General features: G+C 68.4%; 103 protein-coding genes (2 of these 103 only partly in view). 64 read left to right on the top strand and 39 right to left on the bottom strand.

The window, feature by feature from the left end; translation table 11 throughout:
* The 7 genes from typA to cofG form a co-directional block, all read left to right on the top strand.
* Nucleotides 1–1,498, top strand: partial view of a translational GTPase TypA gene (gene typA / locus EEB19_RS04380; protein ID WP_187583537.1) — the 3' portion only. Its footprint begins 413 nt before the window's first position; 1,498 of the gene's 1,911 nt are visible here — the last part of the coding sequence; its start codon lies beyond the left edge, outside the window; it ends in the stop codon at nt 1,496–1,498.
* Nucleotides 1,499–1,622: 124 nt separating this feature from the next.
* The gene (locus EEB19_RS04375) at nt 1,623–3,479 is read left to right on the top strand and encodes an ABC transporter family substrate-binding protein (protein WP_262365432.1); all 1,857 of its coding nucleotides are present in this window, start codon (nt 1,623–1,625) and stop codon (nt 3,477–3,479) included.
* Nucleotides 3,476–4,369 (top strand): N-acetyl-1-D-myo-inositol-2-amino-2-deoxy-alpha-D-glucopyranoside deacetylase, encoded by an 894-nt coding sequence (gene mshB / locus EEB19_RS04370; RefSeq protein WP_262365427.1) that lies wholly within the window; start codon nt 3,476–3,478, stop codon nt 4,367–4,369. Before EEB19_RS04375 ends, mshB begins: the two co-directional genes overlap by 4 nt.
* Nucleotides 4,369–4,743 carry a facilitated glucose transporter gene (locus tag EEB19_RS04365; RefSeq protein ID WP_187583535.1) on the top strand — a complete coding sequence of 125 codons (375 nt, stop codon included), beginning with the start codon at nt 4,369–4,371 and terminating at the stop codon, nt 4,741–4,743. The genes mshB and EEB19_RS04365 overlap by 1 nt, the downstream gene beginning before the upstream one ends.
* Before the next feature lie 63 nt (nt 4,744–4,806).
* Nucleotides 4,807–5,931, top strand: a complete 1,125-nt coding sequence (locus EEB19_RS04360) for an FO synthase (protein WP_187583533.1) — start codon at nt 4,807–4,809, stop codon at nt 5,929–5,931.
* Nucleotides 5,928–7,427 carry an NAD(P)/FAD-dependent oxidoreductase gene (locus tag EEB19_RS04355; RefSeq protein ID WP_262365426.1) on the top strand — a complete coding sequence of 500 codons (1,500 nt, stop codon included), beginning with the start codon at nt 5,928–5,930 and terminating at the stop codon, nt 7,425–7,427. The genes EEB19_RS04360 and EEB19_RS04355 overlap by 4 nt, the downstream gene beginning before the upstream one ends.
* Nucleotides 7,424–8,671 (top strand): 7,8-didemethyl-8-hydroxy-5-deazariboflavin synthase CofG, encoded by a 1,248-nt coding sequence (gene cofG / locus EEB19_RS04350; protein ID WP_187583531.1) that lies wholly within the window; start codon nt 7,424–7,426, stop codon nt 8,669–8,671. The genes EEB19_RS04355 and cofG overlap by 4 nt, the downstream gene beginning before the upstream one ends.
* A gap of 12 nt (nt 8,672–8,683) precedes the next feature.
* Here cofG and EEB19_RS04345 read toward each other — a convergent pair whose 3' ends face one another.
* Nucleotides 8,684–9,043, bottom strand: coding sequence for a rhodanese-like domain-containing protein (locus EEB19_RS04345; RefSeq protein ID WP_187583529.1), 360 nt, complete (start codon nt 9,041–9,043; stop codon nt 8,684–8,686).
* A 5-nt stretch (nt 9,044–9,048) separates the two neighbouring features.
* Nucleotides 9,049–9,627 (bottom strand): cysteine dioxygenase, encoded by a 579-nt coding sequence (locus EEB19_RS04340; RefSeq protein ID WP_187583527.1) that lies wholly within the window; start codon nt 9,625–9,627, stop codon nt 9,049–9,051.
* 386 nt (nt 9,628–10,013) lie between these two features.
* Here EEB19_RS04340 and fdxA point away from each other — a divergent pair, with 386 nt between their 5' ends.
* Together fdxA and dapC are read left to right on the top strand one after the other, a co-directional pair.
* The gene (gene fdxA, locus EEB19_RS04335) at nt 10,014–10,343 is read left to right on the top strand and encodes a ferredoxin (RefSeq protein ID WP_187583524.1); all 330 of its coding nucleotides are present in this window, start codon (nt 10,014–10,016) and stop codon (nt 10,341–10,343) included.
* Nucleotides 10,344–10,352: 9 nt separating this feature from the next.
* Nucleotides 10,353–11,474: a succinyldiaminopimelate transaminase gene (gene dapC / locus EEB19_RS04330; protein ID WP_187583522.1), complete on the top strand. Its 1,122-nt coding sequence runs from the start codon at nt 10,353–10,355 to the stop codon at nt 11,472–11,474.
* 42 nt (nt 11,475–11,516) lie between these two features.
* On the opposite strand, the gene dapD is transcribed toward dapC, so the two are convergent.
* Entirely contained in the window at nt 11,517–12,485 is a 969-nt protein-coding gene (gene dapD, locus EEB19_RS04325; RefSeq protein ID WP_187583520.1) for a 2,3,4,5-tetrahydropyridine-2,6-dicarboxylate N-succinyltransferase, read from the bottom strand.
* 39 nt (nt 12,486–12,524) lie between these two features.
* Between dapD and EEB19_RS04320 the strand changes: the two genes are divergently transcribed.
* A complete protein-coding gene (locus EEB19_RS04320; RefSeq protein ID WP_262365425.1) occupies nt 12,525–13,211 on the top strand; it encodes a helix-turn-helix transcriptional regulator in 687 nt (228 codons plus the stop codon).
* 7 nt (nt 13,212–13,218) lie between these two features.
* On the opposite strand, the gene EEB19_RS04315 is transcribed toward EEB19_RS04320, so the two are convergent.
* Complete coding sequence (locus EEB19_RS04315; protein ID WP_187583518.1) at nt 13,219–13,671, bottom strand: VOC family protein; 453 nt, start codon at nt 13,669–13,671, stop codon at nt 13,219–13,221.
* Between the two features lie 166 nt (nt 13,672–13,837).
* Between EEB19_RS04315 and EEB19_RS04310 the strand changes: the two genes are divergently transcribed.
* From EEB19_RS04310 to EEB19_RS04265, 10 genes are all read left to right on the top strand, one after another.
* Entirely contained in the window at nt 13,838–14,191 is a 354-nt protein-coding gene (locus tag EEB19_RS04310; RefSeq protein WP_187583516.1) for a VOC family protein, read from the top strand.
* A gap of 100 nt (nt 14,192–14,291) precedes the next feature.
* Complete coding sequence (dapE, locus tag EEB19_RS04305; protein ID WP_262365424.1) at nt 14,292–15,395, top strand: succinyl-diaminopimelate desuccinylase; 1,104 nt, start codon at nt 14,292–14,294, stop codon at nt 15,393–15,395.
* A gap of 17 nt (nt 15,396–15,412) precedes the next feature.
* Complete coding sequence (locus EEB19_RS04300; protein WP_187583512.1) at nt 15,413–16,282, top strand: TIGR00730 family Rossman fold protein; 870 nt, start codon at nt 15,413–15,415, stop codon at nt 16,280–16,282.
* A complete protein-coding gene (locus EEB19_RS04295; protein ID WP_187583510.1) occupies nt 16,279–16,815 on the top strand; it encodes a TIGR00730 family Rossman fold protein in 537 nt (178 codons plus the stop codon). Before EEB19_RS04300 ends, EEB19_RS04295 begins: the two co-directional genes overlap by 4 nt.
* 80 nt (nt 16,816–16,895) lie before the next feature.
* Nucleotides 16,896–18,692, top strand: coding sequence for a long-chain-acyl-CoA synthetase (locus EEB19_RS04290; protein WP_187583508.1), 1,797 nt, complete (start codon nt 16,896–16,898; stop codon nt 18,690–18,692).
* 196 nt (nt 18,693–18,888) lie between these two features.
* Complete coding sequence (folP, locus tag EEB19_RS04285; RefSeq protein ID WP_187583506.1) at nt 18,889–19,752, top strand: dihydropteroate synthase; 864 nt, start codon at nt 18,889–18,891, stop codon at nt 19,750–19,752.
* A complete protein-coding gene (locus tag EEB19_RS04280) occupies nt 19,749–20,816 on the top strand; it encodes a glucosyl-3-phosphoglycerate synthase (protein WP_187583504.1) in 1,068 nt (355 codons plus the stop codon). Before folP ends, EEB19_RS04280 begins: the two co-directional genes overlap by 4 nt.
* Before the next feature lie 64 nt (nt 20,817–20,880).
* Nucleotides 20,881–21,243 (top strand): DivIVA domain-containing protein, encoded by a 363-nt coding sequence (locus EEB19_RS04275; protein WP_187583502.1) that lies wholly within the window; start codon nt 20,881–20,883, stop codon nt 21,241–21,243.
* 132 nt (nt 21,244–21,375) lie between these two features.
* The gene (locus EEB19_RS04270) at nt 21,376–21,543 is read left to right on the top strand and encodes a DUF3117 domain-containing protein (protein WP_004019232.1); all 168 of its coding nucleotides are present in this window, start codon (nt 21,376–21,378) and stop codon (nt 21,541–21,543) included.
* Nucleotides 21,540–22,469, top strand: a complete 930-nt coding sequence (locus EEB19_RS04265) for a putative RNA methyltransferase (RefSeq protein WP_369074056.1) — start codon at nt 21,540–21,542, stop codon at nt 22,467–22,469. Before EEB19_RS04270 ends, EEB19_RS04265 begins: the two co-directional genes overlap by 4 nt.
* Here the strand turns inward: EEB19_RS04265 and glgA are convergent.
* Nucleotides 22,466–23,632 (bottom strand): glycogen synthase, encoded by a 1,167-nt coding sequence (gene glgA / locus EEB19_RS04260; protein ID WP_222929920.1) that lies wholly within the window; start codon nt 23,630–23,632, stop codon nt 22,466–22,468. The two genes, EEB19_RS04265 and glgA, sit on opposite strands and share 4 nt — an antisense overlap.
* Before the next feature lie 112 nt (nt 23,633–23,744).
* Between glgA and glgC the strand changes: the two genes are divergently transcribed.
* The gene (gene glgC / locus EEB19_RS04255) at nt 23,745–24,959 is read left to right on the top strand and encodes a glucose-1-phosphate adenylyltransferase (RefSeq protein WP_187583499.1); all 1,215 of its coding nucleotides are present in this window, start codon (nt 23,745–23,747) and stop codon (nt 24,957–24,959) included.
* 30 nt (nt 24,960–24,989) lie between these two features.
* Here glgC and EEB19_RS04250 read toward each other — a convergent pair whose 3' ends face one another.
* From EEB19_RS04250 to cofD, 3 genes are read right to left on the bottom strand one after another with little or no spacing between them, the layout of a single operon-like run.
* The gene (locus EEB19_RS04250; protein WP_187583497.1) at nt 24,990–25,571 is read right to left on the bottom strand and encodes an NUDIX hydrolase; all 582 of its coding nucleotides are present in this window, start codon (nt 25,569–25,571) and stop codon (nt 24,990–24,992) included.
* A complete protein-coding gene (locus tag EEB19_RS04245) occupies nt 25,568–26,956 on the bottom strand; it encodes a coenzyme F420-0:L-glutamate ligase (protein WP_187583495.1) in 1,389 nt (462 codons plus the stop codon). The genes EEB19_RS04250 and EEB19_RS04245 overlap by 4 nt, the downstream gene beginning before the upstream one ends.
* Entirely contained in the window at nt 26,953–28,032 is a 1,080-nt protein-coding gene (cofD, locus tag EEB19_RS04240) for a 2-phospho-L-lactate transferase (protein WP_187583492.1), read from the bottom strand. The genes EEB19_RS04245 and cofD overlap by 4 nt, the downstream gene beginning before the upstream one ends.
* Nucleotides 28,033–28,731: 699 nt before the next feature.
* Here cofD and EEB19_RS04235 point away from each other — a divergent pair.
* Nucleotides 28,732–28,986 carry a WhiB family transcriptional regulator gene (locus EEB19_RS04235; RefSeq protein WP_262365422.1) on the top strand — a complete coding sequence of 85 codons (255 nt, stop codon included), beginning with the start codon at nt 28,732–28,734 and terminating at the stop codon, nt 28,984–28,986.
* Nucleotides 28,987–29,091: 105 nt separating this feature from the next.
* Here EEB19_RS04235 and EEB19_RS04230 read toward each other — a convergent pair whose 3' ends face one another.
* Nucleotides 29,092–29,697 carry a metallopeptidase family protein gene (locus EEB19_RS04230; protein ID WP_187583488.1) on the bottom strand — a complete coding sequence of 202 codons (606 nt, stop codon included), beginning with the start codon at nt 29,695–29,697 and terminating at the stop codon, nt 29,092–29,094.
* A 109-nt stretch (nt 29,698–29,806) separates the two neighbouring features.
* Here EEB19_RS04230 and EEB19_RS04225 point away from each other — a divergent pair, with 109 nt between their 5' ends.
* The 3 genes from EEB19_RS04225 to manA all read left to right on the top strand — a co-directional run bounded on the left by EEB19_RS04225 (nt 29,807) and on the right by manA (nt 32,752).
* Entirely contained in the window at nt 29,807–30,289 is a 483-nt protein-coding gene (locus EEB19_RS04225; RefSeq protein WP_222929919.1) for a DUF3499 domain-containing protein, read from the top strand.
* Nucleotides 30,290–30,387: 98 nt separating this feature from the next.
* Entirely contained in the window at nt 30,388–31,500 is a 1,113-nt protein-coding gene (locus EEB19_RS04220) for a hypothetical protein (protein WP_187583484.1), read from the top strand.
* A gap of 4 nt (nt 31,501–31,504) precedes the next feature.
* Nucleotides 31,505–32,752: a mannose-6-phosphate isomerase, class I gene (gene manA / locus EEB19_RS04215; RefSeq protein ID WP_187583482.1), complete on the top strand. Its 1,248-nt coding sequence runs from the start codon at nt 31,505–31,507 to the stop codon at nt 32,750–32,752.
* Nucleotides 32,753–32,764: 12 nt separating this feature from the next.
* Here the strand turns inward: manA and eccE are convergent, their stop codons facing one another.
* A complete protein-coding gene (eccE, locus tag EEB19_RS04210) occupies nt 32,765–34,504 on the bottom strand; it encodes a type VII secretion protein EccE (protein WP_187583480.1) in 1,740 nt (579 codons plus the stop codon).
* A gap of 145 nt (nt 34,505–34,649) precedes the next feature.
* On the opposite strand from eccE, the gene eccB reads away from it, so the two are divergent.
* The gene (eccB, locus tag EEB19_RS04205) at nt 34,650–36,143 is read left to right on the top strand and encodes a type VII secretion protein EccB (RefSeq protein WP_187583478.1); all 1,494 of its coding nucleotides are present in this window, start codon (nt 34,650–34,652) and stop codon (nt 36,141–36,143) included.
* Between the two features lie 16 nt (nt 36,144–36,159).
* On the opposite strand, the gene hpxO is transcribed toward eccB, so the two are convergent.
* Both hpxO and EEB19_RS04195 read right to left on the bottom strand, forming a co-directional pair.
* Nucleotides 36,160–37,320, bottom strand: coding sequence for an FAD-dependent urate hydroxylase HpxO (gene hpxO / locus EEB19_RS04200; RefSeq protein WP_187583476.1), 1,161 nt, complete (start codon nt 37,318–37,320; stop codon nt 36,160–36,162).
* Nucleotides 37,321–37,440: 120 nt separating this feature from the next.
* Complete coding sequence (locus EEB19_RS04195; protein WP_187583609.1) at nt 37,441–38,046, bottom strand: TetR/AcrR family transcriptional regulator; 606 nt, start codon at nt 38,044–38,046, stop codon at nt 37,441–37,443.
* 159 nt (nt 38,047–38,205) lie between these two features.
* On the opposite strand from EEB19_RS04195, the gene EEB19_RS04190 reads away from it, so the two are divergent.
* The 6 genes from EEB19_RS04190 (at nt 38,206) to nrdF (ending at nt 44,254) form a co-directional block, all read left to right on the top strand.
* On the top strand, nt 38,206–38,775 hold the full coding sequence (locus tag EEB19_RS04190) for an NAD(P)H-dependent oxidoreductase (protein WP_187583474.1): 570 nt from the start codon (nt 38,206–38,208) through the stop codon (nt 38,773–38,775).
* 612 nt (nt 38,776–39,387) lie between these two features.
* The gene (locus tag EEB19_RS04185) at nt 39,388–39,621 is read left to right on the top strand and encodes a redoxin NrdH (RefSeq protein ID WP_187583472.1); all 234 of its coding nucleotides are present in this window, start codon (nt 39,388–39,390) and stop codon (nt 39,619–39,621) included.
* 108 nt (nt 39,622–39,729) lie between these two features.
* Nucleotides 39,730–40,215 (top strand): class Ib ribonucleoside-diphosphate reductase assembly flavoprotein NrdI, encoded by a 486-nt coding sequence (gene nrdI / locus EEB19_RS04180; protein ID WP_187583470.1) that lies wholly within the window; start codon nt 39,730–39,732, stop codon nt 40,213–40,215.
* 57 nt (nt 40,216–40,272) lie between these two features.
* Nucleotides 40,273–42,468 (top strand): class 1b ribonucleoside-diphosphate reductase subunit alpha, encoded by a 2,196-nt coding sequence (gene nrdE, locus EEB19_RS04175; protein ID WP_187583468.1) that lies wholly within the window; start codon nt 40,273–40,275, stop codon nt 42,466–42,468.
* Between the two features lie 33 nt (nt 42,469–42,501).
* On the top strand, nt 42,502–43,278 hold the full coding sequence (locus tag EEB19_RS04170; RefSeq protein ID WP_187583466.1) for an NUMOD3 domain-containing DNA-binding protein: 777 nt from the start codon (nt 42,502–42,504) through the stop codon (nt 43,276–43,278).
* 1 nt (nt 43,279) lies between these two features.
* On the top strand, nt 43,280–44,254 hold the full coding sequence (gene nrdF / locus EEB19_RS04165; RefSeq protein WP_262365421.1) for a class 1b ribonucleoside-diphosphate reductase subunit beta: 975 nt from the start codon (nt 43,280–43,282) through the stop codon (nt 44,252–44,254).
* Between the two features lie 210 nt (nt 44,255–44,464).
* Here nrdF and EEB19_RS04160 read toward each other — a convergent pair whose 3' ends face one another.
* The 6 genes from EEB19_RS04160 to EEB19_RS04135 all read right to left on the bottom strand — a co-directional run bounded on the left by EEB19_RS04160 (nt 44,465) and on the right by EEB19_RS04135 (nt 61,969).
* Nucleotides 44,465–45,277, bottom strand: coding sequence for a hypothetical protein (locus tag EEB19_RS04160; protein WP_187583463.1), 813 nt, complete (start codon nt 45,275–45,277; stop codon nt 44,465–44,467).
* Nucleotides 45,274–48,219: a DEAD/DEAH box helicase gene (locus EEB19_RS04155; RefSeq protein WP_187583462.1), complete on the bottom strand. Its 2,946-nt coding sequence runs from the start codon at nt 48,217–48,219 to the stop codon at nt 45,274–45,276. The genes EEB19_RS04160 and EEB19_RS04155 overlap by 4 nt, the downstream gene beginning before the upstream one ends.
* 82 nt (nt 48,220–48,301) lie before the next feature.
* Nucleotides 48,302–49,672, bottom strand: a complete 1,371-nt coding sequence (locus EEB19_RS04150; RefSeq protein WP_187583461.1) for a lysine N(6)-hydroxylase/L-ornithine N(5)-oxygenase family protein — start codon at nt 49,670–49,672, stop codon at nt 48,302–48,304.
* Nucleotides 49,669–51,534 carry an ABC transporter ATP-binding protein gene (locus EEB19_RS04145; RefSeq protein WP_187583460.1) on the bottom strand — a complete coding sequence of 622 codons (1,866 nt, stop codon included), beginning with the start codon at nt 51,532–51,534 and terminating at the stop codon, nt 49,669–49,671. The genes EEB19_RS04150 and EEB19_RS04145 overlap by 4 nt, the downstream gene beginning before the upstream one ends.
* On the bottom strand, nt 51,531–53,354 hold the full coding sequence (locus EEB19_RS04140) for an ABC transporter ATP-binding protein (protein WP_187583459.1): 1,824 nt from the start codon (nt 53,352–53,354) through the stop codon (nt 51,531–51,533). Before EEB19_RS04140 ends, EEB19_RS04145 begins: the two co-directional genes overlap by 4 nt.
* Complete coding sequence (locus EEB19_RS04135) at nt 53,354–61,969, bottom strand: non-ribosomal peptide synthetase (protein ID WP_187583458.1); 8,616 nt, start codon at nt 61,967–61,969, stop codon at nt 53,354–53,356. The genes EEB19_RS04140 and EEB19_RS04135 overlap by 1 nt, the downstream gene beginning before the upstream one ends.
* A 182-nt stretch (nt 61,970–62,151) precedes the next feature.
* Between EEB19_RS04135 and EEB19_RS04130 the strand changes: the two genes are divergently transcribed.
* A complete protein-coding gene (locus EEB19_RS04130; RefSeq protein WP_187583457.1) occupies nt 62,152–63,087 on the top strand; it encodes a methionyl-tRNA formyltransferase in 936 nt (311 codons plus the stop codon).
* Between the two features lie 45 nt (nt 63,088–63,132).
* Here the strand turns inward: EEB19_RS04130 and EEB19_RS04125 are convergent, their stop codons facing one another.
* The 3 genes from EEB19_RS04125 to EEB19_RS04115 form a co-directional block, all read right to left on the bottom strand.
* Entirely contained in the window at nt 63,133–63,624 is a 492-nt protein-coding gene (locus EEB19_RS04125; RefSeq protein ID WP_187583455.1) for a carbonic anhydrase, read from the bottom strand.
* A 75-nt stretch (nt 63,625–63,699) separates the two neighbouring features.
* Nucleotides 63,700–64,458 (bottom strand): isocitrate lyase/phosphoenolpyruvate mutase family protein, encoded by a 759-nt coding sequence (locus EEB19_RS04120; protein ID WP_187583454.1) that lies wholly within the window; start codon nt 64,456–64,458, stop codon nt 63,700–63,702.
* On the bottom strand, nt 64,445–65,404 hold the full coding sequence (locus tag EEB19_RS04115; RefSeq protein WP_262365431.1) for an ABC transporter substrate-binding protein: 960 nt from the start codon (nt 65,402–65,404) through the stop codon (nt 64,445–64,447). Before EEB19_RS04115 ends, EEB19_RS04120 begins: the two co-directional genes overlap by 14 nt.
* Nucleotides 65,405–65,767: 363 nt before the next feature.
* Here EEB19_RS04115 and ctaD point away from each other — a divergent pair, with 363 nt between their 5' ends.
* The 5 genes from ctaD (at nt 65,768) to EEB19_RS04090 (ending at nt 70,511) form a co-directional block, all read left to right on the top strand.
* Nucleotides 65,768–67,549 (top strand): cytochrome c oxidase subunit I, encoded by a 1,782-nt coding sequence (gene ctaD / locus EEB19_RS04110; RefSeq protein ID WP_187583450.1) that lies wholly within the window; start codon nt 65,768–65,770, stop codon nt 67,547–67,549.
* Nucleotides 67,550–67,571: 22 nt separating this feature from the next.
* The gene (gene serB / locus EEB19_RS04105) at nt 67,572–68,801 is read left to right on the top strand and encodes a phosphoserine phosphatase SerB (protein ID WP_187583448.1); all 1,230 of its coding nucleotides are present in this window, start codon (nt 67,572–67,574) and stop codon (nt 68,799–68,801) included.
* An 88-nt stretch (nt 68,802–68,889) separates the two neighbouring features.
* On the top strand, nt 68,890–69,279 hold the full coding sequence (locus tag EEB19_RS04100) for a VOC family protein (protein ID WP_187583446.1): 390 nt from the start codon (nt 68,890–68,892) through the stop codon (nt 69,277–69,279).
* A 6-nt stretch (nt 69,280–69,285) separates the two neighbouring features.
* Nucleotides 69,286–70,053 carry an aminoacyl-tRNA hydrolase gene (locus EEB19_RS04095; protein ID WP_262365420.1) on the top strand — a complete coding sequence of 256 codons (768 nt, stop codon included), beginning with the start codon at nt 69,286–69,288 and terminating at the stop codon, nt 70,051–70,053.
* Nucleotides 70,050–70,511, top strand: a complete 462-nt coding sequence (locus tag EEB19_RS04090; protein WP_187583445.1) for a cupin domain-containing protein — start codon at nt 70,050–70,052, stop codon at nt 70,509–70,511. Before EEB19_RS04095 ends, EEB19_RS04090 begins: the two co-directional genes overlap by 4 nt.
* Nucleotides 70,512–70,528: 17 nt before the next feature.
* Here the strand turns inward: EEB19_RS04090 and EEB19_RS04085 are convergent, their stop codons facing one another.
* Nucleotides 70,529–71,527, bottom strand: a complete 999-nt coding sequence (locus EEB19_RS04085) for an LLM class flavin-dependent oxidoreductase (RefSeq protein WP_187583444.1) — start codon at nt 71,525–71,527, stop codon at nt 70,529–70,531.
* A 136-nt stretch (nt 71,528–71,663) separates the two neighbouring features.
* Here EEB19_RS04085 and EEB19_RS04080 point away from each other — a divergent pair, with 136 nt between their 5' ends.
* Nucleotides 71,664–72,503: an ABC transporter ATP-binding protein gene (locus EEB19_RS04080; RefSeq protein WP_187583443.1), complete on the top strand. Its 840-nt coding sequence runs from the start codon at nt 71,664–71,666 to the stop codon at nt 72,501–72,503.
* Nucleotides 72,504–72,556: 53 nt separating this feature from the next.
* Nucleotides 72,557–73,366: an NUDIX domain-containing protein gene (locus tag EEB19_RS04075; RefSeq protein ID WP_187583442.1), complete on the top strand. Its 810-nt coding sequence runs from the start codon at nt 72,557–72,559 to the stop codon at nt 73,364–73,366.
* A 39-nt stretch (nt 73,367–73,405) separates the two neighbouring features.
* On the opposite strand, the gene ligD is transcribed toward EEB19_RS04075, so the two are convergent.
* Complete coding sequence (gene ligD / locus EEB19_RS04070; protein WP_187583441.1) at nt 73,406–74,389, bottom strand: non-homologous end-joining DNA ligase; 984 nt, start codon at nt 74,387–74,389, stop codon at nt 73,406–73,408.
* A gap of 57 nt (nt 74,390–74,446) precedes the next feature.
* Here ligD and EEB19_RS04065 point away from each other — a divergent pair, with 57 nt between their 5' ends.
* Together EEB19_RS04065 and EEB19_RS04060 are read left to right on the top strand one after the other, a co-directional pair.
* The gene (locus EEB19_RS04065) at nt 74,447–75,235 is read left to right on the top strand and encodes an enoyl-CoA hydratase/isomerase family protein (RefSeq protein ID WP_187583440.1); all 789 of its coding nucleotides are present in this window, start codon (nt 74,447–74,449) and stop codon (nt 75,233–75,235) included.
* 43 nt (nt 75,236–75,278) lie between these two features.
* On the top strand, nt 75,279–76,250 hold the full coding sequence (locus tag EEB19_RS04060; protein WP_187583439.1) for a class I SAM-dependent methyltransferase: 972 nt from the start codon (nt 75,279–75,281) through the stop codon (nt 76,248–76,250).
* A gap of 22 nt (nt 76,251–76,272) precedes the next feature.
* On the opposite strand, the gene EEB19_RS04055 is transcribed toward EEB19_RS04060, so the two are convergent.
* The gene (locus EEB19_RS04055; RefSeq protein WP_187583438.1) at nt 76,273–76,632 is read right to left on the bottom strand and encodes a hypothetical protein; all 360 of its coding nucleotides are present in this window, start codon (nt 76,630–76,632) and stop codon (nt 76,273–76,275) included.
* A 68-nt stretch (nt 76,633–76,700) separates the two neighbouring features.
* Between EEB19_RS04055 and EEB19_RS04050 the strand changes: the two genes are divergently transcribed.
* Nucleotides 76,701–77,912: a class I SAM-dependent methyltransferase gene (locus EEB19_RS04050; RefSeq protein WP_187583436.1), complete on the top strand. Its 1,212-nt coding sequence runs from the start codon at nt 76,701–76,703 to the stop codon at nt 77,910–77,912.
* Here the strand turns inward: EEB19_RS04050 and EEB19_RS04045 are convergent.
* Nucleotides 77,832–79,163, bottom strand: a complete 1,332-nt coding sequence (locus tag EEB19_RS04045) for an MFS transporter (protein WP_187583434.1) — start codon at nt 79,161–79,163, stop codon at nt 77,832–77,834. The two genes, EEB19_RS04050 and EEB19_RS04045, sit on opposite strands and share 81 nt — an antisense overlap.
* 53 nt (nt 79,164–79,216) lie before the next feature.
* Here EEB19_RS04045 and EEB19_RS04040 point away from each other — a divergent pair, with 53 nt between their 5' ends.
* On the top strand, nt 79,217–80,224 hold the full coding sequence (locus tag EEB19_RS04040) for a GlxA family transcriptional regulator (RefSeq protein WP_187583432.1): 1,008 nt from the start codon (nt 79,217–79,219) through the stop codon (nt 80,222–80,224).
* A gap of 16 nt (nt 80,225–80,240) precedes the next feature.
* Here the strand turns inward: EEB19_RS04040 and EEB19_RS04035 are convergent, their stop codons facing one another.
* A complete protein-coding gene (locus EEB19_RS04035) occupies nt 80,241–81,575 on the bottom strand; it encodes a PQQ-binding-like beta-propeller repeat protein (RefSeq protein WP_187583430.1) in 1,335 nt (444 codons plus the stop codon).
* A gap of 94 nt (nt 81,576–81,669) precedes the next feature.
* On the opposite strand from EEB19_RS04035, the gene EEB19_RS04030 reads away from it, so the two are divergent.
* Nucleotides 81,670–82,419 (top strand): acyltransferase, encoded by a 750-nt coding sequence (locus EEB19_RS04030; RefSeq protein WP_187583428.1) that lies wholly within the window; start codon nt 81,670–81,672, stop codon nt 82,417–82,419.
* Between the two features lie 48 nt (nt 82,420–82,467).
* Here EEB19_RS04030 and EEB19_RS04025 read toward each other — a convergent pair whose 3' ends face one another.
* The 4 genes from EEB19_RS04025 to EEB19_RS04010 are packed head-to-tail and all read right to left on the bottom strand — an operon-like array spanning nt 82,468 to nt 86,825.
* A complete protein-coding gene (locus EEB19_RS04025) occupies nt 82,468–83,139 on the bottom strand; it encodes an AIM24 family protein (RefSeq protein WP_187583426.1) in 672 nt (223 codons plus the stop codon).
* Nucleotides 83,140–83,184: 45 nt separating this feature from the next.
* Nucleotides 83,185–84,456, bottom strand: coding sequence for a glycosyltransferase family 4 protein (locus EEB19_RS04020; RefSeq protein WP_187583424.1), 1,272 nt, complete (start codon nt 84,454–84,456; stop codon nt 83,185–83,187).
* Nucleotides 84,457–84,490: 34 nt separating this feature from the next.
* Nucleotides 84,491–86,044, bottom strand: a complete 1,554-nt coding sequence (locus EEB19_RS04015; RefSeq protein ID WP_187583422.1) for a glycoside hydrolase family 57 protein — start codon at nt 86,042–86,044, stop codon at nt 84,491–84,493.
* A gap of 13 nt (nt 86,045–86,057) precedes the next feature.
* The gene (locus tag EEB19_RS04010; RefSeq protein WP_187583420.1) at nt 86,058–86,825 is read right to left on the bottom strand and encodes a bifunctional 2-polyprenyl-6-hydroxyphenol methylase/3-demethylubiquinol 3-O-methyltransferase UbiG; all 768 of its coding nucleotides are present in this window, start codon (nt 86,823–86,825) and stop codon (nt 86,058–86,060) included.
* Between the two features lie 215 nt (nt 86,826–87,040).
* Here EEB19_RS04010 and sfnG point away from each other — a divergent pair, with 215 nt between their 5' ends.
* The 10 genes from sfnG (at nt 87,041) to EEB19_RS03960 (ending at nt 97,302) form a co-directional block, all read left to right on the top strand.
* Nucleotides 87,041–88,165, top strand: a complete 1,125-nt coding sequence (sfnG, locus tag EEB19_RS04005; RefSeq protein ID WP_187583418.1) for a dimethylsulfone monooxygenase SfnG — start codon at nt 87,041–87,043, stop codon at nt 88,163–88,165.
* Nucleotides 88,166–88,382: 217 nt separating this feature from the next.
* Nucleotides 88,383–89,168, top strand: a complete 786-nt coding sequence (locus EEB19_RS04000; protein ID WP_187583416.1) for an electron transfer flavoprotein subunit beta/FixA family protein — start codon at nt 88,383–88,385, stop codon at nt 89,166–89,168.
* 55 nt (nt 89,169–89,223) lie between these two features.
* A complete protein-coding gene (locus EEB19_RS03995) occupies nt 89,224–90,180 on the top strand; it encodes an electron transfer flavoprotein subunit alpha/FixB family protein (protein WP_187583414.1) in 957 nt (318 codons plus the stop codon).
* Nucleotides 90,181–90,396: 216 nt separating this feature from the next.
* Nucleotides 90,397–91,233, top strand: coding sequence for a GNAT family N-acetyltransferase (locus tag EEB19_RS03990; protein ID WP_187583412.1), 837 nt, complete (start codon nt 90,397–90,399; stop codon nt 91,231–91,233).
* Nucleotides 91,230–92,153: a 1-acyl-sn-glycerol-3-phosphate acyltransferase gene (locus EEB19_RS03985; protein WP_262365419.1), complete on the top strand. Its 924-nt coding sequence runs from the start codon at nt 91,230–91,232 to the stop codon at nt 92,151–92,153. Before EEB19_RS03990 ends, EEB19_RS03985 begins: the two co-directional genes overlap by 4 nt.
* A gap of 131 nt (nt 92,154–92,284) precedes the next feature.
* Nucleotides 92,285–92,770, top strand: a complete 486-nt coding sequence (locus EEB19_RS03980) for a DUF4334 domain-containing protein (RefSeq protein WP_187583408.1) — start codon at nt 92,285–92,287, stop codon at nt 92,768–92,770.
* A 1-nt stretch (nt 92,771) separates the two neighbouring features.
* The gene (locus EEB19_RS03975) at nt 92,772–93,857 is read left to right on the top strand and encodes an NAD(P)-dependent alcohol dehydrogenase (protein WP_187583406.1); all 1,086 of its coding nucleotides are present in this window, start codon (nt 92,772–92,774) and stop codon (nt 93,855–93,857) included.
* A 75-nt stretch (nt 93,858–93,932) separates the two neighbouring features.
* Nucleotides 93,933–95,141, top strand: a complete 1,209-nt coding sequence (locus EEB19_RS03970) for a cysteine desulfurase family protein (RefSeq protein WP_187583404.1) — start codon at nt 93,933–93,935, stop codon at nt 95,139–95,141.
* Nucleotides 95,141–96,286 carry a tRNA 2-thiouridine(34) synthase MnmA gene (gene mnmA / locus EEB19_RS03965; RefSeq protein WP_187583402.1) on the top strand — a complete coding sequence of 382 codons (1,146 nt, stop codon included), beginning with the start codon at nt 95,141–95,143 and terminating at the stop codon, nt 96,284–96,286. The genes EEB19_RS03970 and mnmA overlap by 1 nt, the downstream gene beginning before the upstream one ends.
* On the top strand, nt 96,283–97,302 hold the full coding sequence (locus tag EEB19_RS03960) for a vitamin-B12 independent methionine synthase (protein ID WP_262365418.1): 1,020 nt from the start codon (nt 96,283–96,285) through the stop codon (nt 97,300–97,302). Before mnmA ends, EEB19_RS03960 begins: the two co-directional genes overlap by 4 nt.
* 81 nt (nt 97,303–97,383) lie before the next feature.
* On the opposite strand, the gene EEB19_RS03955 is transcribed toward EEB19_RS03960, so the two are convergent.
* Nucleotides 97,384–97,770, bottom strand: a complete 387-nt coding sequence (locus EEB19_RS03955; RefSeq protein ID WP_187583400.1) for an MmcQ/YjbR family DNA-binding protein — start codon at nt 97,768–97,770, stop codon at nt 97,384–97,386.
* A gap of 57 nt (nt 97,771–97,827) precedes the next feature.
* On the opposite strand from EEB19_RS03955, the gene ligA reads away from it, so the two are divergent.
* Nucleotides 97,828–99,915: an NAD-dependent DNA ligase LigA gene (ligA, locus tag EEB19_RS03950; protein ID WP_187583398.1), complete on the top strand. Its 2,088-nt coding sequence runs from the start codon at nt 97,828–97,830 to the stop codon at nt 99,913–99,915.
* Between the two features lie 100 nt (nt 99,916–100,015).
* Here the strand turns inward: ligA and EEB19_RS03945 are convergent, their stop codons facing one another.
* The gene (locus tag EEB19_RS03945) at nt 100,016–100,687 is read right to left on the bottom strand and encodes an amino acid-binding protein (RefSeq protein WP_187583396.1); all 672 of its coding nucleotides are present in this window, start codon (nt 100,685–100,687) and stop codon (nt 100,016–100,018) included.
* A gap of 96 nt (nt 100,688–100,783) precedes the next feature.
* On the opposite strand from EEB19_RS03945, the gene EEB19_RS03940 reads away from it, so the two are divergent.
* From EEB19_RS03940 to gatA, 3 genes are all read left to right on the top strand, one after another.
* Nucleotides 100,784–101,374, top strand: a complete 591-nt coding sequence (locus EEB19_RS03940) for an antibiotic biosynthesis monooxygenase (protein WP_187583394.1) — start codon at nt 100,784–100,786, stop codon at nt 101,372–101,374.
* A gap of 110 nt (nt 101,375–101,484) precedes the next feature.
* Nucleotides 101,485–101,799 (top strand): Asp-tRNA(Asn)/Glu-tRNA(Gln) amidotransferase subunit GatC, encoded by a 315-nt coding sequence (gene gatC, locus EEB19_RS03935; protein WP_187583392.1) that lies wholly within the window; start codon nt 101,485–101,487, stop codon nt 101,797–101,799.
* Nucleotides 101,796–103,292 carry an Asp-tRNA(Asn)/Glu-tRNA(Gln) amidotransferase subunit GatA gene (gene gatA / locus EEB19_RS03930; RefSeq protein ID WP_187583390.1) on the top strand — a complete coding sequence of 499 codons (1,497 nt, stop codon included), beginning with the start codon at nt 101,796–101,798 and terminating at the stop codon, nt 103,290–103,292. Before gatC ends, gatA begins: the two co-directional genes overlap by 4 nt.
* Before the next feature lie 3 nt (nt 103,293–103,295).
* Here gatA and EEB19_RS03925 read toward each other — a convergent pair whose 3' ends face one another.
* Nucleotides 103,296–104,522 carry an alpha/beta-hydrolase family protein gene (locus EEB19_RS03925; RefSeq protein ID WP_187583388.1) on the bottom strand — a complete coding sequence of 409 codons (1,227 nt, stop codon included), beginning with the start codon at nt 104,520–104,522 and terminating at the stop codon, nt 103,296–103,298.
* Nucleotides 104,523–104,527: 5 nt separating this feature from the next.
* Nucleotides 104,528–105,193, bottom strand: coding sequence for a hypothetical protein (locus EEB19_RS03920; RefSeq protein ID WP_187583386.1), 666 nt, complete (start codon nt 105,191–105,193; stop codon nt 104,528–104,530).
* 192 nt (nt 105,194–105,385) lie between these two features.
* Between EEB19_RS03920 and EEB19_RS03915 the strand changes: the two genes are divergently transcribed.
* The 3 genes from EEB19_RS03915 to EEB19_RS03905 all read left to right on the top strand — a co-directional run bounded on the left by EEB19_RS03915 (nt 105,386) and on the right by EEB19_RS03905 (nt 108,543).
* On the top strand, nt 105,386–106,705 hold the full coding sequence (locus tag EEB19_RS03915; RefSeq protein WP_262365417.1) for a sensor histidine kinase: 1,320 nt from the start codon (nt 105,386–105,388) through the stop codon (nt 106,703–106,705).
* 9 nt (nt 106,706–106,714) lie between these two features.
* The gene (locus EEB19_RS03910; protein ID WP_187583382.1) at nt 106,715–107,371 is read left to right on the top strand and encodes a response regulator transcription factor; all 657 of its coding nucleotides are present in this window, start codon (nt 106,715–106,717) and stop codon (nt 107,369–107,371) included.
* Nucleotides 107,372–107,508: 137 nt separating this feature from the next.
* Nucleotides 107,509–108,543, top strand: coding sequence for a 6-phosphofructokinase (locus EEB19_RS03905; protein WP_187583380.1), 1,035 nt, complete (start codon nt 107,509–107,511; stop codon nt 108,541–108,543).
* Here EEB19_RS03905 and EEB19_RS03900 read toward each other — a convergent pair whose 3' ends face one another.
* Nucleotides 108,544–108,786, bottom strand: coding sequence for a PspC domain-containing protein (locus EEB19_RS03900; protein ID WP_187583602.1), 243 nt, complete (start codon nt 108,784–108,786; stop codon nt 108,544–108,546).
* A 148-nt stretch (nt 108,787–108,934) separates the two neighbouring features.
* Here EEB19_RS03900 and gatB point away from each other — a divergent pair, with 148 nt between their 5' ends.
* Nucleotides 108,935–110,437, top strand: coding sequence for an Asp-tRNA(Asn)/Glu-tRNA(Gln) amidotransferase subunit GatB (gatB, locus tag EEB19_RS03895; RefSeq protein ID WP_187583378.1), 1,503 nt, complete (start codon nt 108,935–108,937; stop codon nt 110,435–110,437).
* Nucleotides 110,438–110,447: 10 nt separating this feature from the next.
* Here the strand turns inward: gatB and EEB19_RS03890 are convergent, their stop codons facing one another.
* The 3 genes from EEB19_RS03890 to EEB19_RS03880 form a co-directional block, all read right to left on the bottom strand.
* On the bottom strand, nt 110,448–110,903 hold the full coding sequence (locus EEB19_RS03890; protein WP_187583376.1) for an Imm63 family immunity protein: 456 nt from the start codon (nt 110,901–110,903) through the stop codon (nt 110,448–110,450).
* Nucleotides 110,903–111,634, bottom strand: a complete 732-nt coding sequence (locus EEB19_RS03885; RefSeq protein WP_187583374.1) for a TNT domain-containing protein — start codon at nt 111,632–111,634, stop codon at nt 110,903–110,905. The genes EEB19_RS03890 and EEB19_RS03885 overlap by 1 nt, the downstream gene beginning before the upstream one ends.
* 119 nt (nt 111,635–111,753) lie before the next feature.
* Nucleotides 111,754–112,902, bottom strand: a complete 1,149-nt coding sequence (locus EEB19_RS03880; RefSeq protein ID WP_187583600.1) for a PQQ-dependent sugar dehydrogenase — start codon at nt 112,900–112,902, stop codon at nt 111,754–111,756.
* Between the two features lie 88 nt (nt 112,903–112,990).
* On the opposite strand from EEB19_RS03880, the gene EEB19_RS03875 reads away from it, so the two are divergent.
* The gene (locus EEB19_RS03875) at nt 112,991–114,244 is read left to right on the top strand and encodes a DoxX family protein (protein WP_262365416.1); all 1,254 of its coding nucleotides are present in this window, start codon (nt 112,991–112,993) and stop codon (nt 114,242–114,244) included.
* A gap of 15 nt (nt 114,245–114,259) precedes the next feature.
* Here EEB19_RS03875 and ilvD read toward each other — a convergent pair whose 3' ends face one another.
* Nucleotides 114,260–115,343, bottom strand: the 3' portion of a protein-coding gene (ilvD, locus tag EEB19_RS03870) for a dihydroxy-acid dehydratase (protein ID WP_187583369.1). Its footprint extends 761 nt past the window's final position; the window shows 1,084 of its 1,845 coding nt (coding positions 762–1,845); the start codon falls outside the window, past its right edge; the stop codon is at nt 114,260–114,262.

Here is a 115,343-nt window from a genome sequence, read left to right as displayed (position 1 = left end):
CCGCCCTGACGCACGTATCCAGGAGGTCGTCGACGAGAGCCAGGATCTGCTGCTCGACCTCGCCTCCGACCTCGACGACGAAGCTGCGGCGGCGGCCGAGCTGGCGCTCGAACTGCCGGTGCTCTATGCGTCCGGACGCGCAGGCATCGCCAGCACCGAGCAGCCCGCCGACGGTCAGGTGCCCGAGGGCGAGAACCTCGACCCCTTCTTCGACGTCCTGCTCGAGCACGTGCCCGCGCCCAAGGGCGATCCCGAGGCGCCGTTGCAGGCCCACGTCACCAACCTCGACGCGTCGGCCTTCCTCGGCCGTCTCGCGCTCGTCCGCATCCACAACGGGACCCTGCGCAAGGGGCAGCAGATCTCGTGGTGCCGTGAGGTGGACGGCGAGCCGGTCGTCGAGAAGGCCAAGATCACCGAGCTGCTGGCCACGATCGGTGTCGACCGTGCGCCCGCCGAGTCGGCAGCGGCGGGCGACATCGTCGCGGTCGCCGGAATGCCGGAGATCATGATCGGCGACACCCTCGCCGACCTCGACGATCCGCAGCCGCTGCCGCGCATCACCGTCGACGAGCCGGCGATCTCGGTGACCATCGGGACCAACTCGTCGCCGCTGGCCGGTCGGGTGTCCGGTCACAAGCTGACCGCCCGCATGGTCAAGTCTCGCCTCGACTCCGAACTCGTCGGCAACGTCTCGCTGCGGGTGCTCGACATCGGCCGCCCCGACGCCTGGGAGGTCCAGGGACGAGGCGAGCTCGCACTCGCCATCCTGGTCGAGCAGATGCGACGTGAGGGCTTCGAACTCACCGTCGGCAAACCGCAGGTCGTCACGCGCAAGGTCGACGGCAAGGTGCAGGAGCCGTTCGAGCACCTGACCGTCGACGTCCCCGAGGAGTACCTCGGCGCGGTGACCCAGCTGCTGGCCGCTCGCAAGGGGCGCATGGAGCAGATGAACAACCACGGCACCGGCTGGGTCCGGATGGAGTTCATCGTGCCCTCGCGCGGACTGATCGGTTTCCGCACGGACTTCCTCACCGAGACCCGCGGTACGGGCATCGCCAACGCGGTGTTCGACGGTTACGACGCATGGGCCGGCGAGATCCGGGCCCGTCACACCGGTTCGCTCGTCAGCGACCGCACGGGCAGCGTCACCCCGTTCGCGATGATCCAGCTCGCCGATCGCGGGACGTTCTTCGTGGAGCCGGGTGCAGACACCTACGAGGGCATGGTCGTCGGGATCAACCCGCGTGCCGAGGACCTCGACATCAACGTGACCCGCGAGAAGAAGCTGACCAACATGCGTCAGTCCTCCGCGGACGTCATGGAGACGCTGGCCAAACCGATGCAACTCGACCTCGAGGGCGCGATGGAGTTCTGCGCCGCCGACGAGTGCGTGGAGGTCACTCCGGAGGTCGTCCGGGTGCGTAAGGTTCACCTCGATGCGTCGACCCGCGCCCGCGAGCGCTCGCGCGCGAAGTCGCGCGATCAGGCGGCCGGATAGAGCGAGGGATCGCGCTCGGCGTCGAGGCCCCGCGCTGTATCCGACGCCGGGCGCACATGACCTTGGGGGTTTGTTGGTGAGTCGTTGGCACACAGAGCGCGCCTCGGCCGCAGTGGTGTCCTCCGTGCGTCGGCACGGCCGATGGGCGGCCCTCGTGGGCGCGGTCCTCGTGCTGGTGTCGGCGTGCTCGGCGAATCCGCCTCCGCCGGTGCGGGAGACGGCTCCGCCCGCGACACCCGCCGAGTATCCGACGGAGAAGACGATCTATGTCGCCACGGACTCCGTCGGCGGCGGGTTCAATCCGCACATCGGTGCGGATCAAAGCGCGGTGACCACGGCCATCGCGGCGATGACCCTGCCGAGTGCGTTCCGTCCGGTGGACACGCCCGCGGGCGTGGTCTGGCAGCGACAGGAAGCGCTGATCACGTCGGCCGAGGTCACCTCTACCCAACCGTTCACGGTCACTTATCAGATCCACACGGACGCACAGTGGTCCGACGGACTGCCGGTGACCGGGGACGACTTCTCGTACCTGTGGCAGCAGATGTCGCGGCAGCCCAACGTCGTGGCACCTGCCGGCTATCGACTCATCGACTCGGTGCAGTCCAAGGCTGGTGGCAAAGAGGTGCAGGTGACGTTCGCCCGGCCGTATCCGGCGTGGCGCGAACTGTTCACCGACCTGCTGCCCAGCCACGTGCTGCGCGGCGCGCCCGCCGGTTTCCAGACCGGCATGGACAGCGGCAAACCGGTGTCGGCGGGACCGTTCTCGGTGGCCTCGATCGACCAGACCCGCGACGAGGTGCGCCTGGTCCGCAACGACCGCTACTGGATGAAGCCGCCGTCGCTGGACCAGGTCGTGCTGCGGCGCGCCGGGACCGCATCCCAGATGGTCGAGTCCGTGCGCTCGGGTGACTCGTCGATCGCCACCGTCGCCACCGGCCGCGCCACCACGGCGGAACTCGCCGCGGTCCCCGGCGTCGACACCCAGCGCAACCCGACGTCGAGGGCGCTGTCGGTCAGCGTCAACGCCCGGACCGCGACGATGCGGTCGCTGCAGGTGCGGCGCGCGGTCCTGTCCATGATCGATCCGAACCTGGTGACCCTGGCCGGCGCCGGCGACGACATCGTGACGCCCTACGCCAACACGGTGTTCGCCCCGACCGATCGCGGGTACACCGCGGTCGACCGTCCCCGGGCCGGTCCCGATGAGGTGACCGCGTTGCTCGCGGACGCGGGATACCAGCGGGTCGAGCCCCGGTCGGAGGTGCCCGACAGCCCGGAACCGGGGTCCTCCGGGTCGTCGGCGCCGTCGTCGAGTGCAGCGCCGAGCGCCGCGCCGGGCGCGGATGCCGGCACCGAGGTGGCCTCGCTACCCGCCGGGATCGCCCCGTACCGCAAGGACGGCGACGACTTGACGGTTCGGGTCGGCGCGATCAGCGGGGACCCGCGGTCGACGTCGGCGGCGTCGAACATCGTCGATCAGTTGCGCGGTCAGGGCGTGCGCGCCGCCGTCGTGGCACTTCCCAACAGCGAGCTGTACGGCGTGGCACTCACCAACGCCCGGGTCGATCTCGTCGTCGGCTGGACCGGGCTCGGCGTCCCGCCCGCGGCGTCGCTCGCGTCGCAGGTGGACTGCGATCAGCCGAAGCCGGGGACGGCACCGTCGTTGTCGACCCCGCCGACACCGACCAGCGTCGCGCCGGGCCAGACCGGTTCCGGCGCCGACGACAGCTACGCCAGCAACATCTCCGGTGTCTGCGATCCGGAGCTGATCGCCCTCGCCAGGGACGCGTTGTCGGCGGCCGACCCGATCCCACCGCTGCAGCAGGCCGAACCGCTGCTCGCCGAGCAGGCGATCTATCAGCCGATCTACCAGGACAGCATGCTGGTCGGGCGTACCGGGGCGGTGCGCAATGTGCCGCTGTCGGGACCCATCCAGGTGGCGATCTTCGGTGACAGCGTGGCCTGGGAGATGCGGTGACCCCCGACGACGTCCCGGCGGGTGAGGGCCGACGGCTGCTCCTGCTGCACGCCCATCCCGACGACGAGTCGATCATGACCGGCGGGACGATCGCGCGGTACCTCGACGAGGGCGTCGACGTCCGCGTGCTGACCTTCACCCTCGGTGAGGAGGGCGAGGTCATCGGAGACGAGTGGGCACAGCTGGCCGCCGACGGTGGTGCCGATCAGCTCGGCGGCTACCGGATCCTCGAACTGTCCCGCGCGCTCGCGGCACTGACACCCGAGAATCGCGAGCCACTCCGACCGCGATTCCTCGGTGGCGCAGGGAGGTGGCGCGACTCCGGCATGGCCGGTTCGGCGTCGGCGGCACACCCGCGCGCACTCGCGATGGCGAGCGTGGACGAGCTCGTCGACACCCTCGTCGCCGAGATCGTCGAGTTCGCGCCGCAGGTGATCGTGACCTACGACGACGCGGGCACCTATGGCCATCCCGACCACATGCTCGTCCACGAGACGACCGTGCATGCCGTGCCGCGCGCTCAGGAACTCCTCGGTCGTCCGTTCAAGGTCTACGAATCGGTGACGGAACGGTCGGCGTTGACCGCCGGCCTCGCCGCAGCCGAACACCTACCGCCCGGCTGGCGGATGCCCGATCCGGGAGAGTTGCCGGGCTACCCCGACGATGCGATCACGACCGAGATCGACGTCGTGGCACAGCGTGGGCGCAAGGCCGCCGCACTGGCCGCCCACGCCACCCAGGTCACCGTCGCCGGGTCCGGCGCACAGTACGCGTTGTCCAACAACATCCTGCAGCCGATCTTCGACCACGAGCACTTCATCCGGATCTCACCGAGCGTCGAGAACGGCACGACCTCTCGGGAGACCGACCTGTTCGACGGGCTGCCCTGATGCGACCACAGGATCGTGTGCTGCTCGGCCTCCTCGTCGTCGACGGGTTCGTCGTCGGGGTGATGTCGGTGGCCTTCGCCTACCTGCGTTTCGGCGGTGTCGCGATCCCGGTGGCCGCTGTCCTCGCCGGTGTCGTCAACTGCGTTCTGCTCTGGCTGGCGGCCGGTTACAGCGACGGACCGGCGCGGTGGTTTCCCCTCCTGGCGTGGCTGCTGGCACTGGTGATCGGCGCGATGCCCGGTCCCGGGGGTGATGTCGAGATCCTGCCGGAGGGGCCGATGCTGCTCCCGAGTCTGGCGCTGCTGGTGATCGGCGCGGGTCTGCCGGGCGTCCTGGCGTGGTCGGGTCGACTGCCCGCCGCCGACGACGACTGAGCGGCGAACTCGCGCCTCAGGTGGCCCCGTCGGCGCACGAACCGGTGCGGTTAGAGTGAGGGGATGGTCCTGCGGGAGTGGGCTCGGGACGCGCACGCCGCGGCGGAGGAAGCCCGGGAAGCGCTGCGTCGTGTCTCCGACGATCCGGCGGCCCTCACCGACGACGAATGGGTCGCCCTGCTCGGGGCGTCCGGCCCCGAACTCGACGCCCTCTGTGCGCTTGCCGACACGGCTCGGCGGAAGGTTGTCGACGCTGATGCGTTGACCTTTGTCGTGAACCGAAATCTCGACACCACCGTCGTCGCGTCCGGACGGGATGACGTCCCGTCCGTCGAGGAGCTGGCCGTCGAGGCGCGCGCGCTCGGCGCCACCGAGATCTGCATGCAGGGGCCGGTGCCCGCCGACGCCCCGCCTGAGGAGTACCTCCGTCTGATCGAGCGGATACACGGCGCCGTACCGGAGTTGCACCTGCACGCGTTCCGGCCCCCGGAGGTCCGCGACGCTGCCGATCGGATGGGCGTGTCGATCGCCGAGTTCCTCGCCAGGGCGCGCGAGGCCGGGCTCGGCTCGGTCCCCGGAACCGCCGCGCAGATCCTCGACGACCAGGTCCGCGGCGCTCTGTCCGGCGGGACCGCACCACCGGTCGGCGACTGGGTCGAGAGCATCGAGGCCGCTCACGACGTCGGCCTGTTCTCCACCGCCACCATGCTCTACGGCCATGTGGAGACCTCGCACCACCAGGTGTCACATCTTCGCCTGCTCACCGAGATCCAGCGCCGTACAGGCGGTTTCAGCGAGTTGATCCTGATGCCGCTGCTGCCCGAGAACGCCGCACCCCATCTCGCCGGTGTCGCGACGAGAGCCGTCTCGGTGCGCGAGACGCGTGCCGTGCATGCGGTTGCGCGACTGATGACAGTGGGCACCATCGATCATCTGCAGGTCGCCTGGACCAAACACGCCCCCGACACCACCGAACTCCTGCTCACCGGAGGCTCCGACGACATCGGCGGTCTGCTGATCGACGGCACGCTGATGCCCGCTGCAGGTCAGGAGGCAGGCCGGGTGCTCGACGTCGACGAACTGATCGCCATCGCCGACCGTGTCGGCCGGACCCCACGGCAACGCACCACCGGCTACGACATCCCACCCGCGGATCGACTCGTCGATCTCGGCGAGGTGCGTTCGTGACCGGCGCCGCAACACCATGCGACGTCGACGTCGCGATCGTCGGAGCCGGCTTCGCGGGGATCGGCATGGCGACCCGATTGGCAAGGCGGGCAACCGAATCCTTTGTCGTCATCGAGCGGGCGGACGGGGTCGGCGGCACGTGGCGCGACAACACCTACCCGGGCATCGCCTGCGACATCCCGGCGCACCTCTATTCGTTCTCGTTCCGTCCGCCGACCGACTGGGCCACACTGTATCCCCGGGGCGCCGACATCCGGCGCTACCTGCAGCAGACCGTCGACGACGAGGGACTCGCCCCGCACATCCGCCTGGGCTGTGCGCTGCTCAATGCCCGGTGGGACACCGATGCCGCACGGTGGGAGCTCGAGACGGGATCGGGCCCGATCCGTGCCAGGGTGCTCGTGATGGCCGTCGGCCGGCTGTCCGAACCGCACGTCCCCGATGTCGAGGGACTCGGATCCTTCAGTGGGGCAGTCGTACACACCGCGGAGTGGCGTGACGACCTCCTCGCGGGCGGTGAGCGGATCGGTGTCGTCGGGACCGGGGCGTCGGCAGTGCAGGTGATCCCGCACCTGGCCGAGACCGCCGAAGAGCTGGTCGTGTTCTCGCGTACTCCGCCGTATGTGGTGCCGCGGGAGGATCGCCGATTCTCCGACGCCGAACGCGCCGAGCTACGGATCCCGGAGAACGCCGACGCGTTGCGGGAGCAGCTGCTCCTCGACGCCGACAAAGCCTTTCGGCAACGCCTCGGTCTGCGGCCCGACATCGACGCCATCCGGGACCGCGCGCTCGGGCACCTGCGCGCGCAGGTCGACGCCCCGGCGCTACGCGAGATGCTCACCCCCGACTACGAGATCGGGTGCAAACGAATCCTGCTCAGCGACGACTTCTACCCGACGCTGACCCGTCCCGACGTCGTGTTCGAGCCCAGCGCACTGGAATCGGTCATCGAATCGAAGGCAAGGGCGACCAGCGGCCGGACCTACGATCTCGATGTCCTGGTGATGGCCACCGGATTCGAGGCGACCCGGCCACCGGCTGCGAGCCGCGTGCAGGGGCGGGGCGGACGGGCACTGTCCGAGCACTGGTCGGACGGGATGGTGTCGTATGCGTCGACGACGGTCAGCGGATTCCCCAACATGTTCGTCCTCGACGGCCCGAACGCGGCACTCGGTCACAACTCTGCGATCTACATGATCGAAACCCAGCTCGACTACGTGCTCGGAGCTCTGGACTTCATGGCGCACAACGGGTCTCGTTCGATCGAGGTGACTGCCGACGCCGAGGAGGCATACACCAGGGAGATCGACGAGCGCAGCGCCTCGACGGTCTGGCTCACCGGGTGTAACAGTTGGTACGTGGACCCCAGAAGTGGACGGCTGACGTTGCTGTGGCCGGGGACGGCGCTCTCGTTCCGCGACCGCAACGGAACCTTCGATCCCCATCCCTATCTCATCGATTCCCGCCCGGTCGACGACGGAGGTGCGTTTGCATGACCGAGACGATGACCATCGACGATGCGCTCGCAGCCGCACGCGCGGGCGACGCCATCGACCTGCCCGTGGCGCGCGCGCTGCTCGCGGCCACCGGCGACGATCTCGTCGAGGTGCAGCGGATCGCCGCCGGCCTGCGTGACGCCGGCCTCGACGAGGTGGGCAGAGCCGGTCAGATCACCTACTCGCGCAAGGTGTTCATCCCGCTCACCAGGCTCTGCCGGGACCGCTGCCACTACTGCACGTTCGTGACGATCCCCGGCAAGCTCGCCCGCGCCGGACACGGGATGTACCTCGACCTCGACGAGGTGGTCGACCTCGCCCGCAACGGCGCCCGGCTCGGATGCAAGGAGGCGCTGTTCACGCTCGGCGACCGCCCGGAGGACCGCTGGCCGCAGGCCGGCGAGTGGCTCGCGGCCCGCGGGTACAGCTCGACCCTCGACTACGTACGTGCCGCCGCGGTCGCGGTCCTCGAGGAGACCGGCCTGCTGCCGCACCTCAACCCTGGCGTGATGAGTGCCGAGGAGATGCGCAGGCTGCGCCCGGTCGCCCCGTCGATGGGCATGATGCTCGAGACCACCTCGCGTCGGCTGTTCACCGAGAAGGGACAGCCGCATTTCGGCAGCCCGGACAAGGACCCGATCGTCCGCCTGCAGGTGCTCGACGATGCCGGGGCCGAACGGATCCCGTTCACGACCGGCATCTTGGTCGGAATCGGTGAATCACTCACCGAGCGGGCCGAATCCCTCCTGGCCATTGCCGATGTGCACCGCACTCACGGACACATCCAGGAGGTCATCGTGCAGAACTTCCGTGCCAAGCCGGACACGGCGATGCGCGGTACCCCGGACGCCGAGATGTCGGAGTTCCTGGCCGCCGTCGCGGTCGCGCGGATCGTGCTCGGCCCGCGGATGCGTGTGCAGGCTCCGCCGAACCTGGTGTCGGGTGAGGAGTGCGCAGCGTTGATCGCGTCCGGTATCGACGACTGGGGCGGTGTCTCGCCACTCACCCCCGACCATGTGAATCCCGAACGGCCGTGGCCCAATCTCGACGTCCTCGCCGAGATCACCGCGGCGTCGGGCCACACGTTGACCGAGCGGATCACCGCTCAGCCGCCGTATGTCCTCGGGGGCGCGGAGTGGATCGATTCCTCGTTGGCCGAGCACGTGAGTGCGGTGTCGGATCCGTCGACCGGACTGGCCGCCGACGTCATCCCGCACGGTCGGCCCTGGCCCGCAGTCGCCTGAGGGCGGCAGGCGTCACAGCGCGCGCAGCGCCTCGTATCCGCCGACGACGTCGGTCGCCCGGTGCAGGCCGAGTTGCTGGAGCGCGGCCGCCGCAAGGCTCGAGGTGTATCCCTGCGAACACAGGATGATCCAGCGGACATCGTGGTCGACGGCCTCGGGGATGTGGGCATCGCTTGCCGGGTCGCACCGCCACTCGAGGACATTGCGTTCGATGACCAGGGCCCCGTCCGCCTCACCTTCGATCGCACGCTGGGCGGCGGGCCGGATGTCGACGAGGACGCCGCCCGCGGCGAGCTCACCGGCGACCTCATGTGCCTCGAGCCGCTGCAGTCGCTCGCGTGCCTCGAGCAGGAGGTCGTCGATCGTGGGCATGGGGGTCACTCCGGTTCGTCCGTCAGTTCGGTGCGTGTCCGGCGCAATCTACCGTGATCGGTCACGTCGTAGAAGGACATCGCGGTCAACGGGGGCGAGTACGCATGCACGCTGAGAGTGGGTGTGTGGGTCGTCTCGGCCGCCGCGGCATCAGAGGAGACCGACGACAGATCGTGTCGCTGGACGTCGTGTACCCAGCCCAGGGGAAAGGCGGCCTGATCGCCGGCGGTGAGGACTCGCAGCGCGAGGTCCTTTCCGGTCCATCGGTACTCCCGCAACGATCCGGACAGCACGGTCAGCGCACCGAGTGATCCCGCGTGATCGTGCAACTCCGTCGACCGATCCGGGGTCCAGCTGATCAGCCACAGATCGAGGTCGTCGTTCGTCTCGAGACGTGTCGCCCACCGCTCGACGGGATCCCAGCGATCCGGCAGGAGATGATCGTAGGTGCCGTCGAGAACGTCGGCGACGCCCTGATCGGTGATGCGCAGCAGGTCGGCCGGACGCAGCCGGGTCGGTAGGTGTCCGGGGCGGACATGGGCGGGTTCGAAGCGGGAATCGGTGCGGCGCAGAGAGGTGGTCATCGGGGATACTCCGAGTCGTGGGGGACGGGTGTCAGGGCCTGGGACCCGGACACATCTCGCCCGACCATCCGTCGACTCGTTGGCGCTCGGTCACGCAGTCCACCTTCGCGCCGGCGACGAGAGGTGTCGAGAATTGCACGCGGGGTGATCGCAACGGTCGACCTGGTGTGATCCGCGTTACCCCCGCCACGATCCGAGGGGGGAGGATTCGATCAGCGGCGACCACGACCGATAGGCTGGTCTGCGGACACGTGTGTGCGAACGACCCGACGAGCCGGGGGCGCCGCCCGGTCCGCGATCAGGCGCGTCCAGCCCACGCGCCGTCCCGGCGACGACCCCGCGACAGCGATCGTCTCCGGCCCGCGAGTTTTGCAGCGAAGGAGAGTGTGGTGACCTACATCATCGCGGAGCCTTGTGTCGATGTCCTGGACAAGGCCTGCGTCGAGGAATGCCCGGTGGACTGCATCTACGAGGGCGGACGGATGCTCTACATCCAGCCCGACGAGTGCGTCGACTGCGGTGCCTGCGAGCCGGTGTGCCCGGTCGAGGCGATCTTCTACGAGGATGATGTGCCCGACGACTGGGAACCGTACGTCAGCGCGAACGCCGACTTCTTCGACGATCTGGGCTCGCCGGGCGGTGCGAGCAAGGTGGGCAAGACCGATGCCGATCCCGCCTTCATCAAGGGTCTGCCGCCCATGAACGACGAGGAATGATCTGACGCCGTGAGCACGTCAGGATTCGCGACACGTCGACGCGTCAGCGGGCTCCTGCCCGACTTCCCGTGGGACACCATCGGTGACGCGCGGGCCCGTGCGACCGCGCATCCGGGCGGCATCGTCGACCTCTCGGTCGGGACCCCGGTCGATCCCGTCGACCCGGTGATCCGTGACGCACTCACCGCGTCGTCGGAGTTCCCGGGATATCCGACGACCATCGGCACGACAGAGCTGCGGACCGCAGCCGTCTCGGCGTTGAGCCGCCGGCACGGCGTGACCGGTCTGGACGAATCCGGCATCTTGCCGGTGATCGGCACCAAGGAGGCCATCGCCGGCATCGTGTCGACACTCGGCATCGGGACCGGCGAGACCGTCGTGATCCCCGAGATCGCTTATCCGACCTATGAAGTCGGTGCCATCCTGGCCGGCGCGACCCCGGTGCGGGCCGATTCGACGGTGCAGTTGGGGCCGAGCGCCCCCGCCCTGATGTTCCTGAACTCGCCGTCGAATCCGACGGGCAAGGTCCTCGGCATCGATCACCTCCGCAAGGTGATCGGGTGGGCGCGGGAGCGCGGCACCATCGTCGTGTCCGACGAGTGCTACCTCGGGCTCGCCTGGGACTCCGAGGCCTTCTCGATACTGGATCCCCGGGTCAGCGACGGCGACCACACCGGGCTCATCGCCGTGCACTCGCTGTCGAAGGTGTCGAATCTCGCGTCGTACCGGGCAGGCTTCCTCGCCGGCGACCGCGACCTCATCGCCGAACTGCTCGCCGTACGCAAACATGCAGGGATGATCGTGCCGTTCCCCATCCAGGGAGCGATGGTCGCCGCCCTCGACGACGACGCGCACGCCCGTGCCCAGGCCGAACGCTACCGTGACCGACGGGCGAAACTTCTCGCCGCGGTCACCGCCGCCGGATTCCGCGTCGACGATTCCGAGGCAGGCCTGTACCTGTGGGCGACACGCGAGGAGGACAGCCGCTCGACCCTCGACTGGCTGGCCGACCGCGGCATCCTCGCGGCGCCCGGGGACTTCTACGGTCCACGGGGAGTCCGGCACGTCCGGATGGCACTGACCGCGACGGACGAGCGGATCGCCGCCGCGGCCGAGCGACTGGGCGGATGATCCGGGTCGGGCGCAGAGCCCGACCCAGGACCCTCGCCGACCTCAGTTGTGCTTGTGCAGCGCCTCGTTCAGGGCGATGCCGTCGCCCTTCCACGGCACGACCTCGACGGCGCCGGTGAGACTGTTGCGACGGAACAGCAGGTTCGACTGACCGGCGAGGTCACGCGCCTTCACCGACGAACCGTCCGGCCCGGTCACCTTCGTGCCGGCCGTCACATACAGACCGGCCTCGACCACACAGTCGTCGCCGAGCGGGATACCGCATCCGGAGTTCGCACCGAGCAGACAGCGCTTGCCCAGCGAGATGATCTCCTTGCCACCGCCGGACAGGGTGCCCATCGTCGACGCGCCACCACCGATGTCTGAGCCGTCGCCGACGACGACACCCGCCGAGATCCGGCCCTCGACCATCGACGACCCCAGGGTGCCGGCGTTGTAGTTGACGAAGCCCTCGTGCATCACGGTCGTCCCCGGAGCGAGGTGGGCCCCGAGACGGACCCGGTCGGCGTCACCGATCCGGACACCGCCCGGCAGAACGTAATCCACCATGCGCGGGAACTTGTCGATGCTGTAGACGGTGACCGGACCGCGGGCGCGCAGTCGGGCACGCGTCGCCTCGAATCCGTCGATCGGGCACGGTCCGTGATTGGTCCACACCACGTTGGAGAGCAATCCGAAGATGCCCTCGAGATTCGTCCCGTGTGGCGCGACGAGTCGGTGGGAGAGCAGATGCAGGCGGAGATAGACGTCGTAGGCGTCCTCGGGTGCCGCCGACAGGTCCGAGATCGATGTGCGGATGGCGACCGTCTTCACCCCGCGGGCGGCATCGGCGCCGACGAGATCGCGGAGCGAACTGGGCACGTCGTCGCCGTCGAGGGTCACCGTCTCCGTCCGGGCGGGACTGTCGAGTTCGAGGTCCGGGAACCACACGTCGAGGACCACCCCGGGATCGGCCGACCCCCCGTTGGTCACCGTGGCAATTCCGGTTGCGTAAGCGCCATTCGTCGTCACGGGAGCACAGCCTACCGGGATCGGGGAATACTCGAATCCGTGACCATCCTGAGGAGAACGCGGGCCGAGAGCGGCACCGTCTGGCGTGCGCGCCGCGCCGCGGGAGAGTCGACCGTCCTGCCCGACGGTTGTATGGACCTCATCTGGACCGGCCGCGAGGTGCTGATCGCCGGGCCCGACACCGTCCCCTACCGTCACCGGTCCCGAGGCCCGGAGACGATGGTCGGCCTCCGACTCCCGCCCGGTACGGTCCCGGTCGTCCTCGGTGTCCCGGCCGATGTCCTGCGGGACCGACGCGTGACACTCGACGACATCTGGACGCCGGGCCGGGCGCGCCGCTGGGGTGATCTGTTGGCCGCGGCGGACGATCCGGCGGCCGTCCTGCGCGAACTGGCGAGCATCCGGACATGGGAGGCTCCGGCATGGCTGGGGGCTGCCGCCGCAGCGCTGGGCGCGGGCCATCGGATCGACGAGTGCGCCGACCGGTTGAGCATGACCCCGCGCACCCTGCACCGGCAGTCGTCGCGCTACTTCGGCTACGGCCCGAAGACCCTGCAGCGGATCCTGCGGATGCGTGCGGCCCTCGACGACCTGACGGCGGGTGTCGACCCGGCCGACGTCGCCGCGTGGCACGGATACGCCGACCAACCGCACCTGCATCGCGAGGTGGTGGCGCTGACCGGACGCACCCCGGCGTCCTTCCACCCGCCGTCGAACGATCGATGACGTCGGATCAGGCCAGCGCGCAATAGAAGTCGACCGGGTTGTCGTCGGGGTCGAGGATGACCGCGTACCGCTGGCCCCACACCGCGTCGAACGGTTCGCGGTGCGAGCGGTATCCGGCGGCGACGAGCTCGGCGTGCTGCGCGTCGACGGCCTCGGCAGTCGGGCACTCGAACGCGAGCGCCATCCGGTGACCTCCGGCGGGCTCACTCCAGTCCGGTGTGAACGACGCGACGATCTCGCGGGTGTCGAACAGGACCCGCAGCCCTCCGACGACCGCTTCCGCGTGGGGTGCGTCCTGCGCTCCGTCGGCGAATCCGAGCCCGCATCGGCGGTAGAACCCGACGGTCTCGGCCATGTCCCGGACGACGATCGACAGTGCATTGAGGACGGGACCGGCCGTGCGGCCGGGAACGTCCCCGTCGGAGGGGCCAGTGTTGGTGTCAGTGGTGTCAGAACTCATGACTCGACGCTAATGCGCGTCACACGTGGCGTCTTGAACGTTTCGGACACCGACCGACACCGGGTCCCTGGCACGTCCGGGGCGGTCCCGGCGATCGAGCCGGCGACGGAGCCGCGAGCGGTACCGTGAAGTCCACGTCCGATCCGATTCTCGAGGAGGCGCACACATGATCCGAGGTATGCACGCGATGTTCTATTCGTCGGAGGATCAGGCGCTGCGGGAGTTCCTCCGCGACAAGCTCGCGCTACCGGGTTCCGACACCGGTGGCGGCTGGTGGATCTTCGATGCTCCCGAAGCCGATCTCGGCGTACATCCGACCGAACATGACAGGCCTCCGTCGGGAACCGCGGACATCTCGTTCTACTGCGACAGTATCGAGGAGACCGTCGCGGAACTGACCGCACGGGGCGTCGAGTTCACCCGTCCCGTCGAGGACCACGGGTACGGGCTGGTCACCTATTTCGCGGCGCCCGGTGGTTTCGAGATCCAGCTCTACCAACCCCGGTACCAGAAGGGGTGATCACCAGCACCCGGCCGGTCGGCACGATCAGACCGGGGTCATGTCGCGCGGCGTCGCATCGCGCGCCCGGCTCAGCGGGCGCGCGCGTTACCGTGTGACGGTGACGACGCCAACCCTGGACCTGCACGCCGATCCCGTCGATCTGACGGCCGCGCTGGTCGACATCGAGAGCGAATCCCGCGACGAGACGATCATCGCCGACGCGGTGGAGAACGCCTTGCGCTCGCAGACAAGCGGTTTCGAGATCGTCCGGCACGGAAACCGGGTCCTCGCGCGCACCGATCGGGGACTCGACAGCCGGGTGATCCTTGCCGGCCACCTCGACACGGTGCCCGTCGTAGGCAACCTCCCGCACCGGCGCAGCGTCGACGACGGCGAGGGCGAGATGTTGCACGGCTGCGGCACGGTCGACATGAAATCGGGGGACGCGGTCTTCCTGCATCTCGCCGCCACGATGGCCCGGCCGGCCCACGATCTGACGTTGATCTTCTACGACTGTGAGGAGATCGCCGCGAAGTACAACGGACTCGGTGCCATCGAACGTGAGCTTCCCGAGTGGCTGCACGGTGACGTCGCCATCCTCGGCGAGCCGACCGCCGGTCTCATCGAGGCCGGATGCCAGGGAACGATGCGGGTGCGTCTGTCGACCCGCGGCGTGCGCGCTCACTCGGCTCGATCGTGGATGGGGGACAACGCGATCCACAAACTCGGCGACGTCCTCACCACCCTGGCCGCCTACGTCCCGCGGACGGTCGACATCGACGGCTGCGAGTATCGCGAGGGGTTGTCGGCGGTGGGGATCGACGGCGGGGTCGCCGGGAATGTCGTCCCCGATGCGGCTCACGTCGACGTGAACTTCCGGTTCGCGCCCGACCGCAGCGTCGAGCAGGCCACCGACCATGTCCGCGAGGTGTTCGCCGCGCAACTCGCCGGCGGCGAGGTCGACTTCACGGTCACCGACTCCGCGCCCGGAGCGCTTCCGGGCCTGTCGAATCCGGCCGCGGCCGCATTGGTGGCGGCGGCCGACGGGCAGTTCCGCGCGAAGTACGGATGGACGGACGTATCCCGCTTCTCCGCGCTCGGCGTGCCGGCGGTCAATCTCGGGCCGGGAGACCCGAACCTGGCTCACCGGGTGGACGAACGGGTCCCGGTGGCGCAGATCGGTCAGGTCGCCGACCTGCTGCGTGCGTTCCTGTCCGCATAGCCGTTAGCGTGATGGCCATGTCATCCGCGACCTCCGACGACGAAACCGGCCGCCATCGCGCCGGCGAACCGCCCACGACCGATCGGTCCGGCGCCGTCCGCGACGACGATCCGTCGTCCGCCGGATCAGATCTCGAGACCTGCTACGTCGGTCCCGTCCGCGTGCGCCGCGAGGCAGGGGAGGCGAGCCAGACGACCGACCGACGACTGCTGGAGTGGGTCGATCCCCGCGATCAGGACCTGCGTGCGGAGCGCACCATGCGGGATTCGTGGCGCGTGCTGCGGATCCAGTCGGAGTTCGTCGCGGGATTCGACGCGATGAGCGAGGTCGCCGAGGCGGTCACCGTGTTCGGTTCGGCCCGCCTCGTACCGGGCAGCGCCGACTACGACCTCTCCGTGCGCCTCGGGCGGGCGCTGGGTGAGGCCGGGTACGCCGTCATCACCGGCGGCGGGCCGGGCGCGATGGAGGCGGCCAACCGCGGGGCCTGGGACGCGGGTGCGCGGTCCATCGGTCTGAACATCGAGCTGCCCTTCGAACAGCACCTCAACGAGTGGGTCGACGTCGGCATGCACTTCCGCTACTTCTTCGTCCGCAAGACCATGTTCGTGAAGTACGCGCAGGCCTTCGTCTGCCTCCCTGGCGGCTTCGGCACGCTCGACGAGATGTTCGAGGCACTCACGCTGGTGCAGACCAAGAAGGTGGTCCGGTTCCCGATCGTGTTGATCGGGCGTGATCACTGGGCCGGACTGATCGGCTGGATGCGGGACGTGTTGCTGACCAAGGGCATGATCTCACCCGACGACCTCGACCTCCTCCACCTCGTCGACGAACCGTCCGAGGCCGTGGACATCATCGCCGCGGCGGCCGCGGGACGCGGTGGTCGATGAGCGCGATCTGCGTCTACTGCGCATCCGGGCCGGTGGATCGTCGGTTCCTCGACCTGGCCGCGCAACTCGGCACCGGACTCGCCGAAAGCGGTCACACCGTCGTCTCCGGGGGCGGAAACGTGTCGATGATGGGCGCGCTCGCCGAGGCCGCACGCGCCGCCGGCGGACCGACGGTCGGGATCATCCCGCGTGCACTGATGGAGCGTGAGGTCGCCGATCTCGGTGCGGACGAGCTGGTGGTCACGGAGACGATGCGTGAACGCAAACGCCAGATGGACGAACGCGCCGACGGATTCATCACCCTGCCCGGGGGCATCGGCACACTCGAGGAGTTGTTCGAGACCTGGACGGCCGGCTACCTGGGCATGCATGACAAACCCGTGGTCCTCCTCGACCCCTTCGGTTTCTACGAACCGCTCCTGGGATGGCTGCAGGAGCTGCGGGGTCAGGGCTTCGTCGCGCAGCGCGCCCTCGATCGGTTGCATGTGGCGGATTCGGTGCCTCTGGCCATCGAGCTTGCTACTGCTCGGTAAGGTAGGGCGCACAGTGCGCCAACGCGCGTTGTCAGACGGGTCTTCAGCAGCGGAAGCACGAAGGAAGCGGAGTAGATCTGATGCCGAGCAGTGACACCCACGGCGACACCAAGCAAGCGACGGCCGTCGGGCTCACCGACCTCATCCGCGGCGTGATCAAGATGGCGCCCTCTGCGCCGAGCATGATCAAGCACGCGCCCGGACTCATCCATCGTCCGCCGGAGGCCAAGCGGACCATCGGCTCCATCTTCCAGAAGCACGCCGGTGCCCATCCCGACCGTCCGTTCATCCGGTTCGAGGGCCGATCGCTGACGTACGGCGAGGTCAACCGGCGCGTCAACCGCTTTGCGGCGCTGCTGAGCGAGGACGGGGTCGGCAAAGGTGACGTCGTCGCGATCCTGTCGAAGAACAACCCGACCGATCTGATGGTGATGCTCGCGACCGTCAAACTGGGTGCGGTCGCCGGCATGCTGAACTACAACCAGCGCGGAAAGGTCATGGCGCACAGCGTGTCCCTGCTCGACGCGAAGGTGCTCATCCACGACCCGGACTGCGTCGAGGGATTCGAGTCGATCCCGGTCGAGTCGCGCCCGCCGCACGTCTACGACTTCGCCGAGCTCGACGCGGCCGCCGAGGGGCGATCGGAGGAGAATCCCGCGGTGACCGCGACGCTTCCGGCGTCGACGAAGGCGTTCTACATCTTCACCTCCGGGACCACCGGGATGCCCAAGGCGAGCGTGATGAGCCACAACCGCTGGTTCGCGAATCTCTCCGGCATCGGCGGTCTCGCGGTCCGCCTGCGGCACAGCGACACCATGTATGTCCCGCTGCCGCTCTACCACAACAACGCCCTGTCGGTGTCCCTCGGCTCTGTCCTCGCCTCCGGCGCGTGCATCGCGATCGGGCGGTCGTTCTCCGCGTCGAAATTCTGGGACGACGTCATCCTCAACCGCGCGACCGCGTTCTGCTACATCGGCGAACTCTGCCGCTATCTGCTCGCCCAACCGGAGAAGCCGACCGACCGGCAACACGCGGTCAAGGTGATCATCGGCAACGGCATGCGTCCCGAGATCTGGGACGAGTTCTCCGAGCGGTTCGGCATCGAGCGGATCGTCGAGTTCTACGGCGCCAGCGAACTCAACCTTGCCTTCGTCAACGCTTTCAGCGTCAAGCGCACCGCCGGGTTCTGTCCGCTGCCCTACAAGATCGTCGAGTACGACGATCACGGTGAGCCCCGTCGAGACGAGCAGGGGCGGTTGACCGAGGTCGCCAAGGGCGGGACCGGACTGCTCATCGCCGAGATCAGCGAGCGTGTGCCGCTCGACGGCTACACCGATGCCGAGGCCACCGAGAAGAAGGTCATCCGAGACGCCTTCACCGACGGCGATGCCTACTTCAACTCCGGCGACCTCGTCCGTGATCAGGGATTCGCGCACATCGCATTCGTCGACCGACTCGGGGACACCTTCCGGTGGAAGGGCGAGAACGTCGCGACGACCGAGGTGGAGGCGGCCCTCGACTCGTTCCCGGCGGTCGCGCAATCGGTCGCCTACGGCGTCGAGATCGAGAAGGCCGACGGCAAGGCCGGTATGGGTGCGATCAAGATCCGCGACGGTGAGGACCTCGATCCGAAGGCGCTCGCCGACCACCTGTACGGGCACCTGCCCTCATACGCCGTCCCGTTGTTCGTGCGCGTGGTCGAGGACTTCGAGCAGACGTCGACCTTCAAGAATCGCAAGGTCGAACTCCGCGAGGAGGGATACACCAAGGCCGGTGACGATGCGGTGTACGTCCTCGCCGGGCGCGACAAGGGTTTCGTCGACTACTACGACGACTATCCGGCGGATGTGGCGAACGCGAAGGCGCCGAAGGGCTGAGCCGCTCCGGTCGGCCGGGTGCCGTGCGCGGCGGCGGTGAGTGTCCTGCCGGTCGAGTAGGCGACGAGCGCAGCGGGCCGTGAGTGTCCTGCCGGTCGAGTAGGCGACGAGCGCAGCGGGCCGTGAGTGTCCTGCCGGTCGAGTAGGCGACGAGCGCAGCGAGGAGCCGTATCGAGACCTCGTTACGCTGGGTGCCATGCTCTCGACGCTGTGCGGCCGACCGGTTGCCACCGACCGTGCGCTGGTCATGGCCATCGTCAACCGGACCCCCGACTCGTTCTACGACCGGGGTGCGAGTTTTGGCGACACGGCCGCCCAGTCGCGCATCGACCAGGTCGTCGCCGAGGGCGCCGACATCGTCGACATCGGCGGCGTCAAGGCCGGCCCGGGTGACGAGGTCGACGCCACGACCGAGAGCGATCGCGTCGTACCGATGATCGCGTGGATTCGCGAGAAGTACCCGGAGGTCCTGATCAGCGTCGACACCTGGCGGTCCGAGGTGGCCGAACGGGCGTGCGTGGCGGGTGCGGACCTCATCAACGACACGTGGGCGGGCGCCGATCCGGATCTGGTGAAGGTGGCCGCGGCGCGACGCGCCGGAATCGTGTGTTCGCACACCGGCGGCGCAGTCGTCCGCACCCGTCCGCATCGGGTCGCCTACGACGACGTGGTCGCCGATGTGGTCGAGTCGCTGACTGCGGCGGCCGCCCGAGCGCTCGATGCGGGTGTGTCGCGTGACTCGATCGTGATCGACCCGACACATGATTTTGGCAAGAACACCCACCACGGGCTCGCCTTGTTACGCCAGGTGAACGTTCTTGTTAATACCGGCTGGCCAGTGCTGATGGCGCTGAGCAACAAGGACTTCGTAGGGGAGACTCTGGGTGTGGATCTCGACGAACGGCTGGAGGGCACCCTCGCCGCGACAGCTCTGAGCGCCGCCGCCGGCGCGCGGATCTTTCGCGTTCATGAGGTTGCCGCCACCCGACGCGTGGTCGACATGGTTGCTGCCATCGCGGGGACACGACCTCCCGCCCGAACAATCAGGGGACTCGCATGACCGATCAGGTACGTCGAACCCACCAGCAAGCTCGAGCCGCCCGCACCGGCGGGCGCAAGGCCACCGTCTCCAACAACCGGGACAAGACGACGATCTGGCCCACCGCCGCGGACACCGTCGGCACGCGGCAGCGGTGGGCGGCCACCAACACGTGGGAGCAGCCCGACTGGACCATCGAGGAACTCGTCGCGGCCAAGGCCGGCCGGACCGTCTCGGTCGTGCTGCCCGCGCTCAACGAAGAGGAGACGGTCGCCGACGTCATCGCGACGATCCGGCCGCTGTACGGCACCCTCGTCGACGAACTGATCGTCCTCGACTCCGGGTCCACCGACGCCACCGCCGAACGAGCCGAGGCCGCAGGCGCGACGGTCATCAGTCGCGAGCAGGCGGTCCCCGAACTCGAACCGGTCAAGGGCAAAGGTGAGGTCCTGTGGCGTTCGATCGCGGTGACCACCGGTGACATCATCGCGTTCGTCGACTCCGACCTCATCGACCCGGACCCGATGTTCGTGCCGAAGATGCTCGGACCGTTGCTGATCGATCCCCGAATCCAGTTGGTGAAGGGTTACTACCGACGTCCGTTGCGGACCGGTGGCCAGCACGACGCCAACGGCGGTGGCCGCGTCACCGAGCTCGTCGCACGTCCACTGCTGGCGTCGCAGCGGCCCGACCTGACCGGCGTGCTGCAACCGCTCGGCGGCGAATACGCCGGTACCCGGGAACTGTTGTCGTCGGTGCCTTTCGCGCCCGGATACGGGGTCGAGATCGGCCTGCTGATCGACACGTTCGACCGGTACGGGCTCGACGGCATCGGGCAGGTCAACCTCGGTGTGCGGACCCACCGCAACCGTCCGCTGATCGAACTCGGTGTGATGAGTCGGCAGATCGTCGGTACGTTGATGCGGCGCTGCGGCATCGACGATTCCGGCGTCGGGCTGACCCAGTTCACCGCAGAACCCGACGGCTCCTTCACGCCGCACACGACCGAGGTCTACCTCGAGGACCGTCCGCCGATGAACACCATCCGGGCAACGGAATCCGGCGACGAGGAGATGGCCTCCTGACCGACCCGCGCTGACGCGGTGCCGTCCGCGATGACGGCCGGCGCGGTCTGCCACTATGGGTCGCATGCAGACGATGCTGCTGTACCTGCTGATCATGGCCGTGGTGGTGGCCGTGGTGTTCGCCGTGGTCTGGTTCGTCTTCGGACGCGGCGAGGATCTGCCGCCGCTCGAGAGGGGCACCACCCCGACACGTCTGCCGCGGGCCGGGATCACCGGGGCCGACGTGCGGGCGGTCACCTTCACGCAGACCTTCCGGGGGTACTCGACCGGCGAGGTCGACTGGGTCGTCGAGAAGCTCGCCCGTGAACTCGACGAACTGCGCGGCGTCGTCCGCGATCTCCAGGACCGGGCGCTCGAGGACGGTGGCGTGACGGATTCGTCGACGTCGCAGGCCGACGCCGGAGGGGACACCCAGGGCGGTTCGTGACACGACGGCGTCACGTGCGCGACGGTCACAAGCGGTGCAACACGTATCATTGTCGTGGCACCTGCTGCATTTCCGACCGATGCGCGGGTGTCATCCACACGGTGTGGCGAACGCTCTGGAAGGAGTTCGAGAATGGCGGCAATGAAGCCACGTACTGGGGACGGCCCCCTCGAAGCGGCCAAGGAAGGACGTGGAATCGTTGTCCGGATTCCGATCGAAGGCGGTGGACGGCTCGTCGTCGAACTGACCGCGGACGAAGCGGCAGCCCTCGGTGAGGAACTGCGCGGGGTCACCGGCTGAATCGGGAGAGCACCTCTGCGGGGCCGCTGACCGCAGTCGAATCGGTTCTGCGGTGTCCGGTCTGTGCCGACGATCTCGTGGTTGCCGCCGACCACCGGTCGCTCGTCTGCACCGCATCACATCGTTTCGACATCGCCCGGCAGGGCTATGTGTCCCTGACCGATGGCCGACCGGGACAGCATCTCTCGGACACCGCACCGATGGTCGCCGCGCGGCGACGGGTCCATGCGTGCGGATTCTTCGATCCCGTCGCCACCGCGGTCGCGCATGCCGTGCAGCGGACCGCCACCACCGACCGCCCGAACGTCGTCGCCGACGCCGGGGCCGGCACCGGCCACTATCTCGCCACCGCCCTCGACGGGGATGATCGACTGCGCGGGCTGGGAATCGATCTCTCCAAGTACTGCGCCCGTGCTGTCGCGCGATGTCACCCGCGCGCCGCGGCCCTCGTCGCCGACGTCTGGCGTCCGTGGCCGATACGCACCGCGTCGGTCGGGGTCGTGTTGTCGATCTTCTCGCCCCGCAACATCGACGAATTCGCCCGCGTCCTGCACCCGGGGGGAACCCTGGTCGTCGTGACGCCGCGGCCCGATCATCTCGCCGAGATCGTCGGGCCGATGGGCATGTTGGAGGTCGGCGCGGACAAGGACACCCGTCTGCGGATGGCCACCGCGGCACACTTCGACCTCGTCGACCACACCGACCTCCGCCTCGCGCGTGGCCTCGACGCCGCGCTCGTGGCCGACGTGGTCGCCATGGGGCCGTCGGCATTCCATCGATCGGCCGGCGACATCCTGGCCGACGCCGAGACTCTGGCCGCGGCATCCGGCGGACACCTCGACGTCACGGTATCGGTGGGCGTCAGCGTCTTTCGGCCCCGGGGCGCCGGACAATCGGCGTCCATGTCGACCTCGGCGCCGGCCTAGCGCAGTGTTGCCCGATAGACCTCGAGGGTCTGCTCGGCGATCGACGACCACGAGAACTCGGCTTCGGCACGCTCGCGTCCGGCACGGCCCATGACCGCTGCCGCCGCGGGGTCGCCGACGACGGCGTTGACAGCCTGGGCGAGACCGTCCTCGAAGCCCCGCGGATCGACGGGGTCGTAGGGGACCAGGCGCCCGGTGACCCCGTCCCGGACGACCTCGGGGATACCGCCGACCTCGGACGCCACGACCGCGGTGTCGCAGGCCATCGCCTCGAGATTGACGATGCCGAGCGGCTCGTATACCGAGGGGCAGAGAAAAACGGTTGCGGCTGTGAGGATCTCGCGGATTCGCGGTTGGGGGAGCATCTCGCGGATCCAGTACACACCGTCACGTGCGGCCGACAGCTCGGTGACCGCGGCGTCGATCTCGGCACCGATCTCCGGCGTGTCCGGCGCTCCGGCGCACAGGACCAGTTGGATCTCCGGTGCGAACTGATGCGCGGCCGCGACGAGATGGGCGACACCCTTCTGTCGGGTGATGCGTCCGACGAACGCGACGACCGGCCGGTCCGGGTCCACGCCGAGTGCCCGCAGGGTCGATTCATCGCCGAACGGATCGTCGACCGGATACCACATCGTCGTGTCGATGCCGTTGCGCACCACGTGGACTCGCTCGGGCTCGACGCGCGGGTAGGTGTTGCACACATCCGTGCGCATCCCCGCGCTGACCGCGATGACGGCATCGGCGTACTCGACCGCATTGCGCTCCACCCAGCTCGAGACGCGATATCCGCCGCCGAGTTGCTCGGCCTTCCACGGCCGGCTCGGTTCCAGGGAGTGTGCGGTCAGCACGTGAGGGACGCCGTGCAGCTGTGCGGCGAGGTGGCCGGCCAGTCCCGTGTACCAGGTGTGCGAATGCACCAGGTCGGCCCCGTCGGAACCCACCGCCATCCGGAGGTCCGCGGACAACGTCGTGATCGCCGCGTTGGCGCCGGCGAGTCCCGGATCCGGTTGGTAGACGTGCGCGGTGTCGCGGTCGGCGCCCATACAGTGCACGTCGACGGTCGTGAGGGCCCGCAGGTGCCGCACCAGTTCCGTGACGTGTACCCCGGCACCGCCGTACACCTCGGGTGGATACTCCCGTGTCATCATCGCCACCCTCATGGTCAACGACGCTAACGTCATCGCTCCGAGTTCGCCAACGATGGTGGAAACTCGCCCCTCCGGAGGGCGCATTCACCTAGCCGCGGCGGTGGATGCCGGTTAAGTTGGGGGAGTGAGATCACAGCCGCACGTGCTCGGAATGGTCCTCGCAGGCGGCGAGGGGAAACGGCTCTACCCCTTGACGATGGACCGGGCGAAACCGGCGGTCCCGTTCGGCGGCTCCTACCGCCTCGTCGACTTCGTGCTGTCCAATCTCGTCAACGCCGGATACGAACGCATCTGTGTGCTCACGCAATACAAGTCGCACTCACTGGACCGGCACATCTCGCAGACCTGGTTCTCGGCCGGCTTCCACGGCGAGTACATCACGCCGGTGCCGGCCCAGCAGCGTCTCGGCCCGCGCTGGTACACCGGCAGCGCCGACGCGATCTTCCAGTCGATGAACCTGATCACCGACGAGGAGCCCGAGTACATCGTGGTGTTCGGCGCCGACAACGTGTACCGGATGGATCCGTCGCAGATGGTGGAGGCCCACATCGACTCGGGCGCCGACGTCACCGTGGCCGGAATCCGTGTGCCGCGCGCGGAGGCGACCGCGTTCGGCTGCATCGACTCCGACGCGTCGGGACGGATCACCCGGTTCCTGGAGAAGCCCGCCGACCCGCCGGGTACGCCGGACGACCCCGACGTCACCTTCGCCTCGATGGGCAACTACGTGTTCACGACCGAGGCCCTCGTGGACGCCATCCGGTCGGATGCCGCCGACGCCGACTCCGACCACGACATGGGTGGCGACATCATCCCTGGGTTCGTCGATCGGAACTCGGCGTTCGTCTACGACTTCAAGGACAACGAGGTCCCCGGCGCCACCGAGCGCGACAAGGGGTACTGGCGTGATGTGGGGACGCTCGACGCCTTCTACGACGCCCACATGGACCTCGTGTCGGTGCACCCGGTGTTCAACCTCTACAACCGCCGCTGGCCCATCCGCGGCGAGACCGTCAACCTGCCGCCGGCGAAGTTCGTCCAGGGCGGGACGGCCGAGGACTCGGTGGTCGGTGCGGGGAGCATCATCTCCTCGGGCACCGTGAGCAACTCCGTGCTGTCGGCGAACGTGGTGATCGAGGACGGTGCCATCGTCGACGGCAGTGTGCTGATGCCCGGCGTCCGCGTCGCCAAGGGAGCCGTCGTCCGGCACGCGATCCTGGACAAGAACGTCCACGTCGGCGAGGGCGTCCAGGTGGGGGTGGACCCGGAGGTCGACCGCGAGCGCTTCTCCATCAGCGGTGGCGGAGTCGTCTGCGTCGGCAAGGGAATCCGCGTCTGAGCGGACCGCCGCCCGACATCGGTGGGAACGTCAGCGGGCGGTGTCCTTGCCGGCCGCCAGACCGAGGGCGATGAGCGCGGAGACATTGTCCCTGTCGGTGTTCTCCGGGAGCCCGTCGACCGGCCACCAGGCGAGATCGACGGATTCGTCACTGCGCACGATCGTCGGTGGTGAGCCGTCGGCGGTCGGCTCGGTGACCGCTGCGAACCGAACATCGAGGTGCCGGGTCGGCACGCCCAGCGAGCACGTGATCGGGTGGGTGTGCAGATGCACCGGACCGGTCGACAGCACCAGCCCGGGGATCCCCGACTCCTCCCGTGCTTCGCGCACGGCCGCGTCCGCGATCGTGTCGTCGGTCTCCTCGCAGTGGCCGCCGAGCTGAATCCACTTGCCCACACGGGGATGCAGCGTCAACAGCACGTGCTCGAGGGTGGCGTCGAAGACGATGGCCGACGCCGTGATGTGTCCCGGCTCGCTCGCGCGTGCGCAGGCCTGCGGCGCGGCGTCGAGGAACGCGAGGTAGGTGTGGCGCAACGAGTCCTGTTCGGCGTCGGGGGCCGACCAGGTGCGCAGCGCCGTGATGGTCGACGCGTGCAGGGAGTCGATGCTCATCGCTCGATCACCAGACCCTCGGTGGTCGCCGGCGGGCGCAGGCCGACGGTCTCGTCGGCCGGACGGCCGATCGCGATCGCGCCCAGCGGTTCCCACCGCGCATCGAGATCCAGGACCTCCCTGACCACCTCCGGGGCGAAGATGGTCGAGCCGATCCAGCAACTGCCCACCCCGCGCACCGACAGCGCGACCAGCAGAGCGTTGACCGCACCACCGGCCGCGACCGTGAACATCGTGTGCTCGGCTGCCGTGCGACGCGCGTCCGGATAGTCGTGGGCACCATCGGGAACGAGGAACGGGATCACCAGTTCCGGTGCGTCATAGAGGATCTGGCCGCGTCGCAGTCGCTTCTCGATCGACTCGGGAGTCTTCGCGTCGTCCTGCAGGTCGGCACGCCACGCCTGTGACATCGCGTCGAGCAGGCGGACGCGGCGCTCGCCGGACCGGACGCGGACGAAGCGGACCGGATGGGTGTGATGGGGTGCCGGTGCGGTCAGGGCGTCGGCGAAGGCCGCAGCCATGGTGTCGTCGTCGATCGTCTCCGGGGCGAATGTGCGGATCGACCGCCGGGTCAGGAGGGCCTCGCGTCGCCCCTGCTCGACGGCCTCCGCGCTGCCCATCCGGAACAGGTCCTCCTGCGCCGGCCGGATGAGATCGGCGGCCCGTGAGCCGTCGTCGACGGGACGCAATCCGCGGACGACCGCGATCGGTACACCGGCGAGCTTGCCCTTCACGAGATCGGCGGCCGCGGCGATCTCGTCGGCGACGGCGATGTCGGTGACGATCAGCGGATTGCCGTAGGAGTCCACGGAGCCGTCGTACGGATGCGAGACGGCGATCCCGGCGGAGCCGATCGCCACGTCGGTCTGGCCGTTGCGCCAGGCGCGGCCCATCGTGTCGGTGACGATCACCGCGACATCGAGGCCCGCGACGTCCCGCACGCGCGCGCGCAACCGTGCGGCGCTGCCGTCCGGGTCGATCGGGAGCAGCGCAAGTCGGTCGGAGGCGATGTTCGAGCCGTCGACGCCGGCCGCAGCCTGCACGAGACCGATGCGGTTCTCGGTGATGAGGGTGCGGTTCTTGCGTGCGAGGACGCGAACCGACTCCTGATCGACCAGTGACCGACGCAGTGCGTCGCGCTCGTCGGGATCCGACGGTGCGGTCACCATACGGCCCTCGGTCTTGGAGAAGATCTTGCTCGTCACCACGACGACGTCGCCATCGGCGAGCCACGGTGCGGCCGCGAGGAGTTCGGCGGCGATGTCGGAACCCTCGTCGAACTCACCGAGGCCGGTGACGGGTCGGATCTCGATGTCGCCGTCCGCGCGGTGATCAGCCGATCGGCCCGCGGTGTGCTCCGCCCGGCCCTGTCGCCCCGCGGTCACGACGGTCGCCCGGGGTTCGCGCCGACGTTGCGGTCGGGTGTGGCGACGCCGACCAGCGCGCACGCGTCTCGCACCATCTGGGCCGTCACCGTCGGGTCGCTCATCAGCAGCGGTGCCGAACCGATCGCGATGCCGTCGACCGCGGCGTGGTCACCGTCGGCGATCAGCCACCCGTCGAGGATGCCGTTGGCACTCCGGGCGCCGTAGTGTGCCGCGATGGCCTCGGCGGAGGTCTCCACGCCGATGACCGAGAGACATTCGTCGGCCATCCCGCGCAGCGGCCGGTTGTCGATGACCGGCGAGATGCCCACGACCGGAGCCGAGGTCGTGCGCAACGCGCTGCGGACCCCGGGCACACTCACGATCGCCCCGATACTGACGACCGGATTGCTGGGTGCCACGAGGACGACGTCGGCCTCGGCGATCGCGTCCTCGACACCGGGGGCGGTGCGGGTGTCGTCGGAGCCGACCTGGGCGAAACCGAAGGTGGGGATCTGTGCACGGTGGCGTACCCACCATTCCTGGAAGTGGATGGCGACCTGCTCGCCGTCCTCGCCGCCGGGTTTGGATACCACCACGTGGGTCTCGTGACGGTCGTCGGTGACCGGGATCAACCTCACTCCTGGCTGCCATCGGCGGCACAGCGCTGCCGTGACGTCGGAGAGCCGATACCCGGCATCGAGCATCTGGGTGCGGATGAGATGGGTCGCGAGGTCGCGGTCACCGAGTCCGAACCAATCGGGATCGGCGCCGTAGGCGGCCAATTCCTCCTTGGCGTGCCAGGTCTCGCCGACGCGGCCCCATCCCCGCTCGCGGTCGATGCCGCCACCGAGGGTGTACATGCAGGTGTCGAGATCGGGACAGATCCGGACACCGTGCATCCACGCGTCGTCGCCGACGTTGACGATCGCGGTGACCTCGTGTTGTCGGTCATCCGGATGATTCGCACCCCGATCCGACGAATCGTCCGATCCCCGTTCGGCAGGGTCGGGAAAGGGCGTGGGCCCGAGCAATTCCCGGACACCGGACAGGAAGCGGGCGCCACCGACGCCACCGACGAGGACCGTCACTTTCACCTTGTTCACTGTAGTGATCGAGCCGAGGGGTGCCTCCGGCGCGGTCGTTGCGCCTGTTGTGGGTGGTCACGCAGGCTTGCGCACCGGGCGGCGGCGCGGACGCCGGCGGATTGGCTACCATAGGTGGCGCTCTCGGGGGAGGGGATCGCAGATCTGTGACTTTGCTGATGTCCGCAACCCCGTGCCGTGTCGAGACCGAGTGTTCCGGATGAGTGATGGTATTAAGGAATCTTTCGCTTTAACTTGACCGCAGTGGTCCATCACGTGTGTAATCACATCAGTGTCATTCTGAGTTTGAGATCGAGAACTGATGGAGCGCAAGGCTTTCGATCATTTGTTCGAATGGCTCAGTGGGTGAGGTACCCGGACACACGGTGAAGATCGATGGTGTGGGCAGAACAGGTGGGGCGGCATGGTTGCCGCGGACACCGATGACTGGAACTGACAGACTTCTCGAGCTAGGAGGCGCCGACGATGGCTTTTGAGAACCCGATCGGCAATCCCCTTGAACCACGCAACTTTTCCGATCCCCGCAGCTCTGCCGACTCGACTGACCGTGCCGAAGAATTGGCCGGCGCCGACGTGGGTGCGAATCACCTTGGCTTGTTGGGTGATTCGCTGATGAAGCCGAATGTGGGCGGCGGCACTCCCGAACCGGTCGGTAATTCCCCGTGGACTCAAGGTCGGCATCTTTCCTTGGTGCCCAACGACTTCGACGACCTCTTCGAGGCCGTCGAAGAGCAATGGCAGGATCGTGCCCTGTGTGCGCAGACCGACCCCGAGGCGTTCTTCCCCGAGAAGGGCGGATCGACCCGGGAGGCCAAGCGGATATGCCAGGGATGCGAGGTGAAGTCGGAGTGCCTGGAGTACGCGTTGCACAACGACGAGCGCTTCGGCATCTGGGGCGGTCTCTCCGAGCGTGAGCGTCGTCGTCTCAAGCGCGGCATCATCTGAGTTCGACGCCCGGCTGGCTCCCGGGCATCCCGGGTTCGGCGGCGCGAGGAGATCGCGGAACGCGAGCTGTGGTCGGTCAGGTCCGAGCCGGCGTGCGTGGCGGAATCACTCGGGTCCGCGGTCGATGGTGTCCTCGTCGACGCCGAGGTGTGTGGCCACCTGCTGCACCAGCACCTCGTGCACCAGTTCCAACAGATCGGCACCTCGCCGCGCGCGGATCTCCAGCGGCCGGCGGAACAGGATGATCTGGGCGCGGGTGGGCTGGCCGTGCAGATCCACACCGGCCGGGATGAGCCGCGCCAACGGCACGGCCCCGTCGGCGGTCACCTCATCGGGCCACTGGATGGACTCCGGATCCTTGGGCAACATGCGCGGGATGTCGTCGACCGCGATGTCGAGACCGGCCAGCCGATCGTGCCAGCGGGTGTCGATCTCCGCGAAGGCCTCCAGCGCGATGCCGTCGAACGAATCGGCGCGACTGGTGAACGCCGGAACGGTCTGGGGCAGCAACGGCGCCCGGAGCCCACGCCCACGCCGGTCCCGCAGACGTGCTGGTCGTGTCGTCCGACGAAGGGTCGTGGCCCGCGGATCGGGCCCCCGGCCGCGGCCGTCCGGCAGACGCTGATCGCCACCCCGGCCCCGCGGGTCCGATGCGCGACCTCGCGGGTCGTCGGCGCGACCGCGGGACGGCCGGGGTGGATCAAAACGCATGACGAGAGTGTAGGTAGTCGTCGGCGAGATGTCTCGTGTGAGGTGCGTTTGGTGTGCGCGCGCGTGTCGCCGACTGTGCAGACCGGCGGCTGGGGATAACCTCATCAGCGTGAAGCTTCCCCGACAGTGCTGCAGGCCCGGCTGCGCCCGTTCCGCGGTGGCTACCCTGACCTTCGTCTACGCCGAGTCGACGGCGGTGATCGGTCCGCTGGCCAGTAGCGCCGAGCCGCACTCCTGGGATCTCTGCGAGGACCATGCGCGTCGCATCACCGTTCCGCGCGGCTGGGAGATGCTGCGCAGTGAGCGCGGATTCTCGGCACCGGTCGCCGAGGACTACGAATTGACCGCGCTCGCGGAGGCGGTCCGCGAGGTCGGCGGGGCCGACCGGGTCGAGGTGGCCCCGGGGTTCCCTGATCTGTTCGACGGGCTCGAGGACGCCCCGGCAGGCCGTCATCGCGCGGCCCGTGGCAACGCCCAGGGAGCCGAGTCCTCGTCTCGGGGCGACGATGCGCCGCGACGGCCGTCGTCGGCGGCGCGGCCTCGACCGGGTCGTCGTGGGCACCTGCGCGTCCTGCCCGATCCCATTGACTGACTCTCGACGAGACCGTCCACTCGGCCGACGCCCTGATCGCCCGTATACCGTGGCGGCCGTCTGCGCACGGACCCGGCCGCGTGGCTAGGGTGGATGTCATGCGAACCGGTGCCCCCGACCTCGACGATGTCGAGGAGCTGATCGCCGCCGACGTGGACGGGCTGCTCCCGTCGGTGGCCCTGGCCGGGGCGCAGGTCCGATCCGTCGCCGAGGCCCGCCGCGAAGGCGTTCTCGAACCGCTCACGCAGCTGCGTCCACGTAGCGTCGTCATCGTCTGTGGATCGTCCGGCTCGGCATCGCAGGCGGCACAGCTCGTCACCGCCGCGGTCAGCGCGCGCATCGACGTGCCGATCGTCTCCGCCCCCGCCCTGCCGGGTTGGATCGGACCGCTCGACGTCGTCGTGCTCGCCGGAGACGACGCGGGGGACCGGGTGCTCGCCGATGCCGCGGCCCGATCCGTGCGCAGGCGTGCCGAGGTCGTGGTGGCGGTGCCGATCGAGGGGCCGCTGCGAGATGCTCTGGGCGGCAGCGGGATCGATCTGTCGCCCCGTGTGTCCGTCGACTCGAGATTCCGCTTTCCCGGCTTCGTCGCCGCCCTGCTCGCCGTGTTCGTGTCGCTCACCCAGGTCAGGTTCACCGGCCGCATCCCCGACGTCGGCGACCTCGCCGATGCACTCGACGGGGAGGCGGGCGCCAACCATCCGGCCAACGAGAGTTTCCACAACCACGCGAAGACCCTGGCGGCACGACTCGAGGACCGGCCGGCCGTCTGGGTGGGCGATACCCCGGGGACCTCGGTCATCGCCGGTCAGGCCGCCCGAGCGCTGATCGCCGTCGCCGGCACGATCGGTGCCGTGGCCGAGGTCGGCGACGTTGCCCGCATCGTGCGCGAATGGTCTGAACGCACCGGTTCGGCGCCGTCGGATTCGATCTTCCACGATCCGGAGATCGACGGCCCGGCGGGAGAGGCCCCGCCGCGGGTCTTCGTCGTCAGCGCCCCGCGACGGGAGTTGTTCGCCCGGCGCCATTTCGACGCGATCGGTGATGTCGACGTCCTCATCGGTGCGACGGACGAGGAGACGGTCGGCGGCACGCCGGAACGGACGCCCGAGGACCCGTCCGGCGACGCGCCCGACGACCTGACGTCGTTGTTGCTCCTGACGTTGCGCATCGAGATGGCCGCCGTGTATCTCCGGCTGATCAGGACCTGAGGTGATGAGGACTCTCGACGGTGTGGTGCGGCCCTATGCCTGGGGATCGCGCACCGCGATCGCCTCGTTGCGCGGCAAGGCGGTGCCGTCACCGCACCCCGAGGCCGAACTGTGGTTCGGCGCCCATCCGGCGGGCCCGGCGGTGTGCGTGGGCGCCGACGGTGACTCCGACAGCGATCTCCTCACCGCCATCGACTCCGATCAGATCGGGATGCTCGGGGAACGTACGGTGGCCTCCTTCGAGGGGCGCCTGCCGTTCCTGATGAAGATCCTGGCCGCCGAGGAGCCGCTGTCTCTGCAGGCGCACCCGAGCTCGGAACAGGCGCGCGAGGGCTTCGATCGCGAGAACGCCCAGGGTCTGCGCATCGACGCGGCCGATCGCAACTATCGGGACCCGTGGCACAAACCGGAACTCATCGTCGCGCTGACGGACTTCGAGGCGCTGGCCGGCTTCCGCGATCCGCGTGTCACCGTCGAGCTGCTTCGTGAGCTGCAGGTCAGCGAACTCGATCCGTACCTGGGAATGCTTGCCGGTCAACCGGATTCAGAAGGTCTCCGCGCCCTGTTCACCACCTGGCTGACGCTGCCGGACGCAAGTATCGCCACTCTGGTCCCGGCGGTGCTGACCGGGGCGGTCGACCTGCTCGGTGGCGGTGACGGCCGCTTCACCGCCGAGCTGCGTACGGTCCTCGAACTCGGCGAGGTGTATCCCCGGGACCCGGGAGTCCTGGCGTCACTGCTGCTCAATCGCATCCACCTCGAGCCCGGTGAAGGTCTGTATCTGCCGGCGGGGAACTTGCACGCGTACCTTCGCGGGACCGGCGTGGAGATCATGGCGAACTCCGACAATGTCCTGCGCGGTGGACTGACGCCCAAACACATCGATGTGCCGGAACTGCTGCGGGTGCTCGACTTCACGCCCGCCGACGTCGCCGACATCACGCCGCGGATCCGCACGGTCGGCGCCGAACGGATCTACCTGACCCCCGCGCCCGAGTTCCGCCTCTCCCGGGTGGAGCTCGACGGGACCGGACTCCTGTACGCGTCGTCGATCTGCTTCGACATGCCCGGTCCGCAGATCCTCACGGTGCTGCAGGGCTCGATCGACGTCCGCCCGGCCGGTGGCCATCCGATCAGTGTGCGGGCCGGTCAGGCGATCTGGATCGGCGACGACGAGCCCGACGTCGTGGTGCATGCGACGGCATCGCGGGCCGTGTTCTTCCGCGCTCTGGTCCCGGTGGCGTCCGACTGACACCGGGGTGGATCACCGCCCGATGTAATTCCACTCGTCGGGGGTCGCCACCATGGTCACCGCGACGCGTTCGTTCGCCGTCGTGATCGAGATGTCCTGCGGCGCTCGCGGATCCTGACGGAGGACCACGGCGGCGTCGGGGACCAATTCACCCACCCGCGGGTCGCCGGCGGCGAGCACGGTGATGTGGGTGGTGTTCGGTTCCGGGGGCGGACCGGTGAGTCCGTCGAAGATGGTGACCCGGTGGCCGGCCGGCGTCTGAACACGGTCGGAGCTCAACGCCAGTCGCCGCAGATCGCCGACCGTCCCGATCAGGTGTTGCCATCGGTCCGGGCGCACCGTGTGCACGGTCACCGCCGCACCGATCGCCACAGCCCGCAGGGTCACCTGGGCGACGACCTGCGGGCCGGCGGCGATGGCCACCGAACGGACGTCGGGACCGACAAGGGGGACCGCCACCGCGCGGCCGCCGTGGTCGGCACCGACCAACTGCCCACACCCGCTGGCGGGCACCGTCAGTGTCCGTAGGAGTTGCTCGGCCTCGACACCGTGCAGCGACGGCAGCGTCCGGTCCAGGCGTCCGGGCACGGCGATCGGCAGACTTGCGGCGAGGGCGTCGAACTGATGTCCCTCCAACGCCCTCAGGCCCTCGGGCAGGGGATCGGCGGTACGTCCGGCGGACGGGAGCTCGGCGAATCGGATCAACCCGCTGACCTCGAGTTCGCCGCCGGCGTCGTGGCGTAGCCGGACGGTCGCGGTGGTGGACAGTGCGGAGTTCACCCACACCGAACCCAGCACGTGCGCAAGGGCTGCGGGATCGATTGCGGCACTGCGGAATCGAAGCTGTCCCGACGCTATCGAATCCCAGTCCTCGGTCATGTCGTCGAGAGGGGCGCCCTCGGCCAGCTGGCCGGTGACCGAGGTGATCTCCGCGCCGCTGAGGATCGACACCCGCAAGCCGCTCTCCGACAGCCGTTTCGCCACCCGTCGGGTCGTGATCGTCGCCGTGCGGAGGGCGCCGACGGCGCCACCACCACGCCGCGCGACGGCGTCGGCGCAGTCGAGCGGATTCAACCGGAGGACGACGAGGACCGACCGGTGGGCGGTCGCGGCCAGCGGACCCAGCGTCCGATGATAGGTCTGCGCGATCGGACCTCCACCCCAGCTGCGGACGCCGTGACTGATGATCTCGATCGAGTCGAGGCGGATGTCGAACGGATTGATGCACTCGGCCAACGCGGCGAGCGGGACCACCTGCCCTGCCGTGTCGGCCACCGCGGACCGGCCCGGCGTCAGGTACGTGACCGCGGGTCCGGCGGGGGCCACCCGCAGCACCGTGATCAGGGTGTCCTCGACCCACCGTGCGCCGATCGTGTCGTTGCCGGCGCCGCTGCGGACGGACGAGTTGCCGGCTGGTGACGGGGAGGCCGGGATGTCGAATGAGGGCGGCGTCAGATCGGCCGATGGCCGACGGGCCCGAGCCCAGACGAAGCCCATGCGTTGTGACCAGCGGCCAACGAGGGAGCGATGCCCGCGCACGGGGATGAGGGTGAGCGATGCGACCCCGGCGACGGCGAGGGCGATCCAGCCGAGTGGACTTCCGGAGGCGGCCCACGCTCCCAGCCCAACGGCCAGCACGATCTCGATCACGACGAGCGTGGACAGTGTGATCCCCCGGTGAGCGCGGCGATCGCGGTGACCCTGACCTGCCCGACGGTCGATGGGCAGCACGGAAACGCCGCTGTCCGCCATGGTTCCCCCTGTTCTACGGGCGCCAGGCGCGACACCCGCGGAAAATGTATCGGCTACGCTACTACGCGGCGAAACGTCGGGGATCACCTGATCAGGGGAACCGGCGGCCACGCTGCGTCTGCCATGCAGTCGGAAGGGGGGGACGATGGCTCGGCAGTTGACGACCAAGGCCCAGGTGAACGGTTACCGTTTCCTGCTGCGCCGTCTGGAGCATGCGCTTGTCCGGCGAGACGTCCGGATGCTGCACGACCCGATGCGATCCCAGGTGCAGGCCCTCCTGGTCGGCACCGTGCTGGGGCTTCTCGTGCTCGGCGGATGCGGCGTATGGGGCCTCGTGCGGCCGCAGGGCTCGGTCGGTGACGCGAAGATCGTCGTGAGCAAGAACGGCGGGGGAAACTATGTCCTCGTCGACGGCACACTGCATCCCGTGCTCAACCTGGCTTCGGCACGACTGATCACCGGCAGCAGCGAGGCACCCACGTCGGTCGCCGACGGCAAGCTGTCGTCCTATCCGCGCGGTCCATTGCTGGGTATCCCGGGGGCGCCGTCGGCGCTGCATTCCTCGGCTCACGGTGGCGGATCGTTCTGGACGGTCTGCGACAGCGCCACCGTCTCACCGAACTCCTCGGGCGAGACCATCACACTGTCGGTCATCGGTGACCGCCCCAGCCTGGGGGACGCGATCTCACCCGCGGGCCCCGACGATGCGGCGCTGATCACCAACGGCGGCACGACATCCCTGGTCTACACGGTGTCCCGAGACGGCGTCCCGACGACGGTGCGCGCACCCGTCGACACCGAGAGCGTCCCGGTGATGCGCGCTCTCGGGCTCGAAGGCGTGGAGCCCCGGGCGATGAGCACCGGACTGCTCAACACGTTTCCCGAGGTCGACCGTCTGGCCGTCCCGCGGATCGACGGTGCGGGCTCGCCCGGACCGTTGTCTGACGACGACATCCGGGTCGGTTCGGTCGTGAAGTCGGTCGGCATCGACGATCGGACCACCTTCTACGTGGTCCTGCGTGACGGTGTCCAGCAGATCAGCGAGGCGACGGCCGAGATGCTGCGCCTGGCCGATCGGGACGGTGCCGCCCCGGTCCGGACGGTCGCCCAGGGCGACATCGCGGCGCGTCCGGTGTCGGCGCGTCTGCCGGTCAGCGAATTCCCCACTCGTGCACCGACTCTTGTCGACGTGACCGCGGCGGGGACTCTGTGCCGGGCGTGGTCGCGCGGCGCCGACGATCCGAGCGCGACGACGCAGTTCCTCGTCGGGCGGGCACTTCCGGTGCCCGACGGTGCGAAACCCGTCCAGGTCAGCTCCGCCGACGGCGGTGGCCCGGGGGTGGACCAGGTCTATCTGCGGCCCGGGACCGGAGAGTACATCCAGGTGACCGGCGCCGAGCCGGACAGCTCCCGTGCCGAATCCCGCTACTACGTGAGCGATTTCGGGGTCCGCTTCGGTGTGGCCGACGCCGGCGCTGGTGAAGTGCTCGGACTCGGCGAGCAACCCACGAAGGCGCCCTGGCCGGTGATCTCGCTTCTCGTGGCGGGGCCGTCGTTGTCACGCACCGACGCCCTCGTCTCCCACGACGCGATCGCCCCCGACACCGACGGACGCGTCATCCCGCAGCCGCAGAAGTGATCCGCTCGGTCCCCACTCAGGATGTGAGTGGGCCGCCGACGATGTTCGACACGATACCCCGCAGGATCCGCGTGCCGTCCTCCGAGCGCAGTTCGTCGTACCACGCCGCCGTGACCTCCGGATCCTTGGCGTGGGTGACGTCGCAACGCTTACGCGCGCGGAGCACGAGGTCGCCGGCACGTTCGGTCCGGGATCGCTCGTAGGCGGCCAGCGCCGTCTGGACGTCGTCGGGATGGTCGTTGAATGCGAACTGCAGCGCCACAGCGTCTTCCATCGCCGAACAACCGCCCTGCCCGATGTCGGGGGTGGTGTTGTGGGCGGCGTCGCCGAGGACCGCGACCCGGCCCCTGACCCACGTGTGGAACGGGTCGAGGTCGAGGATCTCCACGCGGTTGGTCGTCGACGGATCCAGCTTCTCGATCAGGCGTGCGACACCCGGGGCCCAGCCGGTGAAGCTCTCGGACAACACCTCTCGGGCCGTGCCGCGCTCGTACGGCATGCCCTCGGGCATCGGGACGTCGAAGAAGAAGTAGAAGCGGCCACCGGCGATCGGCATGACCGACACGCGCTTACCGTCTGCGACGTAGGTCGTCCACTCGGTCGCGGGCCCGATCTCGTCGTCGATGTCGACGAGGCCGTTGAAGTTCACATAGCCGGCGTAGCGGCGCTGCACGGGATGGCCGAGCACATAGTCTCGCGTCAACGACCGCGCGCCGTCGGCGCCGATGACGAGATCGGCCGAATCGGTTGTGCCATCGGCGAACTCGACGGTAGCAACATCGTCGCCGTCGACGACGCGGACCATCTTCTTCCCGAAGTGGATGTCGTCGATCCCGTACGCCTGCATCAGCATCAGCTGCAGTTCGGCCCGTGCGACCGGGTACGGTCGCTGACCTACCTCGTCGATGAGGGGTTGCATGCTGAAGCGGCACATGGTGTCCCCGGTGAGTCCGTCGACGTAGGACATCGAGTCGACGATGCCGCCGAGCTCGGCCGTCTCGTGTTCGAGACCGAGGTGGTTGAGGCACTTGACCCCGTTGGACCACACCGAGATCGCGGCGCCCACCGGCTTGTTCTCGGTGACCTGCTCGTAGACCTCCACATCGACACCGATCTGTCTCAGCGCGATCGCCGCGCTGAGTCCGCCCATGCCGGCGCCGATGATGACAGCCTTCACCCGTGTATCCCTTCTCCTACGGTCCGAATGATCTCGACCGTGCTCGGACCGACTCGATCGCCTCAAGGCTAAGACCGATCGGTAGTGTTCGCGCGGTGAGACGATCGACGTCCAGGGTGCTCAGCGGCCGGTGACGCCTGCGACGAGAGTCCGTATCAGGTGCTCCCACTGCGCGGTGATCGTCTCGAGATCGAGCCCGACGACATCGCGGAGGTGTTTGACCGCACCGGCATTCAGCGGTGCCTGCACGGCGATCGCGACGACCTCCAGGCGATCGCCGAACCCGAGTTGCTGGAGCAGGATCTGCACGTGACGATTGGAGGCCGCCCACACGGGGTGGCTGAGGAAGTCGCCGCCGGAGCCGGCCGCCTCGATGAGGACGTCGAGGTGATCGACGGTGAGCTTGAGCCGTGCGCGACCGTAGGCAAGGAGACGATCGAGCGGCGGCGCGCCGGGGCCGAGCGGTTCCGGCCCCGACAGATATGCCCGTTGGATCTCCGACTCGGAGTGGTCGAGCAGAGCGAGCATCAGCCCGGTGCGGCTGCCGAATCGTCGGAAGACGGTGCCTTTGCCGACACCCGCCTCGCGGGCGACCGCGTCCATGGTGACCGCGGACGCGCCGTGGTTGTCGATGAGATCTTTCGCCGCCGCGAGCAACAGGCGGCGGTTGCGTGCGGCGTCGGCGCGCTCGGTGTCGCCTCCGTCGGCGGAACCGGTCTCGGACATGCGGAGACCGCCGGAGAGACCGCCGGTGAGCGGGAGGGGGATCAGACCCCGTTCGGGACCGTTCGACACGTGACGAGCGTAACGCTTGGCGTTTTCCGGAATTAATCGGACCGTGGTCCGGTTGAACGGTCCGACTTGATAACGACCGAAGGGAGCATCGTGTCCGAAGGAAACGTGGAGATCGCCGTCTTGGTGGGAAGTCTTCGCAAGGGATCGATCAATCGTCAACTGGCCCAGGTGGCCGCCGACAACGCCCCGCAGGGCGTCCACGTGACCATCGTCGAGGGGCTCGGAGAACTCCCGTTCTACAGCGAGGATCACGACCCGTCGTCCGATGATGACGCGATCCTGCCTGCCGGCGTCGCAGTGTTGCGCGAGACCGTCGGCGCTGCGGATGCCGTGCTGTTGATCACGCCCGAGTACAACGGCACCATCCCGGCGGTGCTGAAGAACGCCATCGACTGGCTCTCGCGGCCGTACGGCGCGGGTGCCGTGTCGAACAAGCCGGTCGGGGTCATCGGCGCCGCCCTCGGTCGGTTCGCCGGCACGTGGTCGCGCGAGGACACCCGGAAGTCGGTGGGTATCGCCGGCGGCCGCGTGATCGAGGACGTCGAGGTCGGTGTCCAGACGTCGACACTCGGCGACAGCGGGGTGTCGGATCCCGGGCTGGTGGGTCAGGTCGTCGCCGCCGTCAATCGGCTCGTGGACGAGGTGGCCGTCGCCGCCTGAGCCGACTCGACAGCTACGTTTCGACGCGCCGTCGTGTGCCCTTCGGGGTCCACGGCGGCGCGTTGTCGTCGACGGCCTGTGGACCGATCTGCGGACACCTTGTGGAGGGCCGGGGGACAACCTGTGGACGACACGCCGGACACGCCCGACTTCACGATCGCGCATGCCCGCGACCTGCGACTTTCACGAATGTTATTCACAAGTTCTAGTGGTGGTGCGAATTGTCGGGCACTAGGTGTAGTGTTTTGGACACCAGCAGGGCGGGTTACGTACATCGATGTGATTTTGCGGGAAACGCCTGGAAGTCGGTGATCTGGGTCACCATCTTCACGTTGGGAAAGTGTTGGTCACCGCACGGCGTTGAACAGGACGGGTCCGCTCGTCTGTGGTCATCAGGCGCAAGAAGGTGACGGGTTCATCCCCACCGGGATGAACGGTGACGGCCCTGCCGGGTCGGTGCCGGCGACAGCAGCGCACGACGACAACTCGACATGACTCCGATGCGGGCCTCCTCGCCCTCGGACGACCCGGGACCGCGGGCCGGAACCGCGAACACCGACCAGCAGAACAGCCTGATCCAGCAGACAGCCAGAACGCACAAGGAGAACCTCGATGGCCATCACCGTGTACACCAAGCCCGCCTGCGTCCAGTGCAACGCCACCTACAAGGCCCTCGACAAGCAGGGGCTGGAGTACGAGGTCGTCGACATCAGCCAGGACGACGAGGCGCGTGACTACGTGATGGCCCTGGGATACCTGCAGGCGCCCGTGGTGGTCGTCGGCGACGATCACTGGTCGGGCTTCCGTCCGGACCGGATCAAGGCACTGGCCACTGCTGCCGCCTGACGCCCCATCGTCGACCTGATGGGGAAGTCGGGTCGAGGACAGCAGTGACCGGCAGGTGCCTGGGACCAGTCGTCACCAACCATTCAGCAGTACGGGAGGTCGATCATCATGCGGACCTCACCCGCATCGGCCGCCACGCCGTTGATCGTCTATTTCTCCTCGGTCTCCGAGAACACGCATCGGTTCGTCGAGAAGCTCGGTGTGCGTGCACGACGCATCCCGGTTCTCGGTGATCCGTCGTCGTTCACGGTCGACGAACCGTTCGTGCTCATCCTGCCGACCTATGGTGGGGGCAAGGCGACCGGCGATCGGGCCGGGTACGTGCCGAAACAGGTCATCAAGTTCCTGAACAACGTCCACAACCGGTCGCGCATCCGTGCCGTCATCGCGGCCGGGAACACCAACTTCGGTGAGGAGTTCTGCCTCGCCGGCGACATCGTCTCGCGTAAATGCCATGTGCCGTATCTGTACCGGTTCGAGCTCATGGGTACCGCCGACGATGTCGATCGCGTGCGGGAGGGGCTCGTCGAGTTCGCGCAGAGTCCCGCGTTCATCCATCCGGACCGGGTCGAGCTGACCGCGTCACGCGGCTGAGTTGTCAGACCCAGCCAGTACTTTTCGAATACCACCATCTAGCTGCAGGAGTCTTTCGTGTCGCCAACCGCCGCACCCGTCTCGGACACCGCCTCGGCCAGCAAGTCCGGGGTGCATCCCGGTCCGTCGGGACACGAACCCGGCGAGCTGGACTATCACGCGCTCAACGCGATGCTGAACCTGTACGACAGGGACGGCAACATCCAGTTCGAGAAGGATCGCGAGGCCGCCAACCAGTACTTCCTGCAGCACGTCAACCAGAACACGGTCTTCTTCCACGATCTCGACGAGAAGCTGGACTACCTGCTCGAGGAGAACTACTACGAGCCGGAGGTCCTGGCCAAGTACGACCGTGAGTTCGTGAAACTGCTCTTCGGGCATGCCTTCTCGAAGAAGTTCCGCTTCCCGACGTTCCTCGGCGCGTTCAAGTACTACACGAGCTACACACTGAAGACCTTCGACGGCAAGCGCTTCCTCGAGCGCTTCGAGGATCGCGTCTGCATGGTCGCGCTGACGCTGGCCGACGGTGACACCGCGCTGGCGCGACACCTCGTCGACGAGATCATCGACGGCCGCTTCCAGCCGGCGACCCCGACCTTCCTCAACTCGGGCAAGAAGCAGCGCGGTGAGCCGGTGAGCTGCTTTCTCTTGCGCATCGAGGACAACATGGAATCCATTGGCAGGTCGATCAATTCGGCTCTCCAGCTTTCCAAGCGTGGTGGGGGTGTAGCACTGCTGCTGTCCAACATCCGTGAGCACGGCGCGCCGATCAAGAAGATCGAGAACCAGAGTTCGGGCGTCATCCCGATCATGAAGCTGCTCGAGGACTCGTTCTCCTACGCCAACCAGCTCGGCGCACGCCAAGGGGCCGGTGCCGTCTACCTGCACGCACACCATCCGGACATCTACCGCTTCCTCGACACCAAGCGGGAGAACGCGGACGAGAAGATCCGCATCAAGACGCTGTCGCTCGGCGTGGTGATCCCCGACATCACCTTCCAGCTCGCCAAGGACAACGACGACATGTACCTGTTCAGCCCATATGACGTGGAACGCGTCTACGGGGTGCCGTTCGCCGACGTGAATGTCACGGACAAGTACCACGAGATGGTCGAAGACAAGCGCATCCGCAAGACCAAGATCAAGGCGCGCGAGTTCTTCCAGACCCTCGCCGAGCTGCAGTTCGAGTCGGGCTACCCGTACATCATGTTCGAGGACACGGTGAACCGGGCCAACCCGATCGACGGCAAGATCACCCACTCCAACCTGTGCTCGGAGATCCTGCAGGTCTCGACGGCGTCGGAGTTCAACGACGACCTGTCCTATTCGCACATCGGCAAGGACATCTCCTGCAACCTCGGCTCACTGAACATCGCGAAGGCGATGGACTCACCCGACTTCGGGCAGACCATCGAGACCGCCATCCGTGGGCTGACCGCCGTCAGTGATCAGACGGCGATCACCTCGGTGCCGTCGATCGAGAAGGGCAACAACGACTCCCACGCCATCGGCCTGGGGCAGATGAACCTGCACGGCTACCTCGCACGGGAGCGGATCTACTACGGCAGCGAGGAAGGTGTCGACTTCACGAACATCTACTTCTACACGGTGCTGTTCCATGCTCTCCGGGCATCGAACAGGATCGCCCGCGAGCGCGGTCAGGCGTTCGCCGGCTTCGAGAAGTCGAAGTATGCGAGCGGGGAGTTCTTCGACAAGTACACCGAGAAGCTGTGGGAGCCGGAGACCCAGAAGATCCGGGATCTGTTCGGCGAGGCCGGGATTCACATCCCGAACCAGGACGACTGGCGTGAGCTGAAGGCTGCTGTGCAGCGCGATGGCATCTACAACCAGAACCTGCAGGCAGTGCCGCCGACCGGTTCGATCTCCTACATCAATCACTCGACCAGCTCGATCCACCCGGTCGCCGCGAAGATCGAGATCCGCAAGGAAGGCAAGATCGGGCGCGTCTACTATCCGGCGCCGTACATGACCAACGACAACCTGGACTACTACCAGGACGCGTACGAGATCGGGTACGAGAAGGTCATCGACACCTACGCCGCGGCGACTCAGCACGTCGATCAGGGTCTGAGTCTGACCTTGTTCTTCAAGGACACCGCGACCACCCGTGACGTCAACAAAGCGCAGATCTACGCGTGGCGCAAGGGGATCAAGACGCTGTACTACATCCGTCTGCGTCAACTCGCTCTCGAGGGGACTGAGGTGGAAAATTGCGTTTCCTGCATGTTGTGACAGTCTGACCAACTGTTCGTGGATGGTGTGACCATGACAATCGCGAAGTACGGTGTCATCTACGGAGTCCGCTTGCGGCCAGAGTACGACTATCGCTATATCGGGCTTACAACCAAGACTGCATCCAAACGCCTACAGCAACATTTCAAGGTTGCTGGAGCTGGCCGAAAGACTCCGTTCTACGACTGGCTGCGAAAGCAAGATCGCGACAATGTAATAGCCGATGAGCTCGATTGGATCGACGGACTGGACGAGTTGGGTCAGGCTGAAATCGCGTGGATTGCCTACCTACGTCGCGACGGTCAGCCGTTACTCAATCTGGCCTCCGGAGGGCTGGGTCCTACCGGCGTTGTATGGACCGAAGAGATGCGCGAAGCAGCTCGAATTCGATCAACCGGTCGGAAGGGAGTGAGTCGGTTCGCACAAGAGAATCCGTTCTTCGGGCGAACGCACTCGGACGAACAGCGAGCGAAGTGGTCAGTCGAGCGGCGAGGTTCCATCACAGGAGCGGCCAACCCGAACTTCGGTAAGTTCGGGATCGATCATCCAGGCTATGGACACACGATGTCTGCCGAATCCAGGCAGCGTCTCTCCGAGCAGCGACGAGGCTCGGGGAATCCGAACTTCGGACGCCGAGCGAGCGATGAGACACGTGCAAAGATGTCGGCAACTCGAAAGGGACGACCGCAGCCATCCAGCAAGCGAAGCGCTCACACTCGCTATCACACGAACAAAGGCGTGTTCAAAGACACTTGTCGATACTGCGTTGAGGACGCGGCCACAACAACGAATGAAGAAAGCGGAAGTTGAAATGCCTGAGAAACTGAAGCTCGTCGACCGCGTCTCCGCCATCAACTGGAACCGTGTCCCGGACGAGAAGGACGCCGAGGTCTGGGATCGCCTGACCGGTAACTTCTGGTTGCCGGAGAAGGTGCCGGTGTCCAACGACATCCCGTCGTGGAACACGCTCACCGAATACGAGAAGCAACTGACCATGCGGGTCTTCACCGGCCTGACGCTGCTCGACACCATCCAGGGCACTGTCGGTGCGGTGTCGCTGATCCCGGATGCGACGACGCCGCACGAGGAGGCGGTGCTGACCAACATCGCGTTCATGGAGTCGGTGCACGCCAAGAGCTACAGCTCCATCTTCTCGACCCTGTGCTCCACCAAGGAGATCGACGAGGCGTTCCGCTGGTCGGAGGAGAACGAGCAGCTGCAGCGCAAGGCGCAGATCGTCATGGATTATTACCGTGGCGACGACCCGCTGAAGCGCAAGGTGGCCTCGACGCTGCTGGAGTCGTTCCTCTTCTACTCCGGCTTCTACCTGCCAATGTACTGGTCGAGCCGCGCGAAGCTCACCAACACCGCCGACCTCATCCGACTCATCATCCGCGACGAGGCCGTCCACGGGTACTACATCGGATACAAGTACCAGCGTGGGCTCGAGGTGCAGTCGCCCGAGCGTCGGCAGGAACTCAAGGACTACACCTTCGAGTTGCTGTTCGAGCTCTACGACAACGAGAGCGACTACACCGAAGCGCTCTACGACGAGGTCGGTCTGACCGAGGACGTCAAGAAGTTCCTGCGGTACAACGCCAACAAGGCGCTGATGAACCTCGGCTACGAGGCGATGTTCCCGAAGGACGAGACCGACGTGAACCCGGCCATCCTGTCGGCGCTGTCACCGAATGCGGACGAGAACCACGACTTCTTCTCCGGCTCCGGCAGCAGCTACGTCATCGGCAAGGCCGTCAACACCGAGGACGAGGACTGGGACTTCTAGCCTCGGATCGTCATCGGCACCTCCGGGTCACCGGCGGTGGGCACGATCGGCGAAATCCAGGGCACGATCGGCGAGATTCTGCGCCCGGTCGGCGAGTGAGGGTTGGGAGGCCATGCCAGGTCCGCGTGTGTGTTCGGCGGTGGGCACGATCGGCGAAATCCAGGGCACGATCGGCGAGATTCTGCGCCCGGTCGGCGAGGTGACGGTGTCCTACGAGATCGACGGGTTGCGGAGACGTTCGTAGAGATCGTCGAGCAGGTCGAGGGTCTCGCCGATCTCGGCCGGCGGCACCCCGGAGGCGCGTAGGGCTTTGCGAAGCGCGTCGGGATCCAGGTCCATGATCGGGTTGGTGCGCGCGGGCGTGGGAAGCGGCGGGAGCACCGCGTTCGTCCCGTAGAAGTCCACCGACGGCATCGCCGACGACACGGCGTCGTCGTCATCCTTATCGCCGTGACCGTCGCCGTCCCCGGCGGGGGGACGGCCGGAGGCGGCGCCCAGGAGTGCGGCGACGTCGGTGCCCATCACCGTCAGCAACGTCGCTGCGCTGCGGTCGATCTCGGCGGCAACCTCGTAGGCGATACACAGGGCGTGGATACAGCGGGGGGACTCGTCCGGGCACGTGCAGTCCGCCACGATGTCCGCCGACTCGGTCGGCATGATCAGCTCGCCCAGCACAGTGGGCTGTTCGCCGCGGGCCAGTGTCATGAGATCGCCCGTCGCCTCGCGCTGACGGAGCAGCGACACGACGGTCTCGGCGTCGACCGGTCGCGAGGTCAGCGTCACCTCGAACGGATCGAGCTGACTGCCCCGCACCGACGCGGTCACCCGCCCCTCGATGATCCGCACGCGTTCGGCATGGTGATCGCGAAAGTACCGTCGGGCCTGCGTGATCCGGCGGCGATCGACATCGCCGGTGTGAGCGCCCTCGACGACATCGACAAATGCCCGGCCCCAGCGGGACACGCCATAGCCACGGGTCGCCGACGCCCGCGCGCGGCTCCGGCCGCTGCCGCGCGGACTCATTCGCTGACCGCCTCGTCGCGCAGCCGGAACAGATCGAACAGCTCGTCATCACCGAGGTCGGACATCCAGTTCTCACCGGCACTGACGGTGAGCCGGGAGAGTTCACGTTTCGCGGCGATCATCTCGTCGATGCGCTCCTCCAACGTCCCGACGCACAGGAACCGGTGGACCTGCACGCGCTGGTGCTGGCCGATGCGATAGGCACGGTCAGTGGCCTGGTCCTCGACGGCCGGATTCCACCACCGGTCCACGTGCAGAACATGATTGGCTGCGGTCAGATTGAGACCGGTTCCACCGGCCTTGAGGGTCGCGATCATGGCCGGAGGCCCGCCGCCGGCCTGGAATCGGGCCACCATCGCATCGCGGTCGGTCCGGTTGACCCCGCCGTGCAGAACGGGCACGGGCTCGCCGAGTACGGGGGACAGCCACTCCGACAGCAGCTGTCCGAACGCGGCGAACTGCGTGAACACCAGTGCGCGGTCTCCTTCGGCTGCCGCGGTCGTCAGGATGTCGACGAGCAGCTCGACCTTGCCGGAGCGATGGCGGTTGCGCCGCAACATGTCCGACGCGTCCGCCAGATAGTGGGCAGGGTGATTGCATACCTGCTTGAGTCGCGTCAACGCCGCGAGGATGTTGCGGCGACGGATCGTGCGCTGCTGTTTGCTGCGGAGGGCCTCCATGAGCTCGTCGATCACCGCGCGATAGAGTGCGGCCTGCTCGAGCGTCAGGTTGGCGCGGACGGTGATGTCGGTCTTCTCCGGCAGATCGGAGATGATCGTCGGGTCCGTCTTCTCGCGGCGCAGGATGAACGGCCGGGTGAGCGCGGTGAGCCGACGGATCGTCGCCTCGTCGCGGTCCCGTTCGATGGGCTCGGCGAATCGGGCGCGGAATCGGGAGGCCGATCCGAGCAGACCCGGATTCACCAGGTCGATCACCGCGCGTAGATCCTCGAGTCGATTCTCGACGGGGGTGCCGGTCAGGGCGATGCGGTGATCGGCGGGCAACGATCGGACCGCCTTCGCCGCCTTGGTGGCGACATTCTTCAGGTGCTGAGCCTCGTCGATGACGACACGTCGCCACTGTCGGGCGCCGAGGAGGTCGCGGTCCCGGGTGGCGATCGCGAATGTCGTCAGGACCACATCGGCTCCGGAGAGCACCTCGCCGATGGTGGCACGGCCGGCACGGGATGTGCCGTGATGCACGATGACGCGCAGATGCGGTGCAAACCGCGCGATCTCGCGTTCCCAGTTCCCGACCACCGACATCGGACAGACGATGAGAGTCGGCGCACCCGGGCGCGCCGGGGCGGCGACGGCCATCTCGTGGCAGAGCAGGGCGATGATCTGCACGGTCTTGCCCAGCCCCATGTCGTCGGCGAGGACCCCGCCGATCTGATGCTCCGACAGATACGCGAGCCATTCCAGTCCGCGCTGCTGATACGGCCGCAGTTCGGCGTGCAGCGACTCCGGTGTGGTGATCGGTGCAGGCCGAAGACGACCACCGGTGGCGATGTCGTCCAGCCACGACAGGCCCTCGATCGACGTCACCGGAACCGGGACGGTGTCGACGATGAGGTTGAACAGTTCGCCCATGTCGGCCGGCTGATCCGAGTTCGCCTGCGCCCGTTGACCGACGATGAATGCGGCGGCGCGGGTGAGTGCGGCTCCCTCGGCACGGACCCAGATGCCACGGATTCTCACCAGGTCGCCCTGCCGCCTGGCCAGGTCGGCCAGATCGGCGTCGGACAGCGTCATCGCCGCCGGATCGTCGCCGAGCGCGAGGCGCCACTCGAACTCGTCGATCTCGGTGGCCCCGATCTGTGCGGCACGACCGGTGCTGGTGGCGACCGGTCGGGCGCGGAGGCCGAGCGTCGGGCGGACCTCGGCGACGGTCCGCGGCAGCAGGACCGGGCACCCGGCCTCGGTGAGCGCAGCCGCGCCGTCGACGAACAACCTCTCGACCATCGGTGTGGTGAGCAGGAAATCGAGTGAGTGCCGATCGGGTTCGGCGCCCGACAACTCCGGGAAAGCGCGAACCGCAGTCGCCAGCCCGTTGGTGACACGCTCGAGTTCGTGCTGGTCGAGGCGGTGCGGTTCGACGCCGATGATGCGACCGTCGGCATGTCGCCGACAGACCTGCAGGCGCCACAGCGGTTCCTGGGGAACGGTATGCGGGCGCCACGCGCCGGTGGTGTCGGGGCCGTCCTCCTCGTCGGGTTCGTGCAGTCGGAGGACGACCATCGAGTCGTCATGAGGGGCAGCCGAATTCCACTGCATCCAGGTGCCGGCGGCATGGCGCAGCCGGGCACGTTGTGCCTCGGTGGTCTCCGGCGGGTCGGCGGCGAGCGCGCGGATGATGCGACCGCCTGCGTGATCGTCGGCGACGATCGGTCCGCTCGCGGTGATCCGGCCGCGGCACTCGTGGTCGAGGAGCTCGCCGACGAGATCCGCGATCGAGTCGGAACCGCCGTTGTCGGTGACCACGCCGGGGGCGGTGGTGGACACGACCGCCATCCAGCTGCGCCACGACGGAGTGGGGACCGGGAGCCAGCGCAGCATGGGCTCGCCGTCGATCTCGGTCACCCCGGGAGCGACTCCGCCCGCTGCGATGTGGCGCCGGACCCCGTCGAGGAGGTACCGATACCAGGCGATCTCACCGCTGGTCGCATGCGGGCGGGTGAGATCCAGGAGGGCGACGGTCGAACCGATGCCCAGCGTGAAGGTGCTGAGGAACTCTCGACGTCCCGCCGCTCCGATCAGCGTGATCTCGCGGCGTGAGCGGCGCCGGGACAGCTGGGCGGCGATCTCCGGGGGGAGGTCATCGGGTCCTGCGTCCGGCCGTGCCCACCAGAGTGCCAGGCCGACCCCCGGCCGCCAGAGGGCATGGATCGGCAGGGTGGGGGCGGGTTCGGACGACATCTGTCGTGCTGCGTCGGCTGGCATCGAGAATCGTCCACCACACTAGCGTCGGCATGGGACAGAACCGACCGGCCGGGCAGGGGCCGGACGCCTGCGCGGGTGTGCGTCAGCCGCCGAGGGCCTCGGTGCCGTGCGCGGCCGCGCGCACGGCCGGCGCCCCGCCGGATGAGTCTCGATCTCGTGCGATGGCGCGGACGATCTCGCCGGTCCGGACGGCCACGTTCGACAGTAGTGACGACGAGATGCCGTGCGTGTGTTCGGTGCCGCCCTGCAGGAAGATCGAGCCCTCGGTGGCGGCCCGGGTGACCAGTCGGTAATCGCGGGTCACCGCCGGGCCGCCGTCCTCGGCGACGACGTCGGCGGCCAGGTCACCGAGGACTGTGCCCAGGTCCATCTGGTGGAAGCCGGTGGCGCACACGACGCCGTCGCAGAGCAGGTCCTCGGTGAGGCCGGTGGGCTCGTGCGCCACCGTCACCACGACGCCGTCGCCGCGGTCGTCGACCCGGAGCGCGCGCGACGCGCCGTGCATGAATAGTCGACGCTCACCCGACACCCGTTCGGCGTACTCGCGGGCATAGAGCTCCTCGATCAGGGGCAGGTCGACCGCCGAGTAGTTGGTGGCGCGATGGTAGGACATCAGCCGGCGTCGGAAGTCGGGCGTCGACGAATGGAAGTCGTCGACGGCACTCGGATCGAAGATGCGGTTGGCGTAGGGGCTGTCGTCGGCCGGGCTGTAGCCGTACTTGGCGAACACGGCGTGGACCTCGGCGCCCGGATACGTGGAATGGAGGTACTCCACCGTCTCCGCCGCGCTCTGACCGGCACCGAGAACGACGAACCGGCCGTGGCGGGGCGTGGGGAGCTCGGCGAGGCGACCGAGGAGGTCGTGGTTGTGGAATACCCGCGCCGACGGTGTGACGTACTCGGGCAGGCGCGCGCTGAGACCGGTGGACACGACGACGTTGCGTGCCCGGACGACACCGGCGCCGGCTCCGGCCAGCGTGACCTCGAAATGGTCGTCGACCGGGCGCACGCCGGTGGCCGTCGTCGCATAGGTGACGTCGGCGTCGACGGTGCGAGCCGCCCACTCCAGATAATCGTGGAACTCGTGTCGGGTGGGAAAGAAGGTCTGGTGGTTCACGAAGTCGATCAGACGTCCCTGCGCGGCCAGGTAGCTGAGGAACGAGTAGCGGCTGTGCACGTTGCGCTGGGTAACCAGATCCTTGAGGAACGAGATCTGCATGGTGGTGCGCGGCAACAACATTCCCGTGTGCCAGCCGAATCGGTTCTGCCGTTCGGCGAATCGGAGGGTCAGCGGCGGACCGGTGTGCGCGGCGTTGTGCTCGGCCGCCGCGATCGCGAGTCCGAGGTTCGACGGACCGAATCCGACGCCGAGGACATCGACCGGGCCGGGACCTTCTCCGGATGCGCCGCGCAGGGTCGGCGGCTGCTGGTGGGTGTGGGCTGAGTCGTTCATCGGTGATCCTCGGGATGGTCGTCGGGGGGAGGAGGCTGGCGGTGGGGAGGTAGACGGTGGGTGTGGGGCACGGCGCCACGAGCGGACTCCCCGTCGGACGCTGATGGACCCGCCCACGCCGTCCACAGCCGGGACAGATGTCCGCCGGCGGCGATGAGCTCGTCGGGGGTTCCGTACTCGATGACGGTTCCCGCCTCGAGGACCGCGACCGCGTCGGCGGAACGGATCTGGCTGAGGCGGTGGGCGATGATCACGGCGGTGCGGCCGGCGATGGCGACCTCGGCGGCCTCCTCGAGTTCGGCGGCGTGATGGCTGCCCGCTTCCGCGGTCGCCTCGTCGAGGACGACGACCTGTGGATCGGCGAGAAGGAGCCGGGCCAGCGCGACCTGCTGCGCCTGGGCGTCGGTCAGCTGGTGGCCGCCGTCCCCGACACCTGTGTCGACCCCGTCCGGTAGCGCGTGTACCCAGTCGGAGGCACCAACCCGGCCCAACGCCTTTTCGACCTCCGCTGCGGAGGCCTCGGGGGCGGCCAGGCGTAGGTCGTCGATCAGCGGCCCGGCGAAGACGTGCACTTCCTGGCTGACGGTGTAGACGGCGTGGTCGCCGCCGACGACCACACGTCCGGCGTCGGGGACGAGCGTGCCGCCGACGATGCCGGCGACCGTCGATTTGCCGGCGCCGCTCGCGCCCACCAGCGCCAGACTGCGTCCCGCCGGGACGTGGAGATCGACCCCGCGCAGCACCGGGCGCCCGGCGCGGTAGGAGAAGGCGACGTCGTCGAGTGTGAGATCGGCAGGAGTGTCCGCGTCCGCGGTGGAGGTCCGGTGTGCCGGCCCTCCGTCGGCCTGAGTGACGCCGATGAGACGGGCGAGACCGGCGGCGGCGAGCTGTAGATCGGCGGCGCTGTAGAGGATCATGCCGATCGGATTGAAGAGCCGGTGGAACATCAGCGCTGCTGCCGTGGTCGCGCCGACGGTCGTCGCCCCGGACGACACCGCCCAGTACCCGACCACGAGTATCGCTGCCAGACCGGCGAACTCGGCCCGGTTGACTCGACCGACGAGCCGGGTGAAGAGGGTGAACGCCGCCATCGCGAGATCACGGGTGCGCCCGGACGTGCGGTCCACCTCCTCGAGGGCCCACGACTCGGCGGCGTAGGCGTGGACCGTGTCACGTCCACCGATCGTCTCCACGAGCGCATGGGAGCGGTCGGCGGCGGCGCGGCGTTCGGCGGCGTAGACGGGACCGGATCGAGGGAGGTACCACCGCAGGGCGACGACGTAGAACGGAACGGCCAGCGCGCCGGCGAGTCCGAGTCGCCAGTCGAGGCCGAGCATCGCCACCAGGGTGACCGCTGCCAGCGCGACGGCGGTGACGACGGTCGGCAACACCGTGGTGACCGCCCGGTTGACGGCGGTCACGTCGTTGCTCACGCGCGACAGCAGGTCGCCGCGGCCGGCATCCTCGAGGAGATCGCGCCGCATGTGCAGAGCACTCGACACGGCCGACTCCCGCGTGTCCGCGAGAAGGTCGGCGCCGAGGTGCGCGACGGCGTGCATGGTGGCGCCCGCGGCGAGTCCGCCGACGAGGGCGGCCACCCCGGCGACGGTGGCGATGGGGATCAGGGTCGATACCGCGGCGTGCTCGGTGACCCGGTCGACGAGGACGCCGAGGGCGAGCAGCGGCACCACCCCGGCGACGGCCGCGACGACACACAGCAGAAGCACCGACGACGACCGCACCGGATGTCGGCGAAGCCCGGCGCCGATGTGCCGCACGGTCTCGCCGGCGGTGGCGACCGGCAGGATCACGGTCTCACCGATCGGCTCGGCTGACCTCGCGTGATTCGTCGGACCGGTCATCGGTCGGCCGTCCCCGGGAGGCGGGTGCTGTCGGCGACGGTCGGCGTGCCCGGCCCGCTCGGGACGTCGTGTGTGGCGACGACCCGATCGGCGACCGCCGCCCAGGCGGGACTCGTGGTGACGACGACGGTCGTCCGATCGTGGCGAAGGCCGTGCCGGCGCGCATGCACCGCCCGGGCGATCGTGCTCTCGGTGACGGAGTCGACCGCGGTCGTGGGCTCGTGGAGGACGAGGACGGCCGGATCGGTGAGCAGCGCACGGCTCAACGCCAGGCGCTGTCGCTGACCGCCGGACAGGGATTGCCCCCGGTCGGTGACCGGCAGCGACCACGCCACATCGGGGTCGGGACGTCGGGTGATGTCGTCGCCGGTGACCGGCGCACGGTCGGTGGGAAGGGCACCGTCGACGATGTCCTGACTTCCCATGGCATGCAGGAGATCGAGGGCATCGTCTCGATCGATGGTCACCCGCCCGAGGGCCAGATTGTCGCCGATGGTGCCGGTGAACAGGTCGACGCGATGGGGTTCCACGAGCAACGCACCGGGGCGGGCGTCGGGCGCGAGATCATGCGTCGCCCGACCCGACACGGCGGTCCGTCCGTGCTGGGGCACCTGCGCTCCGCTGAGCAGATCGATGACCCGTTGCGCCGACCGCGCGGTCGGCGCCGCGACGACGACGAGTTCGCCGTCGGCGACCCGGAGGTCGCCGACCTCGTCGACGATGTCGATGACCGGGCCGGGTGGGGTGCGCAGGTCGGACCCGGCCTCGGGCAGCGGCAGTGGGGACGAGGGCCGACCGGAGGAGGACTGGGCAGACCAGGGCGCAACGGCAGAGGGCGAGCCGCCGGCGAGAACCAGCGCCACCCGCGCGGCGGACGCACGCGCGGTTGCGACGCGTCCCGGGAACATCGCGAGGAGGGCGAGCGGTTCGGTCAGGAACTGGGCGAGGCCGAGAACGGCGATGAGGGCGCCGACGCTGATGCGATCGGTGAGGGCGAACCATCCGGTGAGCGTCGCCACCGCGACGGCGAGGACACCGGTGACGCCCGTGGCGGTGCCGAAGAACGTGCCGTGGCCGATCGCCGCCCGCTGCATCGCCGTGCGGGCGTCCTCGTTGACCGACCGATATCGTCGTGCGGCAACGGTTTCGGCACGGATGCCGCGCAGCGGTCGGAGCCCGGCGATCAGGTCGGTGGCGATGGCGGTGGCGCGGCCGATGTGATGCTGTTGTGTTCCGACACGGCGGGTCACGATCGGCGTGACGATCTGAACCAGGGACAGCGCGAGCGGCACACCGATCAGCACGATCACTCCGAGGACGACATCGACCGACAGCAATGCGACCGCACACGCGGCCAGCGCCGCGACGGCCGAACCGGTCTGCGGGACGAAGCGCAACATGTTGCCGGTCTCGTCGGCGTCGGAGTTGGCGATGGACAGGACGTCTCCGGACCGGCGACGAGGATCGTGCGACCCACGGGTCAGGACCGATTCCGCGCACCGCATGCGGAGTCGGTGGGCCTCGTCCTGCGTGGTCTGCATGGCGGCCCGCGCGCCGAGGCGGTAGGAGATCGTCAATGCGACGAATACGGCGGCGAGTATCCCGATCCACGCCGACAACTGCCCGAGATCGGTTGTGGCGATTGCCCGGTCGACGATCACGCCGATCAGGACAGGCACCGCGACCTCGCAGAGCTGGTGGACCGACATCAGCGCCGTCGCCGTGACCAGGCGCCTGCGGTGGATACGGAGTCCCTCACGGAGGAGGCGGGTGCCGGTGGCGGGGTCGGGTTCCGGTGCGGTGTGGTCGGCGCCCGTCATCACGGTTGCTCTCGTTGTGCGACAGACGGTTCGGCGGCGTCGGAGCGGCGCAGGTGGGCATCGATGCGGGGCCCGATCGTCGTGAGTGCCTCGTACGAGCACATCTGCCAGTGGGTCGAGGCGACCGAGTCCGCGTCGATCACGCCCTCGATGTGGGCGTCCCAACCGCCGTGGTCGTCGGCCTCGTGATGCTCACCCTCCGGATCCGCACCGATGTACAGCAGGTCCACCGCGACGGGGGACGGGCGGTGGCGGATCAACAGGCCGTGGGTGTGTGCGGCAGCATCGATCAGATAGGTGACGGTGTCGCCGTGTATGCCGACGGGGGAATCCTCGATGTGCGCGAGCACTTCGTTGACGGCGTCCGCCGACACCGGGTCACTCGGTCTCGCGTCGGTGTCCAGGGACTGATGGTCCAGACCCAGCGCGCCGAGGAGGTCATCCATCCGCAGACCTGCCGGAGCCGGGCGCCCGATGCTCGTCGGCGACACGCTGTCGAGCATGGTGAGCGACGCCACGGTGTCGTCGTCGGCGATCAGACGGGAGGCCATGGCGTGGGCGATGACACCTCCCATCGACCAGCCGAGCAGATGGTAGGGGCCCGACGGCTGGACCCGCCGGATCTCGTCGACGTATCGTCCGGCCAGCTCGTCGATCGACCGGATGTCGGTCACCGGGTCGTCGCCGGTGATACCCGGCAGCTGGAGACCGTAGAGCGGGCGGTCTGTGATGTGGCGGGTGAGACCGCCGTAGCCCCAGGACAATCCGATCGCGGGGTGGATGCAGAACAGCGGTGCGCCCGATCCGGTGCCGCGGATCGGCAGGAGGGTGCCCAGGGCGGCGTCCTGGGCGACGGGTTCGGGGTCGTCGATCAGACGTGCCAGTCCGCGCGGGGTGGGATCGTCGAGCACGGCGGCGATCGAGAACGGGGCACCGACCCGCTCGCGCAGCCGGGCGACCATGGCGAAGGCGGACAGTGACGTGCCGCCCAACTCGAAGAAGTCGTCGTGGACACCGACCCGCTCCACGCCGAGCGTGGTGGCGAACTCGTTTGCGACGAGTCGTTCGGAGTCCGTCGCCGGTTGCTCGAAGGGGCGTCCGGAGGCGAAATCCGGTGCGGGCAGGGCGCGCTCGTCGATCTTGCCCGACGGTGTCGTCGGGATTCGGTCGAGGATCACGATCGCGGACGGGATCGCGTGTCGGGGCAGCGAGGTCGCCAGTGCGGCCAGGATGTCCACCGGGCGTGGTTGTCCGGGCGCCGCGCTCGGATCGGCGACGACATATCCGATGAGGTGCACGGACGACTGCGGGCCGTCCCGCCCGACGGTCACCGCATGACGGACACCGGGGTATCGCATGAGCGCTGCGTCGATCTCACCTAGCTCGATCCGGTGGCCGCGGATCTTCACCTGACGATCCGCGCGCCCGAGGTACCGGAGTTCGTCGTCGTGTGAGACCGACACGAGGTCGCCGGTGCGGTACATGCGGTCACCGGGTGCCCCGAACGGATCGGCGACGAACCGCTCGGCCGTCAAGCCGAATCGCTCGTGGTATCCGCGGGCGAGTCCGGGCCCGGCGACGTACAGTTCGCCGACGACGCCGCGCGCCACGGGGCGCAATGCCCGATCGAGGACCAGCAGTGCGAATCCGATCACCGGTCGTCCGATGGTCACCGGTTCGCCGGCGCCCACCGCAACCGCATCGAGCACGGCGACGGTCGCGATGTCGGTGGCCTCGGTGGGCCCGTAGCCGTTGCGCATCGCACGGCCCGGCCCCCATCGCTGCACCAGTTCCGGACCGACGGCCTCGCCGCCGGTGCCCAGCACCCGTAGGCGTCCGAGCGCCGCCGGTTCGGTCACCGCCAACAATGCGGGTGGCAGGACGGCGTGGGTCACCTGCTCACGTTCGATCAGGGCGGACAGGGCGTCGGGGCCCTGCTCGGGATCACTGACGACCAGGGTCGCCGATGCGGAGAGCGCGGCGAGGAGCTCGCCGATCGACATGTCGAAGCTCGGCGAACTGTTGTGCAGGTATCGGGTCGACGGTTCCACGAGGTACCGCAGGCGCCGTTCGGTCGCGAGGTTGGCGAGGCCGTCGTGGGTGACGACCACGCCCTTGGGCCGACCGGTCGAACCCGAGGTGTAGATCATGTACGCGGTGTGGTCGACACGGTCGGATGCCTCCGGGACCTCGGCCGCCGGACCGCGCTCGAGGTCGTCGAGAACACCGTCGTCGAGGACGATCCAGTCCACGTCATCGGGGAGACCGGGGCGCGTGGTGCGATCGGTGATGCCGACGCGCGCTCCGCAGTCGCCGAGCATGAACGAGATCCGGTCGTCCGGGTACGCGGGGTCGATCGGTACGAACGCCGCACCCGCCGCGGCGACGGCCCATGTCGACAGGACCGAGTACGCGCTGCGCGGCAGTGCGATCGCGACGAAGTCCTCGGGTCCCGCCCCCGCGTCGAGGAGTTTCTCGGCGAGTGCCGCCGACCATCGGTCGGCTCGAGCGTAGGTGAACGAGTCTCCCGCCCAACGGATCGCGATGTTCTCAGGCGCGCGCTGTACGGCCCGGCAGATGATCTGTCGCAGCGTCAGCGGCGGTTCGGGGTCGTCGCCGCGCAGCGGGACCAGGTCGCCTCGCTCCTGCGGCGTCAGCACGGGGATCGATCCGACGGCGATGGTCGGGTCGTCGACGACCGCGTGCAGGATCTGCTCGAAGCGCACCGCGATGTCGCGGACGGTGTTCTCCGACAAGGCGTCCCGTCGGTGGCCGAACGTGACCCGCGGGTGTGGCTGCAGCGTCACCGTGAGGCTCAGCGGATAGTGGGTGAGTTCGTCGGTCACGATGTCGACGACGCGGACGCCGTCGACCGGGGTGGACGCACTCATCGTGGCGGCGTCGACCGGGTAGGACTCGAACACGACCAGGGTGTCGAACCGGGCTCCGTCACCGGCGGCCCGGTGGATGTCGGTCAGACCCACGTGCTGGTGATCGAGCACCGACGCCTGGGTGTCGTGGAGTCGTCGCCAGATCTGCGCGACGGTGTCCTCCGGCCGGGCGCGCACCCGGACCGGCAGCGTGTTGATGAACAGTCCGACGATGTCCGCGACGCCGTCGACGTCGGCGGGCCGGCCGGAGACGGTGGCGCCGAAGGTGACATCGGTGCCGTCATCGTCGGTGCGGGGCTCCGTCAGACGTCCGAGCAACAGTCCCCAGAGGCTCTGGACGACGGTGTTCGGGGTGACTCCCGCCGCGGTCGCCCGTGTGACCAACCGGTCCCAGAGCGAGGTGTCGAGGTCGACCACGACCCTCCCGGGCGCCGGCGGTGTGATCGAGGGATCGTGTTCGGGCGCCAGAAGGGTGGGCTGTGCGACGTCGTCGAACGCACGTCGCCAGACCTCCGCCGACTGCGAGACATCCTGCCGGGACAGCCATTCGAGGAACGCACGGTAGGACGGGGCGGGACCGAGCAGGGCCGCCGCCGACGGACCGGCCGCGTAGCAGGCCAGCAGATCGCGCAGCAGCAGCGGCATCGACCAGCCGTCGACCACCATGTGATGGAGCGTGACGATCAGGTCATGCAGCTCGTCGGTGCGGTCGACCAGGGCGAACCGCAGCAGTGGGGGGCGGTCGAGTGTGAACGGACGGGACAACTCCTCGGCGCGGACGGTGGCCGTGGCCCCGTCGACATCACCCGCCGTCACGGTCAGATCGACGTGCCGCCAGGCGGGCGTGCAATCGTCGACGACAACGGCGACGAGATCGCCTCGCGCCGTGGGCACGAACGCCGACCGAAGAGCCGGATGACGGGCCACGACATCGTCGGCGGCACGACGCACCCGCTCGGGGTCGACCGGCCCCTCCAGCGTCACCACGGCCTGCGAGACGTAGACGTCGCTGCGGTCGGCGGCCCGCACCGGTCCGGCCGAGGCGGTCAACGCCGAGTGGAAGGCGAAGCCCTTCTGCAGCGGCGCGGTCGGCCACACATCGGAGAGTCGCGGGAATCGTCGGGTCAGTAGGTCGAGATCGGTCTGATCGACCGGGGCGGGAACGACATCCGACGGTGTCCATCCGTGCGCGCCCGCACGGACTGCGGCGTCGACCTCCCTCAGGGCGGTCCGCCACCCGGACGCGATCCGTGCGGCGGTGTCCGCCGCGATCAGGCGGTCGATGTGATCGAGGGTGGCCCGCAGTGTCGCGGGCTCCTGTGCTGCCCCGATGACGATGGCGTTGACGTCCAGCGGCACCGCGGCGGGCATGTCCCCGTCGGGTCGGAGGTCGAGACTCCCGACGGCGTCGGTGGGTACCCAACCGATCTCGGCGACTCCGGCGGGCAGTTGTGCACTCGACACCCGTCCCAGGTAGTTGAATCCGACCGCCGCCCCGATCTCCGGGACCTCGCGGGTCGAGAGGTGGCGTGTGACACCGTATCCCGCGCCGCGCAGGGGAACCCGACGGATCGCCTCCTTGACGATCTTCACGGCCGTGATCACCCGCTCGCCCGGCGGAGTGGACAGCGCGGCGACGAGATCGACAACGACCGGGTACGCAGCGGTGAACCACCCGACGGTCCTCGACAGGTCGGCGCCCGGGACCAGATCCTCCTCGCGACCATGGCCTTCGAGCTGCACCACCGGATGTCGGATCCCCGCATCGGCGACGGCGACCATCAGTGTGCCGAGTAGCACCTCTTCCGCGCTGGCATGCAGGGCGGCCGGCACGACGTCGACCGCCGCGTGCGTCAGGTCGGCATCGAGGACGACCTCGATCCGCGACACGGTCGACATGACGTCGCGAGTGGGATCGAGTGCCATCTCCGATGTCTCTGGAACTGTGACGAAATGCTCTGTCCAGTAGGAGTTCTCGGCATCGGCGATCAGGTCGGCACGGTCGGTGAGTGCGTGTGCCCAGCGTCGCAGCGACGTCCCGGTGTCGGGCAGAACGGGTGTGCGGCAGTCGGCGACGGCGGTCCACGCGGCGATCAGGTCGGGAACCAGGATTCGCCAGGAGACACCGTCGATGACCAGATGGTGCACGACCAGGATCGCCAGGTCGCGCACGGGTGCCGGTCGACGCAGCCAGACGACATGCACCATTGCGCCGGCCCGGGGATCGAGATGGTCCAGCGCCGAATCAAGTGCGGCCTGGGCTGCTGCCTGCGGATCTTCCTCGCCGATGTCGACGGTGGTGATCACCGCGTCCGGGTCCAGCGGAGCGGCCTCCGGGATGTCCAGCCGGGGAGCGGAATCCACGTCGATCAGACGGGCCCGCAGGGCGTCATGCCGGTCGACGACGGCGGACAGCGTGGACGCGATGCCGTCGCGGGTGATGGCGTCCGGCAGTTCGAGGACGAGATGCTGTGCGTAGCGACCGATCGCGCCGGGCCGTTCGAGCAACCAGCGCATGATCGGCGTCGTCGGGAGCGAGCCCACCGCGCCCCCGTCGAGTTCGGCGAGCCGGGGCCGATCATCCGTGGTGGCTACGACGGCCAGTGCGCGTACGGTCTTGCGTTCGAACACATCTCGCGGTGTGATGTGCAGACCGGCGGCGCGGGCCCGGGAGACCAGGGTCAGCGCGGCGATGCTGTCGCCACCGAGCCCGAAGAACGAGTCGTCGGCGCCGACGCGAGCGGCCCCGAGGACCTCACCGACGACGCCGGCGAGCGTCGTCTCCACCGGCCCGGCCGGCGCACGGTAGGCGACGTCGGCGGAGAACGTCGGGAGCGGGAGTCGCGTGTGATCGAGTTTGCCGTTCGCGGTGCGGGGCAGTTCGTCGAGGACGACGAAGGCGTCCGGCGACAGGCCGGTCGGGAGCCGGGTCTCGCAGTGGTGTCGGAGTGCCGCCACGTCGGCGGTGCCTTCGGCGACGACGTAGGCGACCAGGCGTGCGCCGAGATCGGTGTCGCGCACAGCGACGACGCTCTGCGTGACGGTCGGCGCGCCGCCGACGACGGCCTCGATCTCGCCGAGCTCGATCCGCCGGCCGCGGATCTTGACCTGGTTGTCCGACCGGCCGTGGTAGCGCAGTTCGCCGGTGGCACTGTCACTTCCGGTCCAGCTGACGACATCGCCGGTACGGTACATCCGGCCACCCGCGTGCCAGGGGTTCGCCACGAACCGGCCGGCGGTCAGGTCGGGCCGACGGTGATAGCCGCGTGCGATGCCGGGACCGGCGACATACAACTCGCCTCGCATGCCGGGCAGGACCGGCCGGAGTCGGGAATCGAGGACCAGCAGTTCGAAGCCGTGCACGCCGCGTCCGATCGTGACCGGACGGTCGGCACTCAACTCGGCGACCGTCGCGATGTCGGTCGCCTCGGTGGGACCGTAGCCGTTGCGCATCGATCGCCTCGGCGCCCACCGGCGGACGAGATCGGTGGTGACCGCCTCGCCACCGACGCCGAGCATGTGGAGCCCGTCGAGGTCGGCGATGTCGAGCGTGGCCAGGACCGTCGGGGTGAGCAAGGCGTGTGTCACCCCGTTGTCGCGGATCAGGCCCGCGAGTTCGACGGGCGTCAGACCGGTCGGCGCGACGACGAGCCCGGCACCGGCGGACAACGCCGAGATCTGCTCGCCGACAGCCATGTCGAAGCCCGGCGACGTGTTGTGCAGGAATCGCGATGAGGGCTCGACGCGATAGCCGAGCCGTCGTTCGGCGGCGAGATTCGCGATGCCGCGGTGCGTGACCACGACGCCCTTCGGCCGGCCGGTCGACCCGGAGGTGTAGATCAGGTATGCGGGGTGGTCGAGTCGGATCGGGGTGCGCGGACGCACGGTGCCCGTGGGATCGGAGGGTGTGGTGTCGGCCGCATTCTCGACCTCGGTGTAGTCGGTTGCGTCGATGACGATCCAGTCGACGTCGTCGGGAAGTCCGTCGCGGAGTGCCGCTGTCGTGACGCCCACCCGCGCGCCGCTGTCGTCGAGCATGAACGAGATGCGCTCGGCGGGGTAGTCGGGGTCGATCGGGACGAACGCCGCACCCGTTGCCGCGACCGCCCACATCGCTGTGACGGAGTGCGGCGACCGGGGCACGACCACGGCGACGAACCTCTCGGGTTCGGCGCCCGCGGCGATCAGCCGATGGGCGAGTCGCGTCGCCTGTGCCCACGTCTCCCGGTAGGTGAGTGTGCCATCGCTGTGGACGATCGCGTCTCCGTCCGGATTCGATTCCACCGCAGTCGATATGAGCTCCGCGAGCGAGATCGGCGGGACCGATGGTCGTCCGGCCGCGGGGACGAGCGCTGCGCGTTCGGTGCCGGTGAGGACGTGGACGTCGCCGATGCGGTCGTCGGCGGCGGCGTCGACGATCTGATCGAGCACCCGCACGAGACGCCGGTGGTGATCGTCGAGTGTCTGTTGGTCGTACAGATGATGATTGGCGTGCAGATCGACCTGCATCGCGCCACCGGCGCCCGGGTGGACGCTGATCGTGAGGTCCGCCACCGGCCCGGTGGACAGCACCGAGAAGTGTCCCTGGACCGGGCCCAGGGCGATGTCGGTCGGGAAGTTCATGATGTTGATCGTCGGTCCATACAGGCCGCCGAGTGATGGGCCGTCGCCCTGACCACCGAGTTCGCGCAGGAGATCTTCACTCCGATAGCGCTGATGCCGAAGTGCGCCGGTCAGTTCCAGGGACACAGCGCGGAGCAGGTCGCCGATCGTCGTGTCGGGTGCGATGCGCAATCGGATGGGCACGACATTGGACACCATCCCGGCGGATCGGCGCAACACCGCGTTGGTGCGGGCCGTGACGGGGAGACTGAGAACGACGTCTTCGGTGTCGGTGGCCACGGACAGGTAGGTGGCGACGGCGGCGACGATCAGGGCGGCCTCGATGCTGCCGTGCCGTTGCGCCGCGCTCGCCAGGCGTTCGGTGAGGTCCGACCCGAACGGCCCGCCGGTCCGGAGAGGCACGATGTCGGGCATGGCGGAGCCATCGGCCAGCGAGAGGGGCTCGGGGAGATCCGCAGCCTTCGTCACCCAGTGGTCGCGGTCGGTCCGGAAGCGCCGCGACGCACGGTAATCGGTCTCCGCACTGAGCAATTCGGTCAGTTCGGGTGCGGAATAGCCGTCGTCGTCGGTGCCGGACAGCAACGCCGAGTACAACTCGGCAGCGCGGTTGATGAACCGGATCGCGCCGTAGCCATCGACCACGATGTGATGGATGCAGGAATACCAGAACCAGTGGTCGTCCCCGAGTCTCAGTACCGCGCCGCGGATCAGGCGGTCACCCAGCAGGTCGAACGGCGCAGTGTAGTCGGCCCTCATCCACTCATGTGCCGCGGCGACGGGGTCGGTGCGATCGCGGAGGTCGACGCGCGTGAACGAGTCCGACTGACCGTGGTCGATCACCTGGTGGGGCTCGCCACCGATCTCGACGAGTCGCAGCATTCCGCTCCCGACGTCGTGCAGACCGCGTCGGCACACCTCGTCGAGAAGATCCACGTCGAGGCCGCCGGTGAACTCGATGACGTCGGCGATGACGATCGGGACCTCGGGCAACAGATGCTGGGCGAACCAGATCCCTCGTTGGGCCGCAGTCAGTGGGAACGGCTCGTTCGCCGTTTTCGCAGGGGAGTCCCCGGGGACCCCGTCGAATCGGCCAGACGTCATGTACTTCCTCGCGGTCCCGGACGCGCTACCCCGGCACCGTCGCCTCAGGTAACCATAACCTTGTAAAAGTCAGGGTTGCATATCCTCATCGTGTCGGCAAAGGTGAGCCTGGATCGCCGCACAGCCCGCGACGATCCCGAACTCATCGACACTCCGTCCGCTCTCCGACATGAGGTTCATCCATGCGCGTCGTCACCTTCGGATATCAGACCTGGGGCCACAAGACCCTCGAGGCGCTCGTCGACTCGCGGCACGAGGTCGTGCTGTCGGTGACCCATCCGCCGAGTGAGCATTCCTACGAGACGATCTGGTCGGACTCTGTCGAGGAGCTGGCACGCGCGCACGACATCCCCGTCCATCTGGCCCAGCGCCCTGATGCCGACCTCATCGCCCGGGTCAAGGCCGCCGAACCCGACATCATCGTCGCCAACAACTGGCGGACGTGGCTGCCGCGCGAGTTGTTCGACCTCCCGCCCCACGGCACCCTCAACCTGCACGACTCGCTGCTGCCCAAGTTCACCGGCTTCTCGCCGGTCATCTGGGCGCTGATCAGTGGCGAGTCGGAGGTGGGTCTGACCGCGCACCGGATGGACGACGGTCTGGACACCGGCGACATCGTGCTGCAGAAGTCGGTGCCGATCACCGCGACGTCGACCGCGACCGAACTGGTGCGCGCCACCATCGACATCATCCCGGAGGTGCTCACCGAGGCCCTCGAGCTCATCGAGACCGGCACCGCGGTGTGGACTCCGCAGGATCTCGCCGCACGGACGTTCTTCCACAAGCGTGCCGACATCGACTCGCGCATCGACTGGACGTGGCCCGCAGACCAGATCGATCGACTGGTCCGCGCGCAGTCCGATCCATACCCCAACGCCTACACGCATTTCCGCGGGGAGCGGCTCAGGGTGACGAAAGCCTCGGTGTCGCAATGCATCTACGGCGGAACACCCGGGCGGGTGTTCATCCACGAGGGCGATGGCATGGTCATCGTCGCCGGTGCGGACGCCCATCTCGGCCGCAACAGGGGACTGGTGATCGAGCGTCTGCGCACCGACGACGGTGTCGAGCACGATGGGAAGACGTTCTTCCCGTACGGGGGCGGCTACCTCGGCTGATGCGGCGGCGGACGGCCCCGGCACGAGCCGTCGGTAACGACCCCCTCAGGCGGTCACCTCGTTCAGCACGCCCGTGGCCACGTCGAACACGAACCCGCGTAATGAACTCGTCTTGGTGATGAACGGGCTGTTCGTGATCCGGGTGATCGACTGACGGACGTCCTCGTCGAGATCTCCGAACGCCTCGGCGGCCCATGCGGGCTTCTGTCCGGTCTCAGACTGGATCTCACGCTTGAAGTCGTCGTCGGTGAAGGTCAGCATCCCGCAGTCGGTGTGGTGGATGAGGATGATCTCGGTCGTGCCGAGCAGGCGCTGGCTGATGGCGAGGCTCCGGATCTCGTCGTCGGTGACGACGCCGCCCGCGTTGCGGATGACGTGTGCCTCGCCGTCCTCGAGCCCGAGGATCCGATAGACGTCGAGCCGTGCGTCCATGCACGCGACCACCGCGACGTGCCGGCTCGGGGGCAGCGGAAGGGGACCGGAGAAGGACTTCGCGTAGTCGGCGTTGTTGGCCAGGTACTCATCGGTGACACTCATGCACCGATGTCTATATGTCCGGAGCTCCCGGCGTGAGGGTTGAACTCAACGTGACGACAACCCGTGTTCGTGGCGTCAGTGCCAGTCGGTGAGCAATTCGGTGGCCCGCTCCGCGAGATTCATCTGCCACAGCGGTCCGAAGCTGACCCGGCCGACGCCGAGCTCGGCGAAGTGCGCGCGCGAGCCCTGCGCGGGGTTGCCGATCGCGTTGACCGGCAGCGGCAGTTCTGTGGCGAGTCGGCGCTGGACGTCGTCGGAGTGGAATCCCACCGGATACAGCGACCGCGCTCCGGCGTCTGCACACAGCCGCAGCCGTGAGATGGCGAGGTCGACCCGGTCGGCCTCGTCGCCGACCTGCTTGAGGAACACATCGGTGCGTGCGTTGACGACCAGCGGGACCCCGGCGCCGTCGGCGGCCTGGCGGAGCGCGCCGACGAGGTCGGCGTGCTCGGCGGCCTCACGCAGCCGCCCGCCCTCGGAGTGCACGGTGTCCTCGATGTTGAGTCCGACGGCGCCGGCGTCGAGGAGCCCCTCGATGAGACGTTCGGGGGATTCGCCGTACCCCGATTCGATGTCGACGGACAGCGGGACGTCGACCGCGCCGCTGATCTGCCGAACCCTGGTGAGCAGTTCCTCGAACGTCATGCCCTCGTTGTCGGCGCGTCCGATCGAGTCCGCCACCGGATGGCTGCCGATGGTCAGCGCGGCGAATCCGCCCTCGACCGCCAGCCCGGCCGACCAGGCGTCCCACACGGTGGGGAAGACGCCCGGGTCACCCGGGCGGTGCAGATCGAGCAGTGCCTGTGCCGAGGTCGCGAGATCACGAGTTGCCATCGAGGGAGCCCTTCACGTCGTTGAGTACCAACCATGCTGCCGACAATCCTGCTCCGCCGTACCAGATCTGGTCGTCGACCGCGAGAACCCGTTTCCAGGTCGGTGCACCCATGTCGAGCCAGCGGTCGCTCTCGAGGACGTCTTTGCCGTGCTCGAGTCCACGATCGCCCTGGAAGCTGACGTAGATGAGATCCCCGTCGGCGTCGGTGAAGTTCTTGTCGGTGACGGTGAACGACTGTGGCGATCGTTGCGGTTCGGGGCGCTGGACACCGATGTCGGCGAGAATGCCGCCGGCGAAGGAATCGGTGCCGGCGATCATCTCCGAGTCGCCGGTGAACCGGACGAGTGACACCTGATTGTGTTGGGCGTCCATGCGGCGACCCGTCTTCTGTGCCTCGGTCCGGAACTCCTCGAGCAGTCGGGCACCGGTCTCCGAGCGGCCGAGGCCGTCGGCGACGGACTGGAACCGTGCCTGCCAGTCCGCGGACGGCGCGACGGTGACGACCCGGGCGTCCGGGAAGGCGGCCGACGAACCGGTGGTCCGGGGCGTGGTGAGGACGACGTCGGGCGCGGCCGTCGACACCGCGGCGGCGTCCGGGGTGGTCCCGATCGTCGGCACCGAGGTGAGCTGTGGGCCGAGATAGGCCGGGATCGAGCCGGGGTCGGCGGTGACGGCGACGACCTCGGGGCCGAGTCCGAGGGCGCACACGGCATCCAGCAACGACGGGTCGGTGACGACGATGCGGCCGGCATCGGTCTGTCCGGCGTCAGGAGCGGTGGGGGCCAGGCACGTCTTCGAGAGGTCGCGGTCGGCGTTGACGATGTTCACCTCGGCCACGCGGGTGGTGACGGACGAGATGGGCGACCCGTCGGGTGTGGTGAGCGGCCCCTCTTCGCTGCAGCCGGCGAGCGCGGCGGCGGTGACCGCGCAGACCGTCACGGCGATCGCGCGGGGGACCCGACGCGTGAACCGACGGCGGGTGAGACGGGCCGTGTGAACCGGGGTTTCGCCGCTGCGCTGCACGCGAACACGCTAGCACCGGCGGGCCCGGCTCCCGCCCGCCCGCACACGGGCCCCGCAGAGGGTGGTCCGAAGGCACGTCCACAGGGACCGCGAGTCGCCTGTTCCGAATACCCTGAACTGGGTGTTTCCGACCCTCCCGGAATCAAATACGACGGATCGTAGGACCCGTTCGGCCACCGCCCCTTCGAGGGTTTAGGATCAGTAACCAGCGCTCGTTTTGTTCATGTGGCGACCGATGGGAAACGGCAGGTGACCGGCCCGTTGGTTGCGCAACGAGGAGGATCTGTGACCGCGGTCGACCAGCCCACCACGCAAGTGGCTCCAGTGCGTCCCTTCCCGGAGCGCTATCAGCCCAAGGGTTCGTTCATCTACAAGCTGATCACCACCACCGATCACAAGCTGATCGGCATGATGTACATCACGGCCTGCTTCGCCTTCTTCCTGATCGGCGGCCTGATGGCGCTGCTGATGCGTGGCGAACTGGCTCATCCGGGCATGCAGTTCCTGTCCACGGAGCAGTTCAATCAGCTGTTCACCATGCACGGCACGGTGATGCTGCTCTTCTACGCGACGCCGATCGTCATCGGGTTCGCCAACTTCGTCCTGCCGTTGCAGATCGGTTCGCCGGACGTCGCGTTCCCGCGACTCAACGCCTTCGGCTTCTGGCTGTTCGTGTTCGGTGCGTCGATCGCCCTGGCCGGCTTCCTGACGCCGGGCGGCGCCGCCGACTTCGGCTGGACCGCCTACACCCCGCTGACCGACGCGATCCATTCGCCGGGCGTCGGCGCCGACCTGTGGATCATGGGTCTGGGCGTGAGTGGTCTGGGCACCATCCTCGGTGGCGTGAACATGGTGACGACCGTCGTCTGTCTGCGTGCTCCCGGCATGACCATGTTCCGCATGCCGATCTTCACCTGGAACATCCTCGTCACCAGCGTGCTGATCCTGCTCGTGTTCCCGCTGCTGACCGCGGCCCTGCTCGGCCTGGAGGTCGACCGCCAGTTCGGCGCGCACCTGTACGACCCCGCCAACGGTGGTGTGATCCTGTGGCAGCACCTCTTCTGGTTCTTCGGTCACCCCGAGGTGTACGTCATCGCGCTCCCGTTCTTCGGCATCGTGTCCGAGGTGTTCCCGGTGTTCGCGCGGAAACCGATCTTCGGTTACTCGGGCCTGGTCTACGCGACGCTGTCGATCGCCGCGCTGTCAGTGGCCGTGTGGGCTCACCACATGTACGTGACCGGCGCCGTGTTGCTGCCGTTCTTCTCCTTCATGACGTTCCTCATCGCGGTCCCGACCGGTGTGAAGTTCTTCAACTGGATCGGCACGATGTGGCGAGGGAACATGACGTTCGAGACGCCGATGTTGTTCTCCGTGGGCTTCATCGTCACGTTCCTCTTCGGTGGCCTCACCGGTGTGCTGCTGGCCAGCCCACCGCTGGACTTCCACCTGTCCGACAGCTACTTCGTGGTCGCGCACTTCCACTACGTGCTCTTCGGCACGATCGTGTTCGCCACCTATGCGGGCATCTACTTCTGGTTCCCGAAGATGACCGGACGCATGCTCGACGAACGGCTCGGCAAGATCCACTTCTGGCTGACGTTCATCGGCTTCCACACGACGTTCCTGGTGCAGCACTGGCTGGGCAACGAGGGCATGCCCCGCCGGTACGCCGACTACCTGCCGTCGGACGGCTTCACGACGCTCAACATGATCTCGACCGTGGGCGCCTTCATCCTCGGCCTGTCGACCCTGCCGTTCCTCTGGAACGTCTTCCGGAGCTACCGCTACGGCGAGGTCGTGACCGTCGACGACCCGTGGGGCTTCGGCAACTCGCTCGAGTGGGCCACCAGCTGCCCGCCGCCGCGGCACAACTTCACCGAGCTGCCCCGAATCCGGTCCGAGCGTCCGGCGTTCGAGCTGCACTATCCGCACATGATCGAGCGAATGCGCGCCGAGGCGCACGTAGGACCGGGTCATGGCCACGAGAGTGAGGCCGTCGAGGACACCCGTCGTGGTCCGCTGACGACCGGCACCCACGAGGCGTCCGGGGACCCGGATCCGCGCTAACGCCGCGGGCGAACGCGAACACGTGGCGAAGGAACCAGGCGACACCACAGTTCTGATCACCGTCACCGGGCCGGACAAGCCCGGGGTCACCTCGGTACTCATGGGTGCCCTGGCCGGTCAGCGGGTCAGCCTGCTCGACGTCGAGCAGGTCGTGATCAGGGGACGACTCACCCTGGGCGTGCTCGTCGCGTCGGTCGGGGATCCCGAACGGCTCCAGGAGGTCGTCGAGCAGGCGATGGCGTCGATCGGCATCGACGTGATCGTCGAGGTCGGGCCGGCCAGTGCCGGACGCCGACCGGCCAGTCACGCGGTCGTGGTGCTGGGGAGTCCGGTCACCGCGAAGGCATTTCGTGCCATCGCCGCGGAACTGGCGGGCCAGGGCACCAACATCGACTCGATCCGCGGGGTCGCCGACTATCCGCTGACCGGTTTGGAACTCATGGTCAGCGTCGGCCGCGACGACGTCGCCGCCGACTCCGCCCTCCGCAAGGGACTCGCCGCCGTCGCCGCCGGCCACGGGGTCGACATCGCGATCGAACGGGGCGGGCTCGCGCGGCGTGCCAAGCGGGTGATCGTGTTCGACGTCGACTCGACGCTCATCCAGGGCGAGGTCATCGAGATGCTCGCCGCGCGTGCGGGTCGCGAGGCCGAGGTCGCCGCGGTGACCGAGGCGGCGATGCGGGGCGAACTCGACTTCACCGAGTCGCTGCATCAGCGGGTGGCGGTCCTCGCCGGCCTCGACGCCGCAGTCATCGACGACGTGGCCGGTTCGCTGCAACTCACGCCGGGTGCACGGACCACCATCCGGACCCTGCACCGCCTCGGTTATCACTGCGGCGTGGTGTCCGGCGGCTTCCGGCAGGTGATCGACGGCCTCGCACACGAACTCGAACTGGACTTCGTCCGCGCCAACACCCTCGAGATCAAGGACGGCAAGCTCACCGGCCGCGTGATCGGCGATGTGATCGACCGCGCGGGGAAGGCGAAGGCGTTGCGCGCGTTCGCCGATCAGGTCGGTGTGCCGATGGAGCAGACGATCGCCGTCGGAGATGGTGCCAACGACATCGACATGCTCAGCGTGGCCGGACTCGGCATCGCCTTCAACGCGAAGCCCGCGCTGCGTGAGGTCGCCGACGCGGCGCTGAGCCATCCGTTCCTCGACGCCGTGCTGTTCATCCTCGGCGTCACCCGCGACGAGATCGAGGCGGCCGACGCGGCAGACGGCGTGCTGCGCCGGGTACCACTCGCCTGACGCTGTCTGTCGTGAATGTTCAAGCGGGCGCTGGCGTCTGCGAGCGATGATCATGGTGTGCGATCCGACGACGAGAGGACACCGAGAGATGACCACCACCGACCACATCGCCGACCTCGCGATGGTGACACTCGACTGCGCCGACGCCCAGGTCTCCGCCGAGTTCTGGTCCGCAGTGCTGGGCTGGGAGATCACCGCCGCGGGCGAGGGATACGCCATGCTGAAGGCCGCGGGAACCGCCGCACCGGCGATCGGATTCGGTTCCGTCCCCGACTACCGGCCTCCGTCCTGGCCGAATGAGCACGGCAGCAAACAGTTCCACTTCGACGTCGCGGTCACCGACCTCGACGACGGGGCGGCCCGATGTGTCGCGTTGGGCGCGACCGTGCCCGACGACCAACCCGGCGAGACGTGGCGTGTGCTGCTCGATCCCGCCGGACATCCGTTCTGCCTCACCAAGGCCGAGAACTGGGGGTGACCCGGCTTGTCCGATGCCGCATCGGGATTCGACGCCGACCAGGGCGACACCGGGCGATTCGATGACGCCTACCGACGTCTCGTCGGCTACGTGGGCGGGGGCGACGATCCCGCCGATCCCGCAGACGTGCTCGCGATGCAGATGGTCGTGCGCATCGAGAAGGCACACCCGCCGGCTCGAGCCGATCTGTTGAGTGCCGCGGCCCGGGCCGCCGTCCTGCTGTGCCTCGACGATCGCGCGGGCGGCGACGGGCCGTGGGCCGCCCCGATGGCGGCCTGGTGCGATGCCCGCATCCGCAAGATCGCCCGACGTGCACGCGGGGCGCAATGGGCGGCCGCGCAGGAGGTGTGGGGTCTGACCGTCGAGGATTCCGGCGCCGAGGCTCGCGCCATCGTGCCCGGGCGGGTCGGCGACGTGGACCGGCGGATCTCGCGTCTGCAGATCGGTGGGACCGATCTGGAGGGCGCGCTGCCGATCGACCCGCCCGGACGCGGTGTGTGTCTGTGGATCAATCCGCAGCTCGAGATGTCGGTGGGGAAGGCGGCGGCACAGGTCGGACATGGCTCGATGCTCGCCGTCATGCTGATGGACCTGCCGGCCGCCCGAGATTGGCGGGCCGCCGGATGCCCGCTCGTGGTCCGCGAAGCCACCCGGGATCGTTGGGACGCGTTGCTCGAGGCCGAGGGTCGTGGTGCGGCGGTGGCCGTTCGGGATGCCGGGTTCACCGAGGTCGCGCCGGGCTCGGTCACCGTCGTCGCCGAGGTGATCGGATGACGGCGCAGGAGCGGCTGCCGGACTGGGCGCGCGACCTGGAACTGACACCTCATCCAGAAGGCGGATGGTTCCGTGAGACGTGGCGCAGCCCGCTCACCATCCCCGCGGAGGTGTTGCCGCAGGATTTCCCGGGCGACCGCGCGGGCGGGACCGCCATTCTGTTCCTGCTGCTGCCCGGCGAGCAGTCGGCCTGGCACACCGTGCGGGGATCGGAGCTGTGGATGCACCATCGTGGGTCGCCGGTGCTGCTCGAACTCGGCGGCGACGGCGACCGGCCGGGAGTTCCCGACGGTGTCCTCGTGGGCCCGCGTGTCGAGGAGCGTCAGCTGCCGCAGGCGGTCGTCCCCGCGGGTGTGTGGCAACGGGCACGTCCCGTCGGCGACGAGCCCGCGCTCGTCAGCTGCGTGGTGGTGCCGGGCTTCGACTTCGCCGACTTCCGGCTCGAACCACCTCGCTGACCCGCGGTTGCGGTGTGTCAGTCACCGGCGGGCGACAACGACCGCGCCGGGGCGATGTGCGCCAACGTGTTCCGCCAGATCTCCCGGTCCGGGGCGATGGAGGCGACGATCAGTTCGTCGGCGTCGGCATGTCCGGCGAACCAGTCGAGATAGGCCAGGACCTCCGCGGGGGTCCCGACCCCGGCGTAGGTCATCATCGAGTCGATCTGCCGCCCCTGCGGCATGTCGAGGATCATGTCGGCCTCCTCGTCGGTGAACCGTCGACCGTTGCGGCCGAAGAGGGCGTTGACGCGATGTCGTTTCGCCATGCGCAGCTGCGCCTGTGCGACCGCCGGGTCGTCGTCGGCGATCACGCAGACCCCCGCGATCACGTAGGGCGCGTCGAGCTGGTCCGAGGGCTGGAACTCGCGCCGATAGAGCGCGACCGCCTCCTCGAGGGCCTGCGGCGCGAAGTGCGACGCGAACGCGTACGGCAGGCCGAGGGTGGCGGCGAGCTGTGCCCCGAACAGGGACGAGCCGAGGATGTAGAGGGGGACGTCGGTACCGGCGCCGGGCGTGGCGTCGACGCCCTCGACTCGAGACTGGCCGCGGAGGTAGCCCTGCAGCTCGAGGACGTCCGAGGGGAAGCGGTCCGCCGAGGCCATCGTCCGGCGAAGTGCCGAGAACGTCTGCTGATCGCCACCGGGGGCACGACCGAGGCCCAGGTCGATGCGGCCCGGGTGCAGTTCGGCGAGGGTGCCGAACTGTTCGGCGATCGCGAGTGGTGAATGGTTCGGCAACATCACCCCGCCGGCACCGAGTCGGATCGACTCGGTGTTCGCCGCGACATGCGCGATCAGCACGGCGGGCGCCGCCGAGGCGATGCTGGACATGTTGTGGTGTTCGGCGTACCAGATGCGTCGGTAGCCCCACCCCTCTGCGCGACGCGCCATGTCCACGCTCGCGGCGAAACTGTCCCCGACACTCTCGCCGGCGCCGACCTGGGCGAGATCGAGGATCGACAGATCAACACTCATGTGAAGGTCAAGGCGGTGTCGTCGTCACTTATTCCGCCGCAATGTATTCCCTTGTCGCCGAGCACGTGTCGCATGGGTCCGCGCGGTCGGTCCACCGGTGGTGCACGATAGGGGAGTGACCGACGAGAGTGCTGCGATGAGCGACGTGTTCGAATCCGATCCCGACCTGTTGGTCGACTTCCGGGACGTGACCCTCGTTCGTGGCGGGAACACCCTGGTCGGTCCGGTCACCTGGCAGGTCGAGCTCGACGAGCGTTGGGTGGTGATCGGTCCGAACGGCGCCGGGAAGACCTCGCTGATGCGCCTGGCGGCGGCCCAGGAGCACCCCACGTCGGGCACGGCGTTCGTCCTGACCGAGGAACTCGGCAAGGTCGAGGTGCGCGAGTTGTCCACCCGGATCGGCGTCTCGAGCGCTGCGCTCGCCGAACGAGTGCCCGCCGGCGAGGTCGTCAGCGATGTGGTCATCTCCGCCGGCTATTCCGTGATGGGTCGCTGGCGTGAGCGTTACGACGACGTCGACCGCGCCCAGGCGGTGGAGTCCCTGGAGTCGATGGGGGCCGAACACCTGGCGGATCGCCTGTTCGGCACTCTGTCGGAGGGTGAACGCAAGCGCGTGTTGATCGCTCGGGCGCTCATGACCGATCCCGAACTGCTCCTGCTCGACGAACCGGCCGCCGGTCTGGACCTCGGTGGGCGCGAGGAACTCGTCGATCGGCTCGGTCGTCTCGCATCCGACCCGGAGGCCCCGGCGATCGTCCTCATCACCCACCACGTCGAGGAGATCCCCGACGGCTTCACCCACGCGCTGTTGCTGTCCGAGGGCGACATCGTCGATCAAGGTCTGCTCGAGGACGTGCTCACCGGTAAGAACCTGTCGACGGCGTTCCGCCAGCAGATCACCCTCGACAAGGTCGACGGCCGGTATTTCGCGCGCCGCACCCGCAAGGCGGGCGGCCATCGGCGCGCAGCCGACTGAACCGCAGGCGCTACTGTCGAGGCGATCGCCCGTCGAGGAGGAGATGTTTCGTCATGGCCCCATCGGAGTCCCCCGCACCGCTGCGCGATGCCGCGACCGTCGTGTTGGTCCGTGACACGGCGAGCGGCATCGAGGTGTTCCTGCAGCGCCGCGTCCAGCAGATGGCATTCGCCGGCGGCATGACGGTGTTCCCCGGAGGCGGGGTCGACCCTCGGGATGCCGAGGTGGACCTCGACTGGACCGGTCCGGACGCGCACTGGTGGGCCGAGGCTTTCGCCACCGATGCCGACACCGCGAAGGCGCTCGTCTGCGCGGCGGTTCGAGAGACCTTCGAGGAGTGCGGAGTACTGCTCGCGACCGGCGCCGACGGTTCGTCGCCGGAACCGGAGACGTTCGCCACGCAACGCGCCCAGCTCGTCGACAAGTCGTTGTCGCTCGCGGACTTCTTCAGGGCGCAGCAGCTGACACTGCGTGCAGACCTGCTGCGGCCGCTCGCGCACTGGATCACCCCGGTCAACGAGAAGCGCCGCTATGACACCCGTTTCTTCGTCGCGGCGCTGCCGGACGGACAGGACGCCGACGACCAGACGAGCGAGGCCGAGGTCGCGCGGTGGGTCGGTGCGCGGGAGGCTCTCGACGCGTGGGCGGCGGGTCAGCACTTCCTGCTGCCGCCGACGTGGGCGCAGCTGACCGCGATCGCCGAGTACGACGCGGTCGCCGATCTGCTCGCCGCCACCCATGACATCAAGCCCATCCAACCGTCGATCACCCCGGGCGCAGGCTTGGCCGGGCTGAGCTTCGCCGGCTCCGACCGCTACTTCGCGATGCTCGGCGAGCAGAAGGTCCCCGACATCACGCTGTAGCCAGGGATGAACGAGAGCATGTGACGACCTCGCGGCAGATCACCGATCCATGTCGATGACCTCGTCGTCGAGGTCATCGGCGGAGATGACGTCGCGGTCGGCCCATTCCAGCAGGGTGTCGAGACGATGCGCGACGTCGTCGATCTCCGCATGGAGGTCGCCGATCTCCGCGAATCGGGCAGGCATCGTCGCGATCGTGAAGTCGTCGGGAGCGACGTCGTCGATCTCCGACCACAGGATCGGCGCCGATACGGTCGCCCGCGGATTGCCACGCACGGAGTACGCAGATGCCATGGTGTGGTCGCGGGTGTTCTGGTTGTAGTCGACGAAGACGGCCGCAGGGTCGCGGTCCTTGCGCCACCAGGTCGTCGTCACGTCGTCGGGCGCGCGCCGTTCGACCTCGCGCGCGAACGCCAGAGCGGCTCGGCGCACCTGTGGAAAGCCCCATTCGGGCTCGATCCTCACGTAAATGTGCAGGCCGCGACCGCCCGACGTCTTCGGGAACCCGCGAATCCCGAGTTCGTCGAGCACCTCTTCGACGACGTGGGCCACGCGCTGGATGCGAGAGAACGGGCAGTCCGGCATCGGGTCGAGATCGATGCGCCACTCGTCGGGTGATTCCGGGTCGTCGCGCCGGGAGTTCCACGGATGGAACTCGACGGTCGACATCTGGACGGCCCAGATCACGCTGCCCAGCTCGGTCACGCACAGTTCGTCGGCGGTCCGTCCGAAGCGCGGAAACCACAGCTCGACCGTCTCCAGCCAGTCCGGCGCGCCGGCCGGGATCCGCTTCTGGTGGACCTTCTTCCCGCTGACGCCCTTGGGGAAACGGTGCAACATGCAGGGCCGGTCCCGCAGCGCGCGCACGATGCCGTCTCCGACGGACAGGTAGTAGTCCGCGAGATCCCGCTTGGTCTCGCCGCGTTCGGCGAAGTAGACGCGGTCCGGACTCGACAACCGGATCCTCCGCTCGCCGACCTTCACCTCGATGGGCTCACCCGCGTCGCTCGAGGCCTGTGCCATGCGCCAACTCTATGGCCTGGGGGCTGTCCACGGGAGTGGTGACGGTAGCCTTCGACCATGGCTGAGTTCGTCACACTCGAGACATCCGATGATCACCCCGGCGTGGGCACCATCCTGCTCAACCGGCCGCCGATGAATGCGCTGAACCGGCAGGTGCAGACGGAGCTGGCCGCGGCCGCGGACGAGGCCACCCGTCGTGACGACATCAAAGCGGTGGTGGTGTACGGCGGACCGAAGGTCCTCGCCGCGGGTGCCGACATCAAAGAGATGAACGACATGACCTATGCCGAGATGAGCAAGGTCGCCGGTCGGCTCCAGTCGGCGCTGGGGTCGATCTCCGAGATCCCCAAGCCCACGGTCGCGGCGATCACCGGATACGCACTCGGCGGCGGGCTCGAGGTCGCACTCGGCGCCGATCGGCGGATCGCCGGCGACAACGCCAAGCTCGGTGTGCCGGAGGTCCTGCTGGGTGTGATCCCCGGCGGTGGTGGCACGCAGCGACTGGCCCGCCTCGTCGGACCGTCGAAGGCCAAGGACATGATCTTCACCGGGCGGTTCGTCGGCGCCGAGGAAGCGCTCGCGATCGGGCTGGTCGATCAGGTGGTGGCCCCCGACGAGGTGTATGACGCCGCCCTCGCGTGGGCCGGACAGTTCTCGAATGCTGCCTCGATCGCGCTGGCCGCCGGGAAGAAGGCGGTCGATCAGGGGCTGGGCGTGGACCTGACCACCGGCCTCAAGATCGAGGAGCAGCTCTTCGCCGCGTTGTTCGCCACCGAGGACCGCGCGATCGGGATGGAGTCCTTCGTCGCGAACGGCCCGGGCAAGGCCCGGTTCACCGGCAGATGACCCACCCACCGCGACACACACCCACGACGAGGAAGCAGGCGACATGACGACCGACGTGACCCCGGGGATCGATCCCGAACCGAATCCGCACGCCACCGAGGAGCAGGTCAAGGCGGCCCTCAACGACACCAAGCTGGCGCAGGTGCTCTACCACGACTGGGAGGCCGAGACCTACGACGACAAGTGGTCGATCTCCTATGACGAACGGTGCATCGACTACGCGCGGGGGCGTTTCGACGCGATCGCGGGTGATGCGCCGCTTCCCTACGGGCGGGCGATGGAACTGGGTTGCGGCACGGGCTTCTTTCTCCTCAACCTGATGCAGTCCGGCGTCGCGACCAAGGGTTCGGTCACCGATCTGTCGCCGGGCATGGTCAAGGTGGCGCTGCGCAACGCGCAGAACCTCGGCCTCGACGTCGACGGCCGGGTCGCCGATGCGGAGAAGATCCCCTACGAGGACAACACGTTCGATCTCGTCGTCGGACATGCGGTGCTGCACCACATCCCGGACGTCGAGCAAGCCCTGCGCGAGGTCCTCCGTGTCCTGAAGCCGGGCGGACGTTTCGTGTTCGCCGGCGAACCGACGACCATCGGCGACTTCTACGCCCGCTGGGTGAGCCGGGCCACGTGGGCGGCGGCGACCACCATCACCAAGCTCGGACCGCTGCAATCGTGGCGTCGTCCGCAGGAGGAACTCGACGAGTCGTCGCGGGCCGCGGCCCTGGAAGCGGTCGTCGACATCCACACCTTCGATCCGGCCGAACTCGAGCGACTCGCACGCAATGCCGGTGCCGCGCAGGTCGAGACGGCCACCGAGGAGCTCGCGGCCGCGATGCTCGGCTGGCCGGTGCGCACCTTCGAGGCCGCGGTGCCGGCGGAGAAGCTCGGGTGGGGTTGGGCGATGTTCGCGTTCAACGGCTGGAAGCGTCTCTCGTGGCTCGACGAGAAGGTGCTGCGAAAGATCGTGCCGCCGAAGTTCTTCTACAACGCGATCGTCACCGGAACCAAGCCGTAGCGACCGTGCGGGCCCGGTCGGCTCAGTCGCCGACCGGGAGGAAGGTCGACGTGGCGGCCGGAATCCCGAGGACCGAGTTGATCGCCTTGTAGCCGTCCGCCGTCTTGATCAGGGTGATGCGACTGACGGGTGGCAGTTCCGCGTAACCGCCGGTGGGGGTGTCCACCAGCGTCAGCGCGGTGCCGTTGGGTCCGATCAGTGAGCTGCCCTCGACGCGGTAGACGGCGCACTTCTCGTCGACCGAACTGCCGTACCGGGTCTGGATGCAGAGGTTGTAGGTGCCGTCCTCGACCTTGGCGTGCGCATGTCCCGCACCGGCGATGAGTCCGGCGCCGGTCGCAGCGGCGACGACGATGAGTGTGGCAGTGGCGGTCCGTGTCATGCGCAGGATCTTTCCTTAGCCTTACCTAACTCGTCAAATGATGTCAGGGAAGGGGAGGATGGTCGACGATGGGTTACCGGTTCACGCTCGATGACGTCGCCTTCCTGCGGTCGCGACACGGCTCGAAGGCGCTGTCGACCGCCGCCGGCCTGGATCTGTCGTCGTCCTCGATGCTCGCCGACATCGGTGAACTCCGCCGCCGGTACGCGCCGCACGATGGCGCGCTTGTCGAGACGATCCTGTGTCGTCGCCGCGCTCGGACGAAACTCGCCGCGGCGCAGGACATGTTGTTCACCGACGATGCGATGCAGCAGGCGACGGCCTCCGCGGTGGCGCGTCATCGTGCCACCGAGATCGGCGAGCGCTTCGCCGGTGCGGTGGTACACGACCTCACGTGCTCGATCGGTGCCGAACTCGTCGAACTCTCCGCGTCTCCCGGTGTGGGCGGCGTCATCGGCAGCGACATCGACGCGGTCCGGTTGTCGATGGCGCGGCACAACACGTCGCTCGGCGACCGCATCCCCACGCTGCTGCGCGCCGATGCCCTGACCCCGACCTCGACCGCGGACATTGTCATCGCGGATCCCGCGCGTCGCTCGGGCGCCGGGCGGGTCTTCCGTCTCGATCAGCTCACCCCGCCGCTGCTCGACGTGCTGACCACCTGGGCGGGTCGGCCGCTCGCCGTCAAATGCGCTCCGGGGCTGGACTATCGGGTGTTGCGCGACCGCTACGGTTTCTCTGGACAGGTTCAGATCACCTCGCTGGACGGCTCGGTGCGCGAAGCCTGTTTGTGGACGGAGCGCGACGGCGAACCACGACGGCGTGCCACCGTGTTGCGAACGCAACCGGATTCCACCGTGCGGTCCTTTGAGGTGACCGACGACACCGACGACGACGTCGCGGTTGCCGAGGCCGGCGACTGGATTGTCGATCCCGATGGTGCGGTGGTGCGGGCCGGACTGGTACGCCAGTACGCCGCGGCGCATGGTCTCTGGCAACTCGACCCGCAGATCGCGTATCTGACGGGGAACTCGGTTCCGCTGGGGGAGAGAGGTTTTCGTGTCCTCGAGGTCACCGGGATCGCGGACCGCGAATTGCGGCGTCGGCTGTCGGCGCGCGACTGCGGGACGTTGGAGATCCTCGTGCGCGGTCTGGACGTCGATCCGGACTCGCTTCGAAAGCGATTGAAGCCCAAGGGCTCACGATCCCTGTCGCTCGTACTCACCCGGATCGGCAGGAAGGGGGTCGGATTCATCTGCGAGCCCGGTGCCCGGTTCTGACCGGCGCCGTCGGATCAGTCCGCACAGGATCGCGGCGAGGACGCAGAGCCCGGCCGCGAGGTGGAACGCGTTGTCGTAGCTGCCCTGGGCGTCACGAATGTACCCGGCGCCGAATGCGGCGACCGCCGCGCCGAGCTGATGGGAGGCGAACACCCAGCCGAACACGACCGGGGTGTCGGCGCCGAAGTACTCGCGACAGATCGCGATCGTCGGCGGAACGGTCGCGACCCAGTCGAGGCCGTAGAAGATGATGAACACCCAGGTGCTCGGCTCGGCATGCGGCGACAGCAACATCGGCAGGACGACGAGGGACACGCCGCGACCGAGGTAGTAGACGACGAGCAGGATGCGCGCGTCGACGCGGTCGGTGAGCCACCCCGAGAAGATCGTCCCGGCCACGTCGAAGATCCCGATGGTCGCGAGCAGGGAGGCCGCGACCGTCGTCGGCATACCGTGATCGTGCGCGGCGGGGATGAAGTGCGTTCCGATCAATCCGTTGGTCGTCATCCCGCAGATCGCGAAACTTCCTGCCAGCAGCCAGAAGGCAGGTACGCGCGCCCCACGTAGCAACCCGGCGGCCGCCGCGCCGAAGCTCCCGTTCGGCAGGTTCTCGTCGGCGTCGTCGCCGGCGGGCGCGCCGTAGGCGGTCGTGCCGACATCACGCGGTCGATCGCGGATCAGCAGCAGTACGAGAGGGATCACTGCCAGGGCGGCCAGGGTCACGAGGACGGAGGCCCACCGCCAGCCGTACAGATCGGTGATGTGGGCGACGACGGGCAGGAAGATCAGCTGCCCCGTCGCGCTCGCCGCGGTCAGGATGCCGGTCACCAGGCCGCGTCGTGACACGAACCATCGGGTGGACACGGTGGCCACGAACCCCATCGAGATCGAGCCGGTCCCGAGGCCCACGAGAACGCCCCAGAGCAGCAGCAACTGCCAGCTCGACGACATGAACACGCCGAGGCCGGTGCCGGCTGCGATGAGGAGCAGCGCGCCGGTCAGGACGGGTCGGATGCCGAAACGGTCCATGAGGGCGGCGGCGAACGGAGCGGTGACGCCGAAGAGGACCATGTTGATCGACATCGCCGCGCCGATCATCGCGTGCGACCAACCGAATTCCATGTGCAACGGATCCATCATCACGCTGGGGACTGCACGGAATCCGGCCGCGCCGATGATCGCGATGAACGAGACGGCGGCCACCAGCCACGCCCAGTGCACCCGCCGCCGTCCGGTCAGAGATGTCGTCATGATGACCAGGATGATGGTGGCGCATGGGGACGGCCAGTGGCACAATCGCCAACATGCATGAAAATCGTGCCACACCGCATCGGGTGGCCGTGCTGCTCCTGCCGCCGATCGTCGGCTTCGACGCAACCATTCCCTCGTTGCTGTTCGGACAAGCCGTCGACGACCGGGGTGAGCCCCTGTACGAGGTCCGGACCTGCAGTCTCGAGGCCGGACCGATCGAGTCGACGACCGACTATCAGCTCCTCGCCTCCGGCGGGCCGGAGGTTCTCGAGACGGCGGACACCGTCGTCGTGCCAGGGACGCGATTGGCGGCGGCCCGGCGGCGGGGTGTCCTGCCCGCGGAGGTCGCCGAGTCGTTCGCCCGCATACGGCCCGGCACGCGAATGGTGTCGATCTGCACCGGCGCCTTCGTGTTGGCGGCCGCCGGTGTGTTCGACGGGCGCCGCGCTACCACGCACTGGCGCTACGCCGACGACTTCCGCAGGCTCTTCGGTGGGATCGATCTCGACGAGAGTGTGCTGTTCACCGACGACGGTGACGTCCTCAGTTCTGCGGGCCTCGCCGCCGGGATCGATCTCTGCCTGCACATCATCCGCCGCGATCACGGCAGTGTGGTCGCGAATCATGTTGCGCGGCACTGTGTGGTCGCGCCGTGGCGCGAGGGCGGTCAGGCGCAGTTCATCGAGCGCAACGTCCCCGACACCGCGGCCCGCGGCACGGCCGCGACGCAGGAGTGGGCGCTGGCGAACCTGACCGAGCCGCTGTCGGTGCCGCAGCTGGCGTCGCACGCGGGGATGAGCCCGCGGACCTTCAGCCGCCGTTTCCGCGAGGAGACGGGACAGTCGCCGGGCACCTGGGTGCGGGAACGGCGTGTCGATCTCGCGCGGCGGCTGCTCGAATCCGGGGACCTGTCCGTCGATCTCGTCGCCGAGAGATCCGGGCTGGGGACGGCCGACAACTTGCGTCACCATCTCCGCAAGGGGCTGGGCATGTCACCGTCGTCGTACCGGAAGACGTTCGCGGGCAATCACGCCGAGCAGTCGGCGGGCATCCCCGCCTGATCGATCCGGGGCACGATCAGTCGATCGCGGCCTTGCTGTCGAAGAAATAGACCTTGCCGATGTTCGTCGCCGTTGCGATCTGACCGGACGGCGACACCGAGACGCCGGTCGCGAACCCGCCCGACTCGGGGAGCGGCAGCGACCGCTTGGTGGTGCCGTCGGTGCTGGAGACCTCGGTGAGGGACAACGAATCCCGGTCCTGGTCGCGCACCACCGTCCAGGCGGTGTTCTGAGCGGTCAGGGTGGACAGGCTGACCGCGGCCAGATCCTTGCGCTGCCAGACCTGTTCGGCGTGGTCGCCGGCATCCCGCAGCAGCGTGAGCGGTGCGCCGAGCACCCCGGTGGGGATGATCAGGCCGTCCGGCGAGACCGACATGGTCGCGAATCCGTATCCGCCGTTCTCGTAGGTCCAGCGGGTCTTGCCCGAGGCCGCATCGAGGGCGACGATGCGACCGAGTCTGCTGAACGCGTAGACGGTGGCGCCGTCGGCGGACAGCGTCGGTGTACCGACGACCCCGCCGGGGATGTCGGCGTGCCAGAGTTCGCGGATGCTGCGGCCGCCGTCGGCGGTCGAGTAGTCCATCCCGCGCACCTGAGAGGCGATGGCGCCCTGGGGCCAGAAGTTCACGAAGAAGCGTTCGTGCTGGGTGTCGACGGCCGGCGGTGACGGGATCGCGCATCGTGGGCCGTTGGTCACGCACTCGCCGAAGCCGAAGGTCGGGTCGTCCGGGTCGGCGTCCGGTCGCAACCGCACCTCGGGAGCGGCGAGTTCGCCGGTCTGGGTGTCCACGAGCAACAGTTGCCCCCGGGTCGTCGCGATCAGGATCTGGCCGGGGGCGGCGAACTTCGCCGACAACGGGACGCCGAGCACAGGGAGCCGCCAGCGGATGGCGCCACCGGCGTTGAATGCGAGGAACGTCGTCTCCTCGCCGACGTACGGCTGGTCGAACTGGTCGACGAGCAGCGCGTTCACCTCGATGCCCGAACGCATCCGCTTGCAGAAGTTCTTGCGCCCGCTGTTCGGATCGAGGACGAGGAGATTGCAGCCGCTCGCCGTGTTCGAGGTGACCCCGACGTTCGACTGGTTGGACAGGGTGATCGGGGCCGTGACCGGACCCCCGGTGGGCCGTGTCCAGGCCAGGGCCAGGTCGTCGGGCACACTGGGGTAGGCGAAGTTGGAATTGGCCGCATTGCCGCCGTAACTCGACCAGCCGGGTCCGGCGACGGAACGGACGTCGATGTGCCCGTCGGAGCAGGCGGACACGATCACCGCGATGACGGTCACCACGATCGCCGCGAGGGTCGTCGGCACCTGACGGGCGACCCCGCGCCCACCGGCTGACACAGCCATCTGACTCCTGTCCTGTCGCGATCTGCCCCGTCGTTCGACGTGCCAGCAGAGAGCCTATCGTGCCCGGAATTCGGGTCGATTAGGGTTTGTCGTCATGACCACGATGTGGAATGCGTCCTACCGGTCCCGATGGCGGGCCGGTCGTCGGCGGGATCCCGCGCAGGCGCGTTTCCTCACCCGGGACTCGCTGCGCTGGGTCATCCGCAACAAGGCGTACTCGCCGTGGTACCTGGTCCGCTACTACCGATTGGCGCGCTTCCGGCTGGCCAACCCGCACGTCGTGCTGCGTGGCATGGTGTTCCTCGGCCGCAACGTCGAGATCCACGCGACCCCGCAGATGTCCCGGCTGGAGATCGGTCGATGGGTGCACATCGGCGACGGCAACTCGATCCGTTGTCACGAGGGCAGCCTGCGGATCGGCGACAAGACCGTCTTCGGCTGCAACAACGTGGTCAACTCCTACCTCGACCTCGAAATCGGTGGATCCACCCTGGTCGCGGACTGGTGCTACATCTGCGACTTCGACCACAAGATGGACGACATCACGCTGCCGATCAAAGATCAGGGAATCGTGAAGGGCCCGGTCCGGATCGGACCCGACACCTGGATCGCCGCGAAGGTCTCCGTACTGCGCAACACCGTCGTCGGTCGCGGGTGTGTCCTCGGCTCACATGCGGTGGTCCGCGGCGTCATCCCGGATTATTCGATCGCCGTCGGCGCGCCCGCGCGAGTCGTGAAGAACCGCAAGGACGACTGGGCCCGGACCGTGGAGGAGCGCGCGGAACTCGAGCGTGCGCTCGCCGACATCGAACGCAAGAAGGCGGCCGCCGCCCGCAAGTCCTGAGCGGGGTGTGCGCTCACCCCTCAGCACCCACCCCTCAGCACCCATCCCTCAGCGGGCGCCCGGGCCGCTCGGCGTCCCTTCGCTGGGCTGGACGACGACGAAACCCGGTCCGTGGAAGGCGAGTTGGAACGACTCGCCGGAACCACGTCCGATCAGGGAGCCGATCTTGAAATCGTTCTTCACGCCGGGCGTGAGGTTCGCCGACCAGCAGACAGCGGCCTGGGGATCGACGAAGGTCGGCTGCACCGAGCAGTCGAGGAGCACGGGTGGGCCATCGCTGGTGATGCCGACTGTTCCCTGTCCCGTCAGCGTCAGGTTGAACAGGCCGCCGGCGAGCATGCCCGCATTACCGATCGAGGTGATGGTCCAGTCGAGCGAAGCGTCGAAGGCCAGCAGGCTGGACGTGTTGATGGTGATCGAATCACCTTCGAGATCGATCGTGAAGACGTTGCTGTTGCGGCGCGCGAAGAACACCTCACCCTGACCGCGCACCCGCATGAGTTGGCCGCCCTCGTTGGTGACCGCCTTCTTCAAGAAGTTGGACATGCTGCCCGAACCCTCATGGGCGAAGTCGAACTGGCCCTGGTAGGCGACCATCGCGCCCTTGGCGGCCAGCGCCTCCGGTCCGAACCCGACGCGGAGCATCTTGTCCGACTGCATGGTCCAGCGTGTGGTGCTCTGCTTCTCGCGGTTGGCCTGGTCGAAGATCGGGCTGCGCACGGTGATCGCTCCTTCGGGGAAACCGCGGCCGGCTCTCGGCGCGGACTACTCCGATTGTCCGGGATCCCGTTCGGGAAGGGGACGTTCGGGAATGTGGGGTCGGCCGACCGGATGACGCACCCGCCGTTTCGCCGCCAGGTAGACCCCGGCGGTGCGCTCGGCGACCTCGCCCCACGAGAACTCACCGGTGAGCCGGTCCCTGGCCGCCACGGCACGGGCCGCGGCCGCCGACGGATCGGCCAGGGTGGCGCGGACGGCGGACGCGATGCCCGCGACGTCGCCGGGGTGGAAGGTGAGTCCGGTGGTCGGGTCGCTGACCGCCTCGCCGAGCCCACCTGCGGTCGAGACGACAAGGGGCGCGCCGGTGGCGGCCGCCTCCAGCGCGACGATGCCGAACGGCTCATATCGGCTGGGCAACACGATCGCCGAGCACCGGTGCATCAGGGTGAGGAGACCATCGTGGTCGACGGCGCCGAGGAAGCGCACGGCCTTGGTGACGCGATGTCGCCTGGCCTGCTCGGCCAGCCACTCCGCCTGCGTTCCCGTGCCGGCGACCGTGAGGGTGGTGCCGGGATGGGTCCGCCGGATCCGCGGCAGCGCGGCCAGCAGGTCCTGCACACCCTTCTCGTATTCGAGTCGGCCGGCGAACAGCAGCTCCGGGGGACTTGCCGCCGGGCGCGGCGCGAACGGCCACGTGCGGATGTCGATCCCGTTGTGGATCACCGAGACATCGGGGATCTCCGGGCCGAACAGGCGGGTGACCTCGTCGCGCATGGAGGCCGAACAGGTGATGAGGGAATCGGATTCGCGGGCCAGCCACCATTCGACCGAATGCACCTGCCGGTTGGTCGGCCCGCTCACCCAGCCGCTGTGTCGCCCGGCCTCGGTGGCATGGATGGTCGACACGAGTGGGACGTCGAAGTACTCGGCGAGCGCGATGGCCGGATGGGCCACCAACCAGTCGTGGGCGTGCACGACGTCTGGCGCCCAGCCGCCGACGTTAAGCGAATGTCGTTCGCCGGCAAGTACTCCGAGTCCCGCGCGGACGAACGAGTGGCCCATGGCGAGGGTCCACGCCATCATGTCGCGACCGAAGTCGAACTCGATCGGGTCCTCGGCCACCGCGACGATCCGGACCCCGTCGACCGTCGTGTCGGTGGTCGGATGACTGAGCGCGTCGGTGCCGGTGGGCCGGCGGGTCAGCACCACGATCTCGTGCCCCTGGCCGGCGAGTTCTGTCGCGAGGTGGTGGACGTGACGACCCAGGCCGCCGACGACGACCGGTGGGTACTCCCACGAGACGATCAACACCCTCATCCGACATCCCCCGTCGCGTTCGTCCCCCTGGCAGTCATCCCCGTGCCCTCCCCGGCGCGTCGATCGTGGGCAGCCGTCGCGCATCGAGACCGGCGAACAGGTTGTCGGCGCGCGACCAGTTTCCCGCCAGCCCCGCGGCCTTCGGGTCGCGACCGGACAGCGCGGCATCGCAGATCTCGCGCGTCGCGTGCGCATGTTTGTGTGCCCGGTCGACAGCGTACTGGGCCGCGGTGTCCTTGGAGACCATGAACGGCCAGTCCGAGGCGACGGTCAGGAGGGTCTCCCGCAGGATCTGATCGGCGACTCGGTTGCGGGTACGGCCGGAGGTTGCCTGCAATTTGTCGACGGCACCCAGCGCGGTCTCGGTGACCTCGCTGTTCAACTGCACCAGATGCTGCACCTGCGGCCCGTTCCAGACACGCCAGTCCTTGCCCGATCCCCACGACGACGCCGCGAGGTCGACCGGCGTGCCGACGAACCCGTCCCGTCGTGCGGACGCGAGGGTGCCGACCCGGACGCCGGCCTCCGGGAGTCGGCGGAGCACCCGTTCGAGCCACACCGGTCCCTCGTGCCACCAGTGTCCGAACAACTCGGTGTCGAAGGCGGCGACGACCAGTGCAGGACGTCCGAGGCGGGCGGACTCGGCGGCGAGTCGTCGACGGACCTGATCGACGAAGTCGTCGACGTGCCGGTCGATGACGGCGTCGGCACGGTGCGGGTCATAGGGCTTCTTGTCCTGCGCGGCGACCGTCCGGCCGGTCACGCGGGCCGGCTTCAGCCCGCTGGCATGGTCGTACGTGTGGAAGTCGCGGTAGGCGGCGTGGCCGGGATACCCCGACTTCGGTGACCACACCCGGTAGCTGACGACGAGATCGCGACCGAAGGCGACGACATCGGAGTCGCCCACCGGACGGCCGAGGGCGGTGTCGCCCTTCAACGTCGGGCCGTCGACCATGAAATGACCGACCCCGGCACGGTCGTACTCCGATTCCATGCCGGGGGCGAACGCGCATTCCGGGGCCCAGATGCCGGATGGATCGATGGCCCAGCGGGCTCGCGCGTCAGCGAGGCCCTCGCCCAGCGAGAACCTCCGCAGGCGCGGATCGAGCAAGGGCGCGAACGGATGTGCCAGCGGCCCGCCGAGGATCTCCATCACCCCCGAGTCCGCGAGTGTCCGGATCATCGGGCTGCCGCCGTGGCGCCAGTGCGTCTCGAAGTCGTCGATCGCCTCGGCCGCGCACCGGTACTCCCGGCCACCGAGGGTCCGGCGGTCCGGATCCGTCGACGTCGCGGCCTCGGTCGCCCGCAACTGCCAGTCGGCCAGCCATTCGTACATCGATGCGGCACAGTGTGGGTCGTCGAGCTGAGCAGCGAGCACCGGCGTGATGCCCAGCGACAGCTGGTCGGCCAGACCGTCGTCGGCGAGCCGGCGGAGCATGGCGAAGACGGGCAGGTAGGACCCGGCCCAGGACTGATAGAGCCATTCCTCGCCGACGGGCCATCGGCCGTGGTTGGCGAGCCACGGCAGATGGGAGTGCAGCACCACGGTGAATTGGCCGGGTACGGGGGAGCGCGACAGGTCGGACACGGTGTCCCCGGTGTCAGCGCCGCACGGCGAGCGCGAGCAGATCGAGGCTGGCGTCGATGTCGCCGTCGGGGCCTGCGGCGTCGCGGATGTCGAAGTCGGCGGTGCCCACCGACGCGACGTCGGCGGACAGTTCGGCCGGCCACGGCTGCCCGGCGAGTGCCCGTTCGATCTGCGCGTCGATCAGCGACCCGCCCCACTTCGCGTCGAGCCGCGCCAGGCCGTCGCCGTGATGGACGCCGAGCATCGCGCTCACGTCGAACCCGCCCTCGGTGAGCAACCCGGTCATCTCCGCGGCGTCGAGCTCGCGGGTGTGGAACGGGTTGAGCGGGGTGTCGCGACCGGGGGAGAAGGTGATGCGGTTGGGCGTCGAGATCAGCAGGAGCCCACCCGGGCGCAACACGCGCCGGCATTCGGCGACGAAACCCGGCTGGTCCCACAGATGCTCGATCACCTGGAAGTTGACCACCACGTCGACCGAGGCGTCGCGCAGCGGCAGATCGATCAGGTTCCCCTGGTGCACCACGAGCCCGGGGTAGCGGCGACGGGTGTGCTCCACAGCGCTCTCGTCGTAATCGACGCAGGTCACCGATCGGGCGACGGTGGCCAGCATCGCCGCGCCGTATCCCTCGCCGGACCCGGCCTCCAGCACGTCGCGTCCGGCGCAGTGGTCGAGGACATGGGTGTAGGCCACCTCGTGGCGCCGGAACCAGTAGTTCTCCTCGGGGATGCCGGGGACGGTGCGCTCGCCGGTCAACGCGAGGGTCTCGTGGAACTCGGTCATCCGCATGAGCCTAGGGCATCGGTGTCCGGCCCATCCTTACGCTCACGCTGAACCTATCGTTGACCTGCGTGTCAGCTGGATGCTGACATGGTCTGCACACGACATCGGAAGCCGGCCCGGCGTCTGCTGCGAGTACTCACTCGCGACCTCATCTCGACAGACACACAACACGTGTGGGCATCGCCGTGTCCGCACTCGGGAGGATTGACCACGCCATGACCACCGAAGCGGTCTCCGACGAGATCAGATTCGCCTACTGGGTGCCCAACGTCAGTGGCGGCCTGGTGACCAGCGACATCGAGCAGCGCACCAGCTGGGATTACGACTACAACGTCAGGCTCGCCCAGACGGCGGAGAACAACGGATTCGAGTACGCACTGTCACAGGTTCGGTACGAGGCGAGCTATGGGGCCGAATTCCAGCATGAATCAACGAGTTTCAGCCTCGCCCTACTTCTCGCGACCCAGCGGCTGAAGGTGATCGCGGCGGTGCACCCCGGGTTGTGGCAACCCGCGGTCCTGGCCAAGCTCGGCGCCACCGCGGACCAGCTCTCCGGTGGCCGGTTCGCGGTCAACGTGGTGAGCGGCTGGTTCAAGGACGAGTTCACCCACCTCGGCGAGCCGTGGCTCGAACACGACGAGCGGTACCGTCGCAGTGCCGAGTTCCTGCAGGTGCTGCGCAAGATATGGACCGAGGACGACGTGGACTTCCGCGGCGACTTCTATCGGATCCACGACTTCACCCTCAAGCCGAAACCGCTCAACACCCCCGACCGGCCGAATCCGGAACTCTTCCAGGGCGGCAACTCACTGGCCGCGCGCCGCAACGGTGGCCGGTACTCGGACTGGTACTTCTCCAACGGCAAGGACTTCGACGGCGTCACCGAACAGATTGTGGACGTCCGGGAGTCGGCCCGGGAGGCCGGACGCGAGGTGAAGTTCGGCCTCAACGGCTTCATCATCGCCCGCGACACCGAGAAGGAGGCCCGGGACACCCTCCGCGAGATCGTCGAGAAGGCGAACCGGCCCGCGGTCGAGGGATTCCGGGACGCGGTTCAGCAGGCCGGGAACTCGACGTCGACGAACACCGGCATGTGGGCCGATTCCTCCTTCGAAGATCTCGTGCAGTACAACGACGGTTTCCGCACCGGACTGATCGGAACGCCCGAGCAGATCGCCGAGCGCATCGCCGCGTACCGCAAGCGTGGTGTGGATCTCATTCTCGGTGGCTTCCTGCATTTCCAGGAGGAGGTCGAGTACTTCGGACAGCGGGTGCTCCCGCTCGTCCGGGAGATCGAGGCGAGCGAGCGCTCGGGCAACACCGCGCTGGTAGGAGTCTGACCGGCCCGCTCGGAGTGCTTCGAATCGCGGCCCGTCATCGGGGACGCCGCGCCGTGGCCCATCGCGTCGATGCGATGGGCCACGGCGCGTGTGGGGCGCGTTCTGTGAGGTAGTCGATGTTTTGCGGCGGGAAGGCAGACGCTAGAGTAGGGGAGACCGATAGCAACTTACTTGTCAGTAAGATGCCGAAACCGACGCAGGAGGTCGACGCAGACCCATGACAAACATTGTCGTTCTGATCAAGCAGGTTCCCGATACGTGGTCCGAGCGCAAGTTGTCCGATGACGACTACACCCTGGACCGTGAGGCCGCCGACGCCGTTCTCGACGAGATCAACGAGCGCGCGGTCGAGGAGGCCCTGAAGATCAAGGAAGCCGACGGCGGCGAGGTCACCGTGCTGACCGCCGGACCGGAGCGGGCCACCGAGGCCATCCGCAAAGCCCTGTCGATGGGTGCCGACAAGGCGATCCACATCAAGGACGACTCGCTGCACGGCTCCGACGCGGTCCAGACCGCCTACGTCCTGGCCCGGGCGCTGGGCACCGTTGAGGGTGTCGAGCTGGTCATCGCCGGTAACGAGGCCACCGACGGTCGTGTCGGTGCCATCCCGGCCATGATCGCCGAGTACCTCGAACTCCCGCACCTGACGCATCTGCGCAAGCTCACCGTCGAGGGCGAAACCCTCAAGGGCGAGCGCGAGACCGACGACGGCATCTTCCACATCGAGGCCGACCTCCCGGCCATCGTCAGTGTGAACGAGAAGATCAACGAGCCGCGATTCCCCTCGTTCAAGGGCATCATGGCCGCGAAGAAGAAGGAAGTCCAGGTCGTCACCCTCGCCGAGATCGATGTCGAGGCGGGCGACGTGGGCCTGGAGAACGCCGGCAGCCAGGTGACCGCCTCCGCTCCGAAGCCGCCGAAGACCGCCGGTGAGCGTGTCAGCGACGAGGGCGACGGTGGCACCAAGGTCGCCGAGTACCTGGTGTCGCAGAAGATCATCTAGTCCTCACGGGCACTGACATCACCAGCGACAACCCAGACATTCAGGAGAAAGAAACATGGCTGAAGTACTCGTGCTCGTGGAGCAGGACGCCGAAGGCGCCCTGAAGAAGGTCACCAGCGAGCTGATCACCGCCGCCCGTGCGCTCGGCACCCCGTCGGCGGTCGTCGTCGGCAAGCCGGGCTCGGCCGACGGCATCATCGACGGCCTGAAGGAGGCCGGCGCGGAGAAGGTCTACGTCGCCGAGTCCGACGACGCCGCGTCCTATCTGATCACCCCGCAGGTCGACGTCCTCTCGTCGATCGCCGAGCAGGCCTCCCCGGCCGGTGTCCTCGTCGCGGCCACGGCCGACGGCAAGGAGATCGCCGGTCGGCTGGCCGTGCGTCTCGGTTCCGGCGTGCTCGCCGACGTCGTCGACGTCAAGGAAGGCGCCGTCGGAATCCACTCGATCTTCGGTGGCGCGTTCACCGTCGACGCCGTCGCCAAGGGTGACGTCCCGGTCTTCTCGGTCCGTCCCGGCGGCGTCGAGGCCGCGCCGCAGGCCGGCGCCGGTGAGCGGGTCGACGTCGAGGTCCCGGCACAGGCCGAGGGCGTCGTCAAGATCACCAAGGTCGAGCCGAACGTGGGCGGCGATCGTCCGGAACTCACCGAGGCGTCGATCGTCGTCTCCGGTGGCCGCGGCGTCGGCAGCGCCGACAAGTTCTCCGTGGTCGAGGAACTCGCCGATTCGCTCGGTGCCGCCGTCGGCGCCTCGCGCGCCGCGGTCGACTCCGGCTACTACCCCGGGCAGTTCCAGGTCGGTCAGACCGGCAAGACCGTCTCGCCGCAGCTCTACATCGCGCTCGGCATCTCCGGTGCCATCCAGCATCGCGCCGGTATGCAGACCTCGAAGTCGATCATCGCCGTCAACAAGGACGAGGAGGCGCCGATCTTCGAGATCGCCGACTACGGTGTCGTCGGCGATCTGTTCAACGTCGCACCGCAGTTGACCGAAGAGGTCAAGAAGCGCAAGTGACGCGCATGCACTGCGTCTGATCTACCCCCCAAGACCCCCGGATTGCGTCGGCACACCGACGTGAGCCCGGGGGTCTTCGGCGTCCGAGGTCGCCCGGACGCCGGTCGTCGCGGGCGATCGGTGCCGGGTCGCCACTCGTCGACGTTCACCGCATGAGCACCGACGTGACACGTTGTCGTGGCCGTCGCGTCGATCGACGTCGCTGTCATCAGGGGCATGACAGTCACGACATTCGCCCCATCCCTCGGGACCGCCCGGCGGACCCTGACCGCGGGCCCCTTCACGGTCGAGATCACCGACGACCCGCGTGACATCGCCGAGGCCCAGGGTCTGCGGTACCGGGTGTTCGCCGCCGAACGTGGATTCGGCGACGGCATCGGCGACGCCTCGACCGGGCTGGATGCCGACCGGTTCGACGACCATTGCGAACACCTCGTGGTCCGCCACGCCGACGACGGGCTGGTCGGCTGCGCACGACTCCTGCCGCCGGTGCGTGCGGTCGCCGCGGGTGGGTGGTACACGAGCACCGAGTTCGATGTCACCGAACTCGACGGGATCCGCTCGGAGACGGTCGAGATGGGCCGGGCGGTGGTCTCCGCCGGACATCGCAGCGGCGCGACCACCGGTCTGATGTGGGCGGCCGTGCTTCAGTACGTCGTCGACGTCGACTGCCGCTATGTCCTCGGTTGCGTCTCGATTCCGCTGCGCACGGACGGGCCCGATGGCCCGATGCCGCGGGGGTCGATGCTGCGCGGGGTCCGCGACGAGGTCCGCGACCGCCATCGTGGCGCCTGGCAGGTCTATCCGCACGAGCGTGCTGTCGTCGACGGCCGCTTCCTCGACGACATCGACCCGCCGCCTGTCGTGCGGCCGCCCGCGCTGCTGCGCGGCTACCTGCGGTTGGGCGCGCGCGTCTGCGGCGAACCCGCGATCGACGACGTCTTCGATGTCGGTGACCTCGTCACGGTCGTCGACCGGCAACAATGCAACGCACGCTATCTCGATCGGATGCGGTCCGCGGTCATCCGCCTCGCCGCCGGGGGCCGGTCGTGACCGCGGCCGCCGCGACCGTGGTGGCCGCGCCGGGCGTCACCGCGCCCTCCGCCGTCCCGGGGCCGACCACGCCCGGCCGGCGGGTCCCCGCGCCCGTGGTGCTCGAGTTGCCGAGGACGGTGGTGCCCGCACCGCACGCCTGGTATCCGGCAAGCGTGTGCGGAAACCTCTGTCGCTCAGGCGATCACATCGATATTGCGGGGCGGGTGCGCCAGGCGTCCCGGGTCGTCGGCCTCATCGCGTTCGCAGCGCTGCTGCTGGCGACCGGGCCGCTCGTCGCCCTGACACCGCGCCTGATCCGTCGCCGCTATCTCGTGCGAGCCGCGCGTGGGCTCCTCCGCTCGATCGGCGTCGACGTCCGGATCGACGATCGCCGACCGTTCGCCGGTTCGGCGCGTGGCCTCATCGTGGCGAACCACATCTCCTACCTCGACATCCTCGCGCTCGCGGTGATCAGCCCGGCGCATTTCGTGGCGAAGTCCGATGTCGCGTCCATGCCGGTGATCTCGGGACTCGCGCGACGGCTGGGGGTCATCACCATCGACCGGTCGTCGCTGCGGGATCTGCCGTCGGCAGTGGAGTCGGCGGTCGCCGAACTCCATCGCGACCGGTCGGTCGCGGTCTTCCCCGAGGGGACCACCTGGTGTGGGCGTGAGGCAGGCCGATTCCGTCCGGCCTTCTTCCAGGCGGCCATCGACGCGGGGGTCCCGGTCATGCCGGTGCGGCTGCGGTTCACCACCGCCGACGGAGCGGTCACCTCGGTGGCCAGTTTCATCGGGGAGGACTCGGTCGTCGACACGCTGCGACGGGTCCTGTCCGCGCGAGGGCTGACGCTGCACATCACGGTGCACGAGATGCAACTTCCCGGCACCGATCGACGAGCCCTGGCCGCGCGGTGCGAACGGCTGGTCGCCGCCTGACGCGGCTTGCCGTCGGCCTGCTCGACGGGCGTGTCGGGGCGGTGATGCCGGTGTCACATATCTCATATATGTTTGAGCACTGACCGGGTGCCCGCCCGGTCGATCAGCCGACACCAGGAGGCGCTCGAGTCATGACGTCCGCACCCACTCTGACCCGCGACGAGGCGAAGGCACGATTCATCGAGCTGAGGTCGGCCGACGGCCGCGTGGACGATGCCGACCTCGATGCCGTGTGGGCCGGACTGGAGACCCTGCGTCCCGAGGCGATGCTGGGGGCCTGGAAGGGCGGCGAGTTCACCACTGGGCATCCGATCAACGGGATGCTGCAGAAGGCCGGCTGGTTCGGCAAGACCTTCACCTCGCGCAACGACGTGCAGCCGCTGATGTGCCGGAACGCCGATGGCGAGCTCTACTCCAACACCAGCTTGGGCAAGGGTGAGGCCAGTCTGTGGGCGATCGAGTTCCGCGGCGAGATCACCGCATCGATGGTCTACGACGGACAGCCCGTCATCGACCACTTCAAGAAGGTCGACGACACGACCGTGATGGGGATCATGAACGGCAAGGGCGGTGTCGTCGACGGCCGTCACCTGTACTTCTTCCTCGAACGCGCCTGAGATGCGGATCGACGCCGCCGTCGTCTCGACGCCGGGTGGTCCCTTCGAGGTGATGCCGCTCGACATCGACGAACCCCGGGAGGGTGAGGTGCTGGTACGCATGCGTGCCGTCGGCATCTGCCACACCGACCTCGGGATGAAGGCCACCTGGTCGCGGCGCCGGTTGCCCCAGGTCTTCGGGCACGAGGGCGCCGGGGTCGTCGAGGCGGTCGGTCCCGGAGTGACCCGCGTCGTCCCCGGTCAGACGGTCTGCCTGACATTTCGCAGCTGCGGGGTCTGCGCGCAGTGTGTGGCCGATCATCCGGCCTACTGCACCGCCGGGTGGAACACCGCCGGTCGGGCCGACGGATCGCCGACCCTGACCCGCTCCGGAACCCGGGTGTACGGCGGATTCTTCGGCCAGTCCAGCTTCGCGACGTATGCGATCGCGCACGAGGACAACACCGTCTTCGTCCCCGCAGGCCTCCCGGCAGCGGTCGCGGCCCCGCTCGGATGCGGCGTGCAGACCGGATACGGCACGGTGTCGCGCGTCGTCGCACCCGGGCGCGATGCGGCCGTGACGGTCTACGGGGCGGGCAGCGTCGGGCTGTGCTCGGTGATGGCCGCTGTCCGGGCCGGTGCCGACGTGGTCGCCGTCGACCCGATCCCGGGCCGACGCGCGTTGGCCGAGAAGTTCGGAGCGATCGGGACCGTCGACCCCACGGCGACCGACGACGTGGCCGGTGCGGTGACCGCGATCCACGGCCGCGCCAGCCGCCACGCCATCGACACCACCGCTCGACAGGACGTGCTCGACGCCGCCGTGTCGGCCGCCGAGCCCCGCGGCGACATCACTCTCGTCGGGATCGGGCGTCGATTGGAGTTCGACGTCATGCAGGTGCTCTACAAGGGCGTGACGATCCGTGGCGTCGTCGAGGGCGATGTCGTCCCTGCGGAGATCATCCCAGAGCTCGCCGCGCTGTACGTCGCCGGTGAGCTACCGCTCGACGACCTGATCGAGGAATATCCGTTCGCCGACATCGAGCGGGCCGCGGCGGACTCGCTGGCGGGCCGCACGGTCAAGCCGGTCCTGGTCTTCGACGACTGAGGGCCCCTCGTCGGCAACCGATCGCCGGATGCAGGAATTGGTGGGTGGTGGTCGCGCGTTTATCCTTGCAAAGACATGTCCACGCCCTCCCGAGCACCCGTTTACCTCGATCACGCCGCTTCGACCGTCATGCTCCCCGAAGCGATCGAGGCGATGACCGCTGTCTTCGCCCAGCCCGGGAACGCGTCGTCGCTGCACGGTTCGGGCCGGTGGGCGCGCCGCAGGCTCGAAGAGGCCCGTGAGTCGGTCGCTGCGTCCGTGGGCGCGCGACCCTCCGAGGTCATCTTCACCGGCGGGGGGACCGAGTCCGACAATCTCGCACTGAAGGGGATCCACTGGGCCCGCCGTCGAGAGAATCCGGCACGGCGGCGCATCATCGTCTCCGCGGTCGAGCACCACGCGATCCTCGATCCCGCCGTCTGGCTCGCCGAGGCCGACGACGCCGAACTGGTCATCGCGCCGGTCGATGCCGAGGGTTTCGTGTCGGTCTCATGGTTGCGCGACGAGCTCGCCGCACATGCCGACGAGACCTCGGTGATCTCGATCATGTGGGCCAACAACGAGGTCGGCACGATCCAACCCATCGCCGAGATCGCCGCCCTCGGCGCCGAGTTCGGGGTGCCGGTGCATTCCGATGCCATCCAGGCGGTGGGACACATCCCGGTCGACTTCGGCGCGAGCAGTCTGTCGGCCATGAGTCTGGCGGCGCACAAGTTCGGCGGTCCGCAGGGCGTGGGCGCCCTGCTGTTGCGTCGCGACGTCGAGTGCGTACCACTGCTGCACGGTGGCGGTCATGAGCGCGATGTCCGTTCCGGCACACAGGATGTCGCCGGGGCGGTCGGAATGGCGACTGCACTGAGGCTCTCGATGGAGCGGATGGCCGAGAGCATGCGAGCGGTGACCGAGCTGCGCGAGCGGCTGTTCGGCGCGCTGCTCGCACTGCCCGGGACGGTCGCGAACGGTCCGCGCGACGACCGCCGTCTGCCGGGCAACGTGCACGTGTCGTTCGACGGTTGTGAAGGCGACTCGCTCCTGATGCTGCTCGACGCCAACGGTGTCGAGTGCTCCACCGGTTCGGCGTGCACCGCCGGGGTGGCGCAGGCCAGTCATGTTCTCCTCGCGATGGGCCTCGACGTTCCGACGGCGCGCGGCTCATTGCGGTTCTCGCTCGCTCCGGGCTCCACGCCGGCCGACGTCGACGCGGTGACCGAGGTCATCGGAGCGGTCGTCGACCGCGCCCGTGCCGCCGGGCTGGTGTCGTCGCCGTCGGGGGAGGGACGCTGATGCGAGTACTGGCAGCGATGAGCGGCGGGGTCGACTCGTCGGTGGCCGCCGCCCGCGCGGTCGATGCCGGACACGAGGTCGTCGGTGTGCACCTCGCGCTGTCCACCGCGCCCGGGGCACTGCGCACCGGATCGCGTGGCTGCTGCTCGAAGGAGGACGCCTCCGATGCGCGCCGTGTGGCCGACGTCCTCGGCATCCCGTTCTACGTGTGGGACTTCGCCGATCGCTTCAAGGACGACGTGATCGACGAGTTCGTCGACGCCTATGCGGCAGGTCAGACCCCCAACCCGTGCCTGACCTGCAACGAGAAGATCAAGTTCTCGGCTCTCGCGCAGAAGGCGGTGGCGCTCGGGTTCGACGCCCTCGCGACGGGTCATTACGCCCGGCTGGCCGACGGCGAGTTGCGCCGTGCGGTCGACGAGGACAAGGACCAGTCGTACGTGCTCGCGGTGCTGACCGCCGACCAACTCGGTCGGGCGATGTTCCCCGTCGGAGACACCCCGAAGGGTGAGATCCGCGCGGAGGCGGCGCGTCGTGGGCTCGCGGTCGCGGAGAAGCCGGATTCCCACGACATCTGCTTCATCCCGACCGGTGACACCCGCGCGTTCCTCGGTGCCCACATCGGTATCCGTCCCGGTGCCGTCGTCGACGCCGACACCGGTGACCGACTCGCCGAACACGACGGTGTCCACGGGTTCACCATCGGACAGCGCAAGGGCCTGGGCATCGACGCGCCCGCGATCGACGGACGCCCGCGGTACGTCACCGACATCGATCCCGAATCGGGCACGGTGACAGTCGGTTCGGCGTCACACCTGGACGTGTGGTCGATCACCGCGCATCGTGCCGTGTGGACCTCGGGCGAGCCGCCCGAGGGCCCGATCGACGCGATGGTGCAGGTGCGCGCGCACGGTGGCCTCGCCCCGGTCCGCGCCACGCCGGTGGTCCGCGACGGGCAGCCGATGATCGACATCGCCCTCGCCCGACCGCTGACCGGCGTCGCCCGGGGGCAGGCCGCTGTGCTGTATCTGCCCGACGACGAGCGCGGTGACCTGGTCATCGGGTCCGGCCGTATCACGTCGACCGACTCGAATCCCGCGACCGGTGTGCGGCCCGAGGCGGTCACGGTCGGCCGCGACACGTGAGCTCGTCCGCGCAGGTGTTGCACGGCGGTGTCGGCACGGGCGTCGGATCGATGCCCGGCACCGACCCCCGTGAGGCGGCCGCAATCGTCAACGGTGAACTCGATCTCGCACACCTGGCCGAACTGCCGGCGCGCGGGCAGGGGGCCGACATGGTGGGGCGTATGGCCGCGGTCCTGGTCGACCTCCCGATGGATGCCGGGACCTGGGGCTATCGTCTCGCCGGCCGCGGTTCGTCGGTGGCACGCCGTGCCCGCGATTTTCTCAACGCCGACCTCGACGCCGTCGAAGAACTCTGGGACACAGCAGGTTTCATCGGTACCGATCGGCCCTTCAAACTGCAGGTGTGTGGACCGTTCACGTTGTCGGCGTCGGTGGAGTTGCCCGCCGGACACAAGGTCCTGCGCGACAGGGGGGCCTGGCGAGACGTCATCGCCTCCACCGCCGAAGGCGTCGCACAGCTCGTCGGCGAAGTACATCGGCGTCTCGGGGCCACGGTCGTCGTGCAGCTCGACGAACCGATGATCGGGGCGGTGCTCGACGGGGCGGTGCGGCCCCTGACGCGGTTCGACACCATTCCGGCCGTCCCACTACCCGAGGTCGCCGACGCCCTCGGTGGGCTCGCCGACACGGTCGGTCGCCCGGTGATCGTGCACAGTTGCGCGCGGCCACGATGGGATCTCGTCGACCGGCTGCGGCAGGTGGCCTGGTCACTCGATGTCACTGATCCCACCTCCGACGACCTCGACGGCATCGGCTCCCTCATCGATCGCGGTGGCATCCTGCTCGCCGGGTGCGTGCCGTCGTCCGGCGATCGCCGGGTGCGTGCCGAGACCGTGGCAACCGGACTGGCCGCGCTCATCGACCGGATCGGTCTCGACCGAAAGGTTCTGTCGCAGAACGTGATCGTCACTCCCACCTGCGGTCTGGCCGGCGCGACGTCGGACTGGGCGACGACCGCGCTGGGCCTGTGCGCGCAGGCGGGCGACCTGCTCGCCGCGGATCCCGACGCCCTCTGATCCCCGCCGACGGCAACCGCGACCTCGCCGACGGCCACCGCGACCCGACGGCGTCGCGTCGCCCGCCGAGAGCACTGCAGCTCACGGAGCCTGGAGTTTGTCCAGCGACCGCTTCGGCGCGATCTGGCGGTAGCTCGCATCGAGGAGTTCGGCCACCTCGGTCCAGTCCGTGTCGTCGTCGAGGATGATGCCGAGCCATCCGTAGGCACCCAGGTACGCCGGCAAGAAGAACCGGTCGTCGGCCAGCAGCGCCTCACGTTCCGCCGGATCGGCGATGAACAGCACCGACTGGTCGTAGCGCTCCTTGGTGCCCTTGACGCTGCCGCCATAGTTCCCGAACATCTTGCCGCACCGGAATGTCGGTCGTCCGTGGGCGATGGCCTCGGTCGCGTCGGGCAGTGCGAGGGCGACCTCGCGGACGCGGGCCAGTATCGGATCGTCGTCGTCGAACATGATCGGGTGCGGCATGGACCAACAGTAGAACGATCCCCCGATCGTGTCAGCGGCCTCCGATACGCTCGTGACGTGGCAGAAGAACGCGGTACGACGGACGTCAGCGGCGAGCTGCGGGAGCAGTGGACCGAACTCGCGGACGAGATCCGCGACCACCAGTTCCGGTACTACGTCAAGGACGCGCCGATCATCACCGACGGCGAGTTCGACACATTGCTGCGCGCACTGCAGGAACTCGAGGACGCGCACCCGGAGCTCGCGGCGCCGGACTCGCCGACGAAGCTGGTCGGCGGTGGCTTCTCCACCGCCTTCACCCCGGTCGATCATCTCGAGCGGATGATGTCGCTCGACAACGTCTTCGACGCCGATGAGATGCGCACCTGGGTGGACCGCGTGGAGGCGGAGACCGGAACGGGTGTCGACTATCTCTGTGAGCTCAAGATCGACGGCGTCGCGCTCGGCCTCGTCTACACCGACGGCACCCTCACACGGGCGGTGACGCGCGGTGACGGACGGACGGGTGAGGACGTCACCCTCAACGCCCGCACGATCGACGACATCCCGCAACGGCTGAGCGCCTCCGACGACTTCCCGATCCCGGCTGTCCTGGAGGTGCGTGGCGAGGTGTTCTTCCGCGGCGAGGACTTCGAAGCACTCAACGCGTCGCTGGTGGCCGACGGCAAGGCGCCGTTCGCGAATCCCCGCAATTCCGCCGCCGGCTCGCTGCGCCAGAAGAACCCACAGGTGACCGCCCGCCGGCGTTTACGCATGATCTGCCACGGTATCGGCCACACCGAGGGATGGCGTCCGGCGTCGCTGCACGACGCCTACCTGGCACTCGGCGCGTGGGGTCTGCCGGTGTCCGATCACACGACCAAGGTCGACGGCGTGACCCAGATCCTCGACAAGATCGACTACTGGGGCGAGCACCGGCACGACGTCGAACACGAGATCGACGGGATCGTCGTCAAGGTCGACGACGTGACACTGCAGCGACGACTCGGCTCCACCTCACGTGCGCCACGGTGGGCCATCGCCTACAAGTATCCGCCGGAGGAGGCGACCACCAAGCTCCTCGACATCAAGGTCGGCGTCGGACGCACCGGGCGGGTGACGCCGTTCGCCTTCATGGAACCGGTCCTCGTCGCCGGATCGACGGTGTCGCGGGCGACGCTGCACAACGAGTCCGAGGTCAGGCGCAAGGGAGTGCTGATCGGGGACACCGTCACCATCCGCAAGGCCGGCGACGTGATCCCCGAGGTCCTCGGACCCGTCGTCGACGTCCGCGACGGCAGCGAACATGCGTTCGTCATGCCGACGACATGCCCCGAATGCGGCACCGAGCTCCGGCCGGAGAAGGACAGCGACGCCGACATCCGTTGTCCCAACTCGGAATCCTGCCCCGCTCAGTTGCGTGAGCGGCTCTTCCATCTGGCCGGTCGCGGATCGTTCGACATCGAGGCGCTCGGATACGAGGCGGCGACCGCCCTGCTGACCTCCGGGGTGATCACGAACGAGGGAGACCTGTTCGGGCTCACCGCCGATGATCTCGCCAAGACGGACCTGTTCACCACCAAGGCGGGTGCGCTGTCGGCGAACGGAAAACGTCTGCTCGCGAATCTCGATGGCGCCAAGCAGGTCCCGCTGTGGCGGGTGCTCGTCGGCCTCTCCATCCGGCATGTGGGGCCGACGGCCGCCCGCGCCCTGGCGACCGAGTTCGGGTCACTGACGGCCATCGAGGACGCGACCATCGAGGACCTCGCCGGCGTCGAGGGACTCGGTCTGACACTCGCACAGAGCATCCACGACTGGTTCACCGTCGACTGGCATCGCGATGTCGTCGAGAAATGGCGTGCCGCAGGTGTTTCCATGGAGGACGAGCGGGATGAGTCGATCGCGCGCACGCTCGAGGGCAAGACCGTGGTGGTGACCGGTTCACTGCAGGACTTCTCCCGCGACGGCGCGAAGGAGGCGATCCTGCAGCGTGGTGGCAAGGCGTCCGGGTCGGTGTCGAAGAAGACCGACTATGTCGTCGTCGGCGATTCCCCCGGCACCAAGGCGGCCAAGGCCGAGCAGCTCGGCGTGCCGGTGCTCGACGAGGACGCGTTCAAACACCTGCTGGAGACCGGCGAGGCGCCCGCCTCGTCACAGGACGGCTGACCCGGCTAGCGGGCGCGCCGCAATCCGCGGCGCGCCGCGGTTCTCGGCACCCGCGGTTCTCGTCGCCCGGAGCGCTCGACACCCGCAGCGCTCGACACCCTCAGTTCTCGGCACGCAATACCGTGCTGACGATCCCGGCGAGATACCCGAGCCGAGCCACCTCGGAGGGCCGGAAGTCGGGTCCGCCGATCCGGCCGAGGAGGATCGCCTTCTCGCCGCCCCCGAGCGGCGCCGCAGCCAGCCGGGTGTCCATGTCCTGCCACACGGCGGGCACCCAGTCGGCGCTTCCGTCGAGTTGGCGGGCACGGTCGAGCGGTAGCCAGTCCGCGGTGGTGAGGGGTGTCTCGGGGGCGCCGGAACTGCCGAACAGTTGCAGCACCCCGCCGTTCCCGCCGCCGGTGATGACCATGGCCCACGACACCCGCAGGACTCGCGGGGTGTTGTCGACGAGGACCTGGAGCCGTTCGTCGTCGGAGGTGGCCACCTGGTCGACGAGCTCGAGTTCGCGGTGGGTGTCGAGCACGCCGGCGTACGGCCGGATCGAGTCCACCCGCACGCCCTTGAGTTTCTCCGCCGCGGTGATCAGCCCGTCCGGGAGGGAACCGGGGGCGATGTCGACGACGAGGTCGTCGACCGCGTAGCCCTCGCCCCGTTCGACGACCTCGAGGGAGAGGATGTCGGCCCCGACCGAGCCGAGCTGGACGGCGAGCAGGCCGAGGCTGCCCGGTCGATCCTCGAGGTAGACGCGCAGCAGGTACGACACGACCGTCATTGTCGCACTGCGGTGAGTGGGCTGCGCGACGTGTCCGACGGTGGGCGCGGGGGAGCCCGCTCGGCGTCGATCCCGGTCGGACGCCACCATGGATACATGGCCGACAACGCACCCCTCGCCGACGACACAGGCGGTCCGGCGCAGGTGACGACCTCTGTTGCGCGCCGAATCCAGCCCGGACGCGAGCACGATTTCGTCAGCTGGACCGACGCAGGCATCGCGCTGGCGCGCACCTTCCCGGGCTTTCTCGGTGGCGGATGGCTCCGCAACTCCCGGATCGACGACGAGTACTACGTCGTCTATCGGTTCGCCGACGAACAGACGATGGACGACTGGGTGTCGTCGCCGGTGCGCAGGGCGTGGCTGTCACGGGGTGAGGGCGTCGCGGTCGAGTACGCGACGCACCGTCTGTCCGGTATCGAGGGCTGGTTCGAGCCGCAGCAGCACCTGACCCACGCCGTCCGGGTGCACGGCGCAGCCGCGCCACCTCCGCGGTGGAAGCAGGCGATCACCATCTGGCTCGGCTTCTTTCCCCTCTCGCTGGCCATCAATCTGCTGGTCATCGGGCACCTCGAGGGGGTGCCGGTCGTGCTCAAGACCCTGATCGCCACGCTGATCAACACACCCCTGATGGTCTATCTCGTGCTGCCCTGGCTGACCGCCCGCCTCAAGCGCTGGCTCGGCTGATCGCCGCCGACTGCGGGGTGGCCCCGCCGACGACACCGCGTCGACGGTGTCGGGACGGCCTCCCATAGGCTGGTGGGGAACAGGCACGACACGGCGAGAAAGGACGTGGCATGTCCAGCGGATCAGAGTCGGCGATCTCTCGGGAGGAGGTCGCGCACCTGGCTCGGCTGTCCCGGCTCGCGCTGACCGACGAAGAGCTCGATCAGTACGCGCAGCAACTCGACTCGATCCTGGCGCACGTCGCCCAGGTGTCCGAGGTCGCCGCCGACGACGTGTCCGGCACGGCGCACCCCGCCGCGCTGGCGAACGTCCTGCGGGCGGACGAGGTCGTGCCCGGTCTGACCACCGAGCAGGCACTGTCCGGTGCGCCTGCCGTCGAGCAGGATCGTTTCGCGGTCCCGCAGATCCTCGGGGAGGAACAGTGACCAGCGGACCTCGTGCGATCGCCGACGGCGACCTCATCGGATTGTCGGCCGCCGAACTCGCGGAGAAGATCACCGCCCGCGAGGTCTCCTCGGTCGAGGTGACCCAGGCGCACTTGGACCGCATCGCCGCCGTCGACGACGAGTTGGGCGCCTTCCTGCACGTCAGTGGGGCGGAGGCGCTCGTCGCCGCGAAGGCCGCGGACGACGCGATCGCCGCCGGAGACGCGCCGTCGCCGCTCGCCGGTGTGCCGATCGCGCTGAAAGACGTCTTCACGACCGTCGATGCGCCCACCACCTGTGGCTCGAAGATCCTCGAGGGCTGGGTGCCACCGTATGACGCAGCCGTCACCGAGCGTCTGCGCGCCGCCGGGATTCCCATCCTCGGCAAGACGAACATGGACGAGTTCGCCATGGGCAGCTCGACGGAGAACTCTGCCTATCAGGTCACCCGGAATCCCTGGGACACCACCAGGATTCCCGGTGGATCGGGCGGTGGTAGCGCCGCAGCACTCGCCTCGTTCCAGGCGCCGTTGGCCATCGGCACCGACACCGGCGGATCGATCCGCCAGCCCGCGGCGGTCACCGCGACGGTCGGTGTGAAGCCCACCTATGGCACGGTGTCGCGGTACGGGCTCGTCGCCTGCGCCTCCTCACTCGACCAGGGCGGTCCGTGTGGCCGTACCGTCCTCGACACCGCTCTGCTGCACTCGGTGATCGCCGGGCACGACAAGCGTGACTCGACCTCGATCGACGCGCCCGTGCCGGACGTCGTCGCGGCGGCAAAATTCGGTGCACAGCAAGACCTCTCGGGTGTTCGCATCGGTGTGGTCACCGAATTGCAGGGTGAGGGCTACCAGTCCGGGGTGCTCGAGTCGTTCCGGCAGGCCCTGTCCGTGCTGACCGAACGTGGGGCCGAGGTCGTCGAGGTGTCGTGCCCGCACTTCACCTACGCGCTCGGGGCGTACTACCTGATCCTCCCGTCGGAGGTGTCGTCGAACCTGGCCCGATTCGATGCGATGCGGTACGGCCTGCGCGTCGGCGACGATGGCACGCACAGCGCCGACGAGGTCATGGCATTGACCCGGGACCAGGGATTCGGCCCAGAGGTCAAGCGACGCATCATGATCGGGACCTATGCGCTGTCGTCGGGCTACTACGACGCCTACTACGGACAGGCACAGAAGGTCCGGACGCTCATCGCGCGGGACTTCACTTCCGCGTTCGAGAACGTCGATGTCCTCGTCTCGCCGACCACCCCGACGACCGCGTTCGCCCTGGGGGAGAAGGTCGACGACCCACTCGCGATGTACCTGTTCGACCTGTGCACTCTGCCGGTCAACCTCGCCGGCATCGGCGCCATGTCGGTGCCCTCGGGGCTGTCGGCGGACGACGGGATGCCCGTCGGCCTGCAGATCATGGCGCCGGCGCTCGCCGACGACCGGCTGTATCGCGTGGGTGCCGCCTACGAGGCCGCCCGGGGTCCGATCGGGTGATCCTCACCCGTCGCCGCTGAGCGAGGACATGCTCGACGTCTGCTCGGTCCCGTAGCGATGCCCCACCCCCGGGGTGCCGTCGAGTGATCCGAGCAGATCGGCGCTCGTCTGGACGAATCCGACGACCGGTAGCCACGGCGGCCGGCGGACCGGCCGGCCGATGGTGACGGTGTCTCGAGGCTCACCGGTCGGCCGCCACACCAGGGAGATCGACCACCGGGGAATGGGATCGGACGCGTTCGCGAGCACGATGCGCCGGGCTCCCGGCCCCGGTTCGCGGGCGATGGAGTCCCCGGGCACCCCGGCCAGCAGCGTCTCGGTGATGGTCCCGGGACGTGCTGTCGCCGCCCACACGCGCGCCTCTTCGGCGCCGATGGCCCCGAGACTCTGTCCGTACAGGTGGATCTCGGGGCGATGGCCGGCGGGTCGGGTCGCAGTCCGATCGGCAACCGCGCGCAGCAGGGCGATCGCGCTGCGTCCCGCGGCCGCGCGGTCTCCGACGAACGCGCGCCAGGACGGCTGGTCGGCATACTGGATCGCCAGGATCTCGACATCACCGGCGAACCGGTCGCGATAGCCGTCCACCGCCGTTGCATCCACCCAGCCCGATCCCGTGGGGACGGCGATGACCACCGCGTGCCGGTCGAGCCCGCCCGCCTGTACCCACCGCGACACCAGTTCGTCGCTGCGCTGCCGGAGATCTGCACCGTCGTCGAGTTCGTACAGCACCCCGGCCGGGGTCCGCGGCGATGTCGGGGTGTCGTCGGCGTGGGCGGCCGGGAGATAGCCCGCGGCGAGGGCGGTCACGGTGGCCGCGACGACGGCGGTCGTGCGCGGCAACCAGACGAGCGCGACGAACACCACCACGGCCGGGATGATCGACCATGCGACCCAACCGATTCCGATGGGTGCGACGTCCAGATCGGCACGCAGCGCGTTCTGCCACGATGCGCTGAGCAGCGCCGCACAGATCAGTGTGGCCGCTGCTCCCACGGTTGCGGCGACCGCGGCCGCGGGCCGCCACCGACGATGACGGGTCGCCGCGAGTGACGCGACGGTGGCGAGTCCCACGCAGGTCGCGGCGAGGACGCCGGAGGTGACGGGACCCCGGGGCAGACCGGATGGCCACAGCGCGACGACAGCACCGAGCGCGGCGGCGACCGCGATGAGCGGATGCGGCAGAGCGGTCTCGCGTCGGGGGTGGCGTGTCGGGTCTGTCGGAACCGACATCGTGATCACCGCGAGGGGAGGGTGCGTCGGTCCACGAGGTCGGCCCACCCGCGGCCGACACCCGAGGACACGATCTGTGACGCCGATTCCACCGCCGTCGGTGGACCGTCGTATTGGCGCCAGGTGTTCAGGCGTAGGCCCATGTCGGCGGCCGAGGCCGCGGCCTGGCACCACGGTGTGCTGCAGGACGCATGCATCCGGTCCACGAGCATGCGGTCGAGCCGTAGGCGCGCCCAGCCGCCGAGCGGGTGGTCGGTGCGTGCGGCGAACCTCAACAGGTCGTAACCGAAGTCGTGTGAACGGCAGAGCACCTCGAAGCCCCTGGGCAGGGTCACCGGCGACGAACACCCGCCGGTGGGATTCACCGGGTATCCGTCCTCCATCCGAGGCCGATAGCCCATGACCGTGAAGAAGTCGGCGGGTAACTCGCGGGTGACTTCGGCCTCATGTCCGTTCGTCAGATCCCGGACCATGCGCCCGGCCACGGTGTCGAGGTCGCGGGGATCGGGGGCGACGACGGTGGGGCTGCCGCCTGCACCGTCGGTCCCGGTGAGTGGTCGGGCGTCCGACGCGCCGAAGACGAGACCGAGAAGTGTTGTGGCCATGACGATCAGGACGAGGACAAGGGTGCCCCGGCGGCGTCGGGGCTGGTGGTGGCGGTTCTGTGTCATGGCGTCGAAGCTACGAATCCACGACACGATGCCACATCGTCCTTAACGGTGAATGAGTATGCGTCGTCGAGGGTGCCGTGACCTGCGATCTCTGCCTCTGCCGGGGGAGGCCGGGATCCCTCTCGAGTATGAGGACGATCGGTGGTCACGCGCCTACGGTGGGTAGTCGAGGTGATGGAGATGTTCCGACGAATGAGATCGGCTGCCGGCAGGGCCGGGACCGCCGCGATGCGCGAGGTCCGTGAGTTGCCGGCCGCGCAGGACCCGGCCGTACAACACTATGTACGGTCGCCGGCCAACTGGTTCTTTCTGGCGGTCGCCGTCATCCTGTACTCGGTGTCGTGGCCCACGCTGCCGCTGACCCATTCGATGCCCGACTACGCGCTTCCGGTCGTCGCCGCGTTCGCTGCATTCCCCATCGCGCTCGCCTGGTCGGCCCCTGTGGTGGGCTGGGCCATCTCGGTGGTGTCCGCCCAGCTCATCGGACTGCTCGTGCCGACGATCAACGGCTGGAACTGGTCCATCCAGGTGACCCAGATCATCTCGCTGCTCGTGCTGACGTTCTTCGCCTACGCCCGGTGTTCGTGGCGGTGGATCCCGGTGGTGTGGGTGAGCACCGCCATCGTGTTCGCGCTCGCCGCTCCACCCGAGGCGCGCGGCGGTTGGGTCTTCGGACTCACGTTCATGGCTGTGATCGTCGCGTTGGTGCGCATCCTCGTCCGTTCGCGTCGACAGCTCGCCGCGAGTACCGAGCAGACGCAGCTGGTCGAGTCGCAGAAGGCCATCCTGCAGGAGCGGGCCCGCATCGCCAGAGACCTGCATGATGTTGTGGCACATCGGATGTCGGTCGTGGTCGTGATGGCCCAGACCGCGCGCTACCGGCTCGCCGACGTGAGCGAGGAGGCGGCAGCCGAGTTCGAGTCCATCGCGGTGTCCGCACGCGCCTCGCTCGACGAGGTCCGTCAGATGCTCGGTGTCCTGCGGACCGACGGCGAGGCCCCGGCGGCACCGAATCCCGGACTCGACGACATCGCTCTGCTGGTCACGCAGACCCGGATGACCGGCGCCACGGTCGACCTGTCGGTGTCGGTCGATCGCGACAGGGTCTCCGACGCCGCGGGGCTCATCATCTACCGGATCGTGCAGGAGAGTCTGGCCAACGCCACGCGTCACGCGCCTGGGTCCCGTATCGACATCGCCGTCGCGCCGTCGTCCGACGGTGGCACCGAGGTGACCGTCCGTAACACCGCGCCGACGACGGAACCGGTGCGACTCCCCGGGCCGGGCACCGGCATTCCCGGGATGACGGAGCGTGCGGCTGCCGTCGGCGGCACTCTCACGACGGAATCCACTGCGGACGGTGGTCATCTCGTCTGCGCGGTGATACCCGGCCATAGTGTTCGCCCAGGCACCGGGGATCGACTGCCTCCTGATGCCGCGATCACTGCCGATCTCTCGTCTCAGGTCGGTGCCCGTACAGCCGCCGGCTCGGTCGCTACGACAGACGAATAGGCTCGATCCGTGGCTGTCACGGTGGTGGTCGTCGATGATCAGGCGATGGTGCGTCAGGGCTTCTCCGCGCTTCTCGCTGCGCAGGAAGACATCTCGGTTCTCGGCGATGCCGCCGACGGGGTGGAGGCGGTGGCCCTGTGCGCCCGGGTTCGCCCGGATGTCGTGCTCATGGACGTCCGGATGCCGCGAAAGGACGGGCTGCGTGCGACCGAGGAGATCGTGCGGGCGTCGAGTGGTTCGGCGCCGACGACCCGCGTCCTCATGCTGACCACCTTCGACATCGACGACTACGTCTACGAGGCCCTGCGCGTCGGAGCCTCCGGGTTCTTGCTCAAGGACGCCCCGGCAGACGAGTTGGTGCGTGCCGTCCGTGTCGTGGCGGCGGGGGAGGCGCTGCTCGCGCCGTCGATCACCCGACGCCTCATCGCCGAGGTGACGTCGCGGCGTGCGCGGGCGCCACGCCATCAGGCTGTCGAGCAACTCACACCGCGGGAACGCGAGGTGCTCGATCTCGTCGCCGACGGCAAGTCGAACGGCGAGATCGCCGCCGAGCTCTTCGTCTCCGAACAGACGGTGAAGACACACGTCAGCAGTGTGCTCACCAAACTGGCGCTGCGGGATCGGGCCCAGGCGGTGGTGTTCGCCTACGAGAACGGGCTCAAGTGAATCCGGTTGCCGCCGACGACGGCGCGAGCGCCGGATGACCTGACATCCGGCGCGTGCTCGCCCCGCACACTAGATTGAGTGGCGTACGTGAGAGCGGCACACATGACAGGTCAGCGGCGAGAGAGGGTCACACGGTAATGGCCAAGAGGTTCGGCATTCTGACCAGCGGCGGCGACTGCCCCGGGCTGAACGCGGTGATCCGCGGAGCGGTACTCAAGGGTGAAACCGTCTACGGCCACGAGTTCGTCGGCTTCAAGGACGGTTGGTACGGCCTGGTCTACGGCGACATCATGGAGCTCAGCCGCACCACCGTCCGCGGCCTCTCGCACGAGGGCGGAACGATCCTCGGCACCAGCCGATTCGGTCCCTACCAAGAGCCCGACGGCGGTGCCGAGAACATCAAGAAGGTCCTCAAGAACCTCGACATCGACGGTGTCATCGCCATCGGCGGCGAGGGCACGGCATCGGCGTCGAAGCGGCTGTTCGAGGACGGCATCAACATCGTGGGGGTGCCCAAGACCATCGACAACGACCTCGACGCCACCGACTACACATTCGGATTCAACACCGCTGTCGAGATCGCGACCGAGGCGATCGACCGGCTGCGCACGACGGGCAACTCGCACAAGCGCTGCATGGTGCTCGAGGTGATGGGACGTCACGCCGGCTGGATCGCGCTGTACTCGGGGATCGCCGGCGGTGCGCACGCGATCCTGATCCCGGAGCAGCCGGAGAGCCTCAACCAGATCTGTGCCTGGGTCACCAGCGTGAAGAGTCGGGGACGCGCTCCCATGGTCGTGGTGGCGGAGGGCTTCAAGCTCCCCGAGATGGAAGAGGCCTACTCCGTCAAGGGTCTCGACGGGTTCAACCGCCCGCGGCTCGGTGGCATCGCGGAGGTTCTCGCACCCCTGATCCAGGAGCGCACCGGCATCGAAACCCGCGCGACCGTACTGGGCCATATCCAGCGAGGCGGCGTCCCCACCGCCTTCGACCGGGTTCTGGCCACCCGGCTCGGGATGGGGATCACCGACCTGTGCGCGGACAACGCCTGGGGAAAGATGGTCGCACTGAACGGTACGGACATCGTGCGCGTCGACTTCGCGGACGCGCTCGCCAATCAGAAGTCGGTGCCCGCCGACCAGTATCAGGAGATCCGGGTCATCTTCGGCTGATCACAGATCCGGTGGGTAGGTCGCCGGGTACACCGGCGCCTGCGCGACCGGCTCGCGGGGAATCACCAGCCACAGCACGAGATACAGCAGGACCTGGGGTCCGGGTAGGAGTACCGACGCGACGAACAGGACGCGGATGATCGTGGCGTCCCAACCGTAGCGAGCGGCGATCCCACCACACACGCCGCCGAGCCAGGAGTCGGAGCGAGAACGCATCAATCGGGTGGGTGTCGGTGTCGTCATGGTCATGACAGTCCTTTCTCTTGTCGTCGACGCTACGGATCGTCACCGCCGGCGGCATCGGGGATGACCCTGATCCTCACCCCCGTTTGCGATGCGGCCTCGACGCCCGGGCGGTGCCGCTCCACCGCGGAGCAATAAGATGGACGCCATGACTGCCGCTGCCAGCGAACTGCTCGACTACGACCAGGTCATCGCCGATTTCGATCCGGTGCTGGGACTCGAGGTGCACGTCGAGCTCGGCACCGTGACCAAGATGTTCTGCGGCTGCCCGACCGCGTTCGGTGCCGATCCCAACACCCAGGTGTGCCCGGTGTGCATCGGTCTGCCGGGCTCGTTGCCCGTCGCGAACGTGAAGGCGATCGAGTCGGCGATCCGGATCGGACTCGCGCTGAACTGTTCCATCCGGCCGTCGAGTGTGTTCGCGCGGAAGAACTATTTCTACCCGGACCAGCCGAAGAACTACCAGATCTCGCAGTACGACGAGCCGATCGCCTATGACGGGTACCTCGAGGTGCTCCTCCCGGACGGCACGCCGTGGCGGGTCGAGATCGAGCGCGCACACATGGAGGAGGACACCGGCAAGTCGCTGCACATCGGCGGCTCGGGCCGAATCCACGGCGCCAGTCATTCGCTGCTCGACTACAACCGCGCCGGCGTGCCGCTCGTCGAGATCGTCACCAAGCCGATCGTCGGTGCGGGTGAGCGCGCTCCCGAGGTCGCACGCGCCTACGTCACCGCACTGCGCGATCTCCTCAAGGCGCTCGACGTGTCGGATGTCCGCATGGACCAGGGATCGCTGCGCTGCGATGCCAATGTCTCGCTGATGCGCAAGGACGCCACCGAGTTCGGCACCCGCACCGAGACCAAGAACGTGAACTCACTGAAGAGCGTCGAGGTCGCGGTTCGCCACGAGATGCGCCGCCAGGCCGCGATCCTCGAGGCGGGCGGAGAGATCATCCAGGAGACACGGCACTTCCACGAGGAGGACGGGACCACCTCCGCGGGACGCCGCAAAGAGACCGCCGAGGACTATCGGTACTTCCCCGAGCCGGATCTGCCTCCGGTGCAACCCGATCCGTCGTGGATCGACGAACTCGGCACCACGTTGCCGGAGATGCCGTGGGTACGACGTGCCCGCATCCAGGAGGAGTGGGGTGTCTCCGACGAGGTCATGCGCGACCTCGTCAATGTCGGCGCCATCGACCTCATCATCGAGACCGTCGACGCCGGCGCCGGTGCGGAGGCCGCGCGCGGCTGGTGGGTGTCGTTCCTCGCGCAGCAGGCCAACTCCCGAGGTGTCGAGTTGAGCGGTCTGTCGATCACACCTCGACAGGTGGCGACGATCATCGGACTGGTCGACGAGGGCAAACTCACCACGAAGCTCGGCCAGCAGGTCGCCACCGCCGTCCTCGACGGCGAGGGCGAGCCGGAACAGATCGTCGCCGACCGCGGTCTCGAGGTCGTGCGTGACGACTCCGCGCTGCAGAAGGCTGTCGACGAGGCACTCGCCGCCAACCCGGACATCGCCGAGAAGATCCGCGGCGGCAAGGTACAGGCCGCGGGGAAGATCGTCGGCGACGTCATGAAGGCCACCCGCGGTCAGGCCGATCCGGCGCGGGTCAAAGAACTGGTGCTCGCCGCCTGTCAGTGAGATCCGCGCGTCACGTTGCGGGGAGCATCGCGAGGACCTCCGGGCCCGCACCGGCGTCGACGAGTCGCGCGCGCATCGTCTCCAGCCAGGCGTCGGCCCATCCCTGATCGACCGACGCCAGGAGGTCGAACTGCGCGCGCCAGGATGCCCCGCTGGATTCGAGAGAGCCGGGCGGGTGCAGACGTCGCGAGATCCGTTCGGAGATCGACTCCGCCACCCATCGGAGGAACTCTTCGGCGTCGTCGGTACTCAGGTCGGACAAGACGCGGTCGCGTTCCCGGGAGGTCAGATGCCAGCCGTCCGGTCCGCGCACGCAGTAGGGTGTCGAATCACCGCGGATCGAGCCGAGGACCGGTACGTCATCCGGTCGCGCTCCGAGTCTGCGTGCGAGATCGACGATCTGGGTCCGCATCTCGTCGTCGAGCTGGTCGTCTGAACCGTCACCTCCCGATGCCGTGCCGGGCATCAGCTCACGGCCGGGAACGACTGCCGCAGGTAGCCCGCGCACTTGAGCCATCCGACGCTCAGGGTGCCGTCCTTGTTGATGTAGCCGTTGCAGTCCGTGCGCGAACCATCGTCGACGTAGCCACGGATGACTTCGTACTGGATGCCGCCGCCGCGTTGTTGGAACCACGGTGCGATACGGCCGGTGTCCACCGGGAACGACTTGATCACCTCATACACGTGGTAGTTGCAGTACTGTTCCTGCCCCGGCAGTCCGGACAGGTTCGACGGCGGGAGTGATCGCGCCGCATACTTCGTGCCCGGGACCGACAGGAAATTGCCGCCTTCGCCGCCGTAGCGGTCCATCCGCTTACCGACCCTCAGCGTGATCTTGTGCTTGATCGGCTGCTTGTTGCGGTCGAGCACGTAGCCCTGCTCGGGCGGGTAGATCCACCAGTTCGTCACCTTGTCGTCGAAGTACGTCTCGTCGAACTCGTACTTGTTCATCGTGGGTCCGAACCGCTGGTAGCCGACCAGCTGCTCTCCGACCGGCGGACGGGTGGACAGGGTGGCCGGTCCGTATCGGCTGACGCCGTCGTAGGACGCGACCGAGCATCCTTGGGTGGTCGGGCCGCCGAGTGATCCGAGGTCCAGATCGCCGAACGGGCCGGGCGCAGCGGTGGCGGCCGCGCCCGACGAGAACGCCAGCGACAGTACGAATGCCAGGATGACGAGGGGACTGCGACGGGTCATGGCCGCGCCTTTCGCAGAGCTGATCGCGAATGTGGATGCACGAACAGTAGCCGAGATGTTCCCATCGCGTGCGCCACTTGCCGCGACGTCGAGCGAACGCTTCACCCGGCGTGATCAGGTCAGGTGCGATCCTCGGTCGACGACGGCGGCAGCCATTTCACCACACGGTCATCGGTGCTGACCGGTTTGCCGTACTCCTTGTTGACCGTGGCGAACTGCAGGATGCCGTTGTCCAGGGCGACCATTCGTCCCAGCGCCCCGTATCGCTTCTCGAGGACCACCGCCGGCGGGGTGATCGCCGGTTTCTGCCGGGTCGGCTCGTTCAGGGCCTCGATGTGTTGAGTTCGCGTGGTGGACACGTAGATCGCGCCCGACGCCGCCGCGCACCCGGCGATCTGCGGTCGGTCGGGCCAGGTCCACAGCACCTTCGGCCCGGACGGTTCGAGGACCTGCAGTCGATCCTCGGTCGCTCCCTGGTCCGCGAAATACAGGGTCCCGCTGGCCGTGCTCGGACACAGCGACACGTTCGAGCCGAGGCCGGAGGCAAGGACGCGCGGACGCGGGTTCGCATCGGACCGGAAGGACGTGACCAACAGGATCTTCCCCGCCAACGACGCCGGGGAGGAGGCGGCGGCCGGATCGCCCGCGTTGCCGGTGGCGACCACCAGTTCGGTCGGGCTGCGGAAGTACATCGAACCCATGTTCCCGGTGGCGCCCTTGGGGATTCCGACGAGGATCGGCTTGGGAACATCCCCGGGCGCCAGACGCACGATCCGATTGTCCGACGGTGTCGTGATCAACGCGTAGATCAGCCGGTCCTGCGAGTACGTGGGGGAGAAGGCGAACGCGATCAGGCCGCCGTCGCCCGCGGCGTCGACCGGGGCTGTCGCCAGAACCCGTTGTGGTCCATAGCGTTTGGTGGTGATGATCTTGCCGGTCGTGCGTTCGGCGACCACGGTGACATCGCCCTGGTCGTCGCCGGGCATGACGGCCGCGGTCGAGGCCAGGCATGTCGCGATCACCGCCGGATCGGGGTCGACGCACGGTCCCGGTGGCGGGGGTGCAGGTGGTTCGGTGGGGGAGGGACGCGGCTGTTCCTTCTTGGCGGCCGACTCGTTGTTCGCGCTGAACGCGCCGGCGTCCTTGGCGCGATCCTGATCGGTGAAGTCGGCGCACCCGCTCACCATGAAGAGGATCGACACGACCGCGAGAAAGGTGCCCACACGGGTGGTCCGTGTCCGGTTTCCCGTTGCCGTCGGCCGCCCCATGCGCATGCCACCCACAGTAGGCGATCGATTCCGACTCACCGCGGGCCGCACGAGCCGGGCCGGGGCGAGTGCGCCTACAGTCGGAACCGTGAACGAACGTGACATGGCTGCAGGCAGCGGTTCCAGTCCGTACGATGAGCCGACCGGCGAGATCGACCTGGGTGAGACGACACCCCAGCGGCGTCGCCGGGTACCGGCCGAGGACCGCGACGACTTCTACGCGCGACACGCGATCCCGCCGCGGGGGTCCATGTCCCGGGTCGACGACCTCGACGACATCGATCCCGACGACATCGAGACCAGGTCGATTCCCACCGGCTCCGGTGCGCCGGCCGCACGATCGGCCCCGGTGGCGAGCCCCGCGGCGACCCCGGACGCCACCGTGCCGCCGACTCCGAATCCGGTCCCACCGCTCGAAACGTCGTCCTCCGAGGCGCCCACGCACCGGTTCGCCAGTCCGGCCGCGGGCCGCACCCCGGTGCCGACCGAGAGCCTGGGCACCGATCCGGGGCCCGATGAGACGGACGCCGATGATGCCCGGACCGCCACCGCGCGGACCGATGCCTTCACCGCGGTCCCGGCCGCAGGTCGCGGCGAGGGTGCCGTTCCGGCGGCGGCCACCGAGCGGTACGACGCCGGTGCGTACGACACGGCCGGATTCGACACAGCCGCGTACGACACCGGTGGGTACGACACCGATACCCCTGCCACTGCGTCCGACGATCGTCTCCGGTCGGCCGAGGACGACCTGTCCGACGCCGAACGTCGAGCCCGGCGGGGCACCCTCGACCTCGGGCTCCTGGTGCTGCGGTGCGCGGTCGGCGCGATCGCGATGGCGCACGGCGCCCAGAAGCTCTTCGGCTGGTGGAACGGTCCGCGCCTGTCCGGATTCGAGGACATGCTGGTCAACACTCCCAACACGGCGATCGGGTTCCAGGCCGACGCGGCGCGACCGCTCGCGATCGTGGGTGCGCTGTCCGAGACGCTCGGTGGGCTGATGCTCGTGGTCGGGCTGTTCACACCGTTGGCCGCGTCGGCCGTCCTCGGGGTGATGCTCGTCGCCGGTGCCTACAAGGCCACCCTGGCCGGCGGCGTCTGGTTCTTCGCGAGCGGCGGCAACGGAGCCGGCATCGAGTACGAGGCGCTGCTCGCCGTGTGCGCCGCAGCGATCATCCTGACCGGGCCCGGCCGGATCGCGCTCGATGCCCCACGCGGGTGGGCGCGCCGACCGGCGTGGGGTTCGCTCGCGTTGCTGCTGGTCGGGATCGGTGCCGCCGTGGCGGTCTGGATGGTCTTCAACGGCACCAATCCGTTCCAGTCGCCGGGCAATCCGACCGGCTGACCGGCTCGGTACCCGTCAGTCGACCTGTCGGACCGCGCCGCGGTCGGCCGACGTGGCGAGCTTGGCGTAGGCGCGCAGCGCTGTCGTGACCGTCCGCTGACGATCCTTCGGCTGCCACGGCCGCTCGGATGCCTCCATCTTGGCGCGCCGCTCGGCGAGCACCTCGTCGTCGACGAGGACCTCGAGCCGTCGGGTCTTGACATCGATGAGGATCGGATCGCCGTCCTCCACGAGACCGATGGCACCACCGGAGGCCGCCTCCGGTGACATGTGGCCGACCGACAGGCCCGACGATCCACCCGAGAAGCGGCCGTCGGTGATGAGCGCGCACTTCTTGCCCATGCCGGTGCCCTTCATGAAGGCCGTGGGGTGCAGCATCTCCTGCATCCCGGGTCCGCCGGCAGGCCCCTCGTAGCGGACGACGAGGACCTCGCCGGCCTGGATCGTCTTGGAGAGGATCACCTGGACGGCTTCCTCCTGGCTCTCGACGACACGTGCCGGGCCTTCGAAATGCCACAGGTCCTCATCGATGCCCGCGGTCTTGAGCACCGCGCCGTCCGGGGCGAGATTGCCGCGCAGGACGCACAGTCCGCCCTCCACCGTGTAGGCGTGCTCGAGGTCGCGGATGCACCCGCCTGCGGCATCGGTGTCCAGCGAACTCCATCGGTTCGCGGTCGAGAAGGGGGTGGTGGTTCGGACTCCGCCGGGCGCGGCATGGAACAGTTCGTGGGCCGCGTCGGTGGCGGTGCCGCTGCGGATGTCCCAGTCGTCGAGGAAGTCGCCGATGGTCGCACTGTGCACGGTCGACGCGGTGTCGTCGATGAGTCCGGCGCGGCGCAATTCGCCCAGGATGGCCGGGATTCCACCCGCCCGGTGCACGTCCTCCATGTGGTAGTCGGAGTTGGGCGACACCTTCGAGAGGCAGGGGACGTTACGGCTGATCTGGTCGATGACCGAGAGGTCGAAATCGTCGACCTCGCCCTCCTGCGCGGCGGCGAGGATGTGCAACACCGTGTTCGTCGACCCGCCCATGGCGACGTCGAGCGCCATCGCATTGCGGAAAGCGGTGGGGGTGGCGATGTTTCGGGGTAGCACCGAG

The organism is Gordonia sp. OPL2 (assembly GCF_003797825.1).
GTDB lineage: Bacteria > Actinomycetota > Actinomycetes > Mycobacteriales > Mycobacteriaceae > Gordonia.
The sequence above is the reverse complement of the archived record's forward strand: the minus strand, read 5'-3'. Positions and strand labels throughout refer to the sequence as shown.

Excerpts from the sequence above, each read along its gene's own strand:
- EEB19_RS04365 (WP_187583535.1), top strand. The coding sequence starts at position 4,369 with ATGCGACCACAGGATCGTGTGCTGCTCGGCCTCCTCGTCGTCGACGGG.
- EEB19_RS04360 (WP_187583533.1), top strand. The coding sequence starts at position 4,807 with ATGGTCCTGCGGGAGTGGGCTCGGGACGCGCACGCCGCGGCGGAGGAA.
- cofG (WP_187583531.1), top strand. The coding sequence starts at position 7,424 with ATGACCGAGACGATGACCATCGACGATGCGCTCGCAGCCGCACGCGCG.
- EEB19_RS04345 (WP_187583529.1), bottom strand. The coding sequence starts at position 9,043 with ATGCCCACGATCGACGACCTCCTGCTCGAGGCACGCGAGCGACTGCAG.
- EEB19_RS04340 (WP_187583527.1), bottom strand. The coding sequence starts at position 9,627 with ATGACCACCTCTCTGCGCCGCACCGATTCCCGCTTCGAACCCGCCCAT.
- EEB19_RS04315 (WP_187583518.1), bottom strand. The coding sequence starts at position 13,671 with ATGAGTTCTGACACCACTGACACCAACACTGGCCCCTCCGACGGGGAC.
- EEB19_RS04310 (WP_187583516.1), top strand. The coding sequence starts at position 13,838 with ATGATCCGAGGTATGCACGCGATGTTCTATTCGTCGGAGGATCAGGCG.
- EEB19_RS04300 (WP_187583512.1), top strand. The coding sequence starts at position 15,413 with ATGTCATCCGCGACCTCCGACGACGAAACCGGCCGCCATCGCGCCGGC.
- EEB19_RS04295 (WP_187583510.1), top strand. The coding sequence starts at position 16,279 with ATGAGCGCGATCTGCGTCTACTGCGCATCCGGGCCGGTGGATCGTCGG.
- EEB19_RS04290 (WP_187583508.1), top strand. The coding sequence starts at position 16,896 with ATGCCGAGCAGTGACACCCACGGCGACACCAAGCAAGCGACGGCCGTC.
- folP (WP_187583506.1), top strand. The coding sequence starts at position 18,889 with ATGCTCTCGACGCTGTGCGGCCGACCGGTTGCCACCGACCGTGCGCTG.
- EEB19_RS04280 (WP_187583504.1), top strand. The coding sequence starts at position 19,749 with ATGACCGATCAGGTACGTCGAACCCACCAGCAAGCTCGAGCCGCCCGC.
- EEB19_RS04275 (WP_187583502.1), top strand. The coding sequence starts at position 20,881 with ATGCAGACGATGCTGCTGTACCTGCTGATCATGGCCGTGGTGGTGGCC.
- EEB19_RS04270 (WP_004019232.1), top strand. The coding sequence starts at position 21,376 with ATGGCGGCAATGAAGCCACGTACTGGGGACGGCCCCCTCGAAGCGGCC.
- glgA (WP_222929920.1), bottom strand. The coding sequence starts at position 23,632 with ATGAGGGTGGCGATGATGACACGGGAGTATCCACCCGAGGTGTACGGC.
- EEB19_RS04250 (WP_187583497.1), bottom strand. The coding sequence starts at position 25,571 with ATGAGCATCGACTCCCTGCACGCGTCGACCATCACGGCGCTGCGCACC.
- EEB19_RS04230 (WP_187583488.1), bottom strand. The coding sequence starts at position 29,697 with ATGCGTTTTGATCCACCCCGGCCGTCCCGCGGTCGCGCCGACGACCCG.
- EEB19_RS04220 (WP_187583484.1), top strand. The coding sequence starts at position 30,388 with ATGCGAACCGGTGCCCCCGACCTCGACGATGTCGAGGAGCTGATCGCC.
- manA (WP_187583482.1), top strand. The coding sequence starts at position 31,505 with ATGAGGACTCTCGACGGTGTGGTGCGGCCCTATGCCTGGGGATCGCGC.
- eccE (WP_187583480.1), bottom strand. The coding sequence starts at position 34,504 with ATGGCGGACAGCGGCGTTTCCGTGCTGCCCATCGACCGTCGGGCAGGT.
- eccB (WP_187583478.1), top strand. The coding sequence starts at position 34,650 with ATGGCTCGGCAGTTGACGACCAAGGCCCAGGTGAACGGTTACCGTTTC.
- EEB19_RS04195 (WP_187583609.1), bottom strand. The coding sequence starts at position 38,046 with ATGTCCGAGACCGGTTCCGCCGACGGAGGCGACACCGAGCGCGCCGAC.
- EEB19_RS04185 (WP_187583472.1), top strand. The coding sequence starts at position 39,388 with ATGGCCATCACCGTGTACACCAAGCCCGCCTGCGTCCAGTGCAACGCC.
- nrdI (WP_187583470.1), top strand. The coding sequence starts at position 39,730 with ATGCGGACCTCACCCGCATCGGCCGCCACGCCGTTGATCGTCTATTTC.
- EEB19_RS04170 (WP_187583466.1), top strand. The coding sequence starts at position 42,502 with ATGACAATCGCGAAGTACGGTGTCATCTACGGAGTCCGCTTGCGGCCA.
- nrdF (WP_262365421.1), top strand. The coding sequence starts at position 43,280 with ATGCCTGAGAAACTGAAGCTCGTCGACCGCGTCTCCGCCATCAACTGG.
- EEB19_RS04160 (WP_187583463.1), bottom strand. The coding sequence starts at position 45,277 with ATGAGTCCGCGCGGCAGCGGCCGGAGCCGCGCGCGGGCGTCGGCGACC.
- EEB19_RS04155 (WP_187583462.1), bottom strand. The coding sequence starts at position 48,219 with ATGCCAGCCGACGCAGCACGACAGATGTCGTCCGAACCCGCCCCCACC.
- EEB19_RS04150 (WP_187583461.1), bottom strand. The coding sequence starts at position 49,672 with ATGAACGACTCAGCCCACACCCACCAGCAGCCGCCGACCCTGCGCGGC.
- EEB19_RS04145 (WP_187583460.1), bottom strand. The coding sequence starts at position 51,534 with ATGACCGGTCCGACGAATCACGCGAGGTCAGCCGAGCCGATCGGTGAG.
- EEB19_RS04140 (WP_187583459.1), bottom strand. The coding sequence starts at position 53,354 with ATGACGGGCGCCGACCACACCGCACCGGAACCCGACCCCGCCACCGGC.
- EEB19_RS04135 (WP_187583458.1), bottom strand. The coding sequence starts at position 61,969 with ATGACGTCTGGCCGATTCGACGGGGTCCCCGGGGACTCCCCTGCGAAA.
- EEB19_RS04130 (WP_187583457.1), top strand. The coding sequence starts at position 62,152 with ATGCGCGTCGTCACCTTCGGATATCAGACCTGGGGCCACAAGACCCTC.
- EEB19_RS04125 (WP_187583455.1), bottom strand. The coding sequence starts at position 63,624 with ATGAGTGTCACCGATGAGTACCTGGCCAACAACGCCGACTACGCGAAG.
- EEB19_RS04120 (WP_187583454.1), bottom strand. The coding sequence starts at position 64,458 with ATGGCAACTCGTGATCTCGCGACCTCGGCACAGGCACTGCTCGATCTG.
- EEB19_RS04100 (WP_187583446.1), top strand. The coding sequence starts at position 68,890 with ATGACCACCACCGACCACATCGCCGACCTCGCGATGGTGACACTCGAC.
- EEB19_RS04090 (WP_187583445.1), top strand. The coding sequence starts at position 70,050 with ATGACGGCGCAGGAGCGGCTGCCGGACTGGGCGCGCGACCTGGAACTG.
- EEB19_RS04085 (WP_187583444.1), bottom strand. The coding sequence starts at position 71,527 with ATGAGTGTTGATCTGTCGATCCTCGATCTCGCCCAGGTCGGCGCCGGC.
- EEB19_RS04080 (WP_187583443.1), top strand. The coding sequence starts at position 71,664 with ATGAGCGACGTGTTCGAATCCGATCCCGACCTGTTGGTCGACTTCCGG.
- EEB19_RS04075 (WP_187583442.1), top strand. The coding sequence starts at position 72,557 with ATGGCCCCATCGGAGTCCCCCGCACCGCTGCGCGATGCCGCGACCGTC.
- ligD (WP_187583441.1), bottom strand. The coding sequence starts at position 74,389 with ATGGCACAGGCCTCGAGCGACGCGGGTGAGCCCATCGAGGTGAAGGTC.
- EEB19_RS04065 (WP_187583440.1), top strand. The coding sequence starts at position 74,447 with ATGGCTGAGTTCGTCACACTCGAGACATCCGATGATCACCCCGGCGTG.
- EEB19_RS04060 (WP_187583439.1), top strand. The coding sequence starts at position 75,279 with ATGACGACCGACGTGACCCCGGGGATCGATCCCGAACCGAATCCGCAC.
- EEB19_RS04055 (WP_187583438.1), bottom strand. The coding sequence starts at position 76,632 with ATGACACGGACCGCCACTGCCACACTCATCGTCGTCGCCGCTGCGACC.
- EEB19_RS04050 (WP_187583436.1), top strand. The coding sequence starts at position 76,701 with ATGGGTTACCGGTTCACGCTCGATGACGTCGCCTTCCTGCGGTCGCGA.
- EEB19_RS04045 (WP_187583434.1), bottom strand. The coding sequence starts at position 79,163 with ATGACGACATCTCTGACCGGACGGCGGCGGGTGCACTGGGCGTGGCTG.
- EEB19_RS04040 (WP_187583432.1), top strand. The coding sequence starts at position 79,217 with ATGCATGAAAATCGTGCCACACCGCATCGGGTGGCCGTGCTGCTCCTG.
- EEB19_RS04035 (WP_187583430.1), bottom strand. The coding sequence starts at position 81,575 with ATGGCTGTGTCAGCCGGTGGGCGCGGGGTCGCCCGTCAGGTGCCGACG.
- EEB19_RS04030 (WP_187583428.1), top strand. The coding sequence starts at position 81,670 with ATGACCACGATGTGGAATGCGTCCTACCGGTCCCGATGGCGGGCCGGT.
- EEB19_RS04020 (WP_187583424.1), bottom strand. The coding sequence starts at position 84,456 with ATGAGGGTGTTGATCGTCTCGTGGGAGTACCCACCGGTCGTCGTCGGC.
- EEB19_RS04010 (WP_187583420.1), bottom strand. The coding sequence starts at position 86,825 with ATGACCGAGTTCCACGAGACCCTCGCGTTGACCGGCGAGCGCACCGTC.
- sfnG (WP_187583418.1), top strand. The coding sequence starts at position 87,041 with ATGACCACCGAAGCGGTCTCCGACGAGATCAGATTCGCCTACTGGGTG.
- EEB19_RS04000 (WP_187583416.1), top strand. The coding sequence starts at position 88,383 with ATGACAAACATTGTCGTTCTGATCAAGCAGGTTCCCGATACGTGGTCC.
- EEB19_RS03995 (WP_187583414.1), top strand. The coding sequence starts at position 89,224 with ATGGCTGAAGTACTCGTGCTCGTGGAGCAGGACGCCGAAGGCGCCCTG.
- EEB19_RS03990 (WP_187583412.1), top strand. The coding sequence starts at position 90,397 with ATGACAGTCACGACATTCGCCCCATCCCTCGGGACCGCCCGGCGGACC.
- EEB19_RS03980 (WP_187583408.1), top strand. The coding sequence starts at position 92,285 with ATGACGTCCGCACCCACTCTGACCCGCGACGAGGCGAAGGCACGATTC.
- EEB19_RS03975 (WP_187583406.1), top strand. The coding sequence starts at position 92,772 with ATGCGGATCGACGCCGCCGTCGTCTCGACGCCGGGTGGTCCCTTCGAG.
- EEB19_RS03970 (WP_187583404.1), top strand. The coding sequence starts at position 93,933 with ATGTCCACGCCCTCCCGAGCACCCGTTTACCTCGATCACGCCGCTTCG.
- mnmA (WP_187583402.1), top strand. The coding sequence starts at position 95,141 with ATGCGAGTACTGGCAGCGATGAGCGGCGGGGTCGACTCGTCGGTGGCC.
- EEB19_RS03955 (WP_187583400.1), bottom strand. The coding sequence starts at position 97,770 with ATGCCGCACCCGATCATGTTCGACGACGACGATCCGATACTGGCCCGC.
- EEB19_RS03945 (WP_187583396.1), bottom strand. The coding sequence starts at position 100,687 with ATGACGGTCGTGTCGTACCTGCTGCGCGTCTACCTCGAGGATCGACCG.
- EEB19_RS03940 (WP_187583394.1), top strand. The coding sequence starts at position 100,784 with ATGGCCGACAACGCACCCCTCGCCGACGACACAGGCGGTCCGGCGCAG.
- gatC (WP_187583392.1), top strand. The coding sequence starts at position 101,485 with ATGTCCAGCGGATCAGAGTCGGCGATCTCTCGGGAGGAGGTCGCGCAC.
- EEB19_RS03925 (WP_187583388.1), bottom strand. The coding sequence starts at position 104,522 with ATGTCGGTTCCGACAGACCCGACACGCCACCCCCGACGCGAGACCGCT.
- EEB19_RS03920 (WP_187583386.1), bottom strand. The coding sequence starts at position 105,193 with ATGACACAGAACCGCCACCACCAGCCCCGACGCCGCCGGGGCACCCTT.
- EEB19_RS03915 (WP_262365417.1), top strand. The coding sequence starts at position 105,386 with ATGAGATCGGCTGCCGGCAGGGCCGGGACCGCCGCGATGCGCGAGGTC.
- EEB19_RS03905 (WP_187583380.1), top strand. The coding sequence starts at position 107,509 with ATGGCCAAGAGGTTCGGCATTCTGACCAGCGGCGGCGACTGCCCCGGG.
- EEB19_RS03900 (WP_187583602.1), bottom strand. The coding sequence starts at position 108,786 with ATGACGACACCGACACCCACCCGATTGATGCGTTCTCGCTCCGACTCC.
- gatB (WP_187583378.1), top strand. The coding sequence starts at position 108,935 with ATGACTGCCGCTGCCAGCGAACTGCTCGACTACGACCAGGTCATCGCC.
- EEB19_RS03890 (WP_187583376.1), bottom strand. The coding sequence starts at position 110,903 with ATGCCCGGCACGGCATCGGGAGGTGACGGTTCAGACGACCAGCTCGAC.
- EEB19_RS03885 (WP_187583374.1), bottom strand. The coding sequence starts at position 111,634 with ATGACCCGTCGCAGTCCCCTCGTCATCCTGGCATTCGTACTGTCGCTG.
- EEB19_RS03880 (WP_187583600.1), bottom strand. The coding sequence starts at position 112,902 with ATGGGGCGGCCGACGGCAACGGGAAACCGGACACGGACCACCCGTGTG.